Source organism: Mycolicibacterium canariasense, from assembly GCF_002101555.1.
Lineage (GTDB): Bacteria > Actinomycetota > Actinomycetes > Mycobacteriales > Mycobacteriaceae > Mycobacterium > Mycobacterium canariasense.
On sequence record NZ_LQOL01000059.1, the window covers coordinates 1 to 93180 of the forward strand.

83 protein-coding genes and 3 pseudogenes are annotated in these 93180 nt (G+C 68.6%); 36 read left to right on the forward strand and 50 right to left on the reverse strand.

Annotation, left to right across the window (positions count from 1 at the left end):
- Positions 1 to 27 precede the first annotated feature (27 nt).
- The 3 genes from AWB94_RS21015 to AWB94_RS21025 are packed head-to-tail and all read right to left on the reverse strand — an operon-like array spanning position 28 to position 2552.
- A complete protein-coding gene (locus tag AWB94_RS21015; protein WP_084395269.1) occupies positions 28 to 966 on the reverse strand; it encodes a nitronate monooxygenase in 939 nt (312 codons plus the stop codon).
- Positions 967 to 1018: 52 nt separating this feature from the next.
- Entirely contained in the window at positions 1019 to 1654 is a 636-nt protein-coding gene (locus tag AWB94_RS21020) for a maleylpyruvate isomerase family mycothiol-dependent enzyme (RefSeq protein ID WP_062657730.1), read from the reverse strand.
- Positions 1641 to 2552: an alpha/beta hydrolase gene (locus AWB94_RS21025; RefSeq protein ID WP_062657729.1), complete on the reverse strand. Its 912-nt coding sequence runs from the start codon at positions 2550 to 2552 to the stop codon at positions 1641 to 1643. Before AWB94_RS21025 ends, AWB94_RS21020 begins: the two co-directional genes overlap by 14 nt.
- Positions 2553 to 2635: 83 nt before the next feature.
- On the opposite strand from AWB94_RS21025, the gene AWB94_RS21030 reads away from it, so the two are divergent.
- Positions 2636 to 3259, forward strand: coding sequence for a TetR/AcrR family transcriptional regulator (locus AWB94_RS21030; RefSeq protein WP_062657728.1), 624 nt, complete (start codon positions 2636 to 2638; stop codon positions 3257 to 3259).
- On the opposite strand, the gene AWB94_RS21035 is transcribed toward AWB94_RS21030, so the two are convergent.
- The 3 genes from AWB94_RS21035 to AWB94_RS21045 are packed head-to-tail and all read right to left on the reverse strand — an operon-like array spanning position 3250 to position 5014.
- Positions 3250 to 3720 (reverse strand): Rrf2 family transcriptional regulator, encoded by a 471-nt coding sequence (locus AWB94_RS21035; RefSeq protein ID WP_062657727.1) that lies wholly within the window; start codon positions 3718 to 3720, stop codon positions 3250 to 3252. The genes AWB94_RS21030 and AWB94_RS21035 overlap by 10 nt on opposite strands.
- 26 nt (positions 3721 to 3746) lie before the next feature.
- Positions 3747 to 4427: a pyridoxamine 5'-phosphate oxidase family protein gene (locus AWB94_RS21040; protein WP_062657726.1), complete on the reverse strand. Its 681-nt coding sequence runs from the start codon at positions 4425 to 4427 to the stop codon at positions 3747 to 3749.
- Positions 4424 to 5014 carry a cysteine hydrolase family protein gene (locus AWB94_RS21045; RefSeq protein ID WP_062657725.1) on the reverse strand — a complete coding sequence of 197 codons (591 nt, stop codon included), beginning with the start codon at positions 5012 to 5014 and terminating at the stop codon, positions 4424 to 4426. Before AWB94_RS21045 ends, AWB94_RS21040 begins: the two co-directional genes overlap by 4 nt.
- A gap of 58 nt (positions 5015 to 5072) precedes the next feature.
- Here AWB94_RS21045 and AWB94_RS21050 point away from each other — a divergent pair, with 58 nt between their 5' ends.
- Positions 5073 to 5891, forward strand: a complete 819-nt coding sequence (locus AWB94_RS21050) for a mycofactocin-coupled SDR family oxidoreductase (protein ID WP_062657724.1) — start codon at positions 5073 to 5075, stop codon at positions 5889 to 5891.
- 99 nt (positions 5892 to 5990) lie between these two features.
- On the opposite strand, the gene AWB94_RS21055 is transcribed toward AWB94_RS21050, so the two are convergent.
- The 9 genes from AWB94_RS21055 to AWB94_RS21095 form a co-directional block, all read right to left on the reverse strand.
- Complete coding sequence (locus AWB94_RS21055) at positions 5991 to 6722, reverse strand: 3'(2'),5'-bisphosphate nucleotidase CysQ (RefSeq protein WP_062657723.1); 732 nt, start codon at positions 6720 to 6722, stop codon at positions 5991 to 5993.
- Positions 6719 to 8569, reverse strand: a complete 1851-nt coding sequence (gene cysN, locus AWB94_RS21060) for a sulfate adenylyltransferase subunit CysN (protein ID WP_062657722.1) — start codon at positions 8567 to 8569, stop codon at positions 6719 to 6721. The genes AWB94_RS21055 and cysN overlap by 4 nt, the downstream gene beginning before the upstream one ends.
- On the reverse strand, positions 8569 to 9498 hold the full coding sequence (gene cysD / locus AWB94_RS21065; RefSeq protein WP_062657721.1) for a sulfate adenylyltransferase subunit CysD: 930 nt from the start codon (positions 9496 to 9498) through the stop codon (positions 8569 to 8571). Before cysD ends, cysN begins: the two co-directional genes overlap by 1 nt.
- Positions 9499 to 9589: 91 nt before the next feature.
- Positions 9590 to 10921: an MFS transporter gene (locus AWB94_RS21070; RefSeq protein ID WP_062657743.1), complete on the reverse strand. Its 1332-nt coding sequence runs from the start codon at positions 10919 to 10921 to the stop codon at positions 9590 to 9592.
- A gap of 139 nt (positions 10922 to 11060) precedes the next feature.
- Entirely contained in the window at positions 11061 to 12962 is a 1902-nt protein-coding gene (locus tag AWB94_RS21075; RefSeq protein WP_062657720.1) for a glycosyltransferase family 39 protein, read from the reverse strand.
- A gap of 25 nt (positions 12963 to 12987) precedes the next feature.
- Complete coding sequence (locus tag AWB94_RS21080; RefSeq protein WP_062657719.1) at positions 12988 to 14223, reverse strand: bifunctional glycosyltransferase family 2/GtrA family protein; 1236 nt, start codon at positions 14221 to 14223, stop codon at positions 12988 to 12990.
- Positions 14224 to 14270: 47 nt separating this feature from the next.
- On the reverse strand, positions 14271 to 16097 hold the full coding sequence (locus AWB94_RS21085; RefSeq protein ID WP_062657742.1) for a glycosyltransferase family 39 protein: 1827 nt from the start codon (positions 16095 to 16097) through the stop codon (positions 14271 to 14273).
- Between the two features lie 32 nt (positions 16098 to 16129).
- Positions 16130 to 17662: a sensor histidine kinase gene (locus tag AWB94_RS21090; protein ID WP_084395266.1), complete on the reverse strand. Its 1533-nt coding sequence runs from the start codon at positions 17660 to 17662 to the stop codon at positions 16130 to 16132.
- Positions 17663 to 17705: 43 nt separating this feature from the next.
- Positions 17706 to 18410 (reverse strand): response regulator transcription factor, encoded by a 705-nt coding sequence (locus tag AWB94_RS21095; RefSeq protein ID WP_046872813.1) that lies wholly within the window; start codon positions 18408 to 18410, stop codon positions 17706 to 17708.
- Positions 18411 to 18609: 199 nt separating this feature from the next.
- On the opposite strand from AWB94_RS21095, the gene AWB94_RS21100 reads away from it, so the two are divergent.
- The gene (locus AWB94_RS21100) at positions 18610 to 19104 is read left to right on the forward strand and encodes a hypothetical protein (RefSeq protein ID WP_064961325.1); all 495 of its coding nucleotides are present in this window, start codon (positions 18610 to 18612) and stop codon (positions 19102 to 19104) included.
- An 8-nt stretch (positions 19105 to 19112) separates the two neighbouring features.
- On the opposite strand, the gene AWB94_RS21105 is transcribed toward AWB94_RS21100, so the two are convergent.
- From AWB94_RS21105 to AWB94_RS21115, 3 genes are all read right to left on the reverse strand, one after another.
- Positions 19113 to 19364: a hypothetical protein gene (locus AWB94_RS21105; RefSeq protein ID WP_234811822.1), complete on the reverse strand. Its 252-nt coding sequence runs from the start codon at positions 19362 to 19364 to the stop codon at positions 19113 to 19115.
- 108 nt (positions 19365 to 19472) lie between these two features.
- The gene (locus tag AWB94_RS21110) at positions 19473 to 19706 is read right to left on the reverse strand and encodes a hypothetical protein (RefSeq protein ID WP_131805323.1); all 234 of its coding nucleotides are present in this window, start codon (positions 19704 to 19706) and stop codon (positions 19473 to 19475) included.
- A 92-nt stretch (positions 19707 to 19798) separates the two neighbouring features.
- On the reverse strand, positions 19799 to 20029 hold the full coding sequence (locus tag AWB94_RS21115; RefSeq protein ID WP_062657715.1) for a hypothetical protein: 231 nt from the start codon (positions 20027 to 20029) through the stop codon (positions 19799 to 19801).
- Between the two features lie 115 nt (positions 20030 to 20144).
- On the opposite strand from AWB94_RS21115, the gene AWB94_RS21120 reads away from it, so the two are divergent.
- Genes AWB94_RS21120 through AWB94_RS21135 form a run of 4 tightly spaced genes read left to right on the forward strand, consistent with a single transcriptional unit; the run spans position 20145 to position 25552 of the window.
- Entirely contained in the window at positions 20145 to 21125 is a 981-nt protein-coding gene (locus AWB94_RS21120) for an oligopeptide ABC transporter permease OppB (protein WP_062657714.1), read from the forward strand.
- Positions 21122 to 22039 carry an oligopeptide ABC transporter permease OppC gene (locus tag AWB94_RS21125; RefSeq protein WP_062657713.1) on the forward strand — a complete coding sequence of 306 codons (918 nt, stop codon included), beginning with the start codon at positions 21122 to 21124 and terminating at the stop codon, positions 22037 to 22039. Before AWB94_RS21120 ends, AWB94_RS21125 begins: the two co-directional genes overlap by 4 nt.
- Positions 22036 to 23886: an oligopeptide ABC transporter ATP-binding protein OppD gene (locus AWB94_RS21130; RefSeq protein ID WP_062657712.1), complete on the forward strand. Its 1851-nt coding sequence runs from the start codon at positions 22036 to 22038 to the stop codon at positions 23884 to 23886. Before AWB94_RS21125 ends, AWB94_RS21130 begins: the two co-directional genes overlap by 4 nt.
- Complete coding sequence (locus AWB94_RS21135) at positions 23873 to 25552, forward strand: oligopeptide ABC transporter substrate-binding protein OppA (protein WP_062657711.1); 1680 nt, start codon at positions 23873 to 23875, stop codon at positions 25550 to 25552. The genes AWB94_RS21130 and AWB94_RS21135 overlap by 14 nt, the downstream gene beginning before the upstream one ends.
- Here AWB94_RS21135 and AWB94_RS21140 read toward each other — a convergent pair.
- On the reverse strand, positions 25539 to 26771 hold the full coding sequence (locus AWB94_RS21140; protein WP_062657710.1) for an alpha/beta fold hydrolase: 1233 nt from the start codon (positions 26769 to 26771) through the stop codon (positions 25539 to 25541). The two genes, AWB94_RS21135 and AWB94_RS21140, sit on opposite strands and share 14 nt — an antisense overlap.
- A 90-nt stretch (positions 26772 to 26861) precedes the next feature.
- Here AWB94_RS21140 and AWB94_RS21145 point away from each other — a divergent pair, with 90 nt between their 5' ends.
- Both AWB94_RS21145 and AWB94_RS21150 read left to right on the forward strand, forming a co-directional pair.
- Positions 26862 to 28064 carry an acyl-CoA dehydrogenase family protein gene (locus AWB94_RS21145; RefSeq protein ID WP_062657709.1) on the forward strand — a complete coding sequence of 401 codons (1203 nt, stop codon included), beginning with the start codon at positions 26862 to 26864 and terminating at the stop codon, positions 28062 to 28064.
- A 78-nt stretch (positions 28065 to 28142) separates the two neighbouring features.
- Positions 28143 to 28735: pseudogene (locus tag AWB94_RS21150) on the forward strand (LLM class flavin-dependent oxidoreductase).
- Positions 28736 to 28747: 12 nt separating this feature from the next.
- Here AWB94_RS21150 and AWB94_RS21155 read toward each other — a convergent pair.
- Both AWB94_RS21155 and AWB94_RS21160 read right to left on the reverse strand, forming a co-directional pair.
- On the reverse strand, positions 28748 to 31366 hold the full coding sequence (locus tag AWB94_RS21155; RefSeq protein WP_062657706.1) for an AAA family ATPase: 2619 nt from the start codon (positions 31364 to 31366) through the stop codon (positions 28748 to 28750).
- On the reverse strand, positions 31363 to 32520 hold the full coding sequence (locus tag AWB94_RS21160; protein ID WP_062657705.1) for a metallophosphoesterase family protein: 1158 nt from the start codon (positions 32518 to 32520) through the stop codon (positions 31363 to 31365). The genes AWB94_RS21155 and AWB94_RS21160 overlap by 4 nt, the downstream gene beginning before the upstream one ends.
- A gap of 66 nt (positions 32521 to 32586) precedes the next feature.
- Between AWB94_RS21160 and AWB94_RS21165 the strand changes: the two genes are divergently transcribed.
- Complete coding sequence (locus AWB94_RS21165; protein ID WP_062657704.1) at positions 32587 to 33090, forward strand: SixA phosphatase family protein; 504 nt, start codon at positions 32587 to 32589, stop codon at positions 33088 to 33090.
- Positions 33091 to 33155: 65 nt separating this feature from the next.
- Here AWB94_RS21165 and AWB94_RS21170 read toward each other — a convergent pair whose 3' ends face one another.
- Complete coding sequence (locus AWB94_RS21170) at positions 33156 to 33692, reverse strand: DUF3558 domain-containing protein (protein WP_062657703.1); 537 nt, start codon at positions 33690 to 33692, stop codon at positions 33156 to 33158.
- The gene (locus AWB94_RS21175) at positions 33689 to 34264 is read right to left on the reverse strand and encodes a DUF3558 domain-containing protein (RefSeq protein ID WP_409365975.1); all 576 of its coding nucleotides are present in this window, start codon (positions 34262 to 34264) and stop codon (positions 33689 to 33691) included. Before AWB94_RS21175 ends, AWB94_RS21170 begins: the two co-directional genes overlap by 4 nt.
- Before the next feature lie 113 nt (positions 34265 to 34377).
- Between AWB94_RS21175 and AWB94_RS21180 the strand changes: the two genes are divergently transcribed.
- Both AWB94_RS21180 and AWB94_RS21185 read left to right on the forward strand, forming a co-directional pair.
- On the forward strand, positions 34378 to 36102 hold the full coding sequence (locus AWB94_RS21180; protein WP_062657740.1) for an ABC transporter ATP-binding protein: 1725 nt from the start codon (positions 34378 to 34380) through the stop codon (positions 36100 to 36102).
- A complete protein-coding gene (locus AWB94_RS21185) occupies positions 36099 to 37985 on the forward strand; it encodes an ABC transporter ATP-binding protein (protein ID WP_062657701.1) in 1887 nt (628 codons plus the stop codon). Before AWB94_RS21180 ends, AWB94_RS21185 begins: the two co-directional genes overlap by 4 nt.
- Before the next feature lie 19 nt (positions 37986 to 38004).
- Here the strand turns inward: AWB94_RS21185 and AWB94_RS21190 are convergent, their stop codons facing one another.
- Complete coding sequence (locus AWB94_RS21190; protein WP_062657700.1) at positions 38005 to 38529, reverse strand: ATP-binding transcription factor AbmR; 525 nt, start codon at positions 38527 to 38529, stop codon at positions 38005 to 38007.
- 72 nt (positions 38530 to 38601) lie between these two features.
- On the reverse strand, positions 38602 to 38805 hold the full coding sequence (locus AWB94_RS21195; RefSeq protein ID WP_062657699.1) for a hypothetical protein: 204 nt from the start codon (positions 38803 to 38805) through the stop codon (positions 38602 to 38604).
- Between the two features lie 67 nt (positions 38806 to 38872).
- Here AWB94_RS21195 and AWB94_RS21200 point away from each other — a divergent pair, with 67 nt between their 5' ends.
- Positions 38873 to 39718, forward strand: coding sequence for an AIM24 family protein (locus AWB94_RS21200; protein ID WP_062657698.1), 846 nt, complete (start codon positions 38873 to 38875; stop codon positions 39716 to 39718).
- A gap of 7 nt (positions 39719 to 39725) precedes the next feature.
- On the opposite strand, the gene AWB94_RS21205 is transcribed toward AWB94_RS21200, so the two are convergent.
- A complete protein-coding gene (locus AWB94_RS21205; protein ID WP_062657697.1) occupies positions 39726 to 40331 on the reverse strand; it encodes a DUF305 domain-containing protein in 606 nt (201 codons plus the stop codon).
- Positions 40332 to 40393: 62 nt separating this feature from the next.
- On the opposite strand from AWB94_RS21205, the gene AWB94_RS21210 reads away from it, so the two are divergent.
- Both AWB94_RS21210 and AWB94_RS21215 read left to right on the forward strand, forming a co-directional pair.
- Positions 40394 to 40609 (forward strand): cation transporter, encoded by a 216-nt coding sequence (locus AWB94_RS21210; protein ID WP_062657696.1) that lies wholly within the window; start codon positions 40394 to 40396, stop codon positions 40607 to 40609.
- Positions 40606 to 42852 (forward strand): heavy metal translocating P-type ATPase, encoded by a 2247-nt coding sequence (locus tag AWB94_RS21215; protein ID WP_085122493.1) that lies wholly within the window; start codon positions 40606 to 40608, stop codon positions 42850 to 42852. The genes AWB94_RS21210 and AWB94_RS21215 overlap by 4 nt, the downstream gene beginning before the upstream one ends.
- Here AWB94_RS21215 and AWB94_RS21220 read toward each other — a convergent pair.
- Positions 42838 to 43950, reverse strand: a complete 1113-nt coding sequence (locus tag AWB94_RS21220; protein ID WP_234811823.1) for an adenylate/guanylate cyclase domain-containing protein — start codon at positions 43948 to 43950, stop codon at positions 42838 to 42840. The two genes, AWB94_RS21215 and AWB94_RS21220, sit on opposite strands and share 15 nt — an antisense overlap.
- A gap of 34 nt (positions 43951 to 43984) precedes the next feature.
- On the opposite strand from AWB94_RS21220, the gene AWB94_RS21225 reads away from it, so the two are divergent.
- Together AWB94_RS21225 and AWB94_RS21230 are read left to right on the forward strand one after the other, a co-directional pair.
- Positions 43985 to 44476: a DNA-deoxyinosine glycosylase gene (locus tag AWB94_RS21225; RefSeq protein ID WP_062657694.1), complete on the forward strand. Its 492-nt coding sequence runs from the start codon at positions 43985 to 43987 to the stop codon at positions 44474 to 44476.
- Between the two features lie 9 nt (positions 44477 to 44485).
- A complete protein-coding gene (locus tag AWB94_RS21230) occupies positions 44486 to 44797 on the forward strand; it encodes an SRPBCC family protein (protein ID WP_062657693.1) in 312 nt (103 codons plus the stop codon).
- Here the strand turns inward: AWB94_RS21230 and AWB94_RS21235 are convergent, their stop codons facing one another.
- The 4 genes from AWB94_RS21235 to AWB94_RS21250 form a co-directional block, all read right to left on the reverse strand.
- Positions 44798 to 46195, reverse strand: a complete 1398-nt coding sequence (locus AWB94_RS21235) for an HNH endonuclease signature motif containing protein (RefSeq protein WP_062657692.1) — start codon at positions 46193 to 46195, stop codon at positions 44798 to 44800.
- A gap of 154 nt (positions 46196 to 46349) precedes the next feature.
- The gene (locus AWB94_RS21240; protein WP_062657691.1) at positions 46350 to 47075 is read right to left on the reverse strand and encodes an alpha/beta fold hydrolase; all 726 of its coding nucleotides are present in this window, start codon (positions 47073 to 47075) and stop codon (positions 46350 to 46352) included.
- Positions 47059 to 48456, reverse strand: a complete 1398-nt coding sequence (locus AWB94_RS21245; RefSeq protein WP_062657690.1) for an amidase — start codon at positions 48454 to 48456, stop codon at positions 47059 to 47061. The genes AWB94_RS21240 and AWB94_RS21245 overlap by 17 nt, the downstream gene beginning before the upstream one ends.
- Entirely contained in the window at positions 48453 to 49301 is an 849-nt protein-coding gene (locus AWB94_RS21250; protein ID WP_062657689.1) for an AraC family transcriptional regulator, read from the reverse strand. The genes AWB94_RS21245 and AWB94_RS21250 overlap by 4 nt, the downstream gene beginning before the upstream one ends.
- Positions 49302 to 49327: 26 nt before the next feature.
- Between AWB94_RS21250 and AWB94_RS21255 the strand changes: the two genes are divergently transcribed.
- From AWB94_RS21255 to AWB94_RS21265, 3 genes are read left to right on the forward strand one after another with little or no spacing between them, the layout of a single operon-like run.
- Positions 49328 to 49795, forward strand: a complete 468-nt coding sequence (locus AWB94_RS21255; protein ID WP_062657688.1) for a VOC family protein — start codon at positions 49328 to 49330, stop codon at positions 49793 to 49795.
- 23 nt (positions 49796 to 49818) lie between these two features.
- Entirely contained in the window at positions 49819 to 50256 is a 438-nt protein-coding gene (locus AWB94_RS21260; RefSeq protein WP_062657687.1) for an HIT family protein, read from the forward strand.
- A 3-nt stretch (positions 50257 to 50259) separates the two neighbouring features.
- Positions 50260 to 50709 (forward strand): nitroreductase family deazaflavin-dependent oxidoreductase, encoded by a 450-nt coding sequence (locus tag AWB94_RS21265; protein ID WP_062657686.1) that lies wholly within the window; start codon positions 50260 to 50262, stop codon positions 50707 to 50709.
- Between the two features lie 87 nt (positions 50710 to 50796).
- Here AWB94_RS21265 and AWB94_RS21270 read toward each other — a convergent pair whose 3' ends face one another.
- Entirely contained in the window at positions 50797 to 51852 is a 1056-nt protein-coding gene (locus tag AWB94_RS21270; protein ID WP_062657685.1) for an LLM class flavin-dependent oxidoreductase, read from the reverse strand.
- 7 nt (positions 51853 to 51859) lie between these two features.
- A complete protein-coding gene (locus AWB94_RS21275) occupies positions 51860 to 52693 on the reverse strand; it encodes a uracil-DNA glycosylase (RefSeq protein ID WP_062657684.1) in 834 nt (277 codons plus the stop codon).
- Positions 52694 to 52762: 69 nt separating this feature from the next.
- On the opposite strand from AWB94_RS21275, the gene tap reads away from it, so the two are divergent.
- From tap to AWB94_RS21295, 4 genes are read left to right on the forward strand one after another with little or no spacing between them, the layout of a single operon-like run.
- Positions 52763 to 53986, forward strand: a complete 1224-nt coding sequence (tap, locus tag AWB94_RS21280; protein WP_062657683.1) for a multidrug efflux MFS transporter Tap — start codon at positions 52763 to 52765, stop codon at positions 53984 to 53986.
- Between the two features lie 59 nt (positions 53987 to 54045).
- A complete protein-coding gene (locus AWB94_RS21285) occupies positions 54046 to 56661 on the forward strand; it encodes a helix-turn-helix transcriptional regulator (RefSeq protein ID WP_062657682.1) in 2616 nt (871 codons plus the stop codon).
- Between the two features lie 36 nt (positions 56662 to 56697).
- Positions 56698 to 58062 carry an FAD-binding oxidoreductase gene (locus AWB94_RS21290; RefSeq protein ID WP_062657681.1) on the forward strand — a complete coding sequence of 455 codons (1365 nt, stop codon included), beginning with the start codon at positions 56698 to 56700 and terminating at the stop codon, positions 58060 to 58062.
- A 2-nt stretch (positions 58063 to 58064) separates the two neighbouring features.
- Positions 58065 to 60419: an arylsulfatase gene (locus tag AWB94_RS21295; protein WP_062657680.1), complete on the forward strand. Its 2355-nt coding sequence runs from the start codon at positions 58065 to 58067 to the stop codon at positions 60417 to 60419.
- Between the two features lie 17 nt (positions 60420 to 60436).
- Here AWB94_RS21295 and AWB94_RS21300 read toward each other — a convergent pair whose 3' ends face one another.
- On the reverse strand, positions 60437 to 61858 hold the full coding sequence (locus AWB94_RS21300) for an aldehyde dehydrogenase family protein (protein WP_062657738.1): 1422 nt from the start codon (positions 61856 to 61858) through the stop codon (positions 60437 to 60439).
- 51 nt (positions 61859 to 61909) lie between these two features.
- Positions 61910 to 62473, reverse strand: coding sequence for a YdcF family protein (locus tag AWB94_RS21305; protein WP_062657679.1), 564 nt, complete (start codon positions 62471 to 62473; stop codon positions 61910 to 61912).
- A 379-nt stretch (positions 62474 to 62852) separates the two neighbouring features.
- Here AWB94_RS21305 and AWB94_RS21310 point away from each other — a divergent pair, with 379 nt between their 5' ends.
- Positions 62853 to 63131, forward strand: a complete 279-nt coding sequence (locus AWB94_RS21310; protein WP_234811824.1) for a hypothetical protein — start codon at positions 62853 to 62855, stop codon at positions 63129 to 63131.
- Between the two features lie 125 nt (positions 63132 to 63256).
- On the opposite strand, the gene AWB94_RS21315 is transcribed toward AWB94_RS21310, so the two are convergent.
- From AWB94_RS21315 to AWB94_RS21335, 5 genes are all read right to left on the reverse strand, one after another.
- Positions 63257 to 64870: an arylsulfatase gene (locus AWB94_RS21315; protein ID WP_062657736.1), complete on the reverse strand. Its 1614-nt coding sequence runs from the start codon at positions 64868 to 64870 to the stop codon at positions 63257 to 63259.
- Positions 64871 to 64952: 82 nt separating this feature from the next.
- Positions 64953 to 65468, reverse strand: a complete 516-nt coding sequence (locus AWB94_RS21320; RefSeq protein WP_064961326.1) for a DUF4262 domain-containing protein — start codon at positions 65466 to 65468, stop codon at positions 64953 to 64955.
- Positions 65469 to 65514: 46 nt separating this feature from the next.
- A complete protein-coding gene (locus tag AWB94_RS21325) occupies positions 65515 to 66627 on the reverse strand; it encodes a VldE C-terminal domain-containing protein (protein WP_062657678.1) in 1113 nt (370 codons plus the stop codon).
- Positions 66628 to 67049: 422 nt separating this feature from the next.
- Positions 67050 to 67604 carry a TetR/AcrR family transcriptional regulator gene (locus AWB94_RS21330; RefSeq protein ID WP_234811829.1) on the reverse strand — a complete coding sequence of 185 codons (555 nt, stop codon included), beginning with the start codon at positions 67602 to 67604 and terminating at the stop codon, positions 67050 to 67052.
- Between the two features lie 595 nt (positions 67605 to 68199).
- Complete coding sequence (locus AWB94_RS21335; protein WP_062657676.1) at positions 68200 to 68919, reverse strand: transposase; 720 nt, start codon at positions 68917 to 68919, stop codon at positions 68200 to 68202.
- Between the two features lie 117 nt (positions 68920 to 69036).
- Here AWB94_RS21335 and AWB94_RS21340 point away from each other — a divergent pair, with 117 nt between their 5' ends.
- Both AWB94_RS21340 and AWB94_RS21345 read left to right on the forward strand, forming a co-directional pair.
- A complete protein-coding gene (locus tag AWB94_RS21340) occupies positions 69037 to 69843 on the forward strand; it encodes an SDR family NAD(P)-dependent oxidoreductase (protein ID WP_062657675.1) in 807 nt (268 codons plus the stop codon).
- 61 nt (positions 69844 to 69904) lie between these two features.
- A complete protein-coding gene (locus tag AWB94_RS21345) occupies positions 69905 to 70885 on the forward strand; it encodes an SDR family oxidoreductase (protein WP_062657674.1) in 981 nt (326 codons plus the stop codon).
- Between the two features lie 305 nt (positions 70886 to 71190).
- Here the strand turns inward: AWB94_RS21345 and AWB94_RS21350 are convergent, their stop codons facing one another.
- On the reverse strand, positions 71191 to 72030 hold the full coding sequence (locus AWB94_RS21350; protein ID WP_062657673.1) for an SDR family oxidoreductase: 840 nt from the start codon (positions 72028 to 72030) through the stop codon (positions 71191 to 71193).
- A gap of 120 nt (positions 72031 to 72150) precedes the next feature.
- Between AWB94_RS21350 and AWB94_RS21355 the strand changes: the two genes are divergently transcribed.
- Both AWB94_RS21355 and AWB94_RS36315 read left to right on the forward strand, forming a co-directional pair.
- Complete coding sequence (locus AWB94_RS21355) at positions 72151 to 73062, forward strand: LysR family transcriptional regulator (protein ID WP_062657672.1); 912 nt, start codon at positions 72151 to 72153, stop codon at positions 73060 to 73062.
- A gap of 77 nt (positions 73063 to 73139) precedes the next feature.
- Positions 73140 to 73288, forward strand: a pseudogene (locus tag AWB94_RS36315) (IS481 family transposase); the annotation flags it as partial.
- Between the two features lie 256 nt (positions 73289 to 73544).
- Here the strand turns inward: AWB94_RS36315 and AWB94_RS21365 are convergent.
- Positions 73545 to 73979 (reverse strand): pyridoxamine 5'-phosphate oxidase family protein, encoded by a 435-nt coding sequence (locus tag AWB94_RS21365; protein ID WP_084395259.1) that lies wholly within the window; start codon positions 73977 to 73979, stop codon positions 73545 to 73547.
- Positions 73980 to 74435: 456 nt separating this feature from the next.
- On the opposite strand from AWB94_RS21365, the gene AWB94_RS21370 reads away from it, so the two are divergent.
- The gene (locus AWB94_RS21370; RefSeq protein WP_062657671.1) at positions 74436 to 75725 is read left to right on the forward strand and encodes a cytochrome P450; all 1290 of its coding nucleotides are present in this window, start codon (positions 74436 to 74438) and stop codon (positions 75723 to 75725) included.
- 1 nt (position 75726) lies between these two features.
- The gene (locus tag AWB94_RS21375) at positions 75727 to 76305 is read left to right on the forward strand and encodes a TetR/AcrR family transcriptional regulator (protein ID WP_062657670.1); all 579 of its coding nucleotides are present in this window, start codon (positions 75727 to 75729) and stop codon (positions 76303 to 76305) included.
- On the opposite strand, the gene AWB94_RS21380 is transcribed toward AWB94_RS21375, so the two are convergent.
- Genes AWB94_RS21380 through AWB94_RS21405 form a run of 6 tightly spaced genes read right to left on the reverse strand, consistent with a single transcriptional unit; the run spans position 76277 to position 83499 of the window.
- Complete coding sequence (locus tag AWB94_RS21380) at positions 76277 to 76990, reverse strand: siderophore-interacting protein (protein WP_062657669.1); 714 nt, start codon at positions 76988 to 76990, stop codon at positions 76277 to 76279. The two genes, AWB94_RS21375 and AWB94_RS21380, sit on opposite strands and share 29 nt — an antisense overlap.
- Positions 76991 to 77032: 42 nt before the next feature.
- Positions 77033 to 78268, reverse strand: a complete 1236-nt coding sequence (locus AWB94_RS21385; RefSeq protein ID WP_457920262.1) for a lysine N(6)-hydroxylase/L-ornithine N(5)-oxygenase family protein — start codon at positions 78266 to 78268, stop codon at positions 77033 to 77035.
- Positions 78255 to 79064 carry a GNAT family N-acetyltransferase gene (locus AWB94_RS21390; RefSeq protein WP_062657668.1) on the reverse strand — a complete coding sequence of 270 codons (810 nt, stop codon included), beginning with the start codon at positions 79062 to 79064 and terminating at the stop codon, positions 78255 to 78257. The genes AWB94_RS21385 and AWB94_RS21390 overlap by 14 nt, the downstream gene beginning before the upstream one ends.
- Before the next feature lie 48 nt (positions 79065 to 79112).
- Positions 79113 to 80645 (reverse strand): MFS transporter, encoded by a 1533-nt coding sequence (locus AWB94_RS21395; RefSeq protein ID WP_084395270.1) that lies wholly within the window; start codon positions 80643 to 80645, stop codon positions 79113 to 79115.
- Between the two features lie 35 nt (positions 80646 to 80680).
- Positions 80681 to 81817 (reverse strand): acyltransferase family protein, encoded by a 1137-nt coding sequence (locus AWB94_RS21400; protein WP_062657667.1) that lies wholly within the window; start codon positions 81815 to 81817, stop codon positions 80681 to 80683.
- Positions 81814 to 83499: a DEAD/DEAH box helicase gene (locus AWB94_RS21405; protein WP_062657666.1), complete on the reverse strand. Its 1686-nt coding sequence runs from the start codon at positions 83497 to 83499 to the stop codon at positions 81814 to 81816. The genes AWB94_RS21400 and AWB94_RS21405 overlap by 4 nt, the downstream gene beginning before the upstream one ends.
- 124 nt (positions 83500 to 83623) lie before the next feature.
- On the opposite strand from AWB94_RS21405, the gene AWB94_RS21410 reads away from it, so the two are divergent.
- The 3 genes and pseudogenes from AWB94_RS21410 to AWB94_RS21420 all read left to right on the forward strand — a co-directional run bounded on the left by AWB94_RS21410 (position 83624) and on the right by AWB94_RS21420 (position 88453).
- Complete coding sequence (locus AWB94_RS21410; protein WP_474630413.1) at positions 83624 to 84151, forward strand: LppP/LprE family lipoprotein; 528 nt, start codon at positions 83624 to 83626, stop codon at positions 84149 to 84151.
- A gap of 52 nt (positions 84152 to 84203) precedes the next feature.
- Positions 84204 to 87614 (forward strand): TM0106 family RecB-like putative nuclease, encoded by a 3411-nt coding sequence (locus AWB94_RS21415; protein ID WP_062657664.1) that lies wholly within the window; start codon positions 84204 to 84206, stop codon positions 87612 to 87614.
- A gap of 33 nt (positions 87615 to 87647) precedes the next feature.
- Positions 87648 to 88453 (forward strand): annotated as a pseudogene (locus tag AWB94_RS21420) (DUF222 domain-containing protein).
- A 3-nt stretch (positions 88454 to 88456) separates the two neighbouring features.
- Here AWB94_RS21420 and AWB94_RS21425 read toward each other — a convergent pair.
- Complete coding sequence (locus AWB94_RS21425; RefSeq protein ID WP_234811830.1) at positions 88457 to 90430, reverse strand: MFS transporter; 1974 nt, start codon at positions 90428 to 90430, stop codon at positions 88457 to 88459.
- A 155-nt stretch (positions 90431 to 90585) separates the two neighbouring features.
- Positions 90586 to 91839: a multidrug effflux MFS transporter gene (locus AWB94_RS21430; protein ID WP_084395257.1), complete on the reverse strand. Its 1254-nt coding sequence runs from the start codon at positions 91837 to 91839 to the stop codon at positions 90586 to 90588.
- Between the two features lie 156 nt (positions 91840 to 91995).
- On the opposite strand from AWB94_RS21430, the gene AWB94_RS21435 reads away from it, so the two are divergent.
- Both AWB94_RS21435 and AWB94_RS21440 read left to right on the forward strand, forming a co-directional pair.
- Complete coding sequence (locus AWB94_RS21435) at positions 91996 to 92748, forward strand: hypothetical protein (RefSeq protein WP_062657660.1); 753 nt, start codon at positions 91996 to 91998, stop codon at positions 92746 to 92748.
- 208 nt (positions 92749 to 92956) lie between these two features.
- The coding region (locus AWB94_RS21440) for a 2-oxoglutarate dehydrogenase E1 subunit family protein (protein ID WP_133058220.1) at positions 92957 to 93180 on the forward strand (224 nt) is incomplete at its 3' end.

Below are 93180 nucleotides of genomic sequence, written 5' to 3' on the forward strand. Positions count from 1 at the left end.
ACACACCCAGCCAACCAGACACCCCAATCACAGGCCGACAGCAGCTGACCGTTCTACACCCTCAATCATGAAGAGCCGGTAATGCACCTCCGGATAGCCCAGCGGGGCCTGCGCGTCGTGTTCGTCGATGAAGCGGTTGCGCAACCCGCGCGCGTATCGCCCGGAGAAGGCTTTGGTCACAACGGTTTCGGTGAACGCCGGGTCCTGCAGTGCGGCACGGTGCACCGGACTGCTGCCGGCCTCGTCGGCCAGCAGGAACGCGGTGCCCAGTTGCGCGGCGGCCGCACCGGCGTCCAGCACCCGCCCGACGTCCTCGGCGGTCATCAGGCCACCGGCTGCCACCACCGGAACCTCGGTGGCCGCCAACACACCGGTCAGCAGCTCATCGAGGGGTTGGGTGGCCGGCCGGGCGGCGGGGTCGTAGGTGCCGCGATGACCACCGGCATCGGGTCCCTGCACGGCCAGGGCGTCGACACCGCGACCGACGGCTTCGCGCGCCTCTGCGAGCGTGGTCACGGTGGCCACCGTCGTGATGCCGGCGGCTTTCAGCCGCGCCGTCTCCTCGGCGCTGGGCGCCCCGAAGGTGAAGGACACCACCTCCGGCCGCAGATCGAGCACGACGTCGAGTTTGGCGGCCCAGTCGTCGTCGTTGAACTTCGGCTCGCCGAGGTCCACCCCGTACCGCTGTACCTCACTGGACAATGCGGCGATGTAGCGGTCGATATCGCCTGGCTGCACGGCACTGGGTTGGGGTGCAAAGAGATTCACGCCGATCGGTTGGGTGGTGAGCTTTCGGGTGGCGGCCAGTCGTTGGGCGAAGGCGTCCGCCGACAGGTAACCGGCCGCGACGAATCCGAGGCCACCGGCCTCCGAGCCGGCCGCTGCCAACTCCGGGGTGGACGGGCCACCCGCCATCGGTGCCACCAGGATCGGGGCCGTCAGATCCCGCAGACTGAATTCACCCATCGCACACCGCCTTCATCCGTTGCACCGTGGAAAACCCCACCGGATACCGTGATCATCCCATCCTGACTCGCGCCGCCAGCTCGGCGGCCCCGTCTCCGGTGAGCGCACCGAGCATGCGCGGGCGGTTGCCCAGCACGGACACCAGCTCGGCGGCGAGCCCTGAGACCGTCGGCCCGCTGCCATGGGTCCAGTCGGCATCGCCGGCCACCAGGCGTAGTCCGCGGCTGTTCCGGTACGCCGGGACAAAGGGGTTGGGCACGGTGACTTGGGTGTTGAGGACGGCGACGACGGCGTCGGTCGGGATGTCGGGTTGCCTGCCGAGGGCGTAGAGGATGTCCAGCTCGTGGGTGACATGGTCGCCCAGCAGCAGGGTGCGCGGGAACATCCGGCCGAGTCCGGACGGCTCGGCGATCAGCCGGGCCAGGTCGTCCAGCAGCTGGTCGGGTGTCCGAGCCGCGGCGAGCCTGACGGCGAGCGCGGTGTTGGCCGGGTCGAAACCGCGATACCGCAACAGGGCCGCCCCGAATTCGCCGACGCCGCAGCTGTATCCGACGACCATGTGGGCGAGCACCTGGTGATTGGACCACTCGGCGCACAGGCTGGGCGCGGCCCACTCCCCTGGCCCCAGGCCGGCGAACACCGCGAGCAGGCGTTCGTCGTTGGCCCTCAGCGGCTCACCCGCCGACACGAAGATGCTCCTGCAGGAAGGCCGTCTGGTCGGCCAGCACCTGACCGACCAGCGGCGCATGGTAGATGGCGAAGTGGTCCGAATCATAATGCCTGGCAACGCCGTTGGGTGCTCGGCGGGCGACGGCCTCGGCATACCGCGGGTGCATCAGGTTCTCCCGGTCGCAGACGCAGACCAGCAGCGGCGCCCGCACCCGGCGGGCGCACCGTAACGCCGAGGTGGTGATCATCGTGACGGCGTCGGCGCCGACGATGCGGTTGTCGAACGTCGCCCCGGCGGGCACGGTGGAGTTCCATCCGGCCTCGGCGCCATCGGCGGTGACGAGGGCGAATCCGCCGGGCGGGCCGACGATCGGGATGTGCCTGCGGTCATCCCCGAAGACCGGGCGCAGCGCGGCCCGCAGTAGGTCTTCGGCGATGGCGGGCGCCGTGCGCAGCGCGGCACGCACACCGAGGGCGCGCGCCGCACCCGGTCCGTGCACGATCGGGCATTGGACGACGGCGGCGGCGATGTCGGCGCGTTGCGCGGCCACCCGCACCACGTTCATCGCGCCGAGGCTGGTACCCCACAGGCCGAGCCTGGTGCTGTCGATCGCGGGATGCGCCCGCAGCGACGCTAGCGCGGCATGCACGTCCTGGCCTTGGCGCCGCAATGAGATGCGTTGCCGTGGTTGCCCTTCCGAGGATCCGGTGTAGCGATAATCGAAGGCCAGGGTGGCGATCCCGGCAGAGGCGAAGTGCTGCTCGTAGCCCGGCAGCATCATGTCGCGGACAGCGCCCAGGCCGTGCACCAGCGCGACGGCCGGATGCGGCCCCGCGCCGGCGGGCAGCGTCAGCCAGGCCGCGCACCGGGTGCCACCGGAGAAGAAGTCGAGTCGTTCGGTCGGAATTGTCTGCATGATGGACCACCCTTGACATAAGTACGGTGTACGTATGAGCTAGGCTGCAACACGTACGTCGTACTTGTCAAGGGGGTTGGTCGATGCGAGCGAGATTCACGGTGCAGGACATCGCCGGCGCGGCGCTGCGCATCGTCGACGAGCAGGGCCTGGCCGCGCTGAGCATGCGGTCACTGGCGAGCGCGCTGGGAACCGGCCCGATGACCGTCTACAACTACGTCGCCGACAAGACCGCGCTGGAGGAGTTGGTGGTGGCGGCCGTGGTCGCCGAGATCGCGCTGCCGGCCCCCACCGATGACTGGCGCAATGACGTGCAAGCCATAGCCGTCGCCTTGTGGAAGGGCGTGCGGGCGCATCCGGCCGCAGTACCCCTGGTGCTCACCCGCCGGCTGTCCTCGCCGACGGGTTTCGCGATCGTCGACGCGCTGGTCGCCGCCCTCGGTCGCGGCGGTCTCACCGGCACCGCCCTACTCGCGGCCTTCCACGGCCTGCTCGGATTCGTCATCGGCGCGGCCCAGACCGAACTGGCCGGCCCGCTGACCGGCAGTGCCGCCGAAGCCGCCGACCGCATCGGCTCCCTGGCCGGGGCCGAGCACCCGCATATCGCGGCCTTGGCGCAGGTAGCCATCACCACCCCGGTCGAGCGTGATTTCACCACGGGCCTGGCCATGTTGATCGACGGGATCGCGCTGCACGCTCAGGCGTGACCGCGTTCGGTCTCCTGGCCGAGGTAGTCGCGGGCCAGGGTCGCCACGTGCGCAGGCAGCTCACCCGCGGCCACATCGGCGAGGCTGGTCTGTTCCAGCACCGAGCGCATGCTGGCCCGTAGGGCGCGCCAGACATCGGTGAGCGCCGCGGTGGGACCCGAGTACGGCAGGTCGCCGAGGCCGATATCGCGCACACTGGCCAGTGGTCCGTCGATACAGCGCAGCACGTCCGCCACGCTGATGGCCGACGCCGGGCGGGCCAGCTCGTAGCCGCCCTCGCGGCCGCGGTGGCTGCGCACCAACCGGTCGGTGCGCAGGTCGGACAGGATGTCCACGAGGAACTGCGCCGGGATGCCCTGGGCCTTGGCCAGGTCGTCGGTCTTGACCAACTCACCGTCGCCGACGGTGGCCAACTGCACCATGGCGCGGACGGCGTACTCCGCCTTCGCCGACATCCGCATACCGCGGATTCTGCCAGGCGCGCCGCTCAGCTCACGGGCGGCGCCACGTTGCGCACCGTCCCGGTCATCCCGCGCACCGAGTCCGGCACCGGAACCGCGGGGTCACAATCGGGTGCCGTCTCCGGAGTCCCATAGCCCAGCACCATCGGGACCACGCCGGCCCATCCGCCTGCCTCGACGTCGGATTCGGCGTCCTCCGGCCAGCCCGCGCTGACCTTGAGCGACCAGTTGTCGGTGCCGATCGGCATCCGCAGCGCCATGCTGGCCACCAATTCCTTGCGGGTGCTGGGCCGCAGTTCGGCGACCCGGCCGGGGATGAAGGTGTCGGTGAGCGCGTTCAGATACGCGACCTTACGGTCCTCGGGAACCGGCTCGAAGCTGCCGAACAGCACCGCCGAGCGATAGCGGAAGGACGACTCGAAACTGCTGCGGGCCACCACGACCCCGTCGAGCGTGGTCACCGACACCGCGGCCGGGGCGCCCTCGGACAAGGCCCGCAGCCAGGGTGACCCGGTCGACCCGTGAATCACCAATTCGTCTGCCAGCCGGGCGAATCCGATCGGAAAGGCCACCGGATGCCCGTCGCGCACCAGTGCCACGGTGGCCAGCGGGGTGCTGTCCAGCAGGTGGTCCAGCATCGCTCGGGAGGTGTCCTGCTTTTCGCGCAGCCGGGTGACGCTGGTGGACGGCCTGACCGGTTCCGTCATGGGATATCAACCGCCCCCGGCACCACCACCGCGAAGAGATCGCTCAACGCCGCCAGGCTGGCGGCCTGCACCGTCGCCGCGGCCACCGGCCCGTCGGGACCCGGCAGCGCCCGGGTCGCGGTGGCAGCAGCCACCACGGTCGGCGCGAACCCGAGGTTGAACGCGCCACGCGCGGTGGAGTTGACGCACATGTGCGTCATGAATCCCGCCAGGATGAGGTTCGACGCGCCGACGGTCTTCAGTTCGGCCTCGAAATCGGTCTCTACGAACGAGTTCGGGTAGTTCTTCACGATCACCGGTTCACCGCCGCGCGGGGCCACCTGGGCGGCGATGGCGCCCGACTCGCCGGTGATGTCGTACAGCGAACCGGGTCCGTCATCGTGCTGGATGTGGATCACCGGGATGCCCGCCGTCCTGGCGCGCTCCAGCAGCAGCGCCGTCTCGTCCAGCGCGGCCTGCACGCCGTCGAGCTCCATCACGCCCTGGGTGTAGGTGTTCTGGCAGTCGATCAGGACCAGGGTGGACTCCGTGAGCGGAGCCGGGGTTGCGGGCAGGCTGGCGAGTTCACGCAGGGTGGGTCGGGTCACTCCATGCAGCCTAGTCAGACGCCGATGAGTTCCGCCGGTCCTGGCAGTCTGTTCAGACATGGGACCACTCGACGGCAAGGTCGCGTTGATCACCGGCGGTGCGCGTGGTCAGGGCCGCGCGCATGCCACGACGCTCGCGGCGGCAGGTGCCGATATCGTGCTGTGCGACATCGCGGCGCCCGTCGAGGATGTCGCCTATTCGGCCGCAACGCCGGACGATCTCGCGGCGACCGCCGCGGCGGTGGAGCGGCTCGGCCGGAGGTGTCTGACCGCAACGGCGGACGTGCGAGACCTTGCCGCGTTGCAGACCCTGGCCGACCGGGCGGTCGAGGCGTTCGGCCGCCTCGACGTGGTGATCGCCAACGCCGGCATCGCTACCGGCGACCCGGTCGCCACCATGTCCGAACAGCGGTGGCGCACCATGCTCGACGTCAACCTGACCGGCGTGTTCAACACGTTCCGCGCCACGGTGGGCCATCTCATCGACCGGCGCGCGGGCCATCTGGTGGCCACGTCGTCGATCGTCGCGACGACCGGCGCACGCAACGCCGGCCACTACGCCGCGGCCAAGGCCGGGGTGGTGGCCCTGGTGAAATCGCTGGCCTACGAGGTGGCCGAGCACGGCATCGTGGTCAACGCCGTGCTGCCCGCGGGGGTGGACACGCAGATGATCCAGCACGACGAGATCTACCGGATGATCCGGCCCGACCTGGACAATCCCGGCCGCGGCGATGCCGAAGAGGTGTTCGCCAGGGGCAGGCCGCGCCCGGGCCTGCTGGATCCGCAGGACGTCGCCGACACCGTGCTCTACCTGGTGACCGACCGGGTGAAATGCCGGTCCGGAGAATCGATCACGCTGGCCAACGGGATGGACTAGGGCGACTCAGACCACTGGGTCACTTCGGAAGAGCGATACCACCGGTGATATCGCTCTTCGGAACCGACCGGCAGCCCGCTCGGAGCGCCGGGTGCGACGTCAGGCGGCCGTGACGGCCAACACCGCCCGCGCCAGTTCCGGGCGGCACACCACCAAGTCGGGGAGCAACACATTGTCCTGGTTGTAGACCAGCGGCGAGCCGTCGATCCGTGAGGTGTGCAACCCGGCGGCGCGGGCCACCGCGACCGGCGCCGCGGAATCCCACTCGTATTGGCCGCCCGCGTGCACGTACACGTCGGAAACGCCTTGCACCACCGACGCGACTTTGGCTCCGGCCGAACCCATTTCGACCAGCGTGCCACCGAGGGCATCGCGCACCGCCAGTGCCACCGCGGGCGGGCGGGTGCGCGACACCACGATCCGCGGTGCGGCCGGTGCAGCGGGCGGGGCGGCCACCGTCGGGGTGGCCAGCGTGGCACCCTGGGCCGGCAGCGCCACCGCGCCGGCCACCAACTCCCCCGCGTGCCACAGCGCGACATGCACGGCCCAGTCCGTGCGGCCGAGTTCGGAGAACTCGCGGGTCCCGTCCAGCGGGTCGACGATCCAGACCCGATCGGCGCCCAGCCGCACCTTGTCGTCGGCGCCTTCCTCGGACAGGACCGCATCGGCGGGCCGGTGCTGGGCCAGGGCGGCCATCAGGAAGTCGTGGGAACGCTTGTCTCCCGCGGCTTTCCGCGCCGCCGCGTCGGCATCGGCCAATTCGTCGCGGACACCGAGCAGCAGCTCACCGGCTTCGGTGGCCAGTCGGGCCGCCAACTCGTGATCGCTCATTCACGAGTACCCAACAGATCGATCACCCGTTGCGCCAGGTCGTCGGCGGACTGATCGGGCGTCAGACGCAGATCAGGGTTCTTCGGCCGCTGGTAGGGGCTGTCGATACCGGTGAAGTGGGTGATCTCACCACGGCGAGCTTTGGCGTAGAGCCCCTTGGGATCACGGCGTTCGCAATCCTCCAGCGGGGTGTCGCAGAACACCTCGAAGAAATCGAATCCGCGCTCGGCGTGCACCCGGCGCGCCAGCTCCCGGTGCTCCTCCAGCGGGCTGATGGCCGGCACCAGCACGATCTGTCCCGAGTCGGCGAGCAGCGTTGCGATATGGGCCAGCCGGCGCAGGTTCTCGGCCCGGTCGTCCATCGAGAACCCGAGGTCGGCGTTCAGGCCGTGCCGCAGGTTGTCACCGTCGAGCACATACGCGGGCCGACCGGCGGCCAGCAACTTCTGCTCGACAAGCATTGCCACCGAAGACTTTCCGGATCCGGACAGCCCGGTGAACCACACCGTGGAACCCTTCGACAGCCGGTCGGCGGCGGTCACCAGGTTCTGGTGGCGTACCGCGTTCGGGCTGGCCGCCCGCGTGGCGGCGGGTTCGGTATCGCGCACCATGCCGGCGGCGACGGTGCCGTTGGTGTCCGGGTCGATGAGGATGAACGAGCCGGTCACCGAGTTGCGCGAATACTCGTCGAGCAACAGCGGGGTCTGGGTGCGCAGCGTGACCCGGCCGAGCTCGTTGAGCTTGAGTGCCGTCGCGCTCTTGTCGCGGTGCAGGGTGTTGACGTCCAGCCGATAGTCCAGCGCCGCCACCCGCGCCCGGGTGGTCCGGGTGGTGTGCTTGATCAGGTAGTCCCGGCCCGGCTCGAGTGCCGACCCGTCGGCCATCCAGCACACCGTCGCGTCGAACTCGGTGCTGGTGTGCGGCTGGTTGTTGGCCCGGGCGATCATGTCACCGCGCGAGATGTCGATATCGTCGGCCAGGCTGATGGACACGGCCATCGGCGGAAACGCCTCGGTGACAGGGCCGTTCGGGCCGTCGATGGCGGTGATGTTGCTGGTCTTGCCCGCCGGCAGGACCACCACCTCGTCGCCAGGGCGCATGACCCCGCTGGCTACCGTGCCCGCGTAGCTGCGGTGGTCGGCGTGCTCGTGGGTCTGCGGCCGGATCACGTACTGCACCGGGAAGCGGACGTCGACCAGGTTGCGGTCGCCGGCGATGTACACCTCTTCCAGGTGACTCAGCAGCGCGGGACCCTCGTACCACGGTGAGGCAGCCGATTTGGTGACCACGTTGTCGCCGTTGAGCGCCGACAGCGGGATGGTGGTGACGTCGTGCACGTCCAGACGGGCGGCGAATTCGTGGAATTCGTCGCGGATCGCCTCGAAACGCTTCTGGTCCCAGCCGACCAGGTCCATCTTGTTGATGGCCAGCACGATGTGCTGGATGCCGAGCAGTGAGGCCAGGAAGGCGTGCCGGCGGGACTGCTCCAGTAGACCGTGCCGGGCGTCGACGAGCACGATCGCCAACTGCGCGGTGGAGGTGCCGGTCACCATGTTGCGGGTGTACTGCACGTGCCCCGGGGTGTCGGCGATGATGAATTTCCGCTTGGCCGTGGCGAAATAGCGGTAGGCCACGTCGATGGTGATGCCCTGCTCGCGCTCGGCGCGCAGCCCGTCGGTGACCAATGCCAGGTCGGTGTAGTCGTTTCCGCGCTCCTTGGAGGTGCGCTCGACGGCGGCCAGCTGGTCCTCCATGACGGCCTTGCTGTCATAGAGCAGCCGGCCGATCAGGGTTGACTTGCCGTCGTCGACCGAACCGGCGGTGGCGATGCGCAACAAAGTAGCCATCAGAAGTAGCCTTCCCGCTTGCGGTCTTCCATACCGGCCTCGGAGATCCGGTCGTCGGCGCGCGTCGCTCCGCGCTCGGTGAGCCGCGACACCGCGGTCTCGGCGATCACCTCGGAGACGGTGCCCGCCGATGATTCCACGCAGCCGGTGCACGTCACGTCGCCCACGGTGCGGAACCGGACGGTCTTCTCGATGACCGGTTCGTCCTTGCGCGGCTGCATGTACTTGTGCACGGCCAGCAGCATGCCGTCGCGCTCGAACACCTGACGCTGGTGTGCGTAGTAGATGGACGGCAGCTTGATCTTCTCGGCGCCGATATAGGACCAGATGTCGAACTCGGTCCAGTTCGACAGCGGGAACGCCCGGATGTGCTCGCCCTTGCGGTGCCGGCCGTTGTACAGGTTCCACAGTTCGGGACGCTGGTTCTTCGGGTCCCACTGGCCGAACTCGTCGCGGAAGCTGAACACCCGCTCCTTGGCGCGGGCCTTCTCCTCGTCCCGGCGGGCACCCCCGAAGGCGGCGTCGAACTTGTTCTCCCGGATGGCGCGCAACAGCGTGAATGTCTGCATCGGGTTGCGCGACGGGATGGTCTCCACCACCCGCCCGGCGTCGATATCGTCCTGCACCTTGGCGACCACCAGGCGGACCCCGTGCTCGGCGACCAGTTCGTCGCGGGCCTGGAGCACCTCGTCGAAGTTGTGCCCGGTGTCGACGTGCATGACCGGGAACGGCAGCCGGCCCGGCGCAAATGCCTTGATGGCCAGGTGCAGCATGACGATCGAGTCCTTGCCACCGGAGAACAGCAGCACGGGGCGTTCGAACTCGGCGGCCACCTCGCGGATGATGTGGATGCCCTCGGCCTCCAGGGCACGCAGGTGGCTGAGCTCGTAACGAGCGGCGGCAGGATCCAGCTCGGCGGGGGCGCTCATCGCATCTCCATAAAGTTGGTAGAGATGACCAAGATTGCAAACATGATCAGAAATGTAATCGCGGGTGGGTGGCGGTGTCAATGATCGACGGTCAGCGTGAGCCGCTGACCTGCGCGCCGGCATCCCCCGGCAGGCGCAGCGTCTCCACCAGCGTCACCGCCATCAAGGCGCCCAGCACCAGGAACGCCAGCGCGTACGACGTCAGCAGACTCAACAGCAACGCGGCCAGCGCGATACCCAAACCCGCGGCCAACTCCTGCACGGACGCGTTGAGGGTGTTGGCGTGGGTGAGCTCGTCGCCGTCCACATCGGAGAACGCCAGGCTGTTGTAGGCCGTGAAGCCGATGGAGCGCAGCGCCCCACTCAGATAGAGCACCACGGCGATCAGTGCCACCGGCATTCCCGGCCGCAACGCGGCCAGCAGACCGAAACACCCCACCGACGCCACCCCGTTGACCAGCAGCACCGAGCGGATACCGAATCGGCGCATCAGCGGTGTGGTGAACGGTTTGATGGTGAGGTTGCCGGCGAACAGGGCGGCGACCATGAGCCCCGCCGCGAACGGTGTCCAGCCGAACTGCAGCTGGAACTGCAGAGGCAACAGAAACGGCACGGCGGTGATCACCAGGCGATACAACGAGCCCGCCGACACCGTGATGCGCAACGTGCGCAGCCGCAGCACCCGTAGTTCGACCAAGGGTGTCGCGCTGCGCAGCAGATGCCGGACCGCCGCGGCCAGCAACACCACCGCACCGGCCCAGCACACGCCGACCAACAGCCAGTCGGTGCCCGTCACCCGAATGTGTTCCAGCGCGATCAGTGCGGCGGCGATGCCACCGCCCAACGCAAGGATGCCCGACCAGTCCAACGGTGTGCGCCCGCGCGCCGGCCCGCCCCGAATCAGCTTGAGCGACAGCAGAAAACCGATGATGCCCAGCGGAATGTTGACCAGGAAGATACAGCGCCAGCTGCCGACGGTCGCGATGGCACCACCGAGCACCGGAGCCAGCACCGGCGCCGCGAGTGCCGGCCAGGTCAGCACGGCGATCGCCCGCACCAGGTCGGCCTTCCCGCTGAAGCGCAACACCGCCAGCCGGCCGACGGGCACCATCATGGCGCCGCCGACCCCCTGGGCGATGCGCATCCCGACCAGCATGGGCAACGACACGCTCAGCGCACACCCCACCGAGGCCAGGGTGAACACCGCGATGGCAGCGATGAACACGCGCCGGATGCCGAACCGATCGGCCATCCAGCCACTGGCCGGAATCAGCACCGCCACGGTCACCAGATACGCCGTGATCGCCACGTTGACGTCCACGGCCTCGACACCGAACTCTCCGGCGATCGCGGGGATCGCCGGGGTCAGGATGCTGGCGTCCAGGATCTCCATGAAGAACGCGCCGGCGACCAACAGCGCCACATTCCGGGGAAACGGCGGGTTCTCGGGTGCGGCCACACCGGAAAGGTAGTGAGTTCAGCTGCGCATGACCAAGTCGATTCGCTGCGATGTGTGGAGCGGCAACCGTAATGAGTACGGGTGCCGCTCCACACCTCGCTGGTTAGGCGAGGGGCTTGCTCAGGTCGTAGACCGTGGTGCCGCCCACGTCGAGCTTGGCGTAGTGCTGCTGCACCCATGCCGAGATCTGGCTGCCGGCACTGTCCTTGTCCGACCCCGGTCCGCCGTGGCCGCCCGGGCCGCGGTCGGCGGCGATGAAGTATCGCACCTGCCCGTCGGTCACATAGTGCTGGAACTGCTCAAGGGTGGGCGAGTTGTCCCCGCCGGCGAACCCACCGATCGACATGATCGACGCACCGGTCTTCAGCTCCAGACCGCTGGCCTGCATCGAGCCGATGGTCGCTGCGGCCCAACGGTAGTCGAGACCGGTGATGAGTGCCTGCAAGGCGGTGTCATCCCGGTCCTTGCCCCAGCCGCCGGGCGGGCCGAAATCGCCGAAGCCGCCGCCGGCGCGAGCCGGACCCGACGTCGGCATCGGTCCGCCGGAGTGACCGTCGGCGACCGTGGAGATCGAGTACACGGCGCTGCCCGCCAAGCCGAACAGCACAGCCGCGGCGGCCACCGCCGCGGTGGCCCGGCCCAGCTTGCCCACCCGCACCGCGAGCACCACGGCCAGCACCACCGAACCGACCAGCACGATCCAGCGCACCGCCGGCCACCAGTCGGGGTTGCGATCGAGTAGCACGAATGTCCACACGCCGGTGCCGGCCAGCATCACGGCCAACACCAGTCGGGGTACCAGGAGCTGTCGGCGCTGCCACAGTTCGGCCAGCGAAATACCCAGCAGCGCTGCCACCGCGGGGGCGAGCGCCACCGCGTAATACGGGTGCACGGTGCCGTCCATGAAGCAGAACACCGCACCGGTGACGATGAGCCAGCCCGCCCACAGGATCAGTTGTGCACGCACGCTGCCAGTGCGCGGGCTGCGCCGAGTGAACCACAACGCGGCGACCACACCGATCAACGCGGCGGGCAGCAGCCAGGACACCTCGGTTCCCATGAAGTCGTTGAACAACCGCCCGAGCCCGGGTTCACCGCCGAAGAACACGGGGCGGCCGCCGGGACCACCGCCCGGGAAGTGCCCACCCCCACCGCCAGGCTGGCCGCTTCCGGTGATGCGCTGGATCCCGTTGTAGCCCAGGGCAAGCTGCAACAGGCTGTTGTCGGTGGAGCCGGCGATGTAGGGCCGGGCGTCGGCGGGCCACAGACTCACCAGGGCGATGTACCAGCCGGCCGAGAACACCATCGCCACCACGCCGACGACGACCGCACCCACGCGCTTGCCCAGCGTCGCGCCACCGGCGATCAGGAACGCCAGCCCGAGGCCGGGCAACACCAGGAACGCCTGCAGCATCTTCGTCAGGAAGGCGAAGCCGACCGCACCGCCGGTCAGCGCCATCCATGTCGTCATATTCGCCACCGATGCGGTGCCGATGGCCCGCACCGTGCAGTACGCGGCGATCACCAGCAGCAACACCAGCAGCGCGTCGGGGTTGTTGTAGCGGAACATCGACGTCGCCACCGGGGTCAGCGCCAGCGCGGCACCGGCGAGCAGTCCGGCGCCCGGCCCGCTGCACCGCCGCACCGTGGCGTAGAGCACGGCCACCGCCGCCACACCCATCAGGGCTTGCGGCAGCAGCATGGTGAACTCGTTGAAGCCGAACAACCGGCCCGACAAACCCATCACCCACATCGCCGCGGGCGGCTTGTCGACGGTGATGGCGTTCCCGGCGTCGAATGAGCCGAAGAACAATGCCTTCCACGACTGGGTGCCGGCCTGCGCGGCGGCGGCGTAGTAGCTGTTGGCCCACCCGTTGGAGCCCAGGCCCCAGAGATAGAGCACCGCGGTGGCGGCCAGCAGGGCCAGCAGGCCGGGCCGCTCCCAGCGGGCCCGGGTGGGCTGGCCCAGCGGCGTGGCGGCCGGCCGGGTATCGGTCACAGTCATGTCAATCCTCGATTGGCGGAACGGTCTAGGAGGCGCGACGCGGATGGAACACCCAACCGCGCAGCAGGACGAAGCGGACGGCGGTGGCCACCAGATTGGCCAGCACCAGCACGGTCAATTCGACCAGCTTGTGTGGCTGCGCGACGAAGGCGTGCAGGCCGGCCAGTGACCCGCTGGTGATGGCCAGCGCAATGCCGAACACGATCAGACCCTCGAACTGATGCCGCGCCGCCCCTGCCCCGCCGCGCACCCCGAAGGTGAACCGACGGTTGGCGGCGGTGTTGGCCACCGCGGTCACCAGCAGCGCCACCAGGTTCGCGGCCTGCGCGCCGATGGACGCGTGCAGCGCCATGAACAGCAGCAGGTAGGCGATGGTCGAGGCCACACCGATGGTGCCGAATCGCACCACCTGGCGCAGCAACGAGCGCGGCGCCGCCGCCCGGCGCGAACCCAGTTGGGCGGCAATGGTGTTGATCGGAATGGAACCGTTGGCGAAGCCACGCAACAACCGGCCCACCCCTTTCAGGTCGGCGGTGGCGGTGGCGACGATGTCCACCCGGCTGTCCGGGTCGTCGACCCAGTCCACCGGAACCTCGTGGATGCGCAGACCGGTCCGCTCGGCCAGCACCAGCAGCTCGGTGTCGAAGAACCAGCCGGTGTCCTCGACGTACGGCAGCAGCTCGCGGGCCACGTCGGCACGGATGGCCTTGAATCCGCACTGGGCGTCGGAAAACCCGGCCGCCAGGGTCGATTTCAGGATGAGGTTGTAGCAACGGGAGATGATTTCGCGCTTGGGCCCGCGTACCACCCGGGAGTTGCGCGACAGCCGGGTGCCGATCGCGAGGTCGGAGTGTCCGGAGATGAGCGGGGCCACCAGCGGCGCCAGCGCGGCCAGATCGGTGGACAGGTCGACGTCCATGTAGGCCAGCACGGGCGCATCCGAGCACGACCACACATGGCGCAGGGCCCGGCCGCGGCCTTTCTGCTCCAGCCGCACCACCCGCACGTCGTCGAGTTCGGCGGCCAGCGCGGCAGCGATCTGGGGCGTGTCGTCGATGCTGGCGTTGTCGGCGATGGTGATGCGCACCGGGAACGGGAAGTTCTCCCGCAGGTGCCGGTGCAGCCGGTGCACCGAGTTGGCCAGCGCGGCCTGTTCGTTGTACACCGGCACCACCACGTCGACCACCGGCACTGCTTGGGAGCGAGCGGTCTGTACGGCGTTGGGCCGTGCGGCGAAGGCGATGTCTGTCATGAGATCCATGGTTGGCTGCCGCGGTATGCCGGTCGTTTGCGCACGCTATGTGAAACCTATGAATCCAGGGGGCGGGTCAGGTCGTACACCGTCACCCCGGTCACCGGGACCGCGGCGAAGTGACTCTGCACCCAGGAGGCGATATCGGCGGCCTCCCGGCTGCCGCTGTTCTGGCCACGCCAGTTGCCCATCAGCGCGGCGTGGATGAAGTAGTGAATTTTCTTCTGCGCCACCATGTCCTGAAACTCCGACAGGGTCGGTGCCGGGTCGGTGCCGTTGAATCCGCCGACCGCCAGCACGGGTGCGCCGGTGGCCAGTTGATAGCCGGCGGCATTGGTGGAGCCGACCGTCGCGGCCACCCAGGTGTAGTCGGCGGCGTTGGCGCTCAGCAAGGCCGTCAGAGCCGGTTTCGGCGTGGGCGCGTCGAACGGACCACCGGAAAAGCCGCGTCCGGGCCCCACCGACGGGATGGCCCCGCTGTGCGGATTGGCCGCGGTGGCCACGGCGTAGGCACCCGGTCCGGCCAGACACGCCGCGGTCGCCAGCGCCGCCGCAACCGCCGTCACCACCCGCGGCAACCGGCCGGCCGCCAGCAGCAGTACCGCCGCGCCGATCCCGACGACCGGCACCGCCGCACGTAGCCACGGCATCCAGCCGGCCTCCCGCCCGAGCAACACCGCGGCCAGCACGGCGGTGACGGCGACCGTGCCGGCCAGCGCCGTCGCACACCGCACATCGGACCGGTTGCGCCACAACAGGTTCGCACCGATGCCCAGACACGCACCGATCGCCGGCGCAAGGGCGACGGTGTAGTACGGATGCAGGATGCCGTTGGCATAGCTGAACACCACGGCCGTCACCACCAGCCAGCCGCCCCACAGGATCAGCGCGGCGCGGGTGGCATCGGTGCGCGGGGCGCGCCGGGTCAGCACCACCCCGGCGACCAGCCCGATCAGCGCGGCGGGCAACAGCCACGCGATATGGGTGCCCATCTGAGCGCCCAGCAGCCGACCCCAGCCGACGTCGTGGTTCATGTTGCCAAGTCCCCCGACCTCGTCACCGGTCAGCCGGCCCAGGCCGTTGTAACCCAGCGCCAGTTCGACGATGCTGTCGTGTTGCGACCCACCGATATACGGCCGCGACGCCGCCGGCCACAGCTCGACCAACAGCAGATACCACCCGCCGGAGACCACCATCGCCAGCGTCGCGGCGCCCAGGCGCAGCAGCCGGGTGCGCAGCGGCGCCGCGGCACAGATCAGATAGGCCGCGGCGAAGGCGGGCAACACCAGGAACGACTGCAGCATCTTGGCCAGGAATCCGAATCCGACGGCCACGCCGACAGCCACCGTCCACCACCGGCTGCTGTCCGGCTCGCAGGCCCGCTGCACGCAGTAGGCGCCGATGACCAGCAGCAGCACCAGCAGTGCGTCCGGGTTGTTGAACCGGAAGATCAGGGCGGCGGCCGGCGTCAGCGCCAGGACGGCCCCGGCCAGCAGCGCCGCCCCCGGACCGCTGACCCGCCGCACCGCGGCGTAGAGGACACCCACCGCCGCGATACCCTCCAGAGCCTGCGGTAGCAACACACTCCACGGGTGTAAACCGAAGAGCCGCACCGAGATATCCATCAGCCACAGCGCCGCGGGGGTCTTGTCGACGGTGATGGCGTTGGCGGCGTCACTGGATCCGAACAGCATGGCGGTCCAGTCGCTCGCCCCGGCCTGCGCGGCCGCCGAGTAAAAGCTGTTGGCCCAGCCGCTGATCGACAGATTCCACAGGTACAACACGGCCGTGCCGGCGAGCAACACGGCCAGCCCCACCCGCTCGCGGACCACCACGCGGCGGGCGCTCGGCGCGGGCACGGCTGCGGATACCTCGGGAAGCACGGCGGTCACTTCGTCGATCCTGGCAATGCCCGCTACGAAGCGGTTTTGTCGGCGCTGTGCGTCGGCTGTGGATTTCCTCCGGGCAGAACGACCACGAACCTGGTGTCGCCGGGAACGCTGTGCAGGTCGATCCGTCCGCCGTGTGCACGGATGACGGCGGCCACGATCGCCAAGCCCAGGCCGGTGCTGCCCATCCGGCGCGACCGCGACGAGTCGCCGCGGGCGAACCGCTCGAACACCTCGGGCTGGAGTTTGGCCGAGATGCCGGGACCGTCGTCGGCGACGGTCAACTGCACGTCGCCACCGGGCAGCACGCTGAGCGAGGTGACCACCGAGGTGCCGGCCGGTGTGTGAGTGCGCGCGTTGGCCAGCAGATTGGCCAGCACCTGATGCAACCGGGCCTGGTCACCGGTGACGAGCACCGGCTCCTCCGGCAGGTCCAGTGACCAGATGTGGCCGGCCGCGGTGGCGTGCGCGTCGCTGACCGCGTCGACCACCAGTTGCGACAGGTCGACCTGGGCGCGGTCCAGTGGGCGGCCCTCGTCGAGGCGGGCCAGCAGCAGCATGTCCTCCACCAGGGTGGTCATCCGCTGCGCTTCGGATTCGACCCGGCTCACCGCGTGCGCGACGTCGGCGGGCAACTCGTCGCGCTTACGTTGGGCCAGTTCGGTATAGCCCCTGATCGCTGCCAGTGGCGTCCGCAATTCGTGACTGGCATCCGAGACGAACTGCCGCACCCGGGTTTCGCTGGCGTGCCGGGCCGACAGCGCCCCGGCGATCCGGTCCAGCATCCGGTTGAGCGCGGTCCCGAGCTGACCCACCTCGGTGTGCACGGTGTCGGCGTCGACGGCCACGATGTTGGTCGGCAGGTTGACCTCACCGCGGTCCAGCTCCAGGTCGGCGACGTCCCTGGCGGCGGCCGAAAGCCTTGACAGCGGCGCCAATTGGCGACGGATGATCCAGATGCACGCGACGATCGCACCCGCCAGGGCAATGGCGGCGACGACGCACAGCATCGCCAGCACCCACAACAGGGTGTCGTCGACGACGGTGGTCGGCAGGCCGACCACCACGACCCGGCCGCTGCGGTGGGCGTGCAGCGCCAGCACCCGGTAGGAGCCCAGACCGTCGAGGTGCATGCCGACGGCAGTGGGCGACGGGGGCACCGAAGCCAACTGCGCGGCGGCGGTGGAGCTGATATCGGCGGTGGCGCCCTCGGAGGTGATCACCCCGGCGTCCAAGGATCCGTCGTGCCCGATGATCATGCCCACGGTACGGATGGCCTGCCCCGGCGCGTTGAGGAATCCGGGGCCGGGACCCGCCTCCGGGTCGAACCGGAACAACGGCGGGCCGCCATTGTGCTGCGGACCGTCCAACGGCGGGGGCGGCGGCGACAACGGTGGTGGCGGCGGCAGGTCCGCGATGGCCGCCGACCGACGGCCCGCCTCCAGCAGCTGGGTGTCGAGTTGGTGCACCAGGAATCGCTGGAGCGCGAACTCGGTGGCCGCGCCGATGCCGATGCACAGCAGCGCCAACAGCGTGACCTGGGTGACCAACAGCCGCATCCGCAGCGACCAGGTCCGGGGTGCCAGGACGCGGCTTCTCACCTCAGCGCGGCGGTCGCAGCACGTATCCCGCGCCGCGCAGGGTGTGGATCATCGGCTCGCGGCCGCTGTCGATTTTCTTGCGCAGGTAGGACACATAGAGTTCGACGATATTGGACCGGCCGCCGAAGTCGTAGCTCCACACCCGGTCCAGGATCTGCGCCTTGCTCAGCACGCGCTTGGCATTGCGCATCATGAAGCGCAGCAGCTCGAACTCGGTCGCGGTCAGGGTGATCGGATCGCCACCCCGGGTGACCTCGTGGCTGTCCTCGTCGAGCACCAGATCGCCCACCACGATCTGGGCGCCGCCGGCCTCGTTGGCCACCCCGGTGCGGCGCAGCAGTGCCCGCAGCCGCAGCACCACCTCTTCCAGGCTGAACGGCTTGGTGACGTAGTCGTCGCCGCCGGCGGTCAGTCCGGCGATCCGGTCCTCGACCGAATCCTTGGCCGTGAGCAGCAGCAGCGGCAGGCCGGGCTGCTGGTCGCGCAGTTTGCGCAGGACGTCCAGGCCGCTCATGTCCGGCAGCATGACGTCGAGCACCACCACGTCGGGCGGGTTCTCCTTGGCGAGCTCGATGGCGCTGGCACCGTCGCCGGCGGTCTCGATATCCCAGCCCTCGTAGCGCAGGGCCATCGATACCAGTTCGGCGAGCACCGGTTCGTCGTCGACGACGAGGACATTGATCGGCTTGCCGTCGGCCCTGCGCATCACCACGCGCGCCGGGTCTGATTCGTTAGTCATCCCGTTTGCCAGCCCATTCGTCACCGTCGTCACATCGTTCAGTATTCAAACAACGAATAGGGAGGCACTGTGGCATTCCTATGCGCAAGCTATGAATGTCGCCCGGCCTGGACACACCCGGGGGATTCACAGCGTGCGCATAGCCAACACGGTCACAGTGGGCGCCATGACGCAACAACGACCATGGGGCAAGCGGGTGACCCTCGCGGCGGTCGGGGTCGCCGCACTGATCGGTGCCCTCGGCGGTGGCGCGGTATACGCCGCCACCGAGGGTGGCGGCCACGGCGGTGGCTTCGGACCTGGTTTCGGGCCCGGTTTCGGGCCTGGCGATTTCGGCCCGCCCCCGGATGGCGGGCCGTTCGCGGGTCAGATCCACGCCGGAGCGGGCCACGCCTCCCCCGACCCGGCCACCCTGCACGGCGAGTTCGTGGTCCCCGACGGGCATGGCGGGTTCCAGACCGACATCGTCCAGGTCGGCACGGTCACCGCGGTGTCGCCCAGGTCGATCACCGCCCGCAGTGCAGACGGTTTCACCGCGACCTACGTGATCCCGCCGACCGCCGCGGGCAGCAGCGTGCCGTTCGGGGTGGACGCAAAGGTGAGCATCCGCGCCACCCGCACCGGCGCCACCCAGACCGTCACGACGATCGGGGCGCCGTAGGACGGCCACTAATGCGGCACGGCGAAGCCGGACGGTGTGGTGAACGTGATCGGCGGCTCGTACACCGTCGGCTCCGGCGACTCCACCGCCGTTGTCTCCGTCACGGTTTCACCGATGGTCACCGGCGTCGTGGTGACCGGCCCGGGTGGCAGCGGGTCGGCACGACTCACTTCTCCGCCGCCGACGGCGAGCACTCCCATCGCGACGACGGCCCCACCGCCAACCCCTGCCGACAACATCTTCAGTCTCGATACGTTCACGGCTGAACCCCTGTTGGTGCGCGTTCCGATCGGTGCGGGCGCGAAGCCCGTACCCAGCGGGTAGCCGTGAACCCGCTCCGCGAAACCTGGGAGCCGGGGCGCGGACGCTCAGCCTTGCGGATCCGCGTTGGGCGCCTGCCCCGGATACAACGGGACCTTGCCGCGGATCGCCGGAACGGCCATGGTGGTGGCCTCGACGGTCGGGTCGAGCGAGGTGGTGGTGGCCACTCCGCCCGACGGGCCGGACGCCAGGTCCGACGGTGCGGCGGTGGCAACGATGACCGCCCCGATGAGCAACGCGGTTGTAGCAAGACAACCGGTCAAAAGGAGGATGAGTTTCATGCCTCCAGCGAACGCCGCCGCGCTGGAAACCGGCTCCAGAGGTGGTATGAACTACCTCGATATGAGCGTGCTATGGCGCCCCTGAGCAGCGATTACTTGGCGGGGCCGCGGATGGCGGGCACGGCCCGGGTCACCCCGGGGGCCGTCGGGGGTGTCGGTTCCAGCGTCGTGGTGACGCCGATCTGCATCGTCGTGTTGTCCGCCATCGGCGTCGCGATGTTTCCCGAGGTGAGCAGTGCGCTGAGCAGGCCGATCACCAGGAAGGCGGCGGCGCCGATCGCGGCGGCCCAGATGTGAAGAGTCTTTGCGGCCCGTGAGTTCATGCCGTGAAAGTGAAATGCATCACCCTGTGAACAACCTGACATGCGGGTGTCAATTGGCCGGTAACGGGCTTGCGGCACGGTCATCTCCTACCCTGTGCGTCATGCGGGTGGTTCGATGACGCGGTTCTTGGCGCGACGACTGTTCAACTACATCGTGCTGCTGTTGCTGGCGTCCTTCCTGGCGTTCACGCTGGCGTCGCTGACCTTCCGTCCGCTGGAGAGCCTGGAGCAGCGCAACCCCCGCCCACCGCAGGCCGTGATCGATGCCAAGGCCGCCGAGCTGAATCTGGACCAGCCGATCCCCCAGCGCTACGCCACCTGGCTTTCCGACACCGTCCGCGGCGACTTCGGTACGACGGTGGCCGGCCAGCCGGTGAGCGACGAATTGTGGCGCCGAGTCGGGGTCAGCCTGCGGCTCGTGGTCATCGGTTCGGTCGCCGGGGCCATCCTCGGCGTCGTGGCCGGCGCGTGGGGCGCCATCCGGCAGTACCGGTTCTCCGATCGGGTGATCACCGCCCTGTCACTGCTCATCCTGAGCACCCCCACCTTTGTGATCGCCAGCCTGCTGATTCTGGTTGCGCTGCGGGTGAATTCGGTGTTGGGCGTGCGGATTTTCGAGTACACCGGCGAGACCTCACCCGATGCCATCGGCGGGACGTGGAACATCTTCGTCGACCGGATCCAGCATCTGGTGCTGCCCACCCTGACGCTGGCGCTCGGATCGATCGCCGGGTTCAGCCGGTACCAGCGCAACGCGATGCTCGACGTGCTCGGCCAGGATTTCATCCGCACCGCCCGGGCCAAGGGCCTGACCCGGCGCCAGGCGCTGGTCAAACATGGCCTGCGCACCGCGCTGATCCCGATGGCCACGCTGTTCGCCTATGGGGTCGGCGGCCTGGTCACCGGCGCGGTATTCGTCGAGAAGATCTTCGGCTGGCACGGGATGGGTGAGTGGTTCGTGCAGGGCCTGGCCACGCAGGACACCAACATCATCGTCACGATGACGGTCTTTTCGGGTGCGACGGTGCTGTTGGCCGGGGTGCTGTCGGATCTGATACTGGCGGCGCTTGACCCCCGCGTGCGGGTGGCCCGATGAGCGATCCGAGTTCGACGACCGCGAAGTCCGGTGTCGACGTCCAGGCGTTCGCCTCGCGCCGCACGCTGGTGTGGCGGCGCTTCCTGCGCAACCGCCCGGCCGTCGTGGCGCTGGTCATCCTGGCCGTGCTGTTCGTGGGTTGCTACGCCCTGCCCCCACTGCTGCCCTACAGCTACACCGATCTCGATTACTACTCCTTGCAAACCCCGCCCAGCCCGAAACATTGGTTCGGCACCAACGCCCTCGGTCAGGATCTGCTCGCGCTGACGCTGCGCGGCATGCAGAAGTCGGTGCTGATCGGTTTGTGCGTGGCGTTCATCTCCACGTTCATCGCCGCGGTCGTCGGCGCGGTGGCCGGCTACTTCGGCGGCTGGCGCGACCGTGCGCTGATGTGGATCGTCGATCTGCTGTTGGTGGTACCCAGTTTCCTGCTGATCGCCATCGCGACCAGGGGCACGCAGGGTTCCGGCGCGCTGCTGGTGCTCATCGTGCTGCTCGCGTCGTTCTCCTGGATGATCAGTTCGCGGATGGTGCGCGGACTCACCATGAGCTTGCGTGAGCGTGAATTCGTCACCGCCGCACGGTATATGGGGGTCAGCGATGCCCGGATCATCGCCCGCCACGTGCTGCCCAATGTGGCGTCCATCCTGATCATCGACACCACACTGAACGTCGGCGTCGCGATCCTGGCCGAAACCGGCTTGAGCTTCCTCGGTTTCGGCGTCAAGGCGCCGGATGTCTCGCTGGGCACCCTGATCGCCGACGGCACCCCGTCGGCCACCACCTTCCCGTGGGTGTTCCTGTTCCCGGCCGGGGTGCTGATCCTGATCGTGATGTGCGCCAACCTGGTCGGCGACGCCTTGCGCGACGCCGTCGACCCGGGTTCACGCCGGCTGCGGGGGCGAGCGAAATGAGCCTGCTCGAAGTCCGCGATCTGACCGTCGAATTCCCCACCGATACCGAGCGGGTACCGGCCGTGCGCGGGATCTCGTTCGACATCGCACCGCGCGAGGTGGTGGCACTGGTGGGCGAATCCGGTGCCGGCAAGTCGGCCAGCGCGATGGCCGTCGTCGGCCTGCTGCCCGAGTACGCCGAGGTCGGCGGTTCGGTGCGGCTGCACGACACCGAACTGCTCAACCTCGGCGATGACGAGATGTCGCGCATCCGTGGCCGTTCCATCGGCACCGTATTCCAGGACCCGATGTCCGCACTGACCCCGGTCTATACCGTCGGCGACCAGATCGCCGAGGCGCTGCGGATCCACCAGCCGGGGCTGGATCGCCGGCACGCCTCGACTCGGGCGGTCGAGTTGCTCGAGCTGGTCGGTATCAACAACCCGGGCCAGCGCGCACGGGCGTTCCCACACGAATTGTCCGGTGGCGAACGGCAGCGGGTGGTGATCGCCATCGCGATCGCCAACGACCCGGATCTGATCATCTGCGACGAGCCCACCACTGCGCTGGATGTCACGGTGCAGGCCCAGATCCTGGACCTGTTGCGCACCGCCCGCGATGTCACCGGCGCCGGTGTCCTGATCATCACCCACGACCTGGGCGTGGTCGCCGAGTTCGCCGACCGTGCGCTGGTCATGTACGCCGGTGCCGTCGTCGAAAATGCTTCGGTGACAGAGCTTTACCGCAACCGGGCGATGCCCTACACCGCCGGGTTGCTGGGCTCGGTGCCCCGGCTGGACGCTCCGCGTGGGCAGCGACTGGTGCCGATCCCCGGCGCCCCGCCGTCGATGGCCGCGCTGCCGCAGGGCTGCCCGTTCGCCCCGCGTTGCCCGCTGGCCGCCGACGACTGCCTCGCCGCCGAACCGCCTCTGCTCGAGATCGGGCCCGCGCACGGCGCGGCCTGTATTCACACCGACGGCGTGATCGGGCATACCGCGGCCGAGATCTACGGCGTGCAAACCGAACCGCACGATTCCGAGGACGCCGCCGATTCGCCGGTTGTCCTGCGGGTCAGTGATCTGGTGAAGACCTACCCGCTGACCAAGGGGCTGCTGCTACGCCGTCAGGTCGGCGAGGTGCGTGCCGTCGACGGCATCAGCTTCGAGCTGCGCCAGGGCCGCACGCTGGGCATCGTCGGTGAATCGGGTTCCGGGAAGTCGACGACACTGCACCAAATCCTGGAACTGAAGGCGCCACAATCGGGTTCGATCGAGGTGTTGGGCAGTGATGTCGCCACACTCGACCGCGGTGCCCGCCGACAACTGCGCACCGACCTGCAGGTGGTGTTCCAGGACCCGGTGGCGTCACTCGATCCCCGTCTCCCGGTATCCGACGTGCTCGCCGAACCGTTGTCCGCCAACGGTTCCGACAAGGCCACCATCGCGGCCCGCACCGCGGAGCTGCTCACCACGGTCGGGCTGCGGCCGGAGGACGCCAGTCGCTATCCGGCCGAGTTCTCCGGCGGGCAGAAGCAACGCATCGGCATCGCCAGGGCGCTGGCGCTGCAACCGAAGATCCTGGCACTGGACGAGCCGGTGTCGGCGCTGGATGTCTCCATCCAGGCGGGCATCATCAACCTGCTGCTGGACCTGCAACAGCGCTTCGGCCTCTCGTATCTGTTCGTCTCGCATGACCTGTCGGTGGTCAAGCATCTGGCCCACGACGTGGTGGTGATGCACCGTGGCGTCGTCGTCGAACAGGGCCCCGCCGACACGGTGTTGACCGCCCCACAACACGAGTACACCCGGCGGTTACTGGCCGCGGTTCCGCAACCGGAGGATAAAGTCGATCGCCATGAAGATCCGTAGCCTGACTTACGGGCTGGCTTCCGTCCTGTTCACCACGGCCTTGGTGCTGTCCGGCTGCTCCGGCGGCGAGCAGAACATCCCGCCGATCGGCGGTGACGCCACGCTGGGCACCACCAACGACATCAATCCGCAGGATCCCAACACGCTGCAGCAGGGCGGCAACCTGCGCCTGGCGCTGCCCGCGATGCCGGCGAACTTCAACCCGCTGAACATCGACAGCGAGGGCACCGGCGCAGCCATGCTGCGCGCCACGCTGCCGCGCGCCTTCTTCGTCGCCCCCGACGGTTCGGTGTCGGTGAACCACGACTACTTCACCAACATCGAACTCACCAGTGAGAACCCCCAGGTGGTCACCTACACCATCAATCCCAAGGCGGTGTGGACCGACGGCACCCCGATCACCTGGGAGGACATCGCCTCGCAGATCCATGCCACCAGCGGCAAGGACAAGCGCTACCTGATCCCCAGTTCGGCCGGCCAGGACCGGGTGGCCTCGGTCACCCGGGGTGTCGACGACCGGCAGGCCATCGTCACCTTCGGTCAGCACTACACCGACTGGAAGGGCATGTTCGCGGGCAACACCACGCTGCAGCCCAAGAAGATGACCGAGAACCCGGACGTCTTCAACAAGGGCCAGCTGAACGGTCCCGGACCGTCGGCGGGCCCTTTCATGGTGTCCAATATCGACCGCACCGCCCAGCGCATCACGCTGGTGCGCAACCCGAAATGGTGGGGCACCACGCCCCGGCTGGACAGCATCACCTATCTGGTGCTCGATGACGCGGCCCGCGTCCCCGCGCTGCAGAACAACACCATCGACGCCACGGCTATCGCCTCGCTCGACGAACTGCAGATTGCCCGCAACACCCCGGGGATCTCGATCCGGCGGGCGCCGGCGCCGCAGTGGTACCACTTCACCTTCAACGGCGCGCCGGGATCCATCCTGGCCGACCCGGCGCTGCGGGTGGCGGTCGCCAAGGGCATCGACCGCCAAGCCATCGCCAATGTCACCCAGCGCGGGCTGGTGGACAATCCCGTCCCGTTGAACAATCACATCTTCGTCGCCGGCCAGCAGGGTTATCAGGACAACAGCGCGGTGGTGGCGTTCGACCCGGAGAAGGCCAAGGCCGAACTCGACGCGCTGGGCTGGAAGCTCAACGGCCAGTTCCGCGAGAAGGATGGCCGCCAGCTGGTCATCCGGGATGTGTTCTACGACGCCAAGAGCACCCGCCAGATCGCCCAGCTGGCGCAGAACAGCCTGGCCCAGATCGGGGTCAACCTGCAGCTGGAGGGCAAGCCTGGCGACCGCTTCTTCACCGACTACATCACCGTGGGTAATTTCGACATCGCTCAGTTCTCTTGGGTCGGTGAAGCGTTCACGCTGTGTTGCCTCAGCCAGATCTACACCACCGGCGCGGAGAGCAATTTCGGCAAGATCAGCACACCCGAACTGGACGCCAAGGTGAACCAGGTGCTCGACGAGCTGGACCAGGCCAAGGCGCGGGATCTGGCCAATGAGGCCGACAAGCTGATCTGGGCGGAGGGTTTCAGCCTGCCGCTGTTCCAGACGCCGGGCAATGTCGCGGTGCGCAGCAATCTCGCGAACTTCGGCGCGGCCGGGCTGGGCGACCTGGACTACACCGCGATCGGTTTCATGAAGCCCTGACCCGGCCCGGTATCGCCGATTCGGCGACGGTCGCCGCGGCCAGCGCGGAAATGGCCAGGCGCACAAGAGCGTTCGCCGGCATGGCGTCGAGCTCGGCGGCGCGGCCGGGCAGTGCGGACGCGTCGCCGGCCCGAACGTCGGCGATCACCGCCAGGGCGGCCCGCTCGCGGGTGTCCAGCACACTGTGCCCGGCGTTGGGCAGTTCCACGAGCACCGCGCCCGGAATCAGTCCGGCCACCCGACGGGCCAGCGCGGGCGGGGTGACCAGGTCATGCCCGCCGGACAGGACCACCGTCGGCCAGCCGAAGCGGGGCATCTCGGCGGTCAGGTCGAAGGGTTCGCCCTCGAAGTGCAGGCGGTCGGTGTTGGCCTTGCCCAGGCTGGTCGAGGGGTCCAGCGGGAGGCCGTCGGGCACCCCCGCGAAGTCGAGTTCCCGGAACGCGATCCGGTTCACCAGGTCGTCCTCGCTGTGAAACGGTGCGGTGTGGTGCGTCATCCGCCGCACGATCTTGAGCGCGGACCAGACCCAGGTCCGCCCACTGAGCAACAGATCGATCTGGCGCCCCAACAGCCCGGCGCCGCCGTAGCCGTACAACGCGCCGGCCACCTGCCCGTCGGCGTCGCGCAGGACGCGCTCGTCGAGCAACTTGCGCACCTTGGGTGCCAGGTCTGCGGTCTCCGGATCGGCACCGTGGAGCAGCAGGCCACGGATCGCGGCCCGCATGTACTCGATGTCGTGCGCCGACAACACCGGCGAATCGAGCACCATCTGCGCCACCCGGTGCGGATGGCGTGCGCCGAGTCCGGCCGCCAGGTACGTGCCGTACGAGGTGCCGTACACCAGCGCCGAACCGACGCCGGCGTCGTCGAGCACGGCGGCGATATCGTCGATGACCTGCTCGACGGTGATCGCCTCCGGTGGTAGGTCGGCACCGGCGTCGTCGTGCCGGGACAACCCCACCCCGCGGTGCTCGACCATGATCACGTCCAAGCCGGCAGCCGCGGCGTGCCGGCGCAGCCCCCGGTACGGCGCCACCGACGCCATTCCCGGTCCGCCGGGGATGACCAGCAGCGGATGCGCCGACTTCAGGCCGGTGCGCACGTAGTACAGGTCGAACTCGCCGGGCTGCCCAGGCGCGATGGGCCGGCGCACGGGGCGCACACCGGGCAGCCCGGCGAGCCTGTCGTGGGCCCGGCGGCGTTTCGCGGTCATGGTCATCGTGCCTTATTGTGCCCTGCCGTCATTCTTAGGTTCGCGGTGATCGCAAGCAGTGCGGCGAGGCCGGTTCACTCGGTACTACTTGTCGGCATGACCACCGTGGAAAACACCTCCCGGATCCTGCCCGGATCACCCGAATGGACCGAGTTGCTCACCCGCATCGGTTCCGGCGCCAAAGACCGAGACCTGAACGACGAGAATCCTTTTGACCAAGTCGCCGCCCTGAAGCGGGCCGGATTCGGCACACTGCGCCTGCCCGCCGAACTCGGCGGTGCCGAATTGACGGTGCCGCAACTTTTCTCCGCCGTCATCGACGTTGCCCGCGCGGATCCCATTGTCGCGCACATTTTCCGGGCGCATTTCTGGTTCGTCGAAGAGCGGTTGCGTTCCCAGGACCTGCGCTGGCTGGACCGGGTCGCCGAGGGCAAGACGTTCGGCAACGCGTTCAGCGAGAAGGGCAGCCTGGCGGTCGGCAGCCTGGTGTTCAACACCCGGCTGCTGCCCGCCGCCGACGGCCGTTACCGGCTGGACGGCGAGAAGTACTACAGCACCGGCTCACTGTTCTCCGACTATCTGACCGTCACCGCGACCACCGATCACGATTCGGTGGCCACCGTGGTGCTGCCCACCGACCGTGCCGGCGTCAAGCTGATCGACGACTGGGACGGGTTCGGCCAGCGCCGCACCGGTACCGGCACCACCACGTTCAGCGGTGTCGCGATCGCCGCCGACGAGGTGCTCAGCGACACCCCATACGACGCGCAGCCCACGCCGACGGTGCAGTACGCGTCGCTGCAGCTGTACATCCACGCCATCGTCGCCGGCATCCTGCAGGCCGTGGTGGACGACGGTGTGGCCCTGCTGCGGTCACGGGCGCGCAGTTTCAGCCATGCGGTGACCGATAAGCCGATCGACGATCCGCTGTTGCAGCGACAGCTCGGCGAACTGGCCAGCACGGCGTACATCGCGCGGACCGCGGTGCTGGATGCGGCCGCCGCGATCGCCGCGGCCAACGCATCCGAGGTCGACGGGGTGCCCGACGCCGATCTGGCCGCCGAGGCTCAGCTCAAGTCGGCCAAGGTGAAGGTGCACCTGGACGACGTCGCCCCCGAGGCGGCCACCCGGCTGTTGGAGCTCGGCGGGGCCAGCGCGTCCAGCCGGGCCCGCAACCTCGACCGGCACTGGCGCAACATCCGCACCATCACCTTGCACAACCCGGTGGGCCTCAAGGCCCGCGCCATTGGCCAGCAGCTGCTGCACGGCACCCCGGTCCCGGCCAACGCGTACTTCTGAGAGCGATTTGTGCACGTTTGGTCACGCCAGGCGTGACCAAACGTGCACAAATCACTGGGAAAGGACCCCAGCACCACCATGACCCGGCAGTTGCACCTCGGCGGCTTCCAGATCGCCTCGCAGGTCACTCACAGTCACGCCGCCTGGCGGCACCCAGGCCACCGCCACCCTGGATCCGTCCATCGTGGCGGCCAGCATCGGCGCCGTCACCAGCAAGCTGGGCGTGGCGATCACCAAGTCCGCCACCTACTTTCACCCGTACCAGCTAGCCCGCATCTTCGCCAGCCTGGACCACATCACCCGGGGCCGGGTGATGTGGAACATCGTCACCTCATTGTCCCAGAGCGAGGCGCAGAACTTCGGCCAACCGGGACAACCTGACGCTGCGCGATATCGGCAAGTGGTACGCCCAGGGTGTGCTGCTGCCGCAGTACGTCGGCACGGCCGCCCAGGTCGCCGATCAGATCGAGGAGTCGTTCCGCGCCGGTGAGGCCGACGGGGTCATGGTGTCGGCGGCCCAAAGCCCGGGCACCTTCAACGATTTCGTGGACTACGTGGTGCCGGAACTGCAGCGCCGCGGCCTGTTCCGAACCGAGTACCAGGGCGATACGCTGCGCGATCACCTGGGCCTGAGCTCGACCACCGAGCGCGTGGCGCACGCGGTCGCGTAACCGGCGGGGACGTCAGGCGGTCAGTTCGATCAGGTGCGAGTCGGCGATGCCGGCGTACCGGTCCGGGTCGCAGGTCAACACGATCACCTGACCGTCGCCGGCCACCGAATCGAAAACCGCCGCCATCTTGGTCAGCCGGTCGGGATCGCTGAAGCCCAGCGCGTCGTCGATGACCACCGGCACGGTGTCCTCCTTGGCCACCAGCGACGCGCACGCCAGTCGGGCCACGATCCCGATCTGCTCCTTGGCGCCACCGGACAGGGATTCGTAGCCGACGGTCCGGCCGCCCACGGTACGGCTGCAGATGCGCAACGAGCTGTCGATGTCGACCTCGAAGTCGGCACCGAACACCATGCGGCCCAGTCGCTCGATCTCACCGCGGAACGGCTCGATATAGCGCAGCCGTGCCGACTCCCGATGCCGCATCATGACCGAGCGCAGCAATTCCGCGGCCCGGGCCCGGCGCTCGATGCGCTGGTACTCCGAGTGCGCGTAGGCACGTTCGGACTCGGCGGCGTCGAGGGCACCCTTGCGTCCCTGCGTGCCGTACAGCCGCAGGGCGGTGGCGACGTCGGCCAGTTCCGCGGCCGCGGCCGCCCGGTCCCGCTGGGCGGCCTGCGCGGCGGCGGTGGCTTCGGCCAGCGCCGTGGTCACCGCATCCGGTTGGGCCGCAGCGAGTTCGGCGTCCAGGGTGGCCACCGCGGCCGCCGCCGCCCTGGCGTGGTCGGCATCCGCCTCGGCGCGCTGACGCAACACGTCGTCGGCGGCCAGCACGCGCTCGCCGGCGAGGCGTTCGGTCGCGGCGGACAGTTCGGCCTGCGCAGCGGCCAGCTTCTCGCGCAACACACTGGCCGCGACCGTCGCGTCGTGCAGGCGGGTGCCCAGCCCGGCCGCCAGGCCGCGTAGTTCCTGGGCCGTGCGTCCGGCTTGTGCAGCCGCCGCCACCGCGGCGTCGAGCTCGGCCCTGGCCGCGTCGATATCGCCTTCGGGATGCGCTTCCCCGGCACACAGCGCCCGGTGCCGGGCCCGCAACTGCTCCGGCGTCTCGTCGCCGGTGAGCGCATCCACGGTGGCGCGCAACCGGTCCCGCGCGGCGGTGAGTTCGGCGCGCCGAGCGTGCAATGCACGGGCGGCCGCGGCGTCCGCGGCATCGCAACGCCGCAGCACCTCGGCCAGCGCCGCGCGGGCTGCCTCGAGCGCGGCCGCGGTGTCCACCGCGTCGGCGCCCGGGACCACCCGTGCCGACAGCACCCCGGCGACGTCGATCTCGGTCGGCTCGGCGATGCCCGCCGACCACCGCTGGCCCGCGACCAGCACCATGCTCTGCTGGCCGGCGCGCACCTCAAGGTCGGCCAGCGCGACGAGTTCGACATGGGCCGAAGCGAGTTCGGCGCGGTCGGCCGCGCGTTCGACGGCCCGTTCGGCGGCCTCGACCTCACGCAGCAGGGCGTCGGTGATGACGATCGGCGCCAACTCGGTGCCGAGCTTCTCCAGTTCGGCCGCGGCGGCGTCCAGGCGAGCCAACCGGGTGGCCAGCCGCGCCGCTTCGTCACGCGCGGCGAGCGCCGCCACCACGCCCCGAGCGGCCTCCAGCCGAGCCCGGCCGGCCTCGGCCTCGGCCTCCGCGGCGACCGCGGCCTGCTCGGCATCGGCGTGTTCGTCGCGCAGCGCGGCCTGCGCCCGGGCCGACTCAGCCGCGGTGGAGATCAATTCGGCTGCCGCGACGGATCTTTCGTCGATTTCGGCGCGCAGCCGGTCACGCTCGGCGACTGCGGCGGCCGACATCCCGGACGTCGCCTTGGCGGCGTCGGCGATCAGCGCCGCCTTGTCCCGCGCCGCGGAGAGCCGCTGCACGACCGCCGCGGCCTCCCGCGCTGCGGCCAGTCTGGTCTCCGCGGCCTCGACCTGAGTTGTCCGTTCGGCCACCGTGGCGGTGAGCGCCTCGTGCCGGCCGACGGCGTGGTCGACCTCGGCCACCGCGGCGGCACAGCTGGACACCGCCTCATCGGCCTGGCGCAGTCGGGCGATGGCCGCCGCCCACTCCCCGGTCGGGCGGCCGGTCTGGGTGAAATAGGCGAGGTATTCGGCATCGATGCGGTCGACGAGCAGCGGGTCGGCGTCCCCGGCGGGCCCGGCGTCGTCGCCGGTACCGGCCGCCACATCCAATGCCCGCGACAGCGCGTCGCAACCGGACAGATCCACCGGTGCGGTCGCGGTCGCCTGCAGCACCCGCTGCGCCTGCCACAACGCGGTGTCCACGGTCTCGTCCAGCATGGCCAGCACCCGCTCGTGTGCCTCGTCGCCGGTGAGCTGCTCACGGCGCGGGGACAGCACGGTGAGCTCCGTCTCGGCACGCTTGTGGAAGCGTTTGCGGTAGACGAAACGATATGACCCGGTGGAGATTTCGGCGATCACCTCGGATCCGACGTCGGCGTGCGTGGGTTTGACGGCCTTGACCTCTTTCTTGGCCGACCGATCCTTGGCCATCAGCAGCAGGTCCAGTGCCTCGATCATCGAGGATTTGCCGATCTCGTTGGCGCCGCTGATCACCACGACGCCGCGGTCGGGGAACTCGATCTCGCGGTGCGCCACTCCGCGGTAATTGACGAGCGTCAGCCGGTGCAGCTTCATGCCGCGCTCCCCTGCCCACCGGGACCGGCCAGGCGCAGCAGCAGGGCCAGCGCCGAGCGGGCGTCATCGGCGTCGGCGCCGTCGGTGCGGGCGGTGGCCATCAGCTCCTGCACCGCGCCCGCGGCGAAGCCGCCGATAGACAGGTCGTCGAATTCACCATCGGCCGGAATCACCGCGATGTCGGTGTGCCGCTCCCACAGTCGCAGTGACGCGAACAACCGGGCGTAGCGGTCCAGGCAGGCGTCGAGCTTGGCCTTGTCGGTGACGGTGAGAGAACCGGTGAGCACCATCCGCACCACGGTGCGGTCCTTGTCGGGCAGCTGGTCCAGGTTGATGTCCAGTCCGGCGATATCACGGTCGTCGTCCACCTGGTGGCGCAACGTGACGAAGCGCCACCGCCCCACCCGCCGGGCCTGCACGCGGGCTTCACCCCCGTCGAGGTCGACCACCAGCACGTGGCCCGGGTCGGCCTCCACGTCGTCGTAGTTGGTGACCTCCGGCGACCCGGAGTACCAGACCCGGCCGGTGTCGCCCACTCGGGTGCGGGAGTGCTTGTCCCCCAACGCGACATAGTGCACCGCACCGCGATCCAGCGCGTCGTGCAGGCCGGCCAGCCGGATGAGCGACGGTTTGGCCGGGTCGGGATCCAGGAGGTCGACCCCGCCGTGCGCGACGAGTACCCGCAGCGTGCCGTCGGCAGGCAGCGACTGCAGCACCGCACCGGCCAGGTCGGTGGTCGGTGCCTTGGAACGCCAAGGGGCCGCGACGATCTCCAGACCGGGCCGCACCTCGAACACGCCGTCACGGTCGAGCACCGTGACATTGTCCGGGCGCTCGGCGAGGAACAGTTCGCTGGTGTAGACGGACCCGGCGTCCAGCGGGTCGTGGTTGCCCGGCAGCAGATAGACCGGAACGCCGATGGCCCGCATGGCCTCCAGCGACTTGCTGACCTCGGCGGGAGCGAGCTGGTTGTGCTCGAACACGTCACCGGCGACCACCACGAACTCCGCGCCCGTCTCGGCGGCCAGCGCACCGAGTCCGGCCACGGCCTCCCGGCGCGCCGCGGAATAGCGGTGCTGGGCGTCGGCGCCGCCGGCATTGAGGAAGTGCCGGGTCATACCGAGCTGCCAGTCGGCGGTGTGGATGAAGCGCATGACGGGAGTCTAAGTTCGACCGCCGACAAGTCCGGGGATGCGCGTCGGCATGGTTAGGGTGAACCCGTGCGAACCCTCATCCTGCTGCGGCACGCCAAGTCGGATTACCCGTCCGGGGTGCCCGACCAGGACCGACCGCTGGCGCCGCGCGGTATCCGCGAGGGCGCGCTGGCCGGGGACTGGCTGCGCAAACACGTCCCCGCCGTCGACGCGGTGCTGTGCTCCAGCGCGACACGGACGCGGCAGACCCTGGCCCGCACCGATATCGAGGCGCCGGTGCAGTACGTCGACCGGCTCTACGACGCCACGCCGGGCATCGTCCTGGCCGAGATCAACCAGGTCGAACAGACCTTTCCGGCCGAGGTACGGACTCTTTTGGTGATCGGGCACGAGCCGGTGATGTCGTCGCTGGCGCTGGGCCTGGCCGGGGACGGCAGCGCACCCGAGGCGGTCGAGGCCATCGGGCACAAGTATCCGACATCGGCGATCGCCGTGCTGCGCACCGAAAAACCATGGAGCGCGCTGGAACTGGACAGCGCCGCGCTGGTCGCGTTTCACGTGCCGCGCTAGCGGCGTGTGTGCGGACTCATCCGGCGCGACCGGCGCGTCGCGGATGACACCGCACAAACCCGGCTCTACGAACTGGTCGCGAGCGTCAGCTCCATCAGCTTGAGCGCCATCGCGCACGCGTCGATGCCGGGGGTCTGCGGGTTCACCCACCAGCCGACGACACCGCTGGCGTCGCTGGCCACCCCGCAGGCGCCGTTGGCGGCCGGGTTCCTCATCACGATGGACGGCACCCCGGCCACCGCGCGGCTCTCCACCTGGTACTTCAGCTTGTCGGCGACCTGCTTCTCGTTGTCCAGGCTGCCCTGCTCGAACCAGAACCGGGTGATGTCGATGAGGCCGGCCGGGTTGGCGGCCTGCCAGCGGCAGACCGCGCCGACGAAGGTGCTCTGGATGTCCAGCGGGTCGGCGCCGACCGTCTTGGCCAGGATGTCCTCGGTGAGGACCTCGCATTCCTTGAGCAGGTTCGGGTAGGTCTTCTGCGAGTCGTTGTTGCGCGGCACGTCACCGGCGCCGGCCTTGACGGCGGTGCCCTCCACGGTCGACGAGCAGCCGGCCAGCAACGCGGTTGCCGCGGCGAGCACGGCCAGTACGCGACGGCTCATTTGGCGTTCACAATCGATTGACGGGTCAGTTCCTTGGCGACGTCGCACGGATCCGGGTACGGCTTCTCGGCGAAGCTGACGGACCACTCGATGAAGTCGTCGTCGAACTGGATGCCGATCTCACACAGGCTCTTGCCGAGCACCGGGTCCTCCCCGACCGCGATGAAGCCGTTACGCCCCTCGATGGTGATGTCGTCGACACTGGCCCGGGACAGTTCCTCGGTCTTGCGCTCGCGCCCGATCGGGCTGCCGCGGAAGCTGGTGAAGGAGAAGTGCGGGCCGACGATGCCGCCACCGGCCAGCCACTGGCAGCCCACCGAGTTGCGGGCGGTGTTGACCAGGCCGGTCACCTTGGTCAGCTGTGCGACGGTCTGATCGCTGATGCCGCCGCACTCGGGAAAGATCGGGCCGTGCTTGGCCGCGGCTGCCGACGCCGTACTGCTGGACGGCACCTGAGGTGAGCTCGGGGCGTCCGAGTCGGAGCAGGCCGCCAGCGCGGCGACGGCAGCGGTCGCCACGACCAACGTCTTCGCGGGACCGCTGAATCGGCGGTGGCCTCGTCTGGGGGTCACGACATGCACTGTAGCGGCAGCCGGCGCCGAACCGCTGTCATGCACATTGACCTGCCCTTTCGTGTCCCACGCCCATGACGGGCGGGCACAGGGTGATGTGCGACAGTAGCCAGATGCTCTGGGCGTTGCTGCGGCGGTACGTGCGGCCCTACCGCGGGCTGCTCACCGTGGTGGCCCTGCTGCAGGTGATCAGCACGCTGGCGTCGTTGTATCTGCCGACGATCAACGCCGACATCATCGACGAGGGCGTGGCCAAGGGCGACACCGAAGCGATCGTGCGGCTGGGGGCCGTGATGCTGGGGGTGACCGCCCTGCAGGTGCTGTGCGCGGTGGGCGCGGTGTTCTACGGATCCCGCGCCAGCGTCGGCTTCGGCCGCGATCTGCGCTCGGCGATCTTTCACCACGTGCTCGGCTTCTCGGCGACCGAGACGGCCCGCTTCGGGGCGCCGACGCTGCTGACCCGCACCACCAACGACGTCCAGCAGATCCAGCTGCTGGTGCAGATGACGTCGACGATGCTGATCACCGCGCCGATCATGGGTGTCGGCGGTATCGCCATGGCGGTGCACCAGGACGCCGGGCTGTCCTGGCTGCTGCTGATCAGCGTGCCGGTGCTGGCCCTGGCCAACTATCTGGTGATCCGCAAGCTGCTGCCGATCTTCCGGTCCATGCAACGGCTCATCGACGGGATCAACCGGGTGCTGCGCGAGCAGCTGTCCGGCATCCGGGTGGTGCGCGCCTTCGCCAGGGAAGCGCTGGAACGCGGCCGGTTCGACGAGGCGAACCGGGCGCTGACCGACACCGCGATCACGGCCGGGCGCTGGCAGGCGATCATGCTGCCGGTGACGACGCTGGTCATCAACATCTCCAGCGTGGCGCTCATCTGGTTCGGGGGCATGCGCATCGACGCCGGCCAGATGCAGGTCGGGTCGCTGATCGCGTTCCTGGCGTACTTCATGCAGATCCTGATGGCGGTGCTGCTGGCCACGCTGCTGCTGGTGCTGCTGCCGCGGGCGTCGGCCTGCGCCGACCGGATCACCGAGGTGCTGGGGACCTTCCCGCAGATCACCGATCCACCCCATCCGGTCCCCGTCCAGGCGCTGCGCGGTGAGATCGAGTTGCGCGGCGCGACCTTCAGCTACCCGGGCGCGGATCGGCCCGTGGTGCAAGACGTTTCGCTGACCGCGGGTCCGGGCACGGTGACCGCGATCGTGGGCAGCACCGGTTCGGGCAAGTCGACGCTGGTGTCGCTGATCTGCCGGCAGTACGACGTCACCGCGGGCGCGGTGCTGGTCGACGGCCACGACATCCGCGCATACGGCACCGAAACCCTGTGGTCGGCAATCGGATTGGTACCCCAACGCGGCTACCTGTTCTCCGGCACGGTCGCCGAGAACCTACGCTACGGCCGCGCTGACGCCAGCGAGGACGACATGTGGGCGGCGTTGCGGGTGGCCGACGCCGAGGAGTTCGTCCGCGCCGACGCCGACGGCCTGCAGATGCGGGTGGCCCAGGGCGGTATCAACTTCTCCGGCGGGCAACGGCAGCGGCTGGCCATCGCCCGCGCCGTCATCCGCAGGCCCGCGGTGTATCTGTTCGACGACGCGTTCTCCGCGTTGGACGTCCGCACCGATGCCCGGGTGCGGGCCGCACTGCGGGCCGTGTCGGACACCGCGACGGTGATCATCGTGTCCCAGCGGATCTCGACGGTGACGGCCGCCGATCAGGTGATCGTCGTGGACGCCGGCCGGGTGGTGGGCACGGGAACCCACGAGTCGTTGTTACGGGACTGCCCGACGTACGCGGAGTTCGTCGACTCGCAGACGGTCGCCATATGACGCGACCGATGCGCGGGATGCCGCAACCGCCGGCCGCCCGGTCCCGGGATTTTCGCGGCTCGGCGATCCGGTTGGTGAAAAGACTGACGCCGCAACGCGGTCTCGCGCTGGCGGTGATCGCGCTGGGCGTGGTCGGCATCGCGATCGGTGTGATCGGCCCGCGCATCCTCGGCCACGCCACCGACCTGCTGTTCAACGGGGTGGTGGGACGCGGCCTACCCGCCGGGATCAGCAAGGACCAGGCGATCGAGGCGGCCCGCGCTCGCGGTGACACCAGGTTTGCCGACCTGCTGTCCGGCATGAACGTGGTCCCCGGCCACGGGGTGGACTTCGGCGCGGTGGGCCGCACCCTGCTGCTCGCACTGGGCTTGTATCTGGTTGGTGCGCTGGCAATCTGGATCCAGGCGCGCATCCTCAACGTCGTCGTGCAGCGCACCGTCGCCGCACTGCGGGCCGAGATCCAGGACAAGGTGCACCGGCTGCCACTGTCCTACGTGGACGCCCGCCAGCGCGGCGAGTTGCTCAGCCGGGTGACCAATGACGTCGACAACGTGCAGTCGTCGTTGGCGATGTCGATCAGTCAGCTGCTCACCGCGGTGTTGACGGTGCTGGCAGTCCTGGTGGCGATGCTCACCATCTCGCCGCTGCTGGCACTGCTGACCGTACTGACGGTGCCGCTGTCGCTGCTGGTGACCCGGGCCATCACCCGCCGCTCGCAGAAACTGTTCGTCGCGCAGTGGACCAACACCGGCCGGCTCAACGCCCATATCGAGGAGACCTACAGCGGTTTCACGATCGTCAAGACCTACGGGCATCGCGAGCACGCGTCGGCGCAGTTCGCCGAGTTCAATGCCGATGTATACCGGGCGAGCACGGGCGCGCAGTTCCTGTCCGGTCTGGTCGGGCCCGCCACCACGTTCGTCGGCAATCTCAGTTATGTGGCCGTCGCGGTGGTGGGCGGTGTGCAGGTGGCGACGGGCCAGATCACCCTGGGCAGCATCCAGGCCTTCATCCAGTACGTCCGCCAGTTCAATCAGCCGCTGACCCAGGTGGCGGCGATGTTCAACACGCTACAGTCCGGGATCGCCAGTGCCGAGCGGATCTTCGATGTGCTGGACGCGCCGGAAGAGTCCCCCGACCCGTCCGGCGCGGTGCCGCCACCCGCCGCCGGCCGGGTGGAGTTCGACCGGGTCAGCTTCGGGTACCGGCCCGACACCCCGGTGCTGCAGGACGTGTCGCTGGTCGCCGAACCCGGGATGACGGTCGCGATCGTCGGGCCGACCGGGGCGGGCAAGACCACGCTGGTGAACCTGCTCATGCGGTTCTACGACGTCGATTCGGGCCGAATTCTGCTGGACGGCACCGATATCGCGGCGATGCCGCGGGAGGCGTTGCGATCGCGCATCGGCATGGTGCTGCAGGACACCTGGCTGTTCGGCGGCAGCATCTACGACAACATCGCCTACGGCCGGCCGGACGCGACACCTGACGAAGTGCATGACGCCGCGCGCGCCGCCTACGTCGATCGGTTCGTGGCTACCCTGCCCGACGGCTACCAGACCAAGATCGGTGAGGACGGCGGCCGGCTCAGCGCCGGGGAGCGCCAGTTGGTCACCATTGCCCGCGCGGTGCTGGCCAGACCACAGCTGCTGATCCTGGACGAGGCGACCAGCTCCGTGGACACCCGCACCGAGCTGCTGATCCAGCAGGCTATGGCCGAATTACGCAGGGAACGCACCAGTTTCATCATCGCGCACCGGCTGTCCACCATCCGTGACGCCGATCTGATCGTGGTGCTGGAGCACGGGCGGATCGTCGAGCAGGGCACCCACGCCGAGCTGCTGGCGCGCGGCGGCCAGTACTGGGCGATGGCCCGACTCTGAGCGCATCTGCGCCGGGCGTTCAGACCTGCGGACCCTCGGCCCGCAGGTCGTCCACCGCCGTCATCGCCGCCCGCAACTTGGACAGCCACTCATCGGTGTGCTCACCGACCAGCCGCACCGACCAAGCCAGCGCGTCGGAGCGCGAGCGTGCCACACCGGCGTCGACCAGCGTGTCCAGCACCTGCCGTTCGGGCTGCCGCAGTCGCGTCATCACCGGTACGGCCAAGTGGGTGAACAGGATTCGCTCCTCGCCGGCCCGGATACCCCAGGAGACCTTGCGGCCGAAGCGATCCTGCGCCTCGTCGGCGATCCGCATCCGCTCGCCGCGGGTTTCCTCGCGGAACTTGGCGGCCCGCCCGGATGCGCGGGAGGCACTCTCCTCGGTGTCGGCGTCGGGCAACCGGCCGATAACGGTGATCTCTTCGCGGTCGACGGTGACCTCGGGATCACCGTCGAACCAGCCGTCGGGGAGCCGGCCGGCGAACCAGTCGGCGGCTTCGGCGGCATCGTGGGTGGCGCGCCGCGCATGATGATGTGTCTTCATGATTACATGATTACACCGTTACAGCTGCCATAGAACGCACTTCACCCACGGCGAACATGCTCCATCCGGCTGCTACCGCTTGAGCAGCGCCGCCGCACCGCCGCCCAGCACCAACGCGACCACCAGCAGCGCCGCCCATCCCGCACCGACCAGCCACCACACCGCGGCGACGGCGATGATCGCCGGCGAGAGAAGGAACAGCACCATGCCCGGGTGTTGCCTGACGACCGCCAGGGCGCTCTTGGCCCGCACCCGATCGAGCTCGTCATCTGCCATACGAAAAAGCATGCCAGCCTATGGTGGCTCTAGCACGTACCAAACTCTTGAGACCCGAGGAGACACGGTGAGTGGTCAGTGGCTGAGGGATCCCGAAGGCCGGTTCGAATACCGGTGGTGGGACGGGCAGAGGTGGACCGACCAGGTGTCCCATCAAGGGCAGGTGCACGCCGTGCCACTCGGTGCGCCGCCCACGCAGCAGCAGCCGCCGCAACCTCAACAGTTGGCGTCGGCCGGTGACGGCTTCACCGGCATCACCGGCGATCTGGTCGACGGCCGGTTCAGCGAGAAGGAATCCGCCGCCGTCGCGAAGCAGAACCGGAAGCTACTGCGGGTGCGCGTCGGCGATCCGTTCCTGGCCCGGCAGGGTTCCATGGTGGCCTACCAGGGCAACGTCGACTTCGCCTTCGAGGGCGGCGGGGCCGGCAAGTTCCTCAAGAAGGCGTTGACGGGCGAAGGACTGCCGCTCATGCGGGTGTCCGGCCAGGGCGATGTCTTCCTCGCCGAGCAGTCCTTCGACGTGCACCTGCTGCACCTGGCCAATGCCGGGCTGTCGATCAGCGGCAAGAACGTGCTGGCCTTCTCGTCGAACCTGGACTGGAACATCGAGCGGGTCAAAGGCGGCAGCATCGCCACCGGCGGACTGTTCAACACCACGCTGCGCGGCAGCGGGTGGGTGGCGCTGACCACCGACGGGCCGCCTGTCGTGCTCGACGCTGCCGAGGCGCCGACCTTCGCCGACACCAATGCGGTGGTGGCCTGGTCGGCCAACCTGCAGACCTCGCTGAAGACCAGCTTCAAGGCCGGGTCGCTGATCGGGCGCGGCTCCGGCGAGGCGCTGCAGGTGGCCTTCGCGGGTCAGGGCTTCGTGATCGTCCAGCCGTCGGAAGGCATTCCCGTCCCCACGCAATGACCGGGCGTCACAGCGTCGCGAGCATCGCCTTCATGGTGTCGATCTCCTTCTGCTGGGTATCGACGATGGCATGGGACAACTCGATCGCCGGGCCGTACTGCCCCTTGGCGATCTCGTCCTGAGCCATCGCGATCGCGCCCTCGTGATGGGCGATCATCTGGGTGACGTACAGCTTGGCCGCCGCCGGGCCCGGGGCGTTACGCAGCGTGTCGATGTCCTGGGGGGACACCATGCCTTGCATCCCGTGGTCCATCGGCGCCATCGCGGGACTGCCCCACGATGTCAGCCAGCCCTGCATCTGTGCGATCTCGGGCGCCTGCGCAGCCTTGATCTCGGTGGCCAGCTGAACGACCCGAGGGTCGACCCCCTGCTTGGCCAGCAGGATGTCGCTCATCTCCACGGCCTGGGTGTGGTGCGGAATCATCATCTGGGCGAACATCACGTCGGCATCGTTGTGCGCCGTGGCGTCGGCGGTAGCCGACGTCGACCCGGCAGCCGGCGCGGAGCTCTGATGTCCACTGTGATCGGCCTCCTCGGTCGCACCGGACTGATTGCTACAGCCCACCACCAGAACGGCGACCGCCGCCGCGATCGCTGCCGCTGCCTTCTTCATGTCTCTCCTCACATCCGGGTCGGATCATTTACCCATACCCCCTACCGGTATATCATGGGCTCATGAACATCGTTCTCCGTGTCGAGGGTATGAGTTGCGGCCACTGCGTCTCGGCGATCACCGCCGCGGTGCAGCCGCTGCCCGGCGTCGCCTCCGTCGCCGTCGACCTCGCGGCCGGCACCGTCACGGTGGCCGGCACGGCCGACCCCGCCCTTGATCCCCAGGCCGTCACCACCGCCATCGAGGACTGCGGGTACGACGTCTCCCGCGCGGCATGAGCACCTTGACGCTCGACGTCGGCGGGATGACGTGCGCATCCTGCGCGGCGCGAATCGAGAAGCGGCTCAACCGGATCGATGGCGTGCACGCGACCGTCAACTTCGCCACCGAGCAGGCCCGGGTCGACTTCCCCGACACCGTCAGCCCCGACGACCTGGTCGCCGCGGTGGCCGCGACCGGGTACACCGCGACCGTGCCCACACCGGAGCCGGCACCCGAGCCCGAACGTGACGAGGCCGACGGGTGGCGGCAACGGCTGCTGGTCAGCGCCGCGCTGAGCGTGCCGGTGGTCGCGCTGTCGATGATCCCGGCGTTGCAGTTCACCAATTGGCAATGGCTGGCGTTCACCCTGGCCTCACCCGTCGTGGTGTGGGGTGCATGGCCGTTCCACCGGGCGGCGTGGACCAACCTGCGGCACGGCGCCGCGACCATGGACACGCTGATCTCGGTGGGAGTGACCGCGGCCTACCTGTGGTCGGTGTGGGCGCTGTTCTTCACCCATGCCGGGATGCCCGGCATGAAGATGCCGTTCGAGTGGGTGTCCCGCGGCGGCGCGCCGCACCTGTACCTGGAGGTCGCCGCGGCCGTCACCACCTTCCTGCTCACCGGGCGGTACTTCGAGGCGCGGGCCAAGCGCAAGTCCGGTGCGGCCCTGCGGGCACTGCTGGATATGGGCGCCAAGGACGTGACCGTCATCCGGACCGGGGCGAGCGAAGCGACGGGGAAAAGTACCGGGGCGAGCGAAGCGACGGGGAAAAGTACCAACGGCGAGGTGCGGATCCCGATCGCCCAGCTGGCCGTCGGTGACGTGTTCGTGGTGCGCCCCGGGGAGAAGATCGCCACCGACGGCACCGTCACGGCCGGCACGTCGGCCGTCGACGCCTCGATGCTGACCGGAGAGCCGGTGCCGGTCGACGTCGGTCCCGGCGACACCGTGGTCGGCGCCACCGTCAACGTCGGTGGCCGCCTCGAGGTGCGGGCGACGCACGTCGGCGCCGCGACCCAGTTGGCCCAGATGGCTCGCCTGGTCAGCGACGCCCAGAGCGGTAAGGCCGAGGTCCAGCGGCTGGCCGATCGCGTCTCGGCGATCTTCGTGCCGATCGTCTTCGGTCTGGCCGTGCTGACGCTGGCCGGGTGGCTGCTGACCGGTAATTCGGTGGCCGCGGCGTTCACCGCCGCCGTCGCGGTGCTGATCATCGCGTGCCCGTGTGCGCTGGGCTTGGCGACGCCGACTGCGCTGCTGGTGGGCACCGGCCGCGGCGCCCAACTCGGCATCCTGATCAAGGGGCCACAGGTGCTGGAGTCGACCCGCCGCGTGGACACCGTGGTGCTGGACAAGACCGGAACGGTGACCACCGGCCGGATGGCGGTGGTCGGCGTGCATGTCGCCGACGGCGAGTCCGAGGCCGAAATCGTCCGACTGGCAGGTGCTTTGGAGCACGCCTCGGAGCATCCGATCGCCAGGGCGATCGCCCAGTACGCCGGTGCTGCGTTGCCGACGGTGACCGGGTTCGAGAACCACGGTGGCCGCGGGGTGACCGGTGTGGTCGAGGGCCGCACCGCCGCCGCGGGCCGGGCCTCCTGGCTGGAGCTGCCGGTTCCCGCCGGGCTGCGCGCCGCGGCCGAGGCCGCCGAAGCCGAGGGCCGCACACCGGTCTGGTTCGCCGCCGACGGGCGCATCCGCGCGGTGATCGTCGTGTCCGACACCGTCAAGGACACCGCGGCCGAGGCGATCGCCCAGTTCCGTGACCTCGGCCTGACGCCGGTGTTGCTGACCGGCGACAACCGTGGCGCCGCGGAAGCCGTTGCGACGCAACTGGGTATCGAGAAGGTGGTGGCCGAGGTGCTGCCCGCGGACAAGGTGGCCGAGGTGAAGCGACTGCAAGCCGACGGCGCGGTGGTGGCGATGGTCGGTGACGGCGTGAACGACGCCGCCGCGCTGGCGCAGGCCGATCTCGGATTGGCCATGGGCACCGGCACCGATGTGGCGATCGAGGCGTCGGACCTGACCCTGGTGCGTGGTGACCTGCGGGCGGCCGCCGACGCGATCCGGTTGTCCCGGGCCACGCTGCGCACCATCAAGGGCAACCTGTTCTGGGCATTCGCGTACAACGTCGTCGCGTTGCCGCTGGCCGCGCTGGGGCTGCTGAACCCGTTGATCGCGGGAGCCGCGATGGCGTTCAGCTCGGTGTTCGTGGTGACGAACAGCCTTCGGCTGCGCCGCTTTTCACCGATCCGCTAACCGCGCCCGGAACAGTTTGGTGTCATCTTTGATGCCTTTGAGCCGGCGTGCGCCGGCGAAGGACCACTCGAACCCGGCGTCGTCGCCGATCGCGTCACGAACGGCCTCGGATACCAGTACCGAGCCCGGCCTGGCCACCGCGGTGACCCGGCTCGCCAGGTTGACCGGGCTGCCGAACCAGTCCCCGCTGCGGTTGACGGCCAAGCCGGTGGTCACACCGGCGCGCAATCGCAGGAAGTCGTCACCGGCCTCGGTGGCGTCGACGAGTGCCAACATGGTGCTCAGCAGCGGTGCGGGCTCGGGGCTGACCAACATGACGGCGTCGCCGATGGATTTGATGAAGCGCACCGGCGGGACCACGACATCGCGGGTCAGGTCGACCAGCCGGCGGGCGAGGTCCTCCAGCTCCTCCGGGGGCACCGCCTCACCGAGCCGGGTGAAGCCGACCAGGTCGGCGAAGGCGACCGCCACCGGCCGGGCCCCCGGCAAGGGCAGACCGGCGGCGCGCTCCCCCGCGGTGACGGCCTCGGTCTCCATCGTGTGGCGCAACTGCAGCCGCAGCATGTCCTGGATCATCGGGCCGAGCAACGGCTGGGCGGACAGCAGCAGCGCCTCCGACGCTCTGGCGATGTCGAGTTCGGTGGTGCCGCCGTCGGAGATCATCGCCGACAGGGCCGTGAACCGCAGTGCCTCAGCGGTTTTGGCCAAGCCGTCGGCGATCACCCGGACCACCGCGACGATCCGCTCCTCGTCGAAGCCCAGGTCGACGAACTGCTTGACGTAGGTGAACATCTCGGCGTCGACCGCGGGATACACGGGCGCGTCCGGATCGTCGGACTGCGGCACCCCGATGGCGCGTTGGATGTGGCCGACCAGGCCCGGATCCACGCCATACGTCCGGCTGATCTGTCGTGCGGAGACCAGCCTGCCGTCGTCGCCGAGCGCGCGGCGGGACACCAACAGCAGCGGCGCGTAGGAATCCCGGATCTGTTCGACGGTGATGCCCCGCTCCAACAGCCACGGGATCAACTCGGCCCGCTCGGCGCGCGCCTCGCCCTCGAGGCCGTCGAGCAGGTCGGCGAAATCTGGGGAGTCCACGACGTCAAGGTAGCGGTATGCGACAGTCAGTGGAATGACCGACGTGCTGCTCGGACTGCCGCCGTTGATCGGCCCCGGCGCCCGGCTGCTGATCTGCGGCAACATGCCCAGCGTGATGTCACTCGCCTCCGGCGAGTACTACGGCAACCCACGCAACGCGTTCTGGCGGATCACCGCGGAAATCGTCGGCTTCCCCGCGGACGCCCCCTACCCCGCACGGGTTGCGGCGTTGCGCAGTCACGGAATCGCGGTGTGGGATGTGCTGCGATCGTGTGTGCGCGAGGGCAGCCTCGATTCGACGGTGCGGCCCGACAGCATGGTGCCCAACGACTTCGCCACGTTCTTCGAGCGTCACCCGACGATCGAACGGATGGTGTTCAACGGGGCGGCCGCCGAGGCGAATTACCGGCGGCTGGTGCGCGACGCGCCGGCCAAACCCAGCCTGCGAGTCCCGTCCACCAGCCCGGCCCAGACCATGCGCTACGCCGAGAAATTGGCCGCTTGGCGAACGGCGCTGGCCGGTTAGGATCGCGCCATGCAAGCTTCGGTGACCGTGCACATGGATGCACCCGCCGACCAGGTGTGGAACCTGATCGCCGATATCCGGAACACCCCGAAGTACTCACCCGAGGTGTTCGCCGGAAATCGGCCGGTCAACAATTGGCATTACGCGCTGGCGCCCGCGGGTGCGGGCACCGATGTCACCGAGTCGTTCCGGATGACTCCGGGTCTGCTGGACACCGTGTTCGGCATCCTCGGCGGCCAGCTGCGGACCCGGCGCAACATCCGGGACATGACCACCACCCTCAACAGGATCAAGGCCGAGGCCGAGGTCGAGGCGGGCTGATCACGCCGCCGTTCCCGGCGGCGCGTCCGGTTTGGGTGTCCGGCCGGGGTTCTTGTCACCCATGATTACTTCGGGGTGGTGGTAGTTGTTGGTGCGGCCTTGGCCGGTGTCCAGTGCCGGGGGCGGTATCCATTCGACGGAACCGTCGTTGCCGACGACGGTGGTCCAGCCACCGTCGCTGACGAGTCGGTTGTGTGGGCCGCAGGCCAGCACGAGTTCCTCGATGTCGGTCTGCCCGTCGCGGGCGAAGTCGCTCTTCGCGTGGTGGGCCTGGCAGCCGTAGGCGGGCACCCGGCAGCCCGGGAACGTGCACCCGCGCTGCCGATAGGTCAACACCAGACGCTGGTCCGGGCTGGCGCAGCGCCGGGTCCGCCCGAAATGCAGTGGCTGCCCGGTCACGTCGTCGAACACCGCCAAACACCACCACGCGTGGGCGGCCATCCGGAGGACATCGCGCATCGGCACCCGAGACCCACCCGCGGTGACCGCCTGCCCGGTGACCTCCTCGAATTCGGCCATCTTCGCTCCGAGCACCACCGTCACCGGCAACCCGTTGTGCTGCCCCAACTCCCCCGATGCCAGCGCGTTGCGCGCTACGGTGACCAGCGCGTCATGCTGACGCTGCCCCAACGTTCGGGTGTCGGCATCGATCGCCTCCTGTGACGGGGTGCCCTTTGTACACGGGATCTCGTCCTCGGGATTGCACATCCCCGGACCGGCCAACTTTCCAAGCATCGGTTCCAGGTAGGCCCGGCCTTCCGGGGTGAGGGTGCCGTGGAATTCGCTGTTGCCATCCTCGTCTTGGAGGCCCATCACGAAGCTGCGACGATCCTCGCGGCGCGCGGCGACGTCATCGTCGTTGGGTTCGGGACCGTCGGGGTCGACGACCTCCAGCAGGTGTTTGGCCAGCCGACGCAGGGTGTCGGGGTCGTGCACCGTGGCGTAGGCCGCAAGCTGGGCCTCCGCCTCGGCGCGGGTTGGCGCGCCCGCCCCTACCGGGAGTTTCTTCATAGTCTTGGTGATGATCCTGATGTGTTCGGCGCCGATCTCACCGCGGGCCTGGGCTGCCGAGGTCGCCGGGTACACCGGATCCAGCAACTGACCGGTCACCGAGCGGCGCGGGGCGAGCAGTTCACCTTCGGTCAGGCGGCGGTGGGCTTCCTTGTTCGACAGGCGCAACCGGATGCCCAGCGCGTCAGCCCAGCTGCGCGCCCCCAGATCCGCCGGGCCCGCTTGGGCTTTGAGCGCGGCCATCACCCGATGCTGTACCGCCGGAATCCGGCGGTACAGCTGTTCCAACGCGGTCTGGATGTCCAGCAGCTCGGTGATCGAGGCGTCGTCGAAGGAGGCGCCCGACAGTGTGTCGAGCACCGCGATCAGATCGGCCACAACCTCCATATGTCGAACACTAGTACGAACCACCGACATCTGCGGAGTTATCCACAATCACGAATTTCTCGACAGCCGCACGCCCGCAACAGGATTCGGCTGTCGCTGAAAAGTCGCTCGGAGGCGGGCATCGGACATATGTCCCGACACCGCGTCGGGGAGTTCAGGCGCCGTCGTGCCAGAGCGCGGACACGACTTCCACCCACCGCGCGGGGTGTGTGCTCCAGAAGTTGTGCGGCACACCCGCGACTTCACGAAACCGTCCCCGCGGCACCAAGGCGGCCAACTGGCGCAGCGGCCAGTCGGGACGGATATCCTCGCCCGCCGCGACAAACGTCATAGGCACCCGGCTATCCGCCAGCCGGCGGAACAACCCCGCCTCGTGGATCCATTCCGTGAACGAGGCATTGAGTGCCGCGTGCACCGCGGGCTCCCACGCGATGTCGAAATCGTCCTCGGTGTGCCGGCCCGCTTGATAGACCGCCGACCACGTCCGGTCCTTGTGCAGGCCGTGGCCCGCGATCCCGACCACCGCCCGCACCCGGTCGGGATGGTCCAGCGCGTAGCGCACGGCGAGATCCGATCCGAAGGAATGACCCACCGCGATCCATGATTCGACGCCCATTGCCGTTCGGATGGCTTCGAGGTCGGCCACCGCCTGGTCGAGGTCATGGGGCCCGCCCCGAGACCGTCCCACCCCGCGCGGCTCCGGAAACCAGGACCGTGTCCCGCGCGGCGCCAGCGCGTCGTTCTCCAGGTAATTCACACAACCCGGGCCACCGGACAGGATCACCACATCCGGGCCGTCGCCGGTCACACCGACGTGCAGGGCAACGCCATCCGCGGCCCGCACCGCCACCGCCCGCACCGCGCTACCGAACAGACCCATGGGGCACCGTCGGCACCGGTGGCCGCCGATTCGCCCAGGGCCGCGCCGTCTCGAGTTGCGCGCTCAACGACAACAGCGTCGTCTCGTCGAACGGCCGGCCCATCAGCTGGATCGACAGCGGGATCCCATCCCGGTCCAGGCCCCACGGCACCACCGCGGCGGGTTGTCCGGTGACATTGCACAGGGCCTGGAACGGCACCCGGCCGGCCACCCGGGCCAGCGTGGAGATCGCGCCGCGGCGCTGGTAGGCACCGATGCGGGACGGCCCGGTGGCCGCCCCCGGGGTGATCACGACGTCGACGTCGTCGAAGATGGACAGCACCCGCGCGGCGATGGCAGGCTCGGCGGCCAGGATGGCGTCCATCCGCCGCTGCGGGATCAGCCCGCCGATACGCGCGAAAGCCCTTGTCCGGGAATCCAGCCGGTCCGGGTGTGGCAGCATCCGCACATCCTCGTAGACACCGCGGAAGTACCGCGGCAGCGCGTGTCCGTACACCACGCCCACGGGATAATCCGGATCGCGTTCGACGACGTCGTGCCCCAATTCCCGCAGCACCGCAACGGCATCGGTCACCGCCGCCCGCTGCGCGGCGCCCACCCGCGCTGTCACCAGCGGCGGCACCTTGCAGCTCACGGCGATCCGCAACCTGCCGGGCTGCCGCGTTGCCGCGGCCACGAAATCCTGACCGGGCGCGGTGGCGTCGAGGAACAGCGCGGCATCCTCGACCGTGCGGGCCAGCGGTCCGTTGGCCACCAGGCCGCACCACGAGTTCTCGTGCGGTGCCGTCGGGACCCGGCCCCGCTGCGGCTTGATCCCGAACAGTCCGCACCACGTGGACGGTATCCGGATGGATCCCATGCCATCGGATCCCAACGCGATCGACGCGAGGCCCGCCGCGACTGCGGCGCCGCTGCCGCCGCTGCTCCCGCCGGGGGCGAAGTCGCGATTCCACGGGTTGCGCGTCGCGCCGTAGGTCAGTGTCTCGGTGAACGGCCAGATCATCATCTCGGGCACCGCCGTCTTGCCCAGGATCACCGCACCCGCTGCCCGCAGTCGGCGCACCACCTCGGCATCGGCGGTCACCGCGGGGCCGTGCGCGCTGCTGCCGTAGGTGGTCACCTGGCCGGCGATATCGGTGTCGTCCTTGATAGCGACGGGCACGCCGAGCAGCGGCAGCCGCTCCCCCGCCTCCAGCCGGGCTTGCGCAGTCGCCGCTTCGGCGCGCGCAGGCTCGGTGAGAACCACGCGGTAGGAACGGATTCCGGGATCGATCCGGGCGATCCGGTCCAGGAAGAGTTCCAGCAGGTCCGGCGCGGTGACGGTGCCGGCGGCCAACATGCGGGCATGTTCGGCGGCACCGGCGAACGCGATATCGCTCATTGGCGCAACGGTAGCGCCCCGGGTCCGTGCGTGGTGGCGTACTCCCCAGGTGTGCAGCCCAGCATCGCGCGGAAGTCGTTGCCGAAATGCGCCTGGTCGTACCAGCCGAGCCGGGTGGCCAGGTCGGCGAAGTCGACGCCGGGCGTGCTCTCGATCTCCAGGGCCGCCTGCTGCAACCGGTAGCGGCACAGCACCCATTTCACCGGGACGCCGACGTAGTGGCCAAAGATGCGCTGCGTGGTCCGCTCGCTCCACGGTGACAACGCCATCACCTGCGACACCTTGTGCAGGCCCGGATCCGCTTGCATCCGCGTCACGAGTGCGGTCAGCCGGCCGTACACCGGGTCCGGTGGCCCGGCGAAGGCGCCGATCGCCACGTCCAGCCGGGTCCGCACCGCCTCGATGTCGTCATCGAATTCGATTGCCGCACCGAAGAGTTCGTCGTCAACCGGCCGGACGAGACCGGTGAGCTGCGCGGCGTCCCTGCCGAACCGGGCGGTGAAGCCGCCCGGCAGGAACCGGGCACCCACCACCGTGCCGCGCTCGCGGATGGTGGTGCGGAAAACCTTCGGAACCACACCGTGCACCAGTGTGGTCGGCAGCGGGAAGCCGTGCCGGCCACCGTCTTCGCCCCATTCCCGGGTCAGGTGCAGCGCCGGAAAAGTGATCACCGTGCTGTCGAAGGGGCCCTCCCGGCGCCGGTCCCACCGCACCGACCAGAAGTGCTCGACGAACCGGCCCGCCGCCTCCGAGGGCGGCCAGCGGCGAAGTTCGAAGGCCGAGGCACTGCCCGCCCGGCCCACCACGCCGCGCACCGGCCCTGGCGTGTTTTTCCAAGCCGCCATGACCGCAAGGCTACGAAACTGAGGACATGAGCAGCACACCGATCCCCCGGGGATACACCAGCCTGACCCCGTTCCTCTGCGTCGACGGTGCCGCCGCGGCGATCGACTTCTATGTCGACGTGTTCGGCGCCACCCTGGTCAGCCGGATGGACGGGCCGAATGGGACCGTCGCGCACGCCGAACTGGACTTCGGCGCGGGCCGGCTGCAACTGGGCGATCCGCAGGACGCCTACCAGCTGGCGGCCCCCGACCGCGGCGCCTTCGCCACCGAGTCGATCGGCCTGTACTGCGCCGACGCCGACGCGGTGGTGGCGCGGGCCGTCGACGCCGGCGCCACCGTCCGTGAACCGCTGCAGACCTTCGTCACCGGTGACCGATTCGCGTCGATCATCGACCCGTTCGGCCGGCGCTGGACGGTGATGACCCGGGTCGAGGACATCACTCCCGAAGAGCAGGAGCGCCGGCTGGCCGAATGGGCCTCCGCCAACGCCTGACGACGGGCGGCTAACGTGGCGGGATGGCCTGCGTGTTCTGTTCGATCGTCGCCGGGGAGGCCCCCGCGTTGCGGATCCACGAGGACGACGACTACCTCGCCTTCCTCGACATCCGGCCGTTCACCCGCGGGCACACCCTGGTGATCCCGAAGCGGCACACTGTGGACCTGACCGACACACCACCGGACACCGTCGCCGGCCTGGCGGTGCTCGGGCAGCGCATCGCCAAGGCAGCGCGGCTGTCCGGCCTGCACGCCGACGGCAACAACATCGCCATCAACGACGGCAAGGCCGCCTTCCAGACGGTGTTCCACCTGCACCTGCATGTGGTTCCGCGCCGCACCGGGGACAAGCTGTCGTTCGCGAAAGGCATGGTGTTGCGCCGCGATCCGGATCGCGCGGCGTCGGCGCGGCTTCTACGTGCGGCGTTGGCGAACATGGACGAAACTGCGCAGGATTGAGCCATGACGCATCTGTCGCCGATCGAGCAGGTCGGGCTGCGAGTCCTGCACCTGCATGACCTGCTCTATCAGAAGACCAACGGCCTGATCGGGCATCGCATCCCCGGGCTGCCGAACAGCCTGCTGTTGCACACGGTCGGGGCCAAGACCGGGCAACCGCGGGCCAACACCTTGAGCTACGCCCGCGACGGCAAGGACTACCTGGTGGTGGCATCGATGGGCGGGGCACCGCGCTCACCGGGCTGGTACCACAACCTCAAGGCCCATCCCGACGTCGAAATCAACGTCGGGACAAAGCGTGTGGCGGCCACCGCGCGTCCCATCCTGCCGGACGACCCCGATTACCCGCGGCTGTGGCAGCTGGTGAACCGCAACAATGCCAACCGCTACGAGGCGTATCAGAAGAAAACCAGCCGGCCGATCCCGATCGTCGCGTTGACGCCGCGGGCCTGAGGTCAGCTCCGCCAGACGACCCGCTGGCCGATGACGCAAGGCCAGCCATCAGCGGCTACACCTCCGTGGCCGCGGAAGCGGGTCGTGTCAGAGCAGTTCTTTGGCCAGCAGCTCGAGGGTGGTCTCGCGGGCCGGTGCGGTCGCAGGTGCGGTGCCCCGGTGTGCCGAACCGACGGGGCTGATCATCACCTCGTCCACGTCGAACTGCTCTGCCAGGGCCCGGATCTGATCGGCGGCCTCGGCCGGCTCACCCACCACGGTGCGGGCCCGGCCGGAGTCCACGATGAGCTGTTCCTGCGCCGAGATGGTCGCGGCGAGGGCATCTTCCACCAGATCCAGCGGTCCCAGCGGCCGCCCGGTGCGCAACCGGCCCATCATCTGCAGATTGGGCAGCAGCAGATCCTGCGCCTCGGCATGGGTCTGCGCCACCGACGCGTTCACGGTGAGGAACGTCAGAGGCTCGGAAAGCTCTGCGCTGGGCCGGAATTCGGCGCGGTAGGCGGCCAGCGCCTCGGCGGTGCCCTGACCGCTGAAGTGGTTGGCGAAGACATAGGGCAACCCCTTGGCCGCGGCCAGGTGCGCCGAGTACATCGACGAGCCGAGCAGCCACAACCGCGGCTCGCTGCCGGCGTTCGGGGTGGCCTTGAGCACGTAGTCCTGCTGCTGCAACAGGCCACCGCGGGTCAGCTCGACCCGCACGCCACGGGCACCCATCAAGGCGGCCACATCGTCGAGGTACTGCGGGAAACGCTCGATATCCGAATCGTCGCGCCCGGCGGCACCCCGCAGCGCCACCGAGGTCACCGGGTCCGATCCGGGCGCCCGGCCGATGCCCAGGTCGATCCGTCCCGGCGCGGCCGCCTCCAGCAGGGCGAACTGCTCGGCCACGGCCAAGGGTGCATGGTTGGGCAGCATCACCCCGCCCGAACCCAGCCGGATGGCCGAGGTCTGGGCGGCCAGATAGGCAATCAGTACCGGCGGGCTGGTGGCCGCCACCGCGGCCATGTTGTGGTGCTCGGCCACCCAGTACCTGGTGAAACCCAGCCGATCGGCGGTCTTGGCCAGCGCCGCGGTGGCCGCCAGCGCATCGGCTGTCGACTGGTCGGAGCGGACGGGAACGAGATCGAGAACAGAAAGCCGCACGTGGGCGTCAACGCCGGGTGATGCCGGATCGTTCCCGCGCCGCCCGGAAAACGTCGTCGAGCATGGCCGGCGTCAACCGGCCGGTGAACATGTTCTGCTGGCTCGGGTGGTAGCAGCCCAACAGCACCCGGCCTGTTGCCAGTGGCACCGCCGCGCCATGGCCGAACACCGGCTTCGGTTGCCCGGCCCACTCGTCGGCCAGCAGCGTGGACGCCGTCTGCCAGGCGAAGGTGCCCAACGCCACCACCACCCGCACATACGGCGCCACCAGGCGCCATTCGGCCTGCAGCCACGGCGCGCAGGTCACCCGCTCCTGCGGCGTCGGTTTGTTGGCGGGCGGGGCGCAGCGCACCGGTGCCACGATTCGCACCCCGTTGGCCCGCATCCCGTCGGCGGCGTCGACGCTGTGGCCCGAACTGACCAGTCCGGCGCGGTGCATCGCCGCGAACAACTGATCACCGGACCGGTCGCCGGTGAACACCCGGCCGGTGCGGTTGGCGCCGTTGGCCGCGGGCGCCAGTCCCACCACAAGCACGCGGGGCCGGGCCGCACCCCAACCGGCCACCGGACGTCCCCAGTACGGCTCGTCGGCGAAGGCCCGGCGCTTGGTGACCGCAACCTCCTCCCGCCAGGTGACCAGCCGCGGGCACGCCTTGCAGACCGTGACCGCCGCGTCGAGTTCGGCGACGGTGCCGATCCCGGCGGCCAGCGCGGAGACGGTTTCGGCATCGACCGCGACGGGTGTACCGGGTTTCGCCCGGTCCCCCGGCCAGCCCGTCCCCGGCGGCACCGGCGACGGGAACAGCCGGCCGGTACGGGGATGGGGAAGCCTGGCGGTCACGCATCCATCCTGTCCGAAATTCGATGGCCGGGGATCGCACGGCGCTGTTAGATTCTGCGGCGATACGCCATGAACATACGCCACCGCGGCCCCGCGCTGCTGATCCTTGTCGCAGCGCTGGCCGCGGGTTCGGGCAACGGCATCTCGATGATCGCATTCCCGTGGCTTGTGCTGCAACGCAACGGATCTGCGCTCGACGCCTCGGTGGTGGCGATGGCCGGAACCCTGCCGCTGCTGGCCTCCACCGTCATCGCGGGCACCGCGGTCGACTACATCGGCCGGCGCCGGGTGTCGATGATCGCCGACGGGCTGTCGGCACTGTCGGTCGTCGCCGTGCCGGTGCTCGCCATGGCCTTCGGCGCGCAGGTGATCAACGTCGCCGTACTGGCCGGGCTGGCCGCCCTGGGCGCCGCATTCGACCCGGCCGGCATGACGGCGCGCGAATCGATGCTGCCCGAGGCCGCCAAGCGCGCCGGGTGGACCCTCGACCACGCCAACAGCGTCTACGAGGCGGTGTTCAACCTCGCCTATATCGTCGGGCCCGGCATCGGCGGCCTGCTCATCACCACCCTCGGCGGGGTGAACACCATGTGGGTCACCGCCGCGATGTTCGGGCTGTCCATCCTGGCCATCGCGGCCCTGCGTCTGGAGGGCGCGGGCAAACCGGACCGCGACGCGTTGCCCGACGGGGTGCTCTCGGGTGTCCTCGAAGGCCTGTCCTTCGTGTGGAACACCAAGGTGCTGCGCACCCTGGCGATCATCGACCTGACCGCCACCGGGCTGTACATGCCGATGGAAAGCGTGCTGTTTCCCAAGTACTTCACCGACCGAAACGAACCGGCGCAGCTGGGTTGGGTGCTCATGGCGCTGTCGGTGGGCGGGCTGGTCGGCGCGCTCGGATACGCGGTGATGTCCAGATTCCTGAAGCGGCGCACCACGATGCTCATCGCGGTGATCACCCTCGGGGTGGCCATGACGATCGTCGCCTTCCTGCCCCCGTTGCCGGTGATCCTGCTGTTGTGCGCCGTCGTCGGTTTCGTGTACGGGCCGATCGCCCCGATCTACAACTACGTCATGCAGACCAGGGCCCCGCAGCACCTGCGCGGCCGGGTGGTGGGCGTGATGGGATCGCTGGCGTACGCCGCGGGGCCGCTGGGCCTGTTGCTGGCCGGCCCACTGGCCGACACGGCCGGATTGCACGCCACCTTCCTGGCGCTGTCATTGCCGATGCTGGCGATCGGCGTGGTCGCCGTCGCGCTGCCGTCACTGCGCGAACTCGACCGGCCCGCGTGACGCGACGGAATCCGGCTCAACACTAGGCATTCTGCGCAGCCCCCTCTTACGCTACCTATGTGCGTTTGACCTGGCCGTTGATGGGCCGCTCCGCGGAGATCGGGGCCGTCCGCGCCGGGGTGTCGGCCCGGGACACCGCAGGGGTGGTGGTGTGCGGTCCGGCCGGTGTCGGCAAGAGCCGTCTGGTCCGTGACGCGCTACAGGGCAGCGAGTACCGCTGGATCGTCGGTACCACGTCGGCCCGCGACATCCCGCTGGGGGCGTTCACGGCATGGACGAGGTCCGCCGACGACGACCGGTTGAGGCTGGTGCACAGCGTGATCGAGGCGGTGACCGCGGCCCCGCCCGGGCGCAAAGTCATCGTCGCCGTCGACGACGCCCATCTGCTCGACGACCTGTCGGTCTTCGTGCTGCACCAGATCGTGCAGTGGGGTGCCGCCAAGGTGGTGCTCACCGTCCGCGACGGCAGTGACGGGACGGGGATCCCGGAGAGTGTCCGAGAGCTCTGGAAGGACAAGGACAATCGGGTGTTCGCCCGCCTGGACCTGCAGCCGCTGGCCCGGCAGGAATCCGCGGATCTGCTCGCCGCGGCGCTGAACGGCCCGGTCGATCCCGACGCGGCAGGCCGGCTGTGGACGCTCACCCGCGGCAACGTGCTGTATCTGCGCAATATCGTCGAGCAGGAACTGGCCGACGGCCGCTTGCAGCAGCGCGCCGGATGCTGGCAATGGGTCGGCGAGCCGGTGCTGCCGAACAGCCTGGTGGAGCTCATCGAATCGCGGTTCGGCGACCTGCCGCCCGCCGTGGGCGCTGTCGTCGACGTGCTCGCCGTCGGTGAACCCATCGAGCTGGCCGCCCTGCAGCGCATCACCGACCGAGAGTCGGTCGAGGAAGCCAATATTCGCGGGCTGATCACCGTGGACCCCAGCGATTCGGGCGTGCAGGCGCGGGTGGCCCATCCGCTCTACGGCGAGATCCGCAGGATGCGGGCGCCGTCGACGACGCTGCGCAGGCTGCGCGGCCTGGTGGCCACCGAACTGGCCGCCGGGCCCGACCGCGACGAAATGCGCGTGGTGGTGCGCCGTGCCAGCCTCAGCCTGGACTCCGACCTGCCCCCCGATACCGACCTGCTGGTGCACGCGGCCAGGGGGGCGATCTGGTTGGCCGATCTGCAGCTGGCCGGCCGACTGGCCGAGGTCGCCATCGCCGGCGGCGCCGGGGCGGACGCGCACTTCCTGCACGCCCACGCGTTGTCGTGGTCTTTCCGCGGCGCGGAGGCCGAAAGCGCGCTGGCCGAGCTGGCCGCGGGGCCGTGGGACGACCTCGACCGTGCCCGATTCGTCTATCTGCGCGCCACCAACCTGTTGTGGGCGCTGTCCCGCCCGGACGAGGCCAAGGCCCTCGTCGATGCGGTGTCGGTCGGCCCTGCCGGGCGTGCCTGGATCGACGCCTTCCTGGTCATCTACTGGTTTGCCACGGACCGGCCGGCCGCCGCGCTGGAGGCCGCCAAGGCCATCAACTTGCCCGACCTGCCCGGCGTGGTGGGCGCCGAAACCGCGTTCGCGCTCACGGCAGTCACCGCGGAGGTCGGCCGGACATCGGACGCCCTGAAAACCGCGGCGACCGGCTATGCCGCCGCCGTGCGCGGCCACGATGCCCCGCACATGCGCTTCAACATCGCCGACGCCGAGCTGGGTGCCCTGTTGTTGGCGGGACGCCTGACCGACGTCGAGCCGCTGGCCGATCGCGTGCTCACCCAGTCCGCCGAACTCCCCGGCGCCGCGCACGCGCTCGGCGCGGCCATAGCCGGCCGGGCGGCGCTGGGCACCGGCCGGTTGCGTGACGCCTGCCGGCTGCTCGACCAGGCGGCCACGGCCTTCGCTGCCCAGCACTCCACCGGATGGGGTTACCGCTACAACGTGGTGCGGGCCACCGCGCTGGCCATGCACGGCCACGTCGCCGACGCCGCCGCCATCCTGGACGAGATCGACGCGCTGGCGCGACCGTTCCGGTCGCTGTCCTGCGAACGCAGTATCGCGCGGGCCTGGGTGGCCGCAGGTCAGGGCGTGGTGAGTGAGGCGGTCGGCATCCTCGCGGTGGCCGCCAAGACGGCGGCGGCCAACGGCCAGTTCGCCGCCGAGGTGATGTGCCTGCAGCTGGCCACCCAGTTCGGCACCCCCGAGCACGCCGATCGGCTGGCCGAGCTGGCCGGGCTGACCGAAGGCCCCCGTTCCGGGCTGGCGGCCCGGTTCGCCGCCGCGCTACGCGACGGAGATGCCCAGGAATTGGCGGCCGTATCAGAGGATTTCGAGGCGATGGGAGACCTGGCCGCGGCCATGGATGCCGCCGCCCACGCCGCCATCTGTCACCGCAGCCGCGGCCGCCGCGGCTCGGCGCTGAACTGCTCGGTGCGGGCCGAGGCGCTGGCCGAACACACCGGGGTCATCACCCCGGCGCTCGAGCAGGCCGCCGAGCCCTTGCCGCTGACCGAGCGCGAGTGCGAGGTGGTCGCGCTCATCGCGGCCGGGCTGCTCAACAAGGAGATCGCCGAGCGGTTGCAGCTGTCCGCGCGGACGGTCGAGGGACACGTCTACCGGGCCATGCACAAGACCGGCACCTCCAGCCGCGAGGAGCTGGCCGAACTCTGGCGGCGGCGCAAGCGGCGCCCGCAATAGATCTTCGGTTCGTGACGCCGGCCATACACTGGCCGGGTGAGTTCCCCGCTGGACAGCCTGATCGCGGCCTTGCCCGAAGGCACCGTGGTCACCGATCCCGATATCGTCGCCTCCTACCGACAGGACCGCGCCGCCGATCCCCATGCCGGGACCGCGCTGGCGGTGGTCCGGCCCACGCGCACCGAAGAGGTGCAGGCCGTGTTGCGCTGGGCCGGCGGGCACGGTGTCGCGGTGGTGCCCCGTGGCGCCGGGACGGGCCTGTCCGGCGGGGCCACCGCCGTCGATGGCGGCATCGTGTTGTCCACCGAGCGGATGCGCGATATCACCGTCGACACGGCCACCCGCACCGCCGTCGTGCAGCCCGGACTGCTCAACGCGGAGGTGAAGAAGGCCGTCGCCGCGTACGGGTTGTGGTATCCGCCGGACCCGTCGTCGTTCGAGATCTGCAGCATCGGCGGCAACATCGCCACCAATGCCGGTGGGCTGTGCTGTGTGAAGTACGGCGTGACCACCGACTACGTGCTGGGCCTGCAGGTGGTGCTGGCCGACGGTACCGCGGTGCGCCTCGGTGGCCCTCGGCTGAAGGATGTCGCCGGGCTGAGCCTGACCAAACTCTTCGTGGGCAGTGAGGGCACGCTCGGCGTCGTCACCGAGGTGACGCTGAAACTGCTTCCCGCCCAGCATGGTCCGTGCACCGTGGTGGCATCCTTCGACTCCGTGGCGGCGGCGGCGAATGCGGTGGTGACGATCACCGGCAAGATCCGCCCGTCGATGCTGGAGTTCATGGACGCGGTGGCGATCAACGCCGTCGAGGACAAGCTGAAGATGGGGTTGGACCGCAACGCCGCGGCGATGATGGTGGCCGCTTCGGACGAGCGCGGGCAGGCGGGCGCCGACGACGCGGAGTTCATGGCGCAGGTGTTCACCGACAACGGTGCCACCGAGGTCTTTTCGACATCCGATCCGGACGAGGGTGAGGCGTTCGTGGCGGCCCGCCGGTATGCGATCCCCGCGGTGGAGGCCAAGGGCACACTGCTGCTGGAGGATGTCGGGGTGCCACTGCCGGCGCTGGCCGATCTGGTGGCGGGGATCGAGAAGATCGCGGCGCACCGCGAGGTGATGATCTCGGTGATCGCGCACGCCGGCGACGGCAACACCCATCCGCTGATCGTGTTCGACCCCGCCGACACCGACATGGCGCAGCGAGCCGATGTCGCGTTCGGCGAGATCATGGATCTGGCCGTGGCGCTGGGCGGCACCATCACCGGTGAGCACGGGGTGGGCCGGCTCAAACGGCCCTGGCTGGCCGGCCAGATCGGGCCGGAGGCTTTGGAATTGAACCGGCGGATCAAGGCGGCGCTGGACCCGGCCGGCATCCTCAACCCCGGCGCGGGGATCTGAGCATGTCTTCCGAGCGCGGCTTCGACGGAGTGGTGGCCACCGATATCAGGGAGTCCACGCCGGACTGGGCGCCGTACCGCGAGGCGGCGGCGCCACCGGGTGCACCCAATGTGCTGTACCTGTTGTGGGACGACATCGGTATCGCCACCTGGGACTGCTACGGCGGCCTGGTGCGGATGCCCAATATCGCCAGGATTGCCGACCGCGGGCTGCGGTTGACCCAATTCCACACCACTGCACTGTGTTCCCCCACCCGGGCCGCGTTGTTGACCGGCCGCAATCCGACCAGTGTCGGGGTGGCGTCGGTGCTCAACCTGGCCGAGGGTTTTCCGGGTCATCACGGCCGGATCCCCGCCGAGACCGCGCTGCTGTCCGAGGTGCTCTCCGAACGCGGATGGTCCACCTACGCCGTCGGCAAATGGCATCTGGCGCCGATCGAGGACTGCCAGGCGGCGGGGTCACGACGGTACTGGCCGCTGCGCCGCGGATTCGACCGGTTCTACGGCTTCCTCGACGGGATGACCGACCAGTGGTATCCGACCCTGGTCCGGGACAACGACCCGATCGATCCGCCGGCCAGCCCCGAGCAGGGCTACCACCTGTCGAAAGACTTGGCCGACAACGCGATCGGTTTCCTGCGGGACCACCGCGCGGCGGCACCGGACAAGCCGTGGTTCATGTATCTGTGCCCTGGTGCCGGGCACTCCCCGCACCAGGTGGCCACCGAATGGGCGGACCGCTACCGGGGCGCTTTCGACGCAGGCTACGAACGCTACCGGGACATGGCGCTGGCCAACCAGAAGGCGCTCGGCCTGGTGCCGCCGGAAACCGAACTGTCCCCGATGAATCCGTACGCCGACGCCACCAGCCCAGACGGGATCCCGTGGCCGGCCAACGAGAACGTCCGGCCCTGGGATTCGTTGTCCGAGGACGAGAAACGCGTGTCGTGCCGGATGGCCGAGGTGTTCGCCGGATTCCTGTCCTATACCGATGCCCAGATCGGGCGGATCCTCGACCATCTGGAGGAAACCGGGCAGCTCGACAACACCATCGTGGTCGTGATGTCCGACAACGGGGCCAGCGGCGAGGGCGGCCCCAACGGCACCCTGGACGAATCGGTCCCGATGCTGGGCGGGGCCAACACCGCCGAGGACGGCCTGCGCCTGTTCGGTGAACTCGGAGGCCCCGGCACGGCGATGAATTATTCGAACGGCTGGGCCATGGCGTTCAACACGCCGTACAAGCTGTTCAAGCGCTACGCCTCGCACGAGGGTGGGATCGCCGACCCGTGCATCATCTCCTGGCCGGCCGGATTGCCCGGCCGCGGCGCCGTCCGCGACAACTACGCGCACGTCAGCGATGTCACCCCGACCGTGTACGAGCTGCTCGGCATCGGCGACATCACGACGGTCAACGGTATCGCCCAGCGACCGCTGGAGGGCACGAGTTTCGCTGCCGCACTTACCGACCCGGCCGGACCGGCACCGAAGCACACGCAGTTCTATTCGATGCTGGGCACCCGCGGGATCTGGCACGAGGGCTGGTTCGCGGGCACCGTGCATCCACCCACGGCAGCCGGCCCGCGCGGCTGGGGGGCATTCAACCGGGATCGCTGGGAGCTGTTCCACATCGAAGCCGACCGCAGCCAGATCCACGACCTTTCCGCCGAGTACCCGGACAAACTGGCGACCTTGCAGGCGCTGTGGCACGAGCACGCTCAGAAATACCAGGCCTATCCCCTGACCGATCTGAGCGTGCAGGAGATCGTGCAACGGGCGGCCGCCCGTATCGGCGAACCAGTGGCACGGGCGGTGTTCTATCCTGGCGCCCCGGCCGGGCATACCGCGTTCCGGGGCCTGGTGCGCGGCCGCTCGTTCCGCCTGTGGACGACGGTGACGCTGGAGCGGACCGGCGCCGAGGGCGTCCTGTTCTCCGAGGGCAGCCGGACGGGCGGCCAGGCGCTGTTCCTGGCCGGTGGCCACCTGCACTACGTGTGCAATGCCGCGGCGCGGGAACAGACCGTCACATCGGCGGCGGTGATTCCCTCGGGGCGGCACACCTTCGAGGTGCGCTACACCCGCACGGGCGCGGTGGAGGGCAGCCTCGACATGGTCGGCGATGTCGCGCTGGTGGTCGACGACCAGGTGGTCGGGTCGGCGGCCGGGTTACGCATGGCGGGACTGGACATCATGCAAACCGTGTCGGCGGGCCGGGCCGTGACCTATTCCGTTTCGGCGGCGTTCACCTCGCCGTTCCCGTTCACCGGTGGCGCGTTCGACGAGATCGTGCTGGATTTCACCGGCGATCCCGGGTCCACCGACCAGGGGGTGGTGGACACGGCGTTCCGGCGCGACTGAGCACCACGCCGGGTTCGCTACGGTGCGTAACCGAGCGCGGCCTTGACCTCCAGGTACTCGTCGAAGCCCGCGTCGCCCCATTCCCGTCCGTTGCCGCTGCGTTTGTACCCGCCGAACGGCGCGGCGATGTCGAACGCGTGGTTGATGGCCACCGAGCCGGCCCGGATCCGGCGGGCGACCGCGCGGGCCGCATCAAGGTCGGCGGCCGAAACGTAGCCTGCCAGACCGTAATCGGTGTCGTTGGCGATGTCGACCGCTTGGTCCAGGTCGTCGTAGCCCAGAATGCACAGCACCGGGCCGAAGATCTCCTCCCGCGCGATCACCATGTCGTTGGTGACATCGGCGAACACGGTCGGTTTGACGAAGTAGCCGACGTCCAGACCGTCGGGCCGGCCCGGGCCGCCGGCCACCAGCGTCGCGCCCTCGTCGATGCCCGTGTTGATCAGGCCCTGGATCTTGTCGTACTGGGCCTTGGAGGCGACCGGTCCGATGGCTGACTTGTCATCGGGATCGTCGACGGCGACCCCGCAGGCGACCTGCCGCGCGATCGTGATGGCCTCGTCCATCCGCGAGTTCGGGACCAACATGCGCGACGGCGCATTACAGCTCTGCCCGCTGTTGAGCATCATCACCTTCACCCCGGCGGCGACACCCTTGGCGAACTGGGCGTCGTCCAGCACGATGTTGGGGCTCTTGCCGCCGAGTTCCTGGCTGACCCGCTTCACCGACGGTGCGGCGTTGCGGGCGACCTCGATGCCGGCGCGAGTCGAGCCGGTGAAGGACACCATGTCGATGTCGGGGTGGCCGGCGATCGCCGCGCCGACACCCTGTCCGTCACCGAACACCATGTTGAAGACGCCGGCCGGAACCCCTGCGGCGTCGAGGATCTCGGCGAAGATCTGAGCGGAGTACGGCGCCACCTCCGAGGGCTTGAGCACCATGGTGCAACCGGTGGCCAGGGCCGGGAAGACCTTGACCGCGATCTGGTTGAGCGGCCAGTTCCACGGGGTGATCAGCCCGCAGACACCGACAGGTTCCTTGATCAGCAGGGTGGAGCCGCGCTGCTCGTCGAACTCGAAGGTGGTCAGCACGTCGATCGCGGTGGCCAGATGTCCCAGGCCGAGGTTGACCTGCGGCCCGGCCGCCAGTCCCGGTGGGGCGCCCATCTCCTCGCTCACGGCGTCGGCCAGATCGCCGGACCGGTTCCGGTACTCGGACAGGATCGCCCCCAGCACCGCCAACCGGTCCTCCTTGCCGGTCTGCGACCAGGCCCCGAAGGCCCGCCGCGCGGCCCGCACCGCGGCGTCGACGTCGTCGGCCGAGCCGTTGGAGATGCGGCCCGACACCTGCTCGGTTCGGGGATTGTCGACGTCGAGGGTGCCCGGATGCACCGGGTCGACCCACTGACCGTCGATATAGAAGCTGAGGTATTCGCGCATGGGCACAACCCTTACCTACGACGGGCGGTTCGCGGACCGATTCACATGTGATCAGCCGATCGGGACGAACGGACTCATCACGTCGCGGACGAATTGCACGATGTTGGTGCCCGGCGACCCGTCCGGGAAGCTGACCGTCGCCAGCACGTTGCCGCCGGCGTCGGCGAAGTTGCCGTCGGCCCGGTCCTGATGGGTGGACGAGGTCACCACGATGATGCCCGACGTGCCGGCCTCCTTGGCCATCGGCACGGAGAATCTCGCGTTCTGCACCGTGCTGTTGGCGCGGTCCTCGACCAGGATCCGGTTGGCCGGGAAACCGAGCAGCATCAGCATGTTTCGCATCTCACCGGCCTCGGTCCTGCCGTTCTTCGGGTTGCCGCCGGTGACGATGACCGGTGATTGCGGGAAGAACTGGGCCACCGCCAGCCCAGCGAGTACGCGGCGCTGCAGGACCGGGCGCATGCTGCCGTCGGGCCGCAGACCGTAGCCGAGGATGACGATCGCGGGTTTGGAGAAGTCCTTGCCCACCGGGCCGGGCGCCGCGTGTGCCGCCGGGGCGAGCAGACCCCACAGCGCCGCGAACACCAATACCAGCACCGCGATCCGGCTCCGCATCACCGCAAGTCCCCCCTATTTGACGTTAGCGCTACTAAGGGGTTTGTCGGCGGGGCGTGGGGTGGTGTTACAGGTGCCTGTCAGCACAGACCTGAGGCTTACGGCTTCCACGTCAGACAGCTGACAACGCACTAGTGGTGATACCCGTTACCTCCATCATCGTCGCCGGCTGCCGGAAATGTCGCCGAGACGCTGCCGATCTCCGCGCGGAGCACCATCGCCGACAATGCCAGCTGGCGTCTCGATCTCGCGCGGGAATCCTGGGAGGTCTAGCGTGGGCGGGATGGGTTTGTTCAGTCATGAGGAGTTCCGGGCCCCGGCCGACGGCGTTGGCGACGACGCTAGTGGTGGGGCTGTTGAGCAAGCTCGGGGTGCTCAGGTGAGCGAGTACGGGGTGGATGAACCCGTGGTGGTGGGTCCGGGGTTGCCGCCTGAGGACGGTTCATGCGGTCAGTTCGCTGTGCAGTTTCACGTCTCTACGTCAATGCTGCTCGGGCTGAAACAGATTGCGGATATGCGTGGGGTGAGCGTGCCGGAGGTATGCCGGCAGGTGGTCGGTGTGTTTGTTGCCCAGCAGGAGGGCGAACTCGGTGCATTGCTTGCGGCCGAGGCCGAGGCGGAGGCGGCTGATTACCGGCCGAGTTTGGGACAGGCGTAGCCGCGCCCGCCTCAGGGGTGCCGCCTGGATCTATCCTTGCTCCGATGAGGTCCGACTACCTCCGAATAGCGCTGGCACTCAAAAGCTCCAGGGCAGGTAGCCACCCAGCCGACCTTTCTACTCCGTCAGTGCACCTCTAAGTCGATATCGAAGAGCGACACAGGCCCGAGGATCACGCCGTTCTCCTCGACGTAGCGGTCCCACAGCTCGATCAAGTCGGCCAGTTTGTCGGGCCGGGCAGCGGCCAGGTCGTGGACCTCGCCAGGATCGCGCGAGAGATCATAGAGCTCCCAGGTGCCCGGACCGTACGGTGCGGGCAGATGCAGCGCCTTCCAGTCCCCCTGGCGAATCGCGCGGCGCCCGAACAACTCCCACCCGGTGCCAGTGTCGGCATCATGCACCGTATCCGTCTGTCCGGACAGGTAGGCCACCATCGATCGGCCGCGCATCGGCTCGACCTCCCTGCCCCGGTACGCGGTGCCGGGGTGCGCGGCACCGGCGAGCTCCAGCACGGTCGGGGCGATGTCCATGACGGTGGTGAACGCGGTGCCGATCTCCCCCTGCCGAGCAAAGCCAGGCCAGGTGACAAAGCCCACCACCCGGATTCCGCCCTCGGTGGTGAAGGCCTTGTGCAGCCGCGACGGCGCGGTGGCGGCCTGCGCCCAGCGCGGGCCGTACCAGGCGTAGGAGGTGGGACCGCCAAGGTTGTCCACGCCGTTGTCACAATGCTTGGCGACGAATGCTTCGATTTCGGGGCCGCGCAGCGGCATGGCCTCGACGATCGTCCCCTCCGCACCGTTGTCCGACAGAAAGACGACGACCGTGTTGTTGAGCTCGCCGGTGCTGTCGAGGTAGTCGATCACCCGCCCGATGTTCCAGTCCATCCTGTCCACCATGGCGGCGTAGACCTCCATCTTGCGGGCGGAGACGGCGCGCTCCTCGTCGGTCATGTCCGCCCATTCGGGGGTGCCGTCGGCGACCACCGGGTGCGGCTCGACGTCGGATGGGCACAAGCCCAGCCGGGTGAGCGCCGCCAGCCGTTCCTCGCGCAGTGCGTCCGGTCCGGCATCGTAGCGGCCGTGGTAGTTGGCGATGGTCTCCTGCGGCGCGTGCAGCGGCCAATGGGGCGCCTGGAAGGGCAGGTAGGCGAAGAAGGGTCGGTGCTCAGTGTCCTGGGGGCGTTCGCGGAGATACAGAAGCAGCGTGTCGGTGTACGCATCCGATGAATAGAAGTCCTCGCCGACCGTGACGAACTGATCGTCTTCGGTGAAGATCGTGGGCACGGAAGAGAGCCCGCCGCCACCGCGGGTGCCGTAGTGGCTGGCGCCAGCCGGTAGCAGGGCGAAGGAGCGGTCGAATCCGCGCGCCCATGGCGACTTTTCGATCGTGTCGCCCAGATGCCACTTGCCAGCCATCAGCGTCTGGTAACCGGCGTCGCGCAGCAGTTCCGGCAGCGCTACAACGCGGTCGTTCAGATACCCCTCGTAGCCGGGAGCGCCCTGGAAATCCGGCGCGGCCATCTCGAGCATGGTCCCAATTCCGGCGACGTGGTGATCGGTTCCGGTCAGCAGCATCGCCCGCGTCGGCGAGCAGGCCGGCGCGGAATGGAAATCGGTGAGCCTGATGCCCGAGTGGGCCAGGCGGTCCAGGTTCGGGGTGTTGATTTCGCCGCCGAAGGCGCCGATGTCGGAGAACCCGAGGTCGTCGGCCACGATGACCAGAAAGTTGGGACGTGTCACGCTGAAGCATCCTGTCACGGCCCAGCCAAGACCCTCCCCCAATCAGCCCCGGTCCTCCGCATTCGTGGTCGTGAGCCGTGGTTCAGGCGGCTGAGTCCGGCCACTTGGCACGTCGTCCCAGGACGGGTTGCCGACGACGTCCATAGCCCCACCCCGGGGCCCACGGGAAGCGTCCCCGTTCGTCAGCCCATACCAATTGCAACGCAGGGAAGTCGCGACCAAAGAGCTCGACGGCGAATCTCATATGGACATCAGGGTGCTCCACCTGAGCCACCTCGATGAGAAACCGATCTTCGTAGTCGATGTGCATTGCCGGCGCAAGCTCGACGCCGTCGTCGACGACCATGTGCGCGATCGAGTTGAGCACTCGACAGGAGACGTTGGCGGACAGCCCGGTCATCAACAGTTCTGGAAGACCGCGGCTGTACAGCCCGACTGTGTACGCCAACGGTCGCTTGTCACTCTCGACGTATTGAACAGCCCACCCGTGGTCCTGAATCGTCGAGCGCAGGTGGTCCAGGTACTCCTCTGTAGTGCCGTCCGGGTTGTCGCATTTCCAGCACATCGCGGCCCCTTTCATCGTGGATGCCGCCAGCATGCGCGCACCCTCCGACATGTGTGCGGGGGCTCGGTCCGACGATCGATCAGCCGCGCGGTGTCGTGGTGATGTGTACGTGGTCGAAGTGACCGTATCCCGTCGCCTGGGGCCCGGCCGGCGTGGAATAGACACCCCGCCAGATCACGTCCTGTAACCCGAACGAGGGCCCGTTGGCCAGCGCGAACGCGCGGATCTGGTCGCCGAGCGCGATACCTTCCGGGCTCTCCGGGTGGGGAATCATGATGTCGATCGCGAGACCGCGCGGATGCCACGGCTTCGAATCCGGCCGTACCCCGTCGATGGTCGCGATCTGGGGGAATTGCGCGCTGATCATTCGGGCAGCAAGAACAGTATTGGGTTGTAGGCCAGTCTCATTCGCGACACCCATGGGCAGTGCGGCGGGATCTTCTGTGATCGCAATTTGGGGCGGCGGAGCCAGGTCGCCCGCGGGCAGGTTTGGCATCGCGACGATCGCGGGATCCTGCGCAGGCGGCGTTTCCGGCGGCAGTGGCGGTGCAACAGCGCTCTCGATCACCGCTTGCTGCTGCGGAGTCAGCAGGGCGTACTGTGCTTCCGCTGCGGCGATACGGCGCAGCAGATCCTGCAGTGCGGTTTGCAGGTCCGCGCGTACTGCGGCAGCTCGCTCCGCCGCGACGCGCGCGTCTGCGGCCGAGCGCTCCGAGGCCAAGGCGGCGGCAGCGGCACGCTCGCGCGTTTCGCGGTAAGCCCTCAGCTGGTCGGTGGCCGTGGCTTCCATCGTGTGTTGCAGCGAGAGCCCGTCGATGAGTCGTTGCGGCGATGACGCCGTGAGGGCTGCGGTCATTTGGCTGTGACCACCGCCCATGTAGGTCATCGCGGCGAGGCGATCGACGGCCATCTGATGCGGTGCCAACTGGGTGTCCGCTGCCTCCAATGCCGTCAGGTCGACGCGCTGGCGGTCCTCAGCTACGGCCTGTTGAGCTTGGGCAGCGTCGGCGTCGCGCTGAGCCGTGGTGACGGCCTCCCGGCTGCGCACCGCCTGCGCAGAAAGCTCGTCGAGCTTGGCCAACGCGTCGTCCGCGGGTTCGGCATGCGCGGCACCCATCGCCGCGGCCGTCACCAGGAGCGCCGATCCGGCGCCGCACATCCTCCGTCGAAAGCGGTCGCGAACCCCAGTCATGCGGATTTGTCACGATCCTTCGGTCATGGTGCGGCCTAGCCCCGGCTGTCGATGTCCCGGGACAGGCTACGAACTGTGCTCGACGATGTCTAGACGGTATGGAGGCTGACTCGAGGCCGAAGGCCTCTGCGCACGTGGAGTCGGTACGGGATCTGATGCGGGTGCGGCACGGGTCGTCGAAGTTGCTGCTGCGCCAGGGTCGGGTGTACTCCGCTGGTCAGGCCTGGAACGGTGTGCACGAAACCTGCCTGCGGCGAGAACGGTTCGATGATTCCCACACCACCGCGACAAAGGCGTGTTCAGCTACCGCGTACTGTGGAATGCCTTCGCCAAGCTGGCCGCACCCCTCACAGTTGCCGAGCAGCAAGCTCTGTTCCACGCCACCGCTCAAACGGTTTACCGACTGCAGGCGAACGACCTGGCTACGATTCCCCGCTGACGACTGGTTCGCAGCCACCGGACACCGGGGCGGCACGGGTGAATTGGGCAAGGAACATATCAAGGGCGGCAGCGGTGCGTTCGTGATCGCCGGTGGTGAGTAGGTCCAGTTGCAAGCCGCGAAGTTGTGCCAACACCGAGGTGGCGACCAAACTGGCATCTTTCGGCGTGTAGCCGAGTTGAACGGCAAAGAACTCGATGGCGGTGATCCAGTCGGACACGATGCCGTCGAGAAACGCGCTGTAGTGCTCGGGATCTCGCAGCGCGTGCCCGAATACCTCGAAGAGAAGCCGGAAATGGCCCTCCCGCTGCGGACTGCTCCACCGTCGCCACAGGTCGCGGATCAGCTGTTCGGCGTCCTCAGCGGAGGTCGGAGCGGAAATGTCCTCCCGAACGCGCAGAGCGCTGAAGACCTCGCCCAACAGCTCGTCCGTCGTTGCGAAGTAGTGCTGTAACGTCGCGTCGGAGACACCGATCGCCGTACCCAATGCGGGAATGGACACTTCCCTGAGACCGTGATCAAGGAGATGATCGACCACCTTGTCCAACAACGCTTCCCGGTGACAGCGATATCGCGTGGTACCCACATCCGGGAGCTCTTCGTCTGTTTGCGTCACCGCAGCTCTCGTGTCGATCATCCTCTCCAGCCAACTGCACGACAGCACCGCTACGCTTGGCCTCAAGTACAAAATTGCCTTGTTCTGACTGTGTTTCGGCCCAATCCGCCATCGCGGATATGCGAACGGCGTTGCATATCAACATGATTAGAATCACATTGTTCACACCACGACCGCATTCTCACAGGCCGTTCTCACGTGCCGATCGACGGTCACGAGGTTCGGACCGGCAAGATGGGGACCGCGCGACCGTCAAGGTCGTAACGACAAAGGATGGCAGTTATGGGTCGCGACGGCACCTGGGAATGTCTCAATTGCACTGCGGAAAACGATCCGCACAACCTCGGGTGCTGGGTCTGCGGCGCCGACGACTAGATCCGCGACGTTGCGGACGTCGCCTTGAGGGCACTCCGGTTCGGTCGACGACCACAGATGACGAGAGATCACATCAGACCGATTCATCTGGACGGCGCCAGACACCATGTCGTTCACATTGAGCGGACCAGCCTTGGTCGACTCAGTCGGCTAGCACCGTGAGGTGGAGTCGGGCGACGATGCGTAGTGCCTGCGCCGGGTCGCCGCCATCGAATACTGCGGCATGTATTCCGCGCATCGCCCCGGTGATCGCGTGGGCGGCTGCCGCGATGTCCGTATCGGGGTCGATCGCCGCGGCGCGTGCCGAGGTACCGAGCAGTCGCGCAACCGCCTGCTCGAAGGTGTCGTGCCAGCGCAGGGCGAAGCTGTCCGACCTCGGCACCCCGAGGTCGCGAAACAGGACGTGCGCGGACGGCGTGGCATAGATGGCTTCGGCTGAGAGCCGGAGAAACAAGCTCAGCTGCAGCAGCGGCTCGGATGGCCATTGGGCGCCTTGATACCGCTGACCCATGGCGTCGACCAAGACCGTGGCCGCGTTGTCGATCGCCGCGCGGAAGAGTTCACGTTTGCTCTCGAAATGATGGAACGCAGTGCGCAAGGCAACACCGGAAAACCGGGCGACTTCTTCGACCGTGATCTGGCTGTAGTCCTGATCGCGCAGCAATGTCTGCGTGGCCTGCAGCAAGCGGACATCGGTAGGGGTGGACTCGGCAGCACCGTCGGACGCGTCGTGGACCCACCGGTACAGCGTGGCCGGGTGCACCCCCATGTCCCGCGCGACGGCTGATGCACGCTGGCCCACGATGACGCGCTCAACGGCGGCGCGACGCTCCGAGTCGCTCCGCCGTGCCTTGGGACTCATCCGCCGATCGTACGCGGCATTGCATTATTTGCACCCTGTATGCAATAGTCGCAATTGTTGTTCACGCCCCACAGGGCAGCCGATGCAGACGGCAACTCAGGCCAAGGAGGGGGAACGATGGTCAAGCCGTTCCGCGCGTCGCGAGCGCTGATTACCGGTGCCAGCTCGGGAATTGGCGAGGCCTTCGCCCAGGCGCTCGCGCAACGCGGTTGCGACCTCGTGTTGGTGGCCCGCCGACGGGATCGCCTCGAGGCACTCGCAGACCAGCTCGAGGCGAAGTATGGGATCTCATGCACCCGTATCGCATTCGACCTGTCCGTGGAAGCAGCCGGCAGCCGGTTGCGCCAACTCGTCGAAGGCGATATCGACTTGGTCATCAACAACGCCGGCTTCGCCACCCAAGGGCCGTTCCTTGACGGCGACGCGAGGGACTACGCGCGGGTGCTGGCGGTCGACATCGGAGCGGTGGTCGACATCTGCCATGCGTTTCTACCCAAGATGGTCCAGCGTCGTCACGGCGCCATCATGAACATCTGCAGCACCACCGCCTATCAACCGGTGCCTTCCCTGGCCGTGTATGCGGCATCGAAGTCCTTCGTTCTCAGCTTCAGCCAATCCTTGTGGTACGAGGCAAAACGGCACGGGGTCAAGGTGTTCTCCTTCGCCCCAGGCCCCACCCGGACCGAGTTCTTCGACGTCATCGGCGAGACCGCCACGGTGGTGGGCCGAATGCAGACCGCCGATCAGGTCGCTGCGGCCGGCCTGCGAGCACTCGATCGCCGCCGCACTCCCCCGTCGGCGGTCTCGGGAACCGGCAACACGGTGTCCGCAGCACTGGCACGACTGGTTCCCCGGCGTGTCCTCATGCCGGCCCTGGCGCGCTCGTTGCGACCGCTGCAGAGCCAAAACGATCCCACGCGTTGACGGATCTGTCCCAAAGATGCTTCGGCGCAACACTATTCACGACCTACGATAGGAGCAGACCATGATTCTGGTGACCAGCGCAGCAGGCGGTGTCGGACGTCCGTTGGTTCGGGGTCTGGTGGCCAACGATCGCAACGTACGGGCTTTCGTCAAAAACGAAGACCAAGCACGACGATCGACGGCCGACGGCGCGACCGAAGTCGTGATCGGAGACCTCCGACGACCCGGCGACCTCGAGTCTGCTCTACACGGAGTGAGCCAGATCTACCACGCCGCTCCGACCCAACTCATCGACGAGCTCCCCGTGGTCGAACGACTGATCGCGGCTGCCCGGGCCGAACGGCTGGACCATGTCGTCTTCCACTCGGTCATCCATCCCGATATCGCCGAACTGCCTCACCATCGCCAAAAGCTCTTGGCGGAGGGCAAGTTACGAGACTCCGGCCTGCCCGTAACGGTCCTCCGCCCCTCGCACTACATGCAGAACGTGCTGGATTTCTGGGACTTCTTCGGCGCGGGCCTGCTCCCGTACCCCACCTCACCGGAAAGCCTGATGGGAGTGGTCGACGCCGAGGACATCGCCGCCGCCGCGGCCAACGTACTGACCCACCCCGAGGGGCATATCGGCCAGACGTATGACCTGTCTACCGTCGAGCTCAATCGCCATGAAATGGCACGGATCTGGAGCCGAGTGCTCGGGCATCCCATGACTGCCGTTCGGTTGCCCCCGGAGTCGTTGACGAATCCACTGCTGGCCGTCGGAGGATTCGGAGCCGCAATCGGACGCTCACTGGTGTCGACCAAACTCCGTTCCCTTCCCAACATCCTTCGTGGGCTGCGGACCGCACCGAATGCCCGCGGCTTCCGTGGTTGGCCGGCCGACGCCCAGGACACCTACGTACAGATGATGAAGTACTACGACGTGCATGGACTACCCGCCGGCAACTTCGATGACCTACCGAAGGTATTACCGCGGCCGGCCACCAGCTACGAACAGTTCGCTCGCCGGGTCGCAACAGAACACGGGGTGGCGACAACATGAGACACCCCACTTCATGCGACTACCGCCCCGAGGCACTGGATACCCGGGCAACCCTGCGCCTCCGAGTGTCGGCGTCGCGGTGTTTCATTTCTTGTCTCGCATCTGATGCCTAGATGCACTTTCAGATCCATGGTGGATCCGCCAGAAGCGGTGTCTTACTTCGAGTTCCGCCACGCAGAGTTCGAACCTGGCGGTTGCCGCCACCCTGTAGGTTCCGGAACGGGGACGGCCAGATGTTCGACACGCTCGGCGAAGCTAGTTGCAGCTTGATCGCGAGGTCGGCTACCCGTGTGCCAGCGCGGCGGTCAATCCGTCGCACGCGCGGTCGAGTCGGCGGCGAAGTCTGCGGTGGCAGCGTTGTCGCGCTGGGCCGCCACGTCGTCGAGCCGCTGCTGTAGCGCAGCGGTCATGAGTGTCCACGCGTCCGAGCCCAGCACCAGGCGCCGCGGCGGCGGGCAGGCGCCTGCGGCACGAATGATGGCGGCGACGGTGCGGACCGGGTCGTCGGTCATCTCCTCGGCAGTCAAGGGCGGCCGATCGGCGGGTCCGCCGACGTAGGGCGCGCTGAGCGGCACCCGTGGCGCCGCGTCGAAGAAACCGGTGCGCACCACCCCTGGCTCGATCAGTATGGTGCGGATGCCGAAGGGCGCGACCTCGGTGGCCAACGCGTCGAAGAAGCCTTCGATGCCCCACTTCGTGGCGTGATACAGCGAGAATCCGGGAAACGTCAGGTGGCCACCCATGCTCGACATCTGGATGAGCAGGCCGCCGCCCTGCGCCCGCAGATGAGGCAGCGCGGCGCGGGTCAGCTGGATCGATGCGGTCAGGTTGGTGGCGATCAACGTTTCGACGTGCCCGTCGTCGAGGTCCTCGGCGACGCCGAACACCCCGTAGCCGGCGTTCGAGACGACGACGTCGATGCGCGGGTGAGCGGCGAATGCCTCGGTGACGACACCTCGGACGGCATGGGTGTCGGTGACGTCGAGCGCACGGCGCCACAGGCGGTTGCCGTGGCGGTCGGCGAGGTCGTCGAGCTGCTCCGGGCGGCGCGCTGTCGCGGCCACGGTGTCCCCGCGCGCCAACACCTGCTCGACGAGCTCGCGGCCCATTCCACGGGAAGCGCCGGTGACGAACCAGGTGGTCATGTGTCTGTCCTTCCGTTGGGTTCGTTCGTCTCAACAGCGGGGGCGGGTCCCTGCAGTCCATGTTTGCGATGAGCATTTCGAGGCCTACCCATACGCATCACGCATGGATAAGGTGGGCCGGTGGCGGACGTGACGCTGGACGGGCTGCGAGTGTGCCGGGAGATCGCGCTGACCGGGTCCTTCTCCGCGGCGGCCAGAACGTTGGGCTACTCGCAACCGGCGATCTCCCGTCAGGTTGCGGCCATGGAGGCAGCGGTGGGATACCGGCTGTTCGCCCGGGAGGTGCGCGGGGTCAGTCTCACTCCCGCGGGCGCCGCGGTCGTGGCCCATGCGGCGCGCATTCTGGGCGCGGTGTCAGGGCTGCACCGCGAAATCGACGCTCTCGGCGATCGCCTCGCAGGCCGGGTCACCGTCGGTGCTTTTCCCGCCTCGATGGCCGTACTCATCCCGCGCGCCGTCGCGCGGTTGTCCACCGAGCACCCCGGTCTGGTCGTGGCGCCGATCGAGGCGGCCACCCCGACGCTGCTGCACGACCTGCGCAGCGGCCGGCTCCAGGTTGCAGTGATCGCAACGGGACAGGGGCTGCCCGACTACGACCTCGACGAGTTCGCCCGATACCGCCTGCCCAGCGGTGATCTGTGCGTCGCCGTGCCGACCGGCCACCGACTCGACGGCGCGGGCCGCATCGACGTCAGGGAACTCATCGGCGAGACGTGGATCGTGGGCGCCGGATCAGCCGGAGATCCGCAGTTCGGGGCATGGCCGACACTGACCGATCCCGTTATCGGCCACCGGGTCGCCGGGTGGCCGGCCCGGCTCGGGCTGGTGGCGGCCGGACTCGGCATCTGTCTGATCCCAGGCTTGGCGGCCCGGTCGGTACCCCGCGGGGTGACTACCGTCATCGTCGACGATCCGAGTTGGTCGGGCCGCGCGGCCCTGGCCCTCACTGAGAAGTCGGTCAGCGACGGTGCGCGCGCCGTGGTGGCCGCACTCCGGACGACCGCCGAAGAACTGCAACGTGTGCAGGGGTGAGGGCCCTTTTGGCGCCCAACATCATTGACCTTGATGCGGTTTCCGCCACAAGCACCACCTGATTGACTGCATCGGCCTTCACCCGACAGTTCAACCACCCGCCGGTGGAAGTGCTCTTTGATGCGATCTGCCGCGAACACGGCATCGAGCGCTGCGACTCGATCGCAGCCTGCGCGCCGAATTCCTTGCAGCGGGAGCTCCCTTCCCGTCGTTGAAGGCAGCGCAGTAGGCACCCGAATCGGCTGGGCGCCCCGTAATCTTGCGCCGGCTTCGGTCTACCGGGTCGGACGCCAGTCCGAGGTGACAACATTTGGAGGCACACCTGACACCGTCCCGCGGGCAAGTGACAGTGTCGATGAGCTCTTGTTTGCGCCAGCCGTAGATCGTCTGATCACTGATGTCTAGATCGGCGGCAATCTGGGCGATAGGGCGGCCGACGGCCAACTCTTGCAGCCTGCGATGGGACGCCACGTACGAAATCTCTACGAGTCCAGCGAGTACCGGTAGATCTTCTGCGGCTGGATGACCACGCGTACCCAATCCTCGGCGAGCATCTCTTCCAGCATGTTGGCGCGCGACGGATCGCCCAGGTCCCAATAACGCGACGCTAGCCGAGACAGCAGCGCCCGCGCTCCTTCCGGTTCCACCATCGCATGTCCTGCAATCGCGATCCATCGTTCGCTCTCGCCCACGGGTGCGGAGACGACGATCGAAGCGCGGGAGTCGCTTCGAATGTTCCGAACTTTTGGTGAGCCTGGGGCGGTGAAGATCTGAACGGCACCCTCCGGTGTCAGCTCAAACCACACGGGGCGCGGTTGCGGCGGGGTCGATCCCCTTGCCGCAGAGAAAAACCCGTACAACGGACGCCGCAGGAACTCGGCGTCATCGGCGCTGAACAGTCCGCACCCGCTACTCAAGGGCCATCCCTACCGTCGAATCCCCTGTCGATCGTCAATGGCTTACCTTTCGGTGGTGTAGTGCGATGGCTCGCGAAGCGGTGAATGACCATTCATTCAATATTGGCAACGCTCGCGACAACGGTATCGTGCCCAATTCATACCTCGATCGGGTCCGCGCCAGCCATCCAGACATTGGAGAACGGATCGGCGGTTACGCAGCCCCACAACCGTAAATGCGCGACGGCAGCGCCGCCGCCGCGCGTAGATGACACCGCTGACCAAGAACACCCGGACGACCCCCCATACGTACCCTTCACAAGGTCGTCCGGCCTAACCAGAAAACCACACCACGGCGAGGGGGACCGTCGATCAGCGAGTTTCGAATCCGTAGGTGATCCGCGGGTCGTTCGAACGATCATCTTCACCCTCCTTCAGCCCATTGACACTGTCATCCAACTGTCGTACACATAAGACATGTCACTCGATGTGTCTCATGCAGCCCGGTTCCAGCTGGCCGGCGCCGACACCTGGGCCGACCCCTTCCCGATGTACGCGGCCCTGCGCGACCACGACCCCGTGCACCACGTAGTTCCCGATAATCCAGCGCACGACTATTACGTACTGTCCCGGCACGCCGACATCTGGGCCGCCGCGCGCGATCACCAGACGTTCTCGTCGGCGCAGGGCCTCACCGTCAACTACGGTGAGCTGGAAATGATTGGCCTGCAGGATAACCCACCGATGGTGATGCAGGATCCGCCGGTGCACACCGAGTTCCGCAAGCTGGTGTCGCGCGGCTTCACGCCGCGTCAGGTGGAAGCCGTGGAGCCCAAGGTTCGTGAGTTCGTGGTGGATCGCATCGAGCGACTGCGGTCCAACGGCGGCGGCGACATCGTCACCGAGTTGTTCAAACCGCTGCCGTCCATGGTGGTGGCGCACTACCTCGGCGTGCCGGACGAGGACCGCGACCAGTTCGACGGCTGGACCGAGGCGATCGTCGCCGCGAACACCAGCGAGGGCGGGATCGGCGGCGCGCTCGATACCCTCGGCGACGCCCTCGGCTCGATGATGGCGTACTTCACCGCGCTCATCGAGCGACGTCGCGCCGAACCCGAGGACGACACGGTGTCGCATCTGGTGGCCGCGGGCATCGGCGCCGACGGCGATATCGCCGGAATGCTGTCCATCCTGGCCTTCACCTTCACCATGGTGACCGGCGGCAATGACACCACCACCGGCATGCTCGGCGGTTCCATGCAACTACTGCACCGCAATCCCGACCAACGCCGGCTGCTGGCAACCGATCCCGGCCTGATCCCCGATGCCGTCGACGAGCTGCTGCGGCTGACCTCCCCGGTGCAATGCCTGGCTCGCACCGCCACCCGAGACGTCACCATAGGTGACACCACCATCCCCGCTGGTCGAAAGGTGTTGTTACTCTATGGGTCCGGTAACCGCGACGAACGCCAGTACGGACCGGATGCCGCCGAGCTGGACGTCACCCGTCGGCCGCGCAACATCCTGACCTTCAGCCACGGCGCGCACCACTGCCTCGGCGCCGCGGCGGCCAGGATGCAGTCCCGGGTGGCACTGGAGGAATTACTCACCCGCATACCGGAATTCAGTGTCGACGAGGATGCGGTCGTCTGGGCCGGCGGCAGTTACGTTCGACGGCCGTTATCGGTGCCGTTCACGGTGGGCAGGCGGGCTGGGGGCACCTCGCGCTTGCCGGGGACAGCGCAGCGTCCCGGGGTATCGATCTGAGATGCCGGACTGGCTGGCCGAGCGGCGCACCGAGGCTGCGGCCGAACGCATCCTCGACGCCGCGGACGATCTGTTCACCCGGCAGGACGCCGCGACCGTCGGGATGAACGACATCGCCAGGGCGGCAGGTTGCTCGCGCGCCACGCTCTATCGTTACTTCGAGAACCGGGACGTGCTCTACGCCGCCTACGTGCACCGGCAGGCTCAGCGAGTCTTTTCCGAGATCGCGGACCTGCTCACCGGATTGACCGACCCGCAGGAACGGTTGGTCACCGGCATGCTCGCCGCCTTGGCGCGGGTGCGTGAAACCCCGGCCCTGGCATCGTGGTTCGCCAGCACCCAGCGTCCGATCGGTGGCGATATGGCCGAGCGCTCGGAGGTGATCCTCGCCCTGGTCGCCGCGTTCCTCGGGGGCAGCGGTCAGGACGCCGACACCGAGATGCGCGCCCGCTGGGTGATTCGGATTCTGGTGTCGCTGCTGCTGTTCCCCGGCCGCGACCCGGCCGACGAGCGCGCCATGCTGGAGAGCTTCGTGGTCCCGACGGTCGAGGTCAGGCGGCCCAGTAGGCGCGCGCCTTGAGCGAGCGTTTCGGAATCTTGTACTCGTCACGCAGCACCTTGGCCACCGCGCGGGTGGTGCGGTTGTCGCAGGCGACCCAACCGAAATGCTCGGACGCGTCGAACGCCGCCGCGGCCACCGCCTCGACGAGCGCCTCCCCCGCGTTCTTGCGGTCCACCCACGTGACACCGGGCCGCGCCACGGGCAGATCACGGTCGTCGGAGTGTGCGGACTCCAGGAACACCCGCGCGGGCGCGTCACCGATCGCCTCCAGCAGGGAGTTGATGGCAGGCAGCGACGCGGTGTCCCCGACGATGACGTACCCCTCCGGCGCCGGGGCCGGCAGCACGAAATCGCTGCCCAACACCGTCACCTCGAGCACATCCCCGGGCTGAGCCTCGATGGCCCACCGGGTGGCCAGACCCTCGTGCAACGCGAAGTCGATATCCACGGTGCCCGCCACCGGGTCCGGGTTGACCAACGTGTAACCGCGTTGATGCGATTTGGCGCCGTCGGGGAACCAGCCGCGGATCCACATGGTCGGATGGACGGGCCGGTCGGCCAGCAGTTCGGCCGCGGTGAAGTGCAGCCGCAGGTAATGCGGGGTGATCTGGGTTCGGCCGGTCACCGTCAATTCGTAGTCGCCGCCCCGCCACAGTTTGACCAGCGCGCCGGACAGGCCGCGGGACGGTTTCTGCTCGGTCAACGCAGCCCCCTCGATCCAGATGGTTACTTAGGGCAGCATAACCTATTTTGGATGGGTGATGGCGGCTGCGATCTCCCCGCCCCGGACCGCGACGTTGGACAACAACGTCGCTCCGAGCCCATGCGTGTGCTCGACCACCGACCCGTTCAGGAAGATGTCCCCGGCCGCACCCGGCCGGCCCGCCAGCCGGTAGTCACGCGTCACCACCGGCAGCCCATGCTCGTCGAACTCGTAGTCGGTGGCCAGCGCACCGAGGAACGCCGCCACATCCGTCGGTGCGTAACCCGTCGCATAGATCACCGCATCGCAGTGCAGCATCTCCTCGTGCCGGTCGACCAGGCTGCGCACGGTCACCCGGACACCTTCGGCGTGCTCGGCGGCCTCGGCGATCTCCGAAGCCCGGTGCAGGAACAGCCGACGCTGCCCGCTCACCCGCTCCTCGTAGACCTGCCCGTACAACTGCTCGATCAGGTCGACGTCGACGGCCGAATAGTTGGCCGAACGGTGGTACTCCAGCAGCCGCCGGCGTACCGGCTCGTCCGCGCCGAAGAATTCGTCCACCGCAGCGGGGTCGAAGATGCCGTTCACGAACGCACTGTCATCGGCGAGGCTGTACCCGTAGCGGCCGAACACGGCGTGCACCTGCACCTGCGGCCCGCTGCGATACAGGTGGGCGACCACCTCGGCGGCGCTCTGCCCGGCCCCGACCACCGCGACGGACCGAACCGCACCCAGCCGCGCCAGCGCACCGAGCAGACCATGGCTGTGGAAGCACCGTGACGTCCACCGAACACCGTTGGGCAGCACTGGTTTCAGGCCCATCCCGAGCACCAAGCGCTCGGCCTCGACCGCCACACCCGCTTGTGTCCGTACCGTGAAACCGCCGCCGGGACCGCGCGCCACGCCGACGACCCGCTGCCCGTAGCGCACGTCGGCGGCGAAATGCGCCGCGGCCCAATCCAGGTAGTCGTGGAACTCGAGTCGGCTGGGGAACACGTCGTGGCGGCCGATGAACTCGACCAGCCTGCCGCGCTCGCTCAGATAATTGACGAAGGTGAAGTCACTCTTGGTGTTTCGCAGTGTCACCAGATCCTTGAGGAACGGGATCTGCATGCGGGTACCGGGCAGCAGCATGTCGCGGTGCCAGCCGAACCTGGGCTGGGCCTCCAGGAAGTAGCCGTGCTCACCGCGTTCGGCCAGCGCGATGGCCAGCGCGAGGTTGGCAGGCCCGAAACCGATGCCCAGCAGCCCGACGCGCGCGGGTTCAGGCCGGGACATGGGTGCGGCTCAACCGTTCCAGATAGCGCCCGCGCACCATGTCCCGATTGATCAGGACCACGAAGTCGGCCATGTCGAAATCCGGGTCGTACGAGGGCTCCCCGCAGATCACCCCGCCGATGCGCAGGCTGCCCGCCACCATGGGCGGCAACCGCACCCGGCCCGGTGACGGCATATCGGTCAAGCTCAAACCGTTGACCCGCACCGGGTTTCGCGGCACCACCCGGAACTGCGCCGGTGCCGGATGCGCCCGGTACGCCTCGTCGAGCACCCCGCGGACCAGCGCGCCGCGCGGGCCGCCGGCCTCCATCCGGACCGACAGGCAGCCGATCGCCCAAAGGTGGCCGGTGAGTTCCTGGTAGCGCAGGATGCCGGCCCACAGCAGGCCCATGACGGCTCCGCTGCGGTGGTCGGGATGCACACTGGCGCGGCCCAGTTCGACCAGCGACGGACGCAGCGCGTCGATACCGGGGCTGACTTCGAAGATGGTGTCGGTGAACACCCCGCCCGCGGCCTGTGCACCGTCGGGCGGCAACAGCCGATAGCAGCCCACGATGTGCCCGGTGGACTCCTCGCGCGCGAGCAGATGATCGCTGTGTTCGTCGAACTGGTCGACGTCGATCATCTCGCCGGTGCGCGGCCCACGCACGGCGTGCGGCAGGGCGGCGCCCAGCTCCTCGGCGAATGTCAGGTAGCGCAGCCGCTGTGCCGCCTCGATCTCGGCGGGATCGTCCGAAATCACGATGCTGTAGCGGCCGGACTCGGTCGCTGGGATCAACACGCCCCCACGCATCATGATTTGCCAAAGGTAAACCCATCGCGGCCCTGCCGGTGGCAGATCCCGCTAATCCACCGGCACCGGCGCCCGGGCCTGCGATATCCGTCGCGAACCGATCCAGACCAGCGTCGCGACCACAGCGGTGGCGCCGGTGGCGACCACCGCGGCAGCCACCAGAGCGGCCTGCATCCCGGCGGCGCCCGACTCCCTGGCGATCGTTGCCAGCGTCGGCACCATCGGTCGCATCTCGGCAGGCAGGACGTCGAGCACGCGCAGTCCCGCACCGGCGCCCAGACCGTCGGTGAGCAGCCGGGTGGGCTCCCCGCCGAGGGCTGGCAGCGCGGAAAGCCGTGCGGCGGCATGATCACCGGCGGCCCGACTGAACAGCGCCCCCAACCCGGCGACACCGGCCAGGATGCCGATCTGACGCACGGTGCTCACCATGCCGGTCGCCATACCCGCATCCGGCACGGACACGAACCGCAGTGCCGCATCCGATGTCAGCGCCGACAATCCGCCCAGACCCAAACCGGCAACGACCGACCCGGCGACGAAATGCGTCCACCCGGTGGCGGCGGTCACGCCGGTCATCATCCACATCCCCACGGCGATGAGCGCCACGCCGGCCGGAATGGCGACCACCGCCGGCACCCGCCGCGCGCCCAGCATCGCCGCCGGCGCGCCGACGACGATCGCGACCGTCAGCGGCAACGCCCGCAGGCCCGCGTCGAAGGGGCTGTAGCCCAACGTGTTCATGAAGTACAGCGCGAGATAATTGGTGGCCGCGATGAGCGTCCCGGTCGCGGCGAAGGCAGCCAGGCACACCCCGGCGAACCCGGCATTGGCGAGCATGCGCACGTCCAGAAGCGGTGCGGTGGTGCGGGATTCGTGCCGGAAGAAGACCAGCAACGCGACCACGCAGAAGACGCCCAGTGCCAGCATGCGCGGACTGCCCCAGCCGTAGCGGTTGCCTTCGATCAGCACGTACACCCCGGCGAACAAGCCGGCCGTCAGCACCACGGTGCCGTAGACGTCGAGCGGTTGCGTCTGCGGTGCAACACTTTCCGTCACCGCGAAAACAGCGATCGTCAGCGCGACAATCCCGATGGGAAGGTTGATCAAGAAGATCGACGGCCAGCCGTAAGCGGTCACCAGCGCACCACCCAACAGCGGGCCGACCGCCCCGCCGGCACCCATCATCGCCCCGTACAGCGCGATCGCGACGGCCCGTCGTCGCGGCTCGGGAAACGCCGCGGCGATCAGCGGCAGCGAGACACCGAGCAGCACCGCCCCGGCCGCGCCCTGTACGGCGCGAACACCGTTGAGAAATTCGATACTGCGGGCCAGCGCGCACCCCGCCGAGGCGAACAGGAAGACGATCATGCCGCCCAGATACAGCCGGCGCCGCCCGATCCGATCCCCCAGCGTCGCCGCCGACAGCAGCAGCCCGGCCATCGGCAGCGCGTACGCGTCGACCACCCATTGCAGGCCGGACAGCCTGGCGTCCAGCGACGCCTGGATGTCGGCGAGCGCCGCGGCCACGATCGTCATATCCAACAGCAACATGAAGACCGCCAGGCAGACCGCGGCCAGGGTCAGGCGGGCGCCACGCTCGGTGAGCCCGCCCGTGGCCATCAGCGCACCCGGGTGACGCGGTGCAGTAGCCAGGCCAGCGGGATGGTCACCACCATGGTCCAGAAGAACAGCCACCACATGGGCCCGGTGTACACCGGGCGCTGCAGGATCTCCACCATCACGACTTCCATCAGCACCAGGTGGATGAGGAAGATCTCGTATGAGATCTCACCGAGGAACACCATCGGCCTGCTGCCCAGCAGCCGGGAATACCAGCCCCGGTTGCCCAGGGCCAGCGGCGCCACCACCAGGGTGGCGATGACGGCGTAGAAGACCGTCTTGACCACGGCCTCACTGAGCTTGGCCGGCGAGGTGGTGGGTTCGCCGGCGATGGGGGTCGACGCGATGAGGTAGCTGATCAGCGCCAGCGGGAGGCACACCACGGCATAGGCCCGGACCCGCATCGCCTGCAACACCGCCAGCAGCATGCCGCCCAGGAACCAGGCCAAATACGTCGGCAACCACAGCCGCGCGCCGTCGGGCAGTCCGTGGGTGGTGTGCACCAACGCCAGCCAGGCCGGGCTGATCAACACCAGCCCGAACAACCCGGCGAGCAGCAGGCCCGGCCGCCAGCGCCGCCGGCACAGCACCACCAGCAGCAGCCACGCAAGCAGCGGAAGCACCACGTAGAACGCCGCCTCCACCGCCAGGCTCCACATCTGGGTCAACCCCTGGTGCAGATAGGAGAACAGGTAGTTGTCGGTGTAGATCTGCGTGAGGGTCAGGTTGCGCAGCAGGCCGATCCAATTGTGCCCGGGATTCGGTCCGGCCTCGCGAAAGTGGTACACGGCATAGGCCGCCAGCACCGTGACGACATAGGCCGGCATGATGCGGCGCACCCGGTGCCAGGCATACCGGCGCACCGACGGGGGTGGCATGCCGGCCCGAGCCCGATCCACCCAGGGCTTGAACAACAGATAACCCGACAGCACGAAGAAGATCGGCACGCCGATCTCGGCGCGGGACAACACCAGGCCGACGTAGCCGTCGTTGTACCGGCCGGTGGTGTAGGCCGCATGGGTCAGCACCACCAGCAGTGCGGCCAGGGCCCGCACCCCGGTGAGGGACGCGACACGGTCGACCGTGGTGACCGACTCCAGACCACCCTGTTCGCGGACTCCGGATTGCAGCGTCACGAGTCCTTGCGGCGTGGCTTGTGTGGGCGGTCCGGCTGCAGATTGATCAGCACACCCTGGATACGGGTGTTCTCCAGCTTCTTGTAGACCTCGCGCGGCAGCTTGGCCGGCAACTCCACCAAGGAGTGGTCGACCCGGATCGAGATGTGGCCGAAATCGCTGCGGTGCAGCCCGCCCTCGTTGGCGATGGCCCCCACGATGGCGCCGGGAGCAACCTTGTGCCGCTTGCCGACGGCGATCCGGTAGGTGGCCAGGTCACTGCGGGTGCCGTGCTTTTTGCGCTCGCGTCCGCCATCCTCGCGAGGTGCCCGCTCGGTGCGCTCCTTGCGCTTCTCCGGCGGCGGCTCGGTCATCAGGAAGGCTTCGCCGTCGCGAGACTGCAGTGCGAGCGCCGCCGCGATATCGGCCATCGGGACGTCGTGTTCGCGCGCGTAGTCCTCGATGAGACGGCGGAACAGGTCGATGCCCGGGCCGTTGAGCGTGTCGGTGATCGAATCCCGGAACTTCGACACCCGCTGCTCGTTGACGTCGTCGACGCTGGGCAGTTCGGCCTCGACCACCTTGGACCGGGTGTGCTTCTCGATCGACTTCAGCAGGTGGCGCTCGCGCGGGGTGACGAACAGCAGCGCGTGCCCGGACCGGCCGGCGCGCCCGGTGCGGCCGATGCGGTGCACGTAGGACTCGGTGTCGTGCGGGATGTCGTAGTTGACGACATGGCTGATCCGCTCGACGTCGAGGCCACGCGCGGCGACGTCGGTGGCGACCAGGATGTCGATGCTGCCGTCCTTGAGCGCGGCGATGGTGCGTTCACGCTGAGCCTGCGCGATATCGCCGTTGATGGCGGCGGCCGCGAAACCGCGGGCCTTGAGCCGCTCGGCGACCTCCTCGGTGGCCTGCTTGGTGCGGACGAACACGATCATCGCGTCGCCCTCTTCGACCTCGAGCACCCTGGTCAGCGCGTCCAGTTTGCGCGGACCGGCCACCTGGATGAACCGCTGCGAAATGTTCTCGGCGGTGGCAGTTTTCGCCTTGACGGTCACCTCGACCGGGTCGTGCAGGTATTTCGAGGTGATCTTCTTGATCGCCGGCGGCATGGTGGCCGAGAAGAGCGCCACCTGCTTGTACTCCGGGGTGTCGGACAGGATGCGCTCGACATCCTCGGCGAAACCCATCTGCAGCATCTCGTCGGCCTCGTCGAGCACCAGGTAGTCCAGGTGCGACAGATCCAGCCGGCCCTTCTCCAGGTGATCGATGACCCGGCCGGGCGTGCCGACCACCACCTGCGCGCCACGGCGCAAGCCGGCCAGCTGGGGCCCGTAGGACGAGCCGCCGTAGATCGGCAGCACCTGGATATCAGGCAGATGTGCGCCGTAGCGACCGAAAGCCTCGGCGACCTGCAGCGCCAGCTCCCGGGTCGGGGCCAGCACCAGGGCCTGGGTGTTCCTGCTGGTGGTGTCGATCTTGGACAGAATCGGGATCGCAAAGGCCGCCGTCTTACCGGTGCCGGTCTGGGCCAGTCCGACGACATCGGACCCGGCCAGCATCGCCGGAATGGTGGCGGCCTGGATCGCCGACGGGGTCTCATAACCGACGTCGGTCACCGCCTGCAGCACCGCCGGGTGAATCTGCAGGTCAGCAAAGGTCGCTTCGGCGTCGGTCGCGCCGTCTTCAGGGGAAGTCATGTCAGGAGCAGTCTAGAGCGTGCGCGCCGTCACGCCCTGCAGAGTCGCGTCGCTGGTCCGGGGCCGGGGCGGACCACAGGTACGGTTCGGTGTTGTGCGAAGGGTTGCGTTGGGGGCGGCGATCGTGACGGGCCTCGTGCTGACGGGGTGTGGATCGAGCGATTCCACCGTCTCCAAGACACCGGAGGCCAGCACCCCCGCGTCCGGTCCGCGCACCACGGTCGCCGCACCGGCACCCATCGTCACGCCCACCACCGCCGCGCCCGCACCGGATCCGTGTGCGGTGAACCTGGCCGCCCCGGAGATCGCCAAAGCGGTGTCGACGTTGCCGCGCGATCCGCGCAGCAACCAGGCGTGGAGCCCGGAGCCGTTGGCGGGCAACTACAACGAATGCGCCCCGCTGTCGGTGGTGATCGTCAAGGCCAACACCAACACGCCGAACGCCAACACCAGGGCGGTGATGTTCCACCTGGGCAAGTTCATCCCGACCGGGGTGCCCGACACCTACGGTTTCAACGGGATCGACGAGAGTTCCAGCACCGGCGACACCGTCGCGCTCAAGTTCTCCGGCGGCACGCCGGGGCTGGACAGCGTGGTGCGGTTCCGGTGGAACGGCAACGGCGTGGAGTTGATCGGTAACACCGGCCACTGAGACGTGGCCGCGAGCGGTAGGGGATGTCGGCGCTCTCCCCTAGCCTGGGTGCGTGTTCGTCGCCGCGGATCGAGTCATCTACAGCGCGTCGGACCTCGCCGCCGCCGCGCGCTGTGAGTACGCGCTGCTGCGCTCGTTCGACGCACAGTTGGGCCGCGGCCCGAAGGTGTCCTCCTCCGACGAACTGCTGGCCCGCACCGCAGCGCTCGGCCAGGACCACGAGCAGCGCCACCTCGAGGAACTGCGGGCCGACGGCACCGTCACGGTGATCGGCAGGCCGCCCTACACGGTCGCCGGGCTCGCCGCAGCGGCCGAACAGACCATGGCCGCGGTGGGCCGCCGGGTGCCGGCCATCTACCAGGCCGCGATGTTCGACGGCCGGTTCGCCGGGTTCGCCGACTTCCTGGAGTTCGAGCCCGGCCCGGCCGGCGGGCGCTACCGGCTGCGCGACACCAAACTGTCCCGGTCGGTGAAGGTCGAGGCACTGCTGCAGCTGGCCGCCTACGCCGACAGCCTGACCACCGCCGGGGTGCCGGTGGCGCCGGAGGTGGAGCTGGTGCTCGGGGACGGCGCGGTATCGCGGTACCAGGTGGACGAGCTGTTGCCCGTCTACCGGCCTCGGCGGGCGGCGTTACAGCGGCTGCTGGACGAGCACCTGGCCGCCGACCGGCCGGTGTCCTGGGCGGACGAGCGGGTCCGCGCGTGCTTCCGCTGCCCCGAATGTGAGCAGCAGGTCCGCGCGACCGACGACCTGCTGCTGGTCGCGGGGATGCGGACCAGCCAGCGCGCCCGGCTGATCGACGCCGGCATCACGACAGTGCGTGATCTGGCCGCACACGCCGGTCCGGTGCCCGAGCTGGCCAACCGCACCGTCATCGCACTGACGGCCCAAGCGCGGCTGCAGACCGCCGAACGGGTCGACGGCAAGCCACCGTTCGAGGTCGTCGATGCGCAGCCGTTGATGCTGCTGCCCGACCCGGACAGGGGCGACCTGTTCTTCGATTTCGAGGGCGATCCGCTCTGGACGGTGAACGGCCGCGACTGGGGCCTGGAGTACCTGTGGGGCGTGCTGACCGTCACCGACGAGTTCACCCCGTACTGGGCGCACGACCGGGCCGAGGAACGACAGGCCCTGGTCGACTTCCTGGCCATGGTGCGCAAGCGGATGAAGCGCTACCCGAAGATGCACATCTACCACTACGCGGCCTACGAGAAGAGCACCCTGCTGCGGCTGGCCGGGCGGTACGGGGTCGGCGAGAACGAGGTGGACGACCTGCTGCGCAACGGGGTGCTGGTGGATCTATATCCGTTGGTGCGCAAGAGCATTCGGGTGGGCACGGAGAGCTACAGCATCAAGTACCTGGAGCCGCTGTACATGGGCGGTGAGCTGCGCGACGGCGAGGTGACCAACGCCGCCGACTCGATCACCCAGTACGCCCGTTACTGCGCGCTGCGCGATGACGGCCGCCCCGAGGAGGCGGCCGTGGTACTCAAGGAGATCGAGGACTACAACCGCTACGACTGTCGATCCACGCGGCGGCTGCGGGACTGGCTGATGGCCAGGGCCATCGAATCCGAGGTGCCGCCCCGCGGCCCGCAGCCGGTGCAGGCGTTGGGCACCGACGCAACGGCCGCGGTGACCGACGGCCTGGACCGGGCGTTGCTGAAATTCGCCGGGGACGGCATCGAGGAGCGCACCGCCGAGCAGACGGCCGTCGCGATGGTGGCGGCCGCCCGCGGTTTCCACAAGCGCGAGGACAAACCGTACTGGTGGGCACACTTCGATCGGGTGAACAATCCCGTCGACGAATGGTCGGACAACAGCGGTGTTTTCGTGGCCGACCGCGCCGAGGTCGTCAACGACTGGCACCAGCCGCCCAAGGCACGCAAGCCGCAACGCCATGTCCTACTGACCGGCGAGCTGGCCAACGGCGAACTCAACGGTGACGTGTACGCGCTGTACGACCCGCCGGCGCCCGCGGGGTTGGCCGAGGACCCGGACCGTCGCGCGTTCGGTTCGGCGACCGTACTCGAGTGCGACGATCCCGAAGTGCCGACGCAGGTGCTGATCTGTGAGCGGGAACCCAAGGGCGCCGGCCCGTTCGACCGGTTGCCGTTCGCGCTGACACCGGGCCCGCCCATCAACACCAGGCCGCTGCAGGAGTCGATCGCCGACACCGCGGCACGGGTGGCCGCCGGGCTGCCCAACCTACCGGCCGACGCCATCACCGACATCCTGCTGCGCCGCGCGCCGCGCATCGTCGGCGGTGGCCCGCTCCCGCGTACCGGGGATGTCGCCGCCGACATGACGACCGCCCTGCTGGCATTGGACTCCTCGTACCTGGCGGTCCACGGCCCTCCCGGAACCGGTAAGACCTTCACCTCGGCCAAGGTCATCGAACGGTTGGTCAACGGGCACGGCTGGCGGGTCGGTGTGGTGGCGCAGTCACACGCCGTGGTGGAGAACCTCTTCCGCGATGTGATCGCCGCGGGGGTCGACGGCACCCGCGTCGGCAAGAAGATGAACACGGTCAATGCCGGGTGGACCACGTTGACCAATCCGGAGTTCGCCGGGTTCATTGCCGACAACGACGGCTGCGTGGTGGGCGGAACGGGCTGGGACTTCGCCAATGCCAACAAGATTCCGCGGCTGGCGCTCGACCTGCTGGTCATCGAGGAGGCCGGTCAGTACAGCCTGGCCAACACCATCGCCGTGGCGCCGGCGGCCCGGAACCTGACGCTGCTGGGCGATCCGCAGCAGCTGCCGCAGGTCAGTCAGGGCACCCATCCGGAACCGGTCGACGAGTCGGCGCTGGGCTGGCTCGTCGACGGCCACCACACCCTGCCGCCGGAGCGCGGCTACTTCTTGGACTTCTCGTTCCGGATGCATCCCGCGGTGTGTGGGCCCGTCTCCCGGTTGTCCTACGACGGCCGACTGCAGGCACGCGAAGACGTCAGTGGCGCAAGGCATCTGGACGGCGTGGCACCGGGCGTGCAGGTGCTGGCCGTGGCACACGACGGCAATTCCACCGACAGCCCCGAGGAGGCCGAAGCCATCGTCGCCCGGATCACCGCGCTGCTCGGCACCGCGTGGACCGACGAGCACGGCACCGTCGCGCTGGATCAGCAGCATGTGCTGGTCGTGACGCCCTACAACGCCCAGGTGGTGACGCTGCGCCGCGCGCTGGACGCCGCCGGGCTTACCGGTGTCGAGGTGGGCACCGTCGACAAGTTCCAGGGCCGGCAGGCCCCGGTCGTGTTCGTCTCCATGGCGACGTCGTCGGCCGACGAGGCGCCGCGCGGAGTCTCGTTCCTGTTCAACAGGAATCGGCTCAATGTGGCGGTGAGCCGCGCCAAGCACACCGCGTTCATCGTGCGGTCGGCGCTGTTGACCGATTATCTGCCCGCGACGCCCGACCGGCTGACCGAATTGGGGGCGTTCCTGGCGTTGACCGGCGGCTGAGGCTACTTGTCGGACCCTCTGCGAGAATGGGTCATGTCCAGCGCCGCAACGTCTTTGGAGCCAAAAGAACGGTTGGCGGTGCTGTTCGACGAGATCGGTGAGTTGTGCGGGCAACGCAACGCCATCGACGGTCGGCTGGTCGAGATCGTCGCCGAGATCGACCGCGACGAGTTGGCCGGGATGACCGGCTGCCGCTCGATCGCAGCGCTGGTGGCCTGGAAAACCGGGGCGACACCCCGCAACGCGGAGACGATGGTCGCCGTCGCGCACCGCCTCGACGAGTTCCCGCGCTGCGCCGACGGTTTACGCGAAGGCCGGTTGTCGTTGGATCAGGTCGGGGTGATCGCCTAACGCGCCGCCGACAGCGCTGACGGATTTCCGACCCGGACCGATGCGTTCATGAGCCTGGTCGAGGCCGGCTGGGACACCGACGCCGCAGCCCGCCCACACGGCCAGCACACCACCGTCATCGTGCACGTCGACGTCGACCGACCCGCCGCCCTGCACCTCAGCCCGATCCTCACCGACCAGGAACGCCAATACCTGCTCTGCGACGCCACCTGCGAAGTCTGGTTCGAGCGCCACGACCGCCCGATCGGCACCGGACGGTCCACCCGCGGCATCACCGGCTGCACCATGCCGGCCAGATCACCATCACCGGCCCCGCCGATCGCCTCGTCGTCACCGACACCGACGGACAACCCATCGATCGCGGATCCCTGGCCCGGCCACCCAGCACCGCCCCACCAACCGTCAACCCCTACACAGGCCCGACCGGGGAACGCGCCCAATGGTGGTGGTACCAACCCTTCCAACCACCACCCACCAGCGACAACTGACCGTCAGTCGTCGCGGGAGTGCCTGCCGCGACTGGGTCGTGAATGCCTGCCGCCCGGCTCCTCGTCGTCCTGATCGGCGGGCGGTTGCAACGGCTGGAATCGGCCGTCCTGGTCGGTGTGAAAACCATTGTGGGCGTGGCCGATGTGATCGCCCGGCGGCTCGGCCAGCAGATCGTCGAGGATGCTTCGCCAGGCCCGGGGTGGGTCGGGCATGGGTCGCGGCGGGTCCGGCACGGGCCGGGGCTCGGGCTCGGGCTCGGGTTCTGGTTCGGACTCGGGTTCCAGGTGCTGCCAGGTGTCCACGGGTCCGGCGTGCCAGGTATCGGCCGGTGCGTGCAGCGGATGCTCGACGTGGGCGTACAGCGGCTCGGTCAGCGACTCGTCGGGTGGGGTGGCATCGACGGCGGGCAGCAAATCGGTGGGCGGGTCCTGCCCCGGCGAGCGAAGCGACGGGGAATCATGCCCCGGCGACCAGTCCACCGTGTACTCGATGTAGTCGTCGTCGTCCTGCCAATGCTCGTCGACGGAGTGCTGGTCGGCCGCCGGCAGCCGCGGCGCGGGTAACCCGGTGACCAACCGCGGTGTCGTCGCACCGAAGCCACGCAGGAACAGCGCGGCCACCACACCGAACAACGCGATGAATGCGGGCAGCAGCAGCGATTGCGACAAGGCCGCCGAGAACGGTTCACGCAGGAACTCCGGCAGCACGCCGGCTTGCCCCTCCGTCGGGGCGCCACCACTGGGCCGCGCGGGAAGTTCGGCGCCGATCCGGGACGTCATGAACGCGGCCATGCTGGCGCTGCCCAGCACCGAGCCCACCTGGCGGGTGGTGTTGAACACCCCGGAGCCCGCGCCGGCCAGTTGCGGCGGGAGATTGCGGGTGGCCGTCGCGGCCAACGGCGACCAGATGAACGCCATCCCCACCCCCATCGCCGCCAGCGGCAGCAGCAGCCGCCAGATGGGCGTCGTGGGCGTCATCTCCACCGACAGCCAGGTCAACGCGATCGCCAGTGTCGCGAAGCCGAACCCGATGATCGGAGCCGGATGCGATCGGTCGACGATGCGGCCGACGAACGGGGCGAGTACGCCGGTCGCGATGGCCATCGGGGCGGTCAGCAGCGCCGACCGCGTGTAGGACAGCCCGCACACCGCCGGGGCGTAGAACATCACCGGCAGGATCATCGCCGTCACGGCGAAACCGATGACGGCGATGCCGACATTGGACAGCGTGAAATCCCGGTCGGCGAAAACACGCAGCGGGATCAGTGGTTCACGCGGATTGACCGATTGCCAGTACACGAAGGCGACCATGAACCCGACGCCCGCGACGATGGTCGCCCAGATCCACGGCGCCCAGTGGTGCGACTGCCCCTCCTGCAAGCCGAACACGATCAGCAACATCGCGATCCCGGACAGCGCCACCCCGAGCAGGTCGAAGCTGTGCTTCTCGGTGGGTAGGACCGGGACCAACCACGCCGCCAGCGCCAGGCCGACCAGCCCGATCGGGACGTTGACGAAGAAGATCCACTGCCAGCCCAACCCGTCGACCAGGACACCTCCGGCCAGCGGTCCGACGAGAGTGGCGACGCCGGCGGTGGCTCCCCACACGCTCATCGCCACGCCACGCCGCTCCGGCGGGAAGATGCGGGTGATGGTGGACAGGGTCTGCGGCGTCAGCAGTGCCGCCCCGACACCTTGCACCACCCGGGCGGCGATCAGCATCTGGATCGACCCGGACAGCCCGCACCACAGCGAGGCGATCGTGAAGACCGTCAGCCCGAGCAGGTAGAGGTTCTTCGGCCCGAACCGGTCGCCGAGCCTGCCGGCCACCAACAGCGGCACCGCATAGGCGAGCAGATAGGCGCTGGTCACCCAGATGACACCGTCGTAGTCGGTGGCCAGCGCCTCCATGATCCGCTTGTTGGCGACTGCGACGATCGTCGAGTCCACCAGGATCATGAAGAACCCGACCAGCATCGCCCACAGCGCGTGCCAGGGGTTGGCTTGCCGGGCCGTCCCGGTCAGGCGGGCGGCCGCGGGCGCGCGTCGATCAGTCTGGTCTTCGGGCATCTACTCGGAAATCGGAAGGGGCGACGCGACGGACGCTACGGACCCGCCGCCATCCCGACAACTTACGCCGCGTCGCAGACGGGCTCACCGGCCGGAGCGTCCTGCGCCTCGGTCGGCGACGATCCGACCGCGAGCAAGGCGAACAACGCGAAGCTGGATCCGACGACCATCACCAGCGCCAAGGCGAATTCGTTGTTGCCGAGCACACCGACCAGCGGTGCCACCGCGGCACCCAAGCCGAACTGCGCCGCACCCAGCAGGGCGGCCGCCGTCCCGGCCGCGTCGGAGTGCCGGGACAACGCCACCGCGGGCGCGTTCGGGATGACCAGTCCCATCGCCGCCAAGATCACCCACACCGACACCAGGAATCCCCACAGACCGCCGACATGGCTCAGCGCGAGCGCGAGGAACACCGCCGCGGTGACCGCGGAAACGCCCAGCGACCACACCGTGATGGTCTGCGGGCTGAACCGCTTGAGCAGCAGCACGTTGGTCTGGGTCGCGCCGATCAGGGCGACCGCACCGGCGGCGAACACCAGCGCGAAGGTCTGCTGGTCCAGTCCGTACCGCCCCTGCAACACGAACGGCGCGGCGGCGATATAGGCGAACAGCCCGGACATGCCGAGCGCGGCGACCAACACCAGGATGACGAACCGGGCATCGCGCAGCAGTTCGCCGTAGGTGCCGATGATGTTGCGGACGTGCAGTGGACGACGGTGCGACACCGGCAGCGTCTCGGGCAGGGCCAGCACGGCCAACAACAGCAGCGCACCGGCGAGCACCACCAGCGCGGCGAACACCCAGTGCCAGGACGCCTTGAGCAGGACCGCCGCACCCAGCGACGGCGCGACCACCGGCGCGACGCCGAGCACCAGCATCAACCGGGACATCACCGTGGCAGCCACCGTCCCGGTGTAGAGGTCGCCGACGACGGCGACCGCGACGACCGACGCCGCGGCCGCACCGAAGCCCTGTAGGCCGCGCCCCAACCCGAGCACCGTGATGTTCGGCGCGAACAGGCAGATCAGGGATGCCACCATGTGCAGCACGATCCCCGCGATCAGTGGCCGCCGTCGACCCAGCGAATCGGACAACGAGCCGACCACCAGCTGGCCCACGGCCAGACCGGCCAGCGTTCCGGTCAGCGTCAACTGCACCATCGAGGACGACACCGACAGGTCCCCGGCGATTCTCGGCAACGCGGGCAGGTACATGTCGATGGTGAGCGGGCCCAGTGCGATCAGCAGCCCCAGCACCGTGATGATCCGGATGCGGCTGGGGGTCGGGGTTGCTTGCACGCTCACGGATGTTGCCACGGTCAGAGGCAGCGTTGCACGTCGGTTTTTTCTTCCGCGTAGGGCGAACAGTGACGGCCGTCACGGCTGGGCAACGGACCTACCGGGCCGATCGTTGTAAGGGGGTTAGCCTTGTTGGTCTACAGGGCTCGGGGATTGCACAGGGGAGACACAGCGATGAACGCTCGGTCCAACATCACGAGTCGGCTTCCGGCCACCCGTGACGGTGTCGACGAGGATCCCAGCGCGGCCGCCAAGGCGCTGTCACAGCTGTTGGAGCGCAGCACCCGCCTGCAGGCGCCGGCGGTGACGGCCTACGTCCGCCGGCTACGCGACAAGAAGCCGGACGCCACCCCCGCCGAAATCGTCGCCAGCCTGGAGAAGCACTACCTGGCCGCGGTGATGGCCAGCGGCGCGGCGGTCGGATCGGCCGCCGCGTTCCCGGGCATCGGCACGTTGGCCGCGATGTCCGCGGTGGCCGGGGAAACCGTGGTGTTCCTGGAGGCCACCGCCGTGTTCGTGCTGGCGGTCGCCGAAGTGCACGGCATCCCGGCCGATCACAGGGAACGGCGCCGCGCACTGGTGCTGGCGGTCCTCGTCGGCGACGACGGCAAGCACGCCGTCGCCGACCTGCTGGGCACCGGTCGCACCAGCGGGGCGTGGCTCTCCGATGGCGCCGCAACCCTGCCGCTGCCCGCCGTGTCACAACTGAACAGCAGGCTGCTGCGGTTCTTCGTGAAGAAGTACACCCTCAAGCGCGGGGCCATCGCCTTCGGGAAGCTGCTGCCGGTCGGCATCGGCGCCGTCGTCGGCGGGGTGGGCAACCGGTTGATGGGCAAGAAGATCGTGGGCAATGCCCGCAAGGCGTTCGGCAACCCGCCGCCCCGGTGGCCGTCGTCATTGCTCGTGCTGCCCGCACCGCGCGACTGACAACCAGACATATGACGGGCAATGTCAGTGACATAACCGGTCATATGTCAGCACGACGCACCGGCCAGGAACGTCACTCCGACGTGCCTGGTCGGGCCGCGACCGGAAGCGATAGCCTTTATGCGGCCGAGCGCGGATATCCGCACACATGTGGTGGGCTCATCGCACACGCCCGCCGTGACAGATGGAATCGAGGCGAAGAACTGCCGTGACCAGTTCCCCATCCCCCTTCGGACAGAACGAGTGGCTGGTCGAGGAGATGTATCGCAAGTTCCGCGAAGATCCCTCCTCGGTGGATCCCAGCTGGCACGAATTCCTCGTCGACTATTCACCGGAACCGGTGACCGAAGCGGCCGCCACCAACGGCTCCGCGGCGGCAGCGCCCGCCGCTGCCCCGGCGACACCCGCGCCGGCCCCCGCTCCGGCCCAGCG

Coding starts and splice junctions, on each gene's coding strand:
- AWB94_RS21015 (WP_084395269.1), bottom strand. CDS start 966: ATGGGTGAATTCAGTCTGCGGGATCTGACGGCCCCGATCCTGGTGGCA.
- AWB94_RS21025 (WP_062657729.1), bottom strand. CDS start 2,552: ATGCAGACAATTCCGACCGAACGACTCGACTTCTTCTCCGGTGGCACC.
- AWB94_RS21030 (WP_062657728.1), top strand. CDS start 2,636: ATGCGAGCGAGATTCACGGTGCAGGACATCGCCGGCGCGGCGCTGCGC.
- AWB94_RS21035 (WP_062657727.1), bottom strand. CDS start 3,720: ATGCGGATGTCGGCGAAGGCGGAGTACGCCGTCCGCGCCATGGTGCAG.
- AWB94_RS21040 (WP_062657726.1), bottom strand. CDS start 4,427: ATGACGGAACCGGTCAGGCCGTCCACCAGCGTCACCCGGCTGCGCGAA.
- AWB94_RS21050 (WP_062657724.1), top strand. CDS start 5,073: ATGGGACCACTCGACGGCAAGGTCGCGTTGATCACCGGCGGTGCGCGT.
- AWB94_RS21055 (WP_062657723.1), bottom strand. CDS start 6,722: ATGAGCGATCACGAGTTGGCGGCCCGACTGGCCACCGAAGCCGGTGAG.
- cysN (WP_062657722.1), bottom strand. CDS start 8,569: ATGGCTACTTTGTTGCGCATCGCCACCGCCGGTTCGGTCGACGACGGC.
- cysD (WP_062657721.1), bottom strand. CDS start 9,498: ATGAGCGCCCCCGCCGAGCTGGATCCTGCCGCCGCTCGTTACGAGCTC.
- AWB94_RS21075 (WP_062657720.1), bottom strand. CDS start 12,962: ATGACTGTGACCGATACCCGGCCGGCCGCCACGCCGCTGGGCCAGCCC.
- AWB94_RS21080 (WP_062657719.1), bottom strand. CDS start 14,223: ATGGATCTCATGACAGACATCGCCTTCGCCGCACGGCCCAACGCCGTA.
- AWB94_RS21090 (WP_084395266.1), bottom strand. CDS start 17,662: ATGCGGCTGTTGGTCACCCAGGTCACGCTGTTGGCGCTGCTGTGCATC.
- AWB94_RS21095 (WP_046872813.1), bottom strand. CDS start 18,410: ATGCGCAGGGCCGACGGCAAGCCGATCAATGTCCTCGTCGTCGACGAC.
- AWB94_RS21100 (WP_064961325.1), top strand. CDS start 18,610: ATGACGCAACAACGACCATGGGGCAAGCGGGTGACCCTCGCGGCGGTC.
- AWB94_RS21110 (WP_131805323.1), bottom strand. CDS start 19,706: ATGAAACTCATCCTCCTTTTGACCGGTTGTCTTGCTACAACCGCGTTG.
- AWB94_RS21115 (WP_062657715.1), bottom strand. CDS start 20,029: ATGAACTCACGGGCCGCAAAGACTCTTCACATCTGGGCCGCCGCGATC.
- AWB94_RS21120 (WP_062657714.1), top strand. CDS start 20,145: ATGACGCGGTTCTTGGCGCGACGACTGTTCAACTACATCGTGCTGCTG.
- AWB94_RS21125 (WP_062657713.1), top strand. CDS start 21,122: ATGAGCGATCCGAGTTCGACGACCGCGAAGTCCGGTGTCGACGTCCAG.
- AWB94_RS21130 (WP_062657712.1), top strand. CDS start 22,036: ATGAGCCTGCTCGAAGTCCGCGATCTGACCGTCGAATTCCCCACCGAT.
- AWB94_RS21135 (WP_062657711.1), top strand. CDS start 23,873: ATGAAGATCCGTAGCCTGACTTACGGGCTGGCTTCCGTCCTGTTCACC.
- AWB94_RS21140 (WP_062657710.1), bottom strand. CDS start 26,771: ATGACCATGACCGCGAAACGCCGCCGGGCCCACGACAGGCTCGCCGGG.
- AWB94_RS21145 (WP_062657709.1), top strand. CDS start 26,862: ATGACCACCGTGGAAAACACCTCCCGGATCCTGCCCGGATCACCCGAA.
- AWB94_RS21155 (WP_062657706.1), bottom strand. CDS start 31,366: ATGAAGCTGCACCGGCTGACGCTCGTCAATTACCGCGGAGTGGCGCAC.
- AWB94_RS21160 (WP_062657705.1), bottom strand. CDS start 32,520: ATGCGCTTCATCCACACCGCCGACTGGCAGCTCGGTATGACCCGGCAC.
- AWB94_RS21170 (WP_062657703.1), bottom strand. CDS start 33,692: ATGAGCCGTCGCGTACTGGCCGTGCTCGCCGCGGCAACCGCGTTGCTG.
- AWB94_RS21180 (WP_062657740.1), top strand. CDS start 34,378: ATGCTCTGGGCGTTGCTGCGGCGGTACGTGCGGCCCTACCGCGGGCTG.
- AWB94_RS21185 (WP_062657701.1), top strand. CDS start 36,099: ATGACGCGACCGATGCGCGGGATGCCGCAACCGCCGGCCGCCCGGTCC.
- AWB94_RS21190 (WP_062657700.1), bottom strand. CDS start 38,529: ATGAAGACACATCATCATGCGCGGCGCGCCACCCACGATGCCGCCGAA.
- AWB94_RS21195 (WP_062657699.1), bottom strand. CDS start 38,805: ATGGCAGATGACGAGCTCGATCGGGTGCGGGCCAAGAGCGCCCTGGCG.
- AWB94_RS21205 (WP_062657697.1), bottom strand. CDS start 40,331: ATGAAGAAGGCAGCGGCAGCGATCGCGGCGGCGGTCGCCGTTCTGGTG.
- AWB94_RS21210 (WP_062657696.1), top strand. CDS start 40,394: ATGAACATCGTTCTCCGTGTCGAGGGTATGAGTTGCGGCCACTGCGTC.
- AWB94_RS21215 (WP_085122493.1), top strand. CDS start 40,606: ATGAGCACCTTGACGCTCGACGTCGGCGGGATGACGTGCGCATCCTGC.
- AWB94_RS21225 (WP_062657694.1), top strand. CDS start 43,985: ATGACCGACGTGCTGCTCGGACTGCCGCCGTTGATCGGCCCCGGCGCC.
- AWB94_RS21230 (WP_062657693.1), top strand. CDS start 44,486: ATGCAAGCTTCGGTGACCGTGCACATGGATGCACCCGCCGACCAGGTG.
- AWB94_RS21235 (WP_062657692.1), bottom strand. CDS start 46,195: ATGGAGGTTGTGGCCGATCTGATCGCGGTGCTCGACACACTGTCGGGC.
- AWB94_RS21240 (WP_062657691.1), bottom strand. CDS start 47,075: ATGGGTCTGTTCGGTAGCGCGGTGCGGGCGGTGGCGGTGCGGGCCGCG.
- AWB94_RS21245 (WP_062657690.1), bottom strand. CDS start 48,456: ATGAGCGATATCGCGTTCGCCGGTGCCGCCGAACATGCCCGCATGTTG.
- AWB94_RS21250 (WP_062657689.1), bottom strand. CDS start 49,301: ATGGCGGCTTGGAAAAACACGCCAGGGCCGGTGCGCGGCGTGGTGGGC.
- AWB94_RS21255 (WP_062657688.1), top strand. CDS start 49,328: ATGAGCAGCACACCGATCCCCCGGGGATACACCAGCCTGACCCCGTTC.
- AWB94_RS21260 (WP_062657687.1), top strand. CDS start 49,819: ATGGCCTGCGTGTTCTGTTCGATCGTCGCCGGGGAGGCCCCCGCGTTG.
- AWB94_RS21265 (WP_062657686.1), top strand. CDS start 50,260: ATGACGCATCTGTCGCCGATCGAGCAGGTCGGGCTGCGAGTCCTGCAC.
- tap (WP_062657683.1), top strand. CDS start 52,763: ATGAACATACGCCACCGCGGCCCCGCGCTGCTGATCCTTGTCGCAGCG.
- AWB94_RS21295 (WP_062657680.1), top strand. CDS start 58,065: ATGTCTTCCGAGCGCGGCTTCGACGGAGTGGTGGCCACCGATATCAGG.
- AWB94_RS21300 (WP_062657738.1), bottom strand. CDS start 61,858: ATGCGCGAATACCTCAGCTTCTATATCGACGGTCAGTGGGTCGACCCG.
- AWB94_RS21305 (WP_062657679.1), bottom strand. CDS start 62,473: ATGCGGAGCCGGATCGCGGTGCTGGTATTGGTGTTCGCGGCGCTGTGG.
- AWB94_RS21320 (WP_064961326.1), bottom strand. CDS start 65,468: ATGCTGGCGGCATCCACGATGAAAGGGGCCGCGATGTGCTGGAAATGC.
- AWB94_RS21325 (WP_062657678.1), bottom strand. CDS start 66,627: ATGACTGGGGTTCGCGACCGCTTTCGACGGAGGATGTGCGGCGCCGGA.
- AWB94_RS21335 (WP_062657676.1), bottom strand. CDS start 68,919: ATGAGTCCCAAGGCACGGCGGAGCGACTCGGAGCGTCGCGCCGCCGTT.
- AWB94_RS21340 (WP_062657675.1), top strand. CDS start 69,037: ATGGTCAAGCCGTTCCGCGCGTCGCGAGCGCTGATTACCGGTGCCAGC.
- AWB94_RS21345 (WP_062657674.1), top strand. CDS start 69,905: ATGATTCTGGTGACCAGCGCAGCAGGCGGTGTCGGACGTCCGTTGGTT.
- AWB94_RS21350 (WP_062657673.1), bottom strand. CDS start 72,030: ATGACCACCTGGTTCGTCACCGGCGCTTCCCGTGGAATGGGCCGCGAG.
- AWB94_RS21370 (WP_062657671.1), top strand. CDS start 74,436: ATGTCACTCGATGTGTCTCATGCAGCCCGGTTCCAGCTGGCCGGCGCC.
- AWB94_RS21375 (WP_062657670.1), top strand. CDS start 75,727: ATGCCGGACTGGCTGGCCGAGCGGCGCACCGAGGCTGCGGCCGAACGC.
- AWB94_RS21385 (WP_457920262.1), bottom strand. CDS start 78,268: ATGTCCCGGCCTGAACCCGCGCGCGTCGGGCTGCTGGGCATCGGTTTC.
- AWB94_RS21390 (WP_062657668.1), bottom strand. CDS start 79,064: ATGATGCGTGGGGGCGTGTTGATCCCAGCGACCGAGTCCGGCCGCTAC.
- AWB94_RS21405 (WP_062657666.1), bottom strand. CDS start 83,499: ATGACTTCCCCTGAAGACGGCGCGACCGACGCCGAAGCGACCTTTGCT.
- AWB94_RS21425 (WP_234811830.1), bottom strand. CDS start 90,430: ATGCTGGTCGGGTTCTTCATGATCCTGGTGGACTCGACGATCGTCGCA.
- AWB94_RS21435 (WP_062657660.1), top strand. CDS start 91,996: ATGAACGCTCGGTCCAACATCACGAGTCGGCTTCCGGCCACCCGTGAC.